Genomic DNA, 115343 nt, shown 5'->3' with positions numbered 1-115343 from the left:
GGTTTCCAGAACCACCGGCTCTTTCGCGTCACACAGGGTGTCACCGGTGGTGGTGTCTTTCAGACCCGCCAGCGCGATGATGTCGCCTGCAAACGCTTCTTCGATCTCTTCCCGGTTGTTCGAGTGCATCATCATCATACGACCGATGCGCTCTTTCTTACCTTTGGTCGAGTTCAGGATCGAGTCACCCTTGTTCATGGTGCCCGAGTAGATCCGGGTGAAGGTCAGCGAGCCAACGAAGGGGTCGTTCATGATTTTGAACGCCAGACCCGAGAACGCCATGTCGTCGTCTGCACGACGTGCGATGTTACGCTCTTCGTTTTCGTCACCGGGGGCGAAGCCCATGTAATCAACAACGTCCAGCGGGCTGGGCAGATAGTCGATCACAGCGTTCAGCAGCGGCTGAACACCTTTGTTCTTGAACGCCGAACCACCCAGAACCGGAACAAACGCGATGTCCAGGGTCCCTTTACGCAGCAGGGCGCGCAGGGTCTCAACGTCGGGCTCATTGCCTTCCAGGTATTCCATCATCGCGTCGTCGTCCATTTCGACGGCCGCTTCGATCATCTTGCCGCGCCATTCGTCAGCCATGTCTTTCAGGCTGTCGCGGATCGGAGCTTTGATCCAGCTTGCGCCCAGATCTTCACCTTGCCACAGCCATTCTTCCATGGTGACCAGGTCGATCAGACCTTCCAGCTCGGACTCGGCGCCGATCGGAATGCCAACCGGAACAGCACGTGCACCGGTGCGGTCTTCGATCATGCGAACGCAGTTGAAGAAGTCTGCGCCGATCTTGTCCATCTTGTTGACGAAAACCATACGCGGAACCTTGTAGCGGTCAGCCTGACGCCACACGGTTTCGGTCTGGGGCTCAACACCGGCGTTTGCGTCCAGAACGCAGACGGCACCGTCGAGAACCGCCAGCGAACGCTCAACTTCGATGGTGAAGTCAACGTGGCCGGGGGTGTCGATGATGTTCAGGCGGTGCTTGGGGGTATCGGCGGTTTTACCGTCTTCGGTGCGCTCCCAGAAAGTGGTAGTCGCAGCCGAAGTGATGGTGATGCCGCGTTCCTGCTCCTGCTCCATCCAGTCCATGGTGGCTGCACCATCGTGCACCTCACCGATGTTGTGGGATTTACCAGTGTAATACAGGATACGCTCCGAGCAGGTGGTCTTACCTGCGTCGATGTGCGCCATGATACCGAAGTTACGGTATAGTTCGAGCGGATATTCGCGTGCCATTTTTGATAAGCCTCTGGATTACCAACGGTAGTGGCTGAAGGCTTTGTTCGCCTCGGCCATCTTGTGGGTGTCTTCGCGCTTCTTCACGGCGGTACCGCGGGACTGTACAGCGTCCAGCAGTTCACCGGCGAGGCGTTCTTCCATGGTGTTTTCGTTGCGGCCGCGCGCAGCGGTGATCAGCCAACGGATGGCCAATGCTTCGCGGCGTTCGGGGCGGACTTCGACCGGAACCTGATAGGTTGCACCACCAACCCGGCGCGAGCGAACCTCGACCGACGGTTTGATGTTGTCGAGCGCTTCGTGGAACACTTCGACCGGTGCGCGCTTTACCTTGTTCTCGACGCGATCAAACGCGTTGTAAACGATGCGCTCTGCGACCGACTTCTTGCCGTCGATCATCAGGTTGTTCATGAATTTGGTCAGAACCTTGTCGCCAAATTTGGCGTCAGGCAGGACTTCGCGTTTTTCGGCGGCGTGACGACGTGACATATCAGCCTCTCCTTCTTACTTGGGACGCTTCGCGCCGTATTTCGAACGACGTTGCTTACGATCTTTGACGCCCTGAGTATCCAGAACACCGCGTAGGATGTGGTAACGCACACCGGGAAGGTCTTTCACACGGCCGCCACGGATCAGAACAACCGAGTGTTCCTGCAGGTTGTGGCTTTCACCGGGGATGTACGAGATGACCTCGAACCCGTTGGTCAGGCGCACCTTGGCAACCTTACGCATAGCCGAGTTCGGCTTTTTCGGTGTGGTGGTATACACACGTGTGCAGACGCCGCGTTTCTGCGGGCACTGCTCCAGGTGCATGGACTTCGAGCGTTTTACTTTGGGCTGCCGCGGCTTGCGGATCAGCTGTTGAATAGTTGGCATTCCGGTTTCTTCCCCGTTTTGCAACACACATGACATGCACGCGCATTGCGTGCGGTTAAACTTTGCTGCACTCATGCGTCCACAAGCGCAAAACCCGCGAGCGTTCCCATTCCGAGGTGAACGTCGCGGTTGGTTATCAGAGGGCGCGAACGGCAAAATTGTCCGGGCCTTGACCAGTTCATTACTGAAATCGGTTATGGGGCGGCCCCCGGTACCGAGATGACGCGCGTAATAGGGGGAGTCGGCCCAAGTGTCAACAGCACACCCGATCTGGTGCCCGACTGACGGCTTCGCCTTGAATTATCGCAGTTTGCCCAGCACTTCCAGCACATCAGACGTTGCGAGTTTCGGGTCGTGTGGGCATAGTCCCCGGCAACGCCCCGCGTCATGGATGAAACATGCAAGTTATCGGCTTGTGCCGCTTTTCTTACCCTGCTTATGGCGGCTTTCAGATCGAACATGAAACGATCGAAGAGCGCCGCGCCTATCTCTATAACCCCGCTCGTCTGGAAGAGCGGTTTCGCCTGTTCGAAACAACCACCCTGCCCTGTTTCAAAGAACAGACCGACGAGGATTTTCAACTGCTGGTCGTGATAGGTGATTGCCTGCCCAAGCCCGCCTTTGACCGGCTTCACGATTTGACGACGGGTATGAAGCAAATCAGGATCATCGCCCGAGAGCCCAAGCGACAGCGCCTCGTCATGAAAGAGGTTCTGAACGCCGCACGTGAAAACCCCGATGCGCCTTGTCTGCAATTCCGTCATGACGACGACGATGCAGTATCCGTTGATTTCGTCGAACGGCTGCGAATTGCCCTGCAGGACGGCAAAGGGCTGATTGAAAAAAATAAAACTGTCGCAATCGACTACAACAACGGATTTCTTGCACGGTTCGGTCCCAATGGGATTTTGGCAGCGCCGAAGTTTCAGCCTTTGCTCGGTGTGGGTTTGGGCATGTATGTGCGCGGCGGGTGTGACCTGACGATCATGAATTTCTCTCATTACCGGATGGGGAATTTCATGCCGGTGATCAGCTATCCTGATGCGCCAATGTGGGTACGCACACTGAACCAGTTCAACGACTCACCCCACGCCCGCAAGAAAAGCGCCGAGCTTTTGCCCCTCACCCCGGAACAGGAAGGCGAGTTTATCGCGCGTTTCGCGATTGAACAGGACGCTGTCCGGCGCGTTCACGGAAAAGCGTAAACAGACCCGCGCCAACGACAAGCACTGCGCCCAGCATTGTAATTGCGTCCGGCCAGTCACCGAACACCACCCAACCCAGCCCCAGTGCCCAGATCAGGCTGGAATAGCGGAAAGGTGCGATAAAACCCACATCCCCTTCGCGCATCACCATAACGCTGAACAGGTATCCCATCAGAACAAACACGGCGGCGGAGGCGACCAAAATGCCCGCCTCGGTCGGCACGGGCTGCCATCCCGTTACAAACGTGGCGACACTTGCAGCCAACGTAATCGTCACAGTCGTTGCGAGTGTCACAACAAGCGAAGGCACATGGCTGGACATGCGTCGTGTGATCAAGTCCCGTGCAGTCACCGAAGCCACCGCAATCAGCGCATAAATTGAGAAAACGCTAAAACCCTCGGGGCCGGGCCGCACGATCAACAACATGCCGACAAAGCCCATCCCGATCGCAGCGACCCGTCGCCAACCGATATATTCGCGGAAAAACAGCGCAGCCCCCAGTGTTACAGTCAACGGCAAGGCCTGAAGGACTGCCGTCACATTCGCCAGCGGCATGTGCAGAAGCGCCGTCAAAAAGAAGAATGTGGCCGACAGTTCGGCCAGGCATCGCGCGGCGACAAGCCATTTGTCATGGCGCGGAAAATTCAGATGCAGGGCCCCAAAATGGCGAACCAGCAAGAAAACAAGTACCGTCGCCAGAACACCCCGCATTGCCACCATCTGAAACAAAGGAACCTCGGCCCCTGCAACCTTTACCAAGGTATCGTTGATGGTAAACGCAGCCATGCTGCCCATCATCAACAGGGCGCCTTTCATGTTTGGGGTCATTGAAACAAAACTCGAATATCGTCCTGCACATTCGCGCGGACGAAGCATGACAAGTCAATACTCGACCCCGAAACGCAAAATTGTCATTTTGTATAAAATACTGAAATTAAAAATTATTTTTGAGATTACTATTTTTTCCGAGACTATTTTCGAGAAAGACCTTCAAGGTTTCTGGCAATAACCGCATCACCACCAATCCATAGCGTATCGGCAAAAGGTGCGTTTAATGTATTCGCGCTCGATTTTCTGGTCTTAACCCTCAGCGCTTGGCACCCATCATCCGGCGAAGGCGACGGCTTTGACCAAAAGAAAAGGCCCCACGTTTCCGCAGGGCCTGTTCATTGTTCTAAAGGTTCGCTTATTCGCGGCTTTCCGGAGTGTCGATCACCACGTCCAGCTCATCACCAACCATGTCGTCGTCAATGACCGGAGCGGCAAGGGCAGCGGCGGCTTCGGCCTCTTCCCGGCGGGCTTCGATGACCACGTTGTCACGCGATTGCGCAACCTGACGCACGGCCTGGGTCGCACCACCGGTACCGGCGGGGATCAGACGACCGACGATGACGTTCTCTTTCAGGCCAACCAGTTTGTCTTTCTTGCCCTGAACCGACGCTTCGGTCAGCACACGGGTGGTTTCCTGGAACGACGCCGCCGAGATGAACGAACGCGTTTGCAGCGAGGCTTTGGTGATCCCCAGAAGGATCGGCTCGCCCTGTGCCGGACGACCACCGCGCGCGATGGTCTTCTCGTTGGCTGCGTCGAACTCTTGCTTGTCGACATGTTCGCCTTTCAGCAGGGTGGTATCGCCTGAATCCAGGATCTCCCACTTCTGCAGCATCTGGCGCACGATGACTTCGATGTGCTTGTCGTTGATCTTCACGCCCTGCAAGCGATAGACGTCCTGCACCTCGTCGATCATGTAATCCGCCAGCGCTTCGACACCCATGATGGACAGGATGTCGTGCGGAGCCGGATTACCGTCCATCAGATATTCACCCTTCTGGATGAAATCCCCTTCGGCGACCGGGATGTGCTTGCCCTTGGGAACCATGTATTCGATGGTCTCCATGGACTCGTCAGCCGGTTCGATGCTGATGCGGCGCTTGTTCTTGTAGTCGCGGCCAAAGCGTACGTAACCATCGGCTTCTGCGATGATCGCGTGATCTTTCGGACGGCGGGCTTCGAACAGTTCGGCCACACGCGGTAGACCACCGGTGATGTCCTTGGTCTTGGCACCTTCACGCGGGATACGCGCGACAACGTCACCAGCTTCGATTTGCTGACCATCTTCAACTGACAGGATCGCATCCACCGACATCGGATAGTGAACCGGGTTGCCCGCGTCGTTGCGGACCGGCTCGCCATCTTCACCGACCAGAATGATCTCGGGCTTGAGGTCGCTGCCTTTAGGGGCGGCGCGCCAGTCGATCACGATCTTCTGGGTCATACCGGTTGCTTCGTCGGTCTCGTCGCGGACAGCAAGGCCCGAAACAAGGTCAACGTATTTCGCAGTACCGGCTTTCTCGGCGATGATCGGCAGGGTGTAGGGATCCCACTCGAACAGCTTGTCGCCACGGGCAACGGTTGCGCCATCCTTGACGAACAGCTTGGAGCCATAGCCCAGCTTGAAGCTGGCACGCTCTTCGCCGTGTTCGTCGTTGATCACCAGCTTCATGTTCCGGCCCATGACCAGGCTTTCGCCTGCGGCATTGACCAGAATCTGCGGGTTTTCGAACGCGACAACGCCTTCCTGGTTGGCTTCCTGGAACGACTGCTGACCACCTTGCGCAACACCACCGATGTGGAAGGTCCGCATGGTCAGCTGTGTACCGGGTTCACCGATCGACTGCGCGGCGATAATGCCAACAGCTTCACCCGTGTTCACCATGGTACCGCGAGCCAGGTCACGACCGTAGCAGGTTGCACAAACGCCTTCCTCGGACTCACAGGTCAGAGGCGAGCGGATGCGCATCGAGGCAACGCCAGCTTCGTCAATGGTGTCAGCCATACGTTCGTCGATCAGCTGCCCGGCTGCCACGATCACCTCATCGGTGCCCGGACGCAGAACATCGTCTGCGGCCACACGGCCCAGCACGCGTTCGGCCAGCGAGGCGACAACCTCACCATCGTTCACGGCTGCTTCGGCAGTGATCGCACGCTCGGTGCCACAGTCGATCTCACGAACGATACAGTCTTGCGCCACGTCCACCAGACGACGGGTCAGGTAACCCGAGTTCGCCGTCTTCAGAGCGGTATCCGACAGACCTTTACGGGCACCGTGGGTCGAGTTGAAGTACTCGAGAACGGTCAGACCTTCTTTAAAGTTCGAGATGATCGGCGTTTCGATGATGTCGCCGTTCGGCTTGGCCATCAGGCCGCGCATACCACCCAGCTGTTTCATCTGAGTGACCGAGCCACGCGCACCCGAGTGTGCCATCATGTAGACCGAGTTCGGTTCCTGTTCAGACCCATCCTCTGCCCGATCCGAGGACGAGATTGTGCTCATCATCGCATCGGTCACCCGGTCGTTACACTTCGACCAGGCATCGACAACTTTGTTGTACTTTTCGCCCTGAGTGATCAGGCCGTCCATGTACTGCTGTTCAAAGTCTTTCACCTGATCGCGGGTGTCATCGACGATGCCCCACTTATCGCCCGGAATGACCATGTCGTCCTTACCGAACGAGATGCCCGCCTTGAACGCTTCTTTGAAGCCCATCGACATGATCTGGTCACAGAAGATAACCGACTCTTTCTGACCGCAGTAACGGTAGACGGTGTCGATCACCTGCTGCACTTCTTTCTTCCGCAGCAGGCGGTTGACCAGCTCGAACGGCGCTTTGTTGTTCATCGGCAGCAACGCACCCAGACGCAGACGGCCCGGAGTGGTCTCGTAACGCTTCTGAACTTCGTTGCCTTCGTCGTCGATCTGCGTGATCCGCGCGGTGATCTTGGTGTGCAGGTGCACTTCACCGGCGTCCAGCGCGTGCTGAACTTCTTCGATCGAACCAAAGACCTTGCCTTCACCCGGCATGCCTTCGCGTTCCAGGGTCACATAGTAGAGGCCCAGGATCATATCCTGCGACGGAACGATGATCGGTGCGCCGTTTGCAGGCGACAGAACGTTGTTCGTTGACATCATCAGAACACGGGCTTCCAACTGCGCCTCAAGGCTCAGAGGCACGTGAACCGCCATCTGGTCACCATCGAAGTCGGCGTTAAAGGCCGAACAGACCAGCGGGTGCAACTGGATGGCTTTGCCTTCGATCAGAACCGGTTCGAACGCCTGAATGCCAAGGCGGTGCAGCGTAGGCGCACGGTTCAGCATGACAGGGTGTTCGCGGATCACTTCGTCGAGGATATCCCACACTTCGGGACGCTCTTTCTCAACCAGTTTCTTCGCCTGTTTCACGGTCGAAGACAGACCCTTGGCTTCAAGGCGCGAGTAGATGAACGGCTTGAACAGCTCCAACGCCATCTTCTTGGGCAGGCCACACTGGTGCAGCTTGAGTTCCGGGCCGGTCACAATGACCGAACGGCCCGAGAAGTCGACGCGCTTACCCAGAAGGTTCTGACGGAAGCGACCCTGCTTGCCTTTCAGCATGTCAGACAGCGATTTCAGCGGACGCTTGTTGGCGCCGGTGATCACGCGGCCACGACGGCCATTGTCGAACAAAGCATCCACGGATTCCTGCAACATCCGCTTTTCGTTGCGGACGATGATGTCAGGCGCGCGCAGCTCGATCAGGCGCTTCAGACGGTTGTTCCGGTTGATGACACGGCGATACAGATCGTTCAGATCCGAAGTCGCGAAACGGCCACCATCCAGCGGAACCAGCGGACGCAGTTCCGGCGGAATGACCGGGATCACGGTCATCACCATCCATTCGGGCCGGTTGCCCGACTCGAGGAAGGATTCAACAACCTTCAGGCGCTTGATGATCTTCTTGGGCTTCAGTTCGCCGGTTGCTTCGGCCAGATCAGCGCGCAGCTGCTCGGCTTCGGCTTCCAGATCGATCTGGGCCAGCATCTCACGGATAGCTTCGGCACCGATATTCGCGGTGAACGCGTCCATTCCATAGGCATCCTGCGCGTCCATGTACTCTTCTTCGGTCAGCATCTGGCCGTAGGTCAGGTCGGTCAGACCGGGCTCGATGACGACGTAGTTTTCAAAGTACAGAACTCGTTCCAGATCGCGCAGCGTCATGTCCAGCATCAGACCGATGCGGGACGGCAGCGATTTCAGGAACCAGATATGTGCAACGGGCGCAGCCAGTTCGATATGGCCCATACGCTCGCGGCGGACTTTCTGCAGGGTGACTTCCACACCGCATTTCTCGCAGACAACGCCGCGATACTTCATCCGCTTATATTTGCCGCACAGACATTCGTAATCTTTGATCGGGCCAAAGATACGCGCGCAGAACAGGCCGTCACGCTCGGGCTTGAACGTCCGGTAGTTGATGGTTTCGGGTTTCTTGATCTCGCCATAGGACCAAGACAGGATCCGCTCGGGCGACGCCAGTGAGACCTTGATCTCGTCAAAGACCTTCGGGGGCGTCAGCGGGTTGAACGGGTTGTTGGTGATTTCCTGGTTCATTTGTTACCTCAAATCTTGCGGAAGGGGGGACGGGAGAAAGGGCAGCGCCCTTACTCCTCAACCTCCGCATCCAGGAGTTCCATATTCAGGCCGAGGCCACGGACTTCTTTAACCAGAACGTTGAATGATTCCGGTACGCCCGCTTCAAAGTTATCCTCGCCCTTGACGATCGACTCATAGACCTTGGTCCGGCCGGCGACGTCATCCGATTTCACGGTGAGCATCTCCTGCAGGGTGTAGGCGGCGCCGTAAGCTTCCAGAGCCCAGACCTCCATCTCACCAAAGCGCTGACCACCGAACTGCGCCTTACCACCCAGCGGCTGCTGAGTAACCAGGCTGTAGGGCCCGGTCGAACGCGCGTGGATCTTGTCGTCCACAAGGTGGTGCAGTTTCAGCAAGTACTTGATGCCCACGGTCACCGGACGTGCGAATTGCTCACCGGTACGACCGTCGAACAGAACCGACTGACCGCTTTCCGAGAAGCCCGCACGCACCAGCGCGTCGTTGACGTCAGCCTCTTTGGCACCGTCGAAGACCGGGGTTGCGATCGGAACACCGCGGGTCACGTTGCCCGCAGCCTCGATCAGGCCATCCTCGTCCAGACCGGTGATGCCTTCTTCGTAGACATCTTCGCCATATGCCAGCTTCATCGCTTCGCGCACCGGGGTCAGGTCGCCGGACCGGCGGTACTCACCCAGAGCGTCGTCGATGTTCAGACCCAGACCGCGTGCGGCCCAACCCATGTGGGTTTCCAGAATCTGACCTACGTTCATACGCGAAGGCACGCCCAGCGGGTTCAGACAGAAGTCAACCGGGGTACCATCGGCCAGGAACGGCATGTCTTCCATCGGAACAACCTTGGAGATCACACCTTTGTTCCCGTGACGACCGGCCATCTTGTCGCCCGGCTGCAGCTTGCGCTTCACGGCGATGAAGACTTTGACCATCTTCATCACACCCGGGGGCAGGTCATCGCCACGGCGGACTTTCTCGACCTTGTCCTCGAAACGGGCGTCCAGAGCACGCTTTTGCACTTCGTACTGCTCATTCAGGGCCTCGACGATCTGTGCGTCCTGCTCGCCTTCCAGCGCCAGCTGCCACCACTGACCACGGGTCAGGGTTTCCAGCAGATCCTCGGTGATCACCGACCCTGCCTTGACGCCTTTCGGGCCTTTGACAGCGGTTTTACCCAGGATCAGACCTTGCAGACGCGCATAGATGTTGCGGTCAAGGATCGCCAGCTCGTCATCCCGGTCACGGGCCAAACGTTCGACTTCCTCACGCTCGATCTGCAGCGCACGCTCGTCTTTCTCGACGCCGTGACGGTTGAAGACGCGGACCTCAACGACCGTACCGTAATCGCCCGGCTTCACGCGCAGCGAGGTGTCGCGCACGTCAGATGCTTTCTCACCAAAGATGGCGCGCAGAAGCTTTTCTTCCGGGGTCATCGGGCTTTCGCCCTTCGGAGTGATCTTGCCGACCAGAATATCGCCCGGCTCAACATCCGCGCCGATGTAAACGATACCCGCCTCGTCGAGGTTGCGCAGCGCTTCTTCACCGACATTCGGGATGTCACGGGTGATCTCTTCCGGGCCCAGCTTGGTGTCACGGGCGGCGACTTCGAATTCCTCGATATGGACCGAGGTAAAGACGTCATCGCGCGCGATACGTTCCGAGATCAGGATCGAGTCTTCATAGTTGTAACCGTTCCACGGCATGAACGCGACGACCACGTTTTTACCAAGGGCCAGTTCACCCATATCGGTCGACGGACCATCGGCAATGACTTCGCCCTTCTGGACGGTGTCACCCACCTTGATCAGCGGACGCTGGTTGATGCAGGTGTTCTGGTTCGAACGCTGGAATTTGCGCAGACGATAGATGTCTACGCCAGCGTCGCCCAGTTCCAGATCTTCGGTGGCGCGGATAACGATACGCTGGGCATCGACCTGGTCGATGATACCGGCGCGTTTCGCCTGAATTGCAGCGCCCGAGTCGATCGCAACCTTTTCTTCGATGCCGGTACCGACCAGCGGCGCTTCGGCGCGCAGCAGCGGAACCGCCTGACGTTGCATGTTCGAGCCCATCAGAGCGCGGTTGGCGTCGTCATTTTCAAGGAACGGGATCAGCGATGCAGCGACCGAGACCAGCTGTTTCGGCGACACGTCGATTAGGTCAACATTCTCACGCGGGGCAAGAGTGTAGTCACCCGCCTGACGGGTCGAGACCAGATCGTTGATGAACTTGCCATCAGCATCCAGCGTCGCGTTCGCCTGCGCTACAGTGTGACGCATTTCCTCGGTCGCGGACATGTAGTGAACCTCATCGGTCACCTCGGCGTCTTTGACGACGCGATACGGTGTTTCGATGAAGCCATACTTGTTCACGCGGGCGAAGGTGGCCAGCGAGTTGATCAGACCGATGTTCGGACCTTCAGGCGTTTCAATCGGGCACATCCGGCCGTAGTGGGTCGGGTGTACGTCACGCACCTCAAAGCCCGCACGCTCACGCGTCAGACCACCGGGGCCAAGCGCCGAGAGGCGGCGTTTGTGGGTGACTTCCGACAGCGGGTTGGTCTGGTCCATGAACTGCGACAGCTGCGACGAGCCGAAGAATTCGCGGACGGCAGCCGCAGCCGGTTTCGCGTTGATCAAGTCTTGCGGCATGACGGTGTCAATCTCGACCGACGACATACGCTCTTTGATCGCGCGCTCCATGCGCAGCAGGCCAACGCGGTACTGGTTTTCCATCAGTTCGCCGACCGAACGCACACGACGGTTGCCGAGGTGGTCGATATCGTCCACGTCGCCTGTGCCGTCGCGCAGTTCCACCAGCGCCTTGATGCAGGCCACGATGTCTTCGCGGCGCAGGGTGCGCAGGGTGTCCGGCGCGTCCAGAGCCAAACGCATGTTCATCTTCACGCGACCAACGGCAGACAGGTCATAGCGCTCGCTGTCGAAGAACAACGTGTCGAACAGGGCCGAGGCCGCTTCGACGGTGGGCGGCTCACCCGGGCGCATGACGCGGTAGATGTCCATCAGAGCGCTTTCACGGTTCAGGTTCTTGTCCTGAGCCATGGTGTTGCGCATGTAGGGGCCAACGTTGACGTTGTCGATGTCCAGAACCGGAATATCGGTGATGCCCGCATCCATCAGTTCTTTGACAGAACCACCAATCAGATCGCCGTCCTTGTCATATTCCAGGGTCAGCTCATCACCGGCCTCGACATAGATCGCCCCGTTTTCTTCGTTGATGATGTCCTTGGCGACAAACTTGCCGACGATGTGGTCAAACGGAACCAACAGGTCGGTGACAGTGCCTTCGTCGATCAGTTTCTTGACCGCACGCGGGGTGACTTTCTTGCCCGCTTCGGCAATCACTTCGCCGGATTTCGCGTCGATCAGATCATATGTCGGACGGGTACCACGCACGCGCTCGGGGAAGAACGGTGTGACCCATCCATTCTTCTTGTCCAGCTTGTAGGACACGGTCTCGTAATACGCGTCCATGATGGCTTCCTGGTCCAGACCCAGCGCATAAAGCAGGGTGGTCACAGGCAGTTTGCGACGGCGGTCGATGCGGGCGAACACGATGTCCTTGGCGTCGAACTCAAAGTCCAGCCAGCTGCCGCGATACGGGATTATGCGGCAGGCAAACAACAGTTTACCGGACGAGTGGGTCTTGCCCTTGTCGTGGTCAAAGAACACACCGGGCGAACGGTGCATCTGGCTGACGATCACACGCTCGGTACCGTTCACGATGAACGTACCGTTCGGCGTCATCAGGGGCATGTCGCCCATGAACACGTCCTGTTCCTTGATGTCCTTGACCGATTTCGCGCCGGTGTCCTCATCGACATCAAACACGATCAGACGCAGAGTCACCTTCAGCGGCGCGCTGTAGGTCATGTCGCGCTGCATGCACTCTTCGACGTCATATTTGGGTTTTTCCAGATCGTATTTCACGAACTCCAGAACGGAGGTTTCGTTGAAATCCTTGATCGGGAAAACCGACTGGAACACGCCTTTGATGCCTTCGCCGTCAGTGGGCTGCTCTGCATCGCCGGAGCGTAGGAAAAGATCATAAGAAGATTTCTGGACCTCAATGAGGTTCGGCATTTCCAAAACTTCACGGATTTTGCCGTAATATTTACGAAGACGTTTCTGGCCAAGGAACGTTTGAGCCATGTCAGATGTCACCTTTCGATGTTCTCAGCGGGCAAAGACACCGTCGGGCCCCGGCATCTTGCACATTCGAGACGACACGTCCGGATCAATTCATGGCCACCGTCCCGAAGGCAGCCTCCCGATCCAAGAACCGCGTCTTAGAAAACGCCCCAAAGTTGAGGCCCTTTCTAAGACAGGTTCGGCTGGACCCGGATTTCTCCGGACCCAGCCAAATTTCCGACGCATCAGCGATGCGCCATTGGACTGACTTAGGCCAGTTCGACCTCGGCGCCAGCTGCTTCCAGCTTGCCTTTGATCTCTTCGGCTTCTGCTTTGTCGACGCCTTCTTTGATCTTGCCGCCAGCTTCGACCAGTTCCTTGGCTTCTTTCAGGCCCAGACCGGTGATGCCGCGAACTTCTTTGATCACGTTGATTTTCGAAGCGCCGGCGTTCTTCAGAACGACGTCGAATTCGGTTTTTTCCTCAGCAGCTGCACCGCCGGCGTCGCCAGCTGCACCTGCGACCATTACGGCGCCGCCAGCTGCGGGCTCGATGCCGTACTCGTCTTTGAGGATGGTTTTCAGTTCTTGTGCTTCCAGCAGGGTCAGACCCACGATGCTTTCTGCCAGTGCTTTCAGATCAGCCATTGTATTAGCTCTTTCCGTTTTACAGTGTGTGTTCCAACGTCAGGGTATTCATCCCACGCAGATCATTCAGTGCCAACCGCTTACGCAGCTTCCGCCTTCTCTTCGATGGTGGAAAGGATGCTTGCGATGTTGCTTGCAGGTGCGCCAATTGCACCGGCGATGTTCGAAGCAGGCGCGCCAAGCATACCAGCGATCGTAGCAATAAGCTCTTCACGCGACGGCATTTTCGACACGGCTGTCACACCAGCCCGGTCCAGAGCGTTCTCGCCCATTGCACCGCCAAGAATTTCGAACTTTTGGTTCTCTTTGGCGAAGTCCTCGGCCACCTTGGCTGCTGCCACGGGGTCCTCGGAATAGGTCAGAACGGTCATACCCGTCAGCAGGTCACCAATGCTTTCACATGGCTTTCCGTCGAGGGCGATTTTGGCAAGCCTGTTCTTGGCAACACGCACGGCACCACCCGCGTCACGAGCACGTGCGCGAAGGTCCTGCATCTCGGCAACTGTCAGACCGGCGTAATGGGCTACCACTACGACGCCAGAGCTTTCGAAGATTTGGCCGAGTTCCTCGACCACTTTCTCTTTCTGGGCTCTATCCACAGTTCTCTCCAAGTTTGGGATGTTGGACATCCCGGCTCATATTTGCCGAGGGTGAAACCCCGGCGTTCAGGTCCGTTGTTACGGGATTGGCCAAAATGCGCCCGAGGATCGCGACCCTCAGAATTCTTTGGTCTTACCCGTCTCAGGCAGGAGATTAAGGGGCCGAATGGCACCACCCACCGTCTTGGACGAAACGAAATAAAGCGCACGACGAATCGCACGCTTTACTCCGCAAGTCTTATTAGGGCAGTTGGATGGGGTTTCCAAGGGGTAAATTGCGAATTTGGCCACGCCATTTTGCACCCCAGTTCGAACCCACCAGAACCCATCCAACTGTACGGATTTCATAGCGTTTTCCGCCAACCGGCAACAAAACCTATTTCTTGCCGTTGACACGCAAATCCCGCTGCGTTCCAGTCCGGTGAAAGGCACATCACCAAGGACATGGCCCGTTGGCTACTTCTCTTCCGCTCTCGGATCAAGAACATGACCGGGTCACCGCATTTATTGTCGAGTTTTCCAATGCGGTCCTGCACGCCCCAGTGACACAGTATGACTGTATCTACCGGTCGCACGCCTTCGCAGAGTCTCGGGCCGTTCTGGTTCTGCGCTCGACAGCGGGATCCTTCGCCCTCAAGATCGACACCGAGTCTCCGGCGACCGGTCGACTGAAAGACGAATTCGAGTTATTGGTTGACCTGTCCCGATACTTTGAACGCACAGACTCGTCCCGTGTCGTGCAGCCTGTCTACCTATCGCCCGGAGGGGCCTTTCTGGTCACAGAGTTCATCGACAGGCCCACTGCCGTTGATCTGATTTATAACAGCAAGGACGATAACCAAGTGGTGCAGGTCTATCGTCGGGCGGGGTCCTGGCTCAGTGACTTTCACAGCCGCCTGGCGCCCGTCAACTATGGGTTCCGGCCGAAATGGATGATTGACAGCATTTGCGATCTTGCGGCGATGGTCCCGGATGACATCGCGCAGAAAAGCCGGAAAATGATTGATGCTATGGTGACCGACGGCGAACGCCTTAAGGGGATCGAGGACCTGAGGGTCTTTTCACACGGTGATTTTCACGGGCAGAACCTGATTATCGGACAAGGCAAAACTCACGGTCTGGACTTTACTGAGGTATGCGAAAAACTGGCCGTCTACGATATCGTCGACTTTCTCAAGGCTGATATCTTTCGGGATGGTCCAGCCAGCGCGGTGGATCAGAGCGGCATTCTGCGGCGAAATAAGCAAATGTTCCTGCGCCGCTACCGCCTGCCGATTGACACCGATATCCTCGATTTCTGCATTCGTGGCCGATTGCTCAAAGACTGGCTGGACTATTGGCGCACTGACTTTACCTGCAGCGCGTTCGAGAAATTTCGGCGCACGCGTCTGGAAATGCGGCTGGATATCGCCTTTGGCACGGCAAACTAGACTATGGAACGAAAAAGCCCGAACAGTTTGCACTGCCCGGGCTCAATACTTTTTTGCTTCGCGTTAAGGCTTATTCGCCCGCAGCAGCCGCCACATCCAGAGTCACACCCGGGCCCATGGTCGAGCTCAGCGCGATTTTCTTCATGTAGGTGCCTTTGGCGCCCGACGGCTTGGCCTTGGCAACAGCCGAGACAAAGGCACGGACGTTTTCAACCAGCTTGGCTTCGTCGAACGACGCTTTGCCAACGCCAGCGTGCACAACGCCGCCTTTTTCCGCCTTGAACTGAACTTCACCGCCCTTGGCTGCTTCCACGGCCGCTTTCACGTCCATGGTCACAGTGCCAACCTTGGGGTTCGGCATCAGGTTGCGGGGGCCCAGAACTTTACCCAGACGGCCAACGATCGGCATCATGTCCGGGGTGGCAATGCAACGATCGAATTCGATGGTGCCGCCCTGAATGGTTTCCATCAGGTCTTCTGCGCCAACGATATCCGCGCCTGCTTCTTTCGCTTCGTCCGCCTTCGGGCCACGAGCGAATACAGCGACGCGCATCGCTTTGCCGGTGCCATTGGGCAGGCCGACAACGCCACGAACCATCTGGTCTGCGTGACGGGTGTCAACGCCGAGGTTCAGAGCGATTTCGATGGTCTCGTCGAATTTCGAGGTCGCGTTGCCTTTTACCAGAGCAACGGCTTCTTCGATCGACAGGTTTTCCTTGCCAGCGACAGCTTCGCGCGCAGCGCGGGTACGTTTACCAAGTTTTGCCATCTTACTTCACCTCGATGCCCATAGAGCGGGCCGAGCCCAGGATGATCTGCATTGCGCCTTCGACGTCGTTGGCGTTCAGATCTTTCATTTTGGCTTCGGCGATTTCGCGAACCTGCTTGGTGGTCACGGTTGCCACGGTCTCACGACCTGGGTTTTCCGCGCCACGGGGGCGGTTACGCTTGCCAACCGGCTTCAGACCAGCCGCTTTTTTCAGGTAATAAGACGCGGGCGGCGTCTTGATGTCCATGGTGAAGGACTTGTCCTGATAATAGGTAATCACGGTCGGGCAAGGGGCGCCTTGCTCCATGTCTGCGGTCTTGGCGTTGAACGCCTTGCAGAATTCCATGATGTTGATGCCGCGCTGACCCAGCGCCGGACCAACTGGCGGCGACGGGTTTGCCTGACCTGCAGGAACCTGCAGTTTCATTGTACCAGCAAGCTTCTTGGCCATTTGGTTTTCCTTTCAACTCGGGCGAAACGCGTTTCACCCAGATTATGTTGCGTGGTCCGATCCGGGATCGCGATCCCAGCAACCTCCCACGAGAGAATCTCGCCCGAAGACGATAGAGGCGGCGTTTACAGCGGAATGTGGGGGTTGGCAAGGGGTGCAAACCCACCAACAGATAAGCTTTCGCCCTAGTAAGCTAACCCCGATCACAACTCGTGCAACTGCTCCGATCTGCCAAAGATTAAGCAACCTTGCCAGACGCATTCAAAAATTGCGAACCTGGTATGGGGCGAATCTTTGCGCTGTTTCGGCGAAATCGTTGAGGGAGGACTTTTTATGACGCTTTCCAGACTTATTGCACCTGCAATTGTGCTGGGCGCTGGGCTTGTTGCAGCCACTGCGATGACTGCCGTTGCGCAGAACAAAGAACCTTCGGAGTGGTCCAGAACAGAACCTTACCCGAACCAGACCGTCTATTATCCCGGAACGGAAACTCTGGGTCCTGACGAAATGCGCGTCATCGCGTGTGGAACCGGAATGCCCCAGCCACGCCTCAAGCAGGCTGCGGCGTGTTTTCTTGTTGAGCTGGGCAACGGCGAAAAGTTCATCTTTGACATGGGCGAAGGCTCGTATGAGCGTATCATGGCGCTTGGGATACCGTTGGATCAGCTAGACAAAGTGTTTCTGGGCCACTTGCACCTTGATCACGCAGGCGATTTTCCGGCCTTCTACTTTACTGGCCCCGTAAACAACCGTCTGACACCCGTTCGCCTTTGGGGGCCTGAGGGGATCAAGCCCGAATGGGGAACAAAAGCTTGGGCTGACCATATGATGAAGATGTGGGCCTGGGAAGAAGCAACCAGGGGCGCGGCAGTTGATCCGCGTGGGTTGCAGTTAGAGGTAAATGAATTCGATTGGAAAGCTGTAAACAACGTCATCTTTGATGAAAACGGTGTTCAAGTTAGGACTCTGCCCGCGATTCATGGTGAACAATCGGTTAGTTTTCTGTTGGAATGGAATGGCCTCAGATTTGCGTTTTCATCCGATACGCTGCCAACGCGCTGGTGGAGAGAACATGCCGCCGGTGTGGATCTTGCCATCCACGAGTGTTTCACCCCACCAGAATTCATGATCGAAAAATACGGCTTTGAACCATCGGAAGCCATATTTGTCGGCTCTCAGGGACACACCGCCGCGCAAGCGTTCGGTAAGATCATGTCGGAAACCGAACCTCGGCTGGCCGTTTGCTATCACTTCCAAAACGATCACGACATTGCGTTGGCCGTCTATTCAGCAATCCGGGAAACCTATGATGGCCCCTTGGATTTGGCAGCCGACTTTATGACTTGGAATGTAACAAAGGATAGCATTCGAACACGCCAAGGTGTGCCCAACGAAGAGTCTTTCCCTGCGCCCGTTCAGATGGCAAAGCAACCACCTGACTCTGCTGCAGAGTTCCCGTTCTCTGAATTTGATCTTGAAAGCATCGACCTCGGCGCGGCCGAAGCCACAAATGACATGATCAATGATTTCAACGAACGCACAGGAAACGACGAAGTCGGCGCGTATACCAGCCTTCCCTTCAAAAATTAATAGGCTGAGCGGGCCTGTTTGGGGCCCGCCTTTGCTTTGCTGGCGTTTAGACACCAAGGCGCAAGAGAATACGAAAACACCGCACCGTCTGAGACGGCGCGGTGTTAATATACTTGCAAAGCGCTAATTTAGGCCTGCTTGGTCACCTGCGTGAAGTCCAGCTCGACCGGGGTCTCGCGGCCAAAGATCGAGACCGAAACTTTCAGCTTCTGGTTCTCGTCGTCCACGCCTTCGACCATGCCGTCGAAATCCTCGAACGGGCCGTCGTTGACTTTGACCTTTTCGCCGACCTCGAAGCTTATCATCAGTTTCGGCGCTTCTTCGCCTTCCTGAACGCGGTTGAGGATCTGGTTCACCTCAGCGTCGCGCATCGGCATCGGGCGGCCTTGCGGGCCCAGAAAGCCGGTCACACGGTTGATCGAGTTCACAAGGTGATAGCCCTGATCCGACATCTCCATATGCACCAGTACGTAACCGGGCATAAAGCGGCGTTCAGTCGTGACTTTCTTGCCCCGGCGCACTTCGATCACCTCTTCGGTGGGCACCAGTACTTCGTCGATGTCGTCCTCAAGGCCCTGTTCAGCCACCGACGTGCGGATCTGCTCTGCGATCTTCTTTTCGAAATTCGAAAGAACGCTGACCGAGTACCACCGTTTCGCCATGAACCTGTCGTCCTTGTTTACTTTCGGCGCATCCAGTCAATCAGACGCAGCCGTCATTGAATTTCCATCACGTGACCCGGAATAAAAAGCGGCGCGCAGCCCGAATCGCCGCACGCCCATTCCGAATAGTCCCGCGTCACTACTCTGACATCGCGCGCGGTGCAAGGGGCAAGCCGCGTTTCCGCGCGCCTTAACCGGTTTACCCGAACGCGCCCAAGATCAGTTGCAGACCGCCGCGAATACCAAGATCGACCAGCGCAAAGAACACGGCGGTCAGGGCCGCCATGATGAACACCATGACCGTGGTCAGCAGAACCTCACGGCGCGTCGGCCAGACGACCTTTGCAACCTCGGCGCGGACTTGCTGAATAAACTGGATCGGGTTTGTGGTGGCCATTTGGCTTGGATCTCTCTGCTAGCGGATAGGCCGGACATAACCGGGCATTGCGGCGATTTCAAGGGCTATCAGGGCTTGGGCTTGTCGTCCCATTCATCGTTGAGGATACGACGGGCGTCGCCTTCGGGATCGTCATATTGGTTTGATCGCACCGTGTAGACAAATGCCACCAGCCCAACCCCGCCCAGAAACAGGGAAATCGGTATCAGATAGGCCAGAACTTCCATCGCTTTATCTTACCCGTAGCGCATTCAAAGATACAGTGATCGACGAGGTCGACATCGCCAGCGCCGCAATCAGGGGCGTGGCCAGGCCGGCCACTGCCAGCGGCACCGCGATAATATTATAGACAGTGGCAATGCGAAAGTTTTCGCGAATCCGTTTCGTCGCCTTGACCGCCGTATCACAGGCGTCAGAGATCGGCGACAGGTCATTGCCCAGCAGCACGATGTCCGAGGCCACCCGCGCCGCATCCAAAGCCGAGGCCGGGGAAATCGACACATGCGCCGCCGCGAGTGCCGCCGTGTCGTTCAGCCCGTCGCCCACCATCAGCACGTGGTGACCCTGATCGCGCAGCGCCTCGACATGCTTGGCCTTGTCCTGCGGCAGAGCCTGCGCGATCCAGTTCTGGATGCCGAGCTTATCAGCCAGCGCCTGAACCGCGCCCTGCGTATCGCCCGAAATCAGGATGACCTCTTTACCCGCGTCGCGGAACGCTTGCACCGCCTCGGCAGCACCGGTTCGCAGGCTGTCCGAGAACAGGAAGGCCTCAGGTGCCTGCCCTTCAACAGAGAGCCACGCGGCGGTCTGGTCGCCCTCTTCCGCGCCGGTCCACGCAGCCCGCCCAAGGCGGACACGCTGGCCTTGGGAAGTGCCTTCGGTGCCGAATCCCGGAACCTCGGTGATGTCGTCCAGCGTGGCGGGTTTGATCCCGGCCTCGCGCGCGGCCTGTGTCAAAGCAACCGACAAAGGGTGCGAGGATGCCTCGGCCAGCGCCAGCGCAATCTCAAGATCAGCGCGGGAATGAGCGCCCAGATTGGTCAGCTCGGGCGTACCTGAAGTCAGCGTACCGGTCTTATCGAAAACGACCGTATCTACCTCGGCCAGACGTTCCAGCGCGGTAGCGTGTTTGATCAGCATCCCCTTGCGGAACAACCGCCCCGAGGCCGCAGTGGTCACCGCTGGCACGGCCAGACCCAGCGCGCAAGGGCAGGTGATGATCAGCACGGCGGCGGCGATATTCAGCGCTGTTCGCACGTCGCCGGAATAGATATACCACCCCAGAAAGCTGAGCGCCGACAGGATATGCACACCGGGCGCATAAAGCTTGGCCGCCTTGTCGGCCAGCGAGGTATAGCGCGAGCGCCCCGATTCCGCGATGGCCACCAGATCGGCCATACGATGTAACGAGGTGTCTTCACCCACCGCCGTCGCGCGGATGGTCAGGGGGCCGGTCAGGTTCACCTCACCGGCGCTGACCGTCACGCCCGCCTCGGCGAACACCGGCAGGGTTTCTCCGGTCAGCAAGGACCGGTCGAGTTCCGACTGGCCCGAGACAATCTCTCCATCCACCGGCATTCGTCCACCGGGGCGGACAAGGATCAGATCGCCGACGTTCAGCGTGGCAACAGCAACCTCTTCCTCGGCCCCATCCAACAAGCGGATAGCCCGGGGGACTTCGAGCGCGGTCAGCTCTTCTGCCGCGGATCGGGCAGCAGCGCGGGTGCGATAGTCCAGATAGCGACCAGCCAGCAGGAAAAAGGTCAGCGTAAGGGCGGCGTCGAAATAGGCGTGCTTACCGCTGAGCGCGGTTTCCCAAAGCGACGTAACCAGCGCCAAAAGAATAGCCAGCACGATCGGCACATCCATGTTCAGGCGGCGAACCCGCAAAGCCGACCACGCATTCGAAAAGAAGGGTTGCGCCGCAAAGCCAATCGCAGGCAGCGCGATCGCGGCCGAAATCCAGTGGAACATGTCCCGCGTCGCGTCTGTGGCACCAGCCCAGACCGAAACCGACAAGAGCATCACGTTCATCGAGGCAAATCCGGCCACCGCTAGACGCATCAACAGGTCGCGCCCCGCCTTGTCGGACTGTGTGGCGGATAGGGCACCGGGATCAAGCTCATGCGCCTCATAGCCCACGCGTTCCATTACCGAAATCAGGTCAGCAGCGCGCAATTCTGGCGCGGCTTTGATCATTGCTCGTTTCAGAGTCAGGTTGACCCGCGCGTCTTCCACGCCGGGATGGGCGTTAAGCTCGCGCTCGACGGTGGCGATACAGGCCGAGCAATGGATGCCCGGCAGTGACAGCGCAATCTGCACATCTTCGGGGATTGGGCGCGCGGGCTCCGCAGGGCTTGCAATGCACCCCGGGCAGGCGGCCGTGCCTGATGTAAGCTGCGCCGTCATTCCCTATCCCTTTACGTACAGCGGCACGCGCTGAGCGAACTCTGCCCCGCTGTGATCCTTTGCGATCAAACGGATATTCCAGTTTCCCTTGCCCAGTGACGCGGGCGTGGCGTAAGCGGTACCATCAAAAATGAAATCCGGTGTGAAATCTTCTTTGACATGCGTGGCCCGTCCAACGACGGCCTGCAACTCGACCACTTCGACAGGGGTGCCGGTCTGGTCTGTAATATGCAGAATCAGCAGCCCCCCGGACAATTCAGCACGGATATCCCATCCCAACGCCTGATGTTCCTGCAGGCGATCATTGAATTCTTGGCTGGCGACGTAAGAGTTCTTGACCTCGAGCCCCGGAAAAGTTTTCACCGCGCTGTAGGCCAGCACAAGATTTACCGCGATGATCACACCAAATGCGGCCACGAAGACGGCCAGTGCATGTTTGCCGGTGAATTTGCGTTCGGCCATGTTCACTTCCCTTGCCCGTTAAAGGTGGTGTCCTTGTAGGCACGCTCTCCGCTTTGCAGGTCTTCGACCCAGATGCGCACCGGAGTAACGTCAGTTGACGCCGGGCCGGTGCCACCGGAGGCCACGATATAGACGCGCGTCAATTGTGCCGTATCCGCAGCGACAATGACAGTGTCACCGTCATTGCCTTCGATCTGTACCTGCATGGCCGGATCCCCCGCAAGCGTCAGCTTGAACGGCCGTTCCTCACCATGTTTGTTGCGCAGGCGCACGTCATAGGTGTTGCGGATCGTGCCATCGGACAGGGTCACGAAGGTCGGGTTCCGAACGGGCGCCACCGTCAGATCAATATCGGGCCGGATAAACAGCGCAAACAACAACGCAAAGCCAACCGCAGCCCACATCCCTGTATACATGATCGTCCGGGGACGCAGAATGTGCTTCCAGACGTTCCGAGGCGGCTCACCCGCACGCTCGCGCGTTTCATCGCTCAGCGCCATATAGTCGATCAGACCGCGCGGTTTGCCGATCTTGGCCATCATGTCATCACAGGCGTCGATGCACAACGCGCATGTGATGCATTCAAGTTGTTGCCCGTCGCGGATGTCGATCCCGACGGGGCAGACATTCACGCAGGCCATACAGTCGATGCAATCCCCCAATTCGGAATCCGCAGTACGCTTGCCTTTGCCGCGCGGCTCACCCCGCCATTCGCGGTAGCCAACAACCAGAGTATCCTCGTCCATCATCGCCGCCTGAATACGTGGCCAGGGGCAGGCATAGATACAGATCTGTTCGCGCGCGAACCCACCGAACAGGAAAGTCGTGCCGGTCAGGATCAACATCGTGGTATAGGCCACGGGGTGGGCGTTGCCCGTCACCAGATCACGCAAAAGCGTCGGCGCGTCGGCAAAATAAAACACCCACGCCCCACCAGTGGCCAGACCGATCAGCAACCAGACGGTCCACTTCGTCACGCGCAACCGCGCCTTGCGGAAGTCCAGTTTTTCCTGCCGATGCAGGCGCAAGCGCGCGTTTCGGTCGCCCTCAATCCAGCGTTCAACCAGAATATACAGATCCGTCCACACGGTTTGCGGGCAGGCATAACCACACCAGACGCGACCCAATGCCGAAGTAAACAGGAACAACCCCAACCCGGCCATGATCAATAGACCTGCGACAAAGTAGAACTCATGCGGCCAAATCTCGATCCAAAAGAAATAGAAACGACGATTCGCCAAATCCAACAGCACCGCCTGATCCGGCAGGCTGGGCCCGCGGTCCCATCTGATCCAAGGCGTCACGTAATAAATGCCCAGCGTGACAGCCATAATGATCCATTTCAGGTTACGAAATGGCCCGGATACGCGCCGGGGAAAGATAGGCTCCCTTGCGGCGTAAAGGCTGGGGGCGGGGTCGGAATCGCTCACGGGATGGCTCCAGATGTAGCTATGTTTTTCGCGTCTTGTTCCAGATCACAAAGGTAGTCTCTTTGACATGGGTCAAAAGAGCATCGTACAGACACCTTTTGTCACAGCGCCCCGGACTGCGACCGAAGCCAACGGACAAAGATCTTGGTAGCAGGGCGAAGTGGAAAATCACCCGTTACAATATGATACCCGCTATTTTGTGGCTCGCAAAACAGTTCGACAAGCTGCCCCGACGCAATGTCGGCTTCGACAAAATGCCGCGCCGTGACGGTTACGCCCTGCCCGGCGCGCAACGCGTCCAGCAAGAGGTTTCCAGGCAAGGCGATCCGACCCGCGCGTGGACCGTGTTCGACGCCGTGCCGCGCCAGCCATGTTGTGGCTTCGGTCGTCCCCAACTCTTCCAGCCACGGGAGCTGGCTCAATTCCTGCGGCGTCCAATCGGACCGACCGCCCAAAAGGGTCCGCGCCGCGACGATCACGATGGGGCTGCTCAACAACAGGTCCGAGGCGATGCCAGACCAATCACCGCCGCCATAGCGGATCGCAACATCCACACCTCCGGGGCTTGGGTTGACCAGTTTCGGGGTCGGGTCCAAAGCCAAGGGAATATCTGGGAATTCTGCTTGAAAGGCAGGCAGACGCGGCATCAGCCAAGACGCTGCGAACGAGGGTGTCAGCGAGACGTGGACGGGGCGGTCCTGATCCGTTTGCATCAGGGCTGCGACCGCGGCCCCGATTGTGCCAAATCCCAGATGAGTTGCGCGCGCCAGCTTTTCCCCCTCGGGGGTCAGGGTCATGGATTTCCCTGATCGGTCCAACAGCGATACGCCCAGGTGCTTTTCCAAAACCCGCAATTGCTGACTGATGGCTGCGTGACTGACGTTCAACGCCGCACCTGCCTGCACAATATTCTCGGCCTCGGCGAAGGCAGAAAATGCCCGAAGCGAGGCCAGAGGTGGCATTTTCATCCAATCCATTTGTAAGCCTTACTTACACAAGAGAATTGGAATTGAGTCGCATTTTTCAGTCAGAAGTTCAATCTTTTCTGCATTCTCAGTTTAAAGAATGGAGAGGCAAAAATGCTCTCAATCCTTGCAAAAAGCTTCATGATCGCCACTCACACCAGAGATCGCGATGAACGTACCGGCAAGCCCCGCCTGGGGTCACGGCCAAAACACTGGCCAGCACATGATCATTGGAAAGGAAAAGGTCCAGCGCACGAAAAGGTGCATCTGGACCTCATCATTCGGGATTAGTAATCTGTGAAATTAGCACCGGCTGTTCAGGAAACGCGCGAACAGATGGAACAGCCGGTGCCTCAACCTTCGGGCGGCGAACCGTCCGAAGGTATTCTTCAAACCTTACTGACCACCACCCAACTGGTGGACATAGGCAGTCACAGCGCGGATTTGCGCCTCAGTCAGGCGGTTTTCCCAAGCGGGCATCACGCCGAAGCGACTGTAAGTGACTGTCTGGGTCAGAGCTTCTTCGCTGCCACCATAGAGCCAGATCGCATCGGTCAGGTTCGGCGCACCCTGGAACACATCGCCCGTGCCGTCTTCGCCATGACAAGCGGCACAGTTGTCTTCGAAAACAACCTTGCCCGCTTGCGCTGCGGCGTCATCGGTCTGCGCGTAGGTCAGGGACATGACGTACTGAACGACCTGCGTGATCTCTTCTTTCTCAAGAAGCTCTCCAAAGGCCGGCATCTCGGAATAGCGCGCGTCGTCGCTTTCTTCGTTCCGAATACCGTGGGCAATGGTGAACTCGATATCTTCGAGCGTTCCGCCCCACAGCCACGCATCATCCAGCAGGTTCGGGAAGCCGGGTGCACCCTGCGCGCCTGAACCGTGGCACTGCGCACACCAGGTACGGAATACCGCGCCGCCCGAGTTTACCGCGAATTGCTGCAGCTCAGGGTCTTTCGAGATGTCCTCAAGCGACGTTTCCACCAGCTTGGCATTCCAAGGTGCGTTGGCCTCCTGGAAGGCAACCATCTCTTCCTGCACCAGCTCACGAGACGACCAGCCAAGAACACCAGCGGTCGCTGATTGAACCAACGGCCACGCCGGATACATGATCGTGTAGATCACGCCCCAGATAATCGTGACGTAGAAGGTCCACAGCCACCAGCGGGGCATCGGGTTGTCAAACTCTTCGATACCGTCCCAGCTGTGACCCGTGGTATTCGGATCACCCGGCAGTTTATCAGATGTCTTGCTCATGGCCGCGCCTCCTTGGGTGTGGCGGGTTTATCGTCGCCCTGCAGGGGCGCTGGTGCGTCTGCATGCCGGAAGGGGATATTGGCGGTATCCTTGTATTCCTTGCTGGCACCGGGGCGGAAAACCCAGATCACGATGCCAATGAAGAATGCGAACAACAGCAACAACATCCAGCTATCCGCGAACTGCCTGAGGAGTGTATACTCTTCCATCACACCCTCCTTTAGCGGCTTGGGTCCGGGGTGAAGGTCGAGAAGTCGACCAGCGTGCCCAGCATCTGAAGATAAGCCACCATCGCGTCCGCTTCGGTCAACTCGGGCTGACCGTCGAAGTTGCGCACGCTGACCTTGTCGCCATAGCGCTCCAGCAGCCCGTCATAGTCGCTGTCGGGATCAGCCTGCGCACGGAAGTCAGCCTCGGCATTGGCCAGCATTTCTTCGGTGTAGGGCGTGCCGACAAGGGCGTTCGCCTTCATGATGTCACCGATATACTTGCCGTCCAACTTGCGATGCTCGAGGAAACCGTATTTTGGCATCACCGATTCCGGCACAACCGACTGCGGATCACGCAGGTGGTCCACATGCCACTGGTCCGAGTAACGTCCACCCACACGGGCCAAATCAGGCCCGGTGCGTTTCGACCCCCACTGGAACGGGTGGTCATACATCGACTCGGCCGCCAGCGAATAGTGCCCGTACCGTTCGACCTCGTCCCGCATGGGGCGGATCATCTGGCTGTGGCAGACATAGCAGCCTTCGCGGATGTAGATTTCACGCCCTGCCATTTCGAGGGGGGTGTAGGGGCGCATCCCCTCCACCTTCTCGATGGTGTTCTCAAGATAGAACAGTGGGGTGATCTGCACGATGCCACCGATGGTCACGACCAGAAAGCTGAACACCAGCAGGAGGGTCGCGTTGGTCTCGAGGATCTTATGTTTGTCGAGAATTGCCATTGCTCCGGCCCTCCTTATTCAGCCGGGACCGCGACGGACAGGCTGGCCTCTTTGGCCGGCGCTTTCCGCACAGTCATCCACAGGTTGTAGCACATGATCACGGCACCAGCGACGAACATCACGCCACCCAAGGCACGCACCACATACATGGGGAACTTGGCAGCCACGGTGTCAGCGAACGAGTTCACCAAGAAGCCGTTGGCATCCACTTCGCGCCACATCAGGCCCTCCATGATACCGGTGACCCACATCGACGCGGCATAGAGAACGATGCCGATCGTAGCGAGCCAGAAGTGCCAACTAACCATTTGCAGCGAGTACAAACGCTCACGCTTCCACAGGACAGGCACCAAGTAGTACAGCGCGCCAAAGGTGATCATACCGTTCCAGCCCAACGCGCCCGAGTGTACGTGACCAATGGTCCAGTCAGTATAGTGAGACAGGCTGTTCACGGCACGAATCGACATCATCGGACCTTCGAAGGTGGACATGCCATAGAAACCGACCGAGATGACCATCATGCGAATGATCGGGTCAGTGCGCAGTTTGTCCCATGCGCCCGAAAGGGTCATCAGACCGTTGATCATACCGCCCCACGAAGGCATCCACAGCACAACCGAGAACACCATGCCCAGCGTCGAAGCCCAGTCAGGCAGCGCGGTATAGTGCAGGTGGTGCGGCCCGGCCCAGATGTACAGGAAGATCAGGGCCCAGAAGTGGATGATCGACAGCTTGTACGAGAATACCGGACGTTCCGCCTGTTTCGGGATGAAGTAATACATCATGCCCAGGAAACCCGCAGTCAGGAAGAAGCCCACGGCGTTGTGGCCGTACCACCACTGGATCATAGCGTCTTGCACGCCCGACCAGACGATGACGGATTTAGATCCCCAGATGCTGACCGGGATGGTCAGGTTGTTGACCACGTGCAGCATCGCAACGGTGACGATAAAGGCTAGGTAAAACCAGTTGGCCACATAGATATGCGGCTCTTTCCGTTTGATGACTGTGCCCAGGAAAACGGCCAGATACGCGACCCAGACGATAGTCAACCACAGGTCAACATACCATTCGGGTTCGGCATATTCCTTGGATTGCGTGCCACCCAGAACATAGCCGGTCGCCGCCAGCACGATGAACAGCTGATAACCCCAGAACACGAACCACGCCAAATTGCCGCCCCAAAGACGCGCAGCGCTGGTGCGCTGTACCACGTAGAACGAGGTCGCAATCAACGCGTTGCCGCCAAAGGCGAAAATCACCGCAGATGTATGCAGTGGACGCAACCGACCAAAGTTCAGATAGCCCTGCGCCCATTCAAAGTTCAGCGCGGGAAAGGCCAATTGAAAGGCGATGAATGTTCCGGCGATGAACCCGATCACGCCCCAGAAGGCAGTCGCGATAACGCCATAGCGGATCACGCCGTCCATATACTCGGCCGAGTGTTCCACGAGGATATCTGGCTCATCGGTGTTTCTAAGCGTCCAGATGAACAATCCGCCGGCGATCAGCATCACCAGAATTGCATGCACCTGATACGCCAAATCGCGTGCATAATTTGTCCCGATCGCGGCAAAAACCACGATCAGACCAAGCACGATCAGCTTGATGTAATTTGACATATTGCGTCCCTTTGCCATGCTCTGCGCGATTCTCTTATATCGCAGAACCTTTTTGATTGGCTGTTCTTTTGTCGGACAGCCGCTTTAACTGCTTTGATCTGTGTCAAGACAGGACGCTGAATACTATGACAATCCTAAAGAAACGACTGGGCTGGAAAGTCGCAGCTTACAACGGTTCGAAGGTAAGAGGTCAAAAATGGCTTACAAATCTCTTCTCACTGTGATGACAGATTCCACGCAATCGAATGCGGCCCTTGCGCAGATGGCGGCACTTGCTTTGGCACAGGATGCCCATGCCGAGGCGCTGTGTCTGGGCGTGGATCGTAGTCAGACAGGGTATTACTATGCCGGCGCAAATGCGTTGATCCTGCAGGAAACACTAAGCCGCGCCAACGCCGAAGCAGAAGAAGTACTGGAATATGCCAACGCGTTTCTGGGGAAATCCGGTGTTCGGTGGTCTGCCGAAAGTGGCGTGGCTCAGATCGCCGATATTGGACGTCATGTCGCCCATCGCGCGCGGTTTTCGGATCTGGTTGTTCTGCCCCAGCCCTATGGCGAAGATCGGGGCGCAGAATGCGAACCCATAGTCGAAGCCGCGATGTTCGAGGGACACGCGCCCGTGCTTATCACCCCGGAGAACGCAAAGCCGTTCGAACGACCGGGGACGATTCTGATCGGCTGGAACGAAAGCGTTGAGGCCATGCGCGCCATACGCCGCGCCCTGCCCTTCCTGCAACAGGCCGAACTTGTGCGGATCGTCGTGATCGACCCACCCCGCCACGGGCCGGATCGGTCCGACCCAGGGGGGATGCTGTCGCAAATGCTGGCACGGCACGGAGTAAAGTGCGAAATCGACGTTCTCAGCAAAACGATGACACGCGTGTCAGACATCCTGAATCGCCACGCCTCGGACACTGAAGCTGACATGATTGTCATGGGCGCCTACGGGCATTCCAGATTCCGCGAAGCCATTCTGGGCGGCGCCACTCGGAACATGCTGGAACAATCCCCGGTTCCCGTATTTCTGGCGCATTAAAGCCGGTAAGTTAGTAAAACCGCCCCTAATAAGGGCGGTTTTTTACCCTCGTCTTACAAGGCCGATCAGGAACAGCAGAATGACTGCGCCGATCGTGGCAAAGAATATTGACGAGAATAGGCCGCCCCCGACCGAAAAGCCAAGCGCCGGAAAGACCGTTCCCGCCAGAAACGCGCCGACGACACCGACAATTATGTTTCCAAACAGACCGAAGCCCCGGCCTTCCATGATCTTGCCGGAAAGCCAACCGGCAATGGCGCCAATGAAGATCATGGCGAGAAGGCTACTGAATTCCATGGTTTGCTCCTGAATTGACTGCACTCAGGCCACTAAACCACGACTACTGCGTCAGGTCACGTCAGACCAGAAAACCACCGTCTGAATCGTCACCAGCTTCTTCCATCAAACGTCCCATATCGGGGATGGTCACGTGACGCTTGCCCTCAAGGGTAATGACGCCGTCCCGTTTCAGCGCCGAAATCTGGCGGCTGACCGTCTCCAAAGTCAAACCAAGGTAGTCTGCCATCGCCTCGCGGGTCAGAGGCAAATCAAAGACGATCGGTCCGGCGTTCCCCTCGTGGCTGATCGAAGCATCCCGACGGGCGATGATAGACAACAGGCTGGCAATCTTTTCACGGGCGGTCTTACGCCCTAGCACCAACATCCATTCACGTGCCGCATCCAGTTCATCCAACGTCATCTGCAGCAGGCGATGGGCGATATGCGGGGTTTCGTTCATCATCTCTTCGAAGGGCTTCTTGCGAAAGCAGCACATCACCAGATCTGTCGTAGCCTGCACGTCGTAGGGCGCCGATTCGCGACCGGGGCGCCCCACAAAATCGCTGGGCAGCAATAGACCGACCATCTGAGTACGGCCGTCTTCCATCGTTTGCGTCAAAGACGCGATGCCCGACACGACCGAACCCACGAAATTCATCTGATCCCCAGACCACAGGATTGTCTGGCCAGCCTCGAAACTGCGGTAATACTTAATGCCTTCAAGCTTTTCCAACTCATTGGCATCGCAATGCGCGCACACCGCCCGATGTCGAATGGGGCAGTCGGCACAATTGGTATGGTCGATCTTGAACATCGGTGTCATGCGGGTTTCCACTTGATCTCTATCAAGGTTTATTTGCGAGCCGTCCTCTAACGGTATCGCCATGATTGTTAAACCACAACTGGCACAGCTTGGACTATTTGACGCGAAAGTACCGCGTTACACAAGCTATCCAACCGCCCCCCACTTCAACAATGACGTGGGGGAAAATCGTTATGGCGACTGGATTTCCAAGATTAAGCCCGGCAGCGCCATCTCTTTGTACATCCATGTTCCGTTCTGCCGCAGGCTTTGCTGGTTCTGTGCCTGCCGCACGCAAGGAACCCAGACCGACAATCCGGTCATTGCCTATGTGGACGTGGTGAAGGCCGAGCTGGATCTGCTGGCCGAACGCCTGCCCCAAGGGGTGACACTGTCGCGCCTGCATTGGGGCGGCGGTACGCCCACCTTGCTGAACCCGGATCTGATGAGAAATCTCGCGGCTCATATTCTGGATGTGGTTCCCTTGGGTGCTGACGCGGAATTCTCGGTCGAGATCGACCCGAACGAAATTGACGCAGATCGGCTGAATGCATTGGCCGAGGCGGGTATGAACCGGGCCTCGATCGGGGTTCAGGACTTCGACGATGAAATCCAGAAAACCATTGGCCGGATTCAAAGCTATGACACCACGCGCAACGCGGTCGATATGATCCGCGCCCGTGGGATTTCCAGCCTGAATGCAGACATCCTGTATGGCTTGCCGCATCAGACCAAAACACGAATGACCGAAAGCGTGCAGAAGCTTCTGTCCCTTAACCCGGACCGGGTGGCGCTTTATGGATACGCCCATGTGCCATGGATGGCCAAGCGACAGCAGCTGATCCCGTCAGATGCTCTGCCCACGCCGGAACAGCGGCTGGATCTTTTCGACACGGCTCGCCGCCTTTTCATGTGGGACAACTACGCGGAAATCGGAATCGACCACTTCGCCACGCAGGATGACGGTCTGACCCATGCCTTGAAAGCAGGGCGGCTCAAGCGAAATTTCCAGGGATATACTGACGATCAGGCCGAAGTGTTGATCGGAGTCGGGGCCAGTTCGATCTCACGCTTTCCACAAGGCTATGCCCAGAACGCACCCGCGACGTCGGCCCACACAAAAGCAATCCGCGAAGGGCGTTTCTCGACGTCCCGCGGGCATATGTTCAAGGGGCAGGATGTTCTGCGAGCGCGTTTGATCGAAGCGCTGATGTGCGACTTTCAGATCAATTCGGCGGAGATCCTGCGCGATCACGAAGTCTCGGCCACTGAACTGAATCAGATGTTCCAAACGGCCAATGCCGCGTTCGACAACCTGTTGCGCGTCACCGACGAAGGGCTGTTTATTCCACCCGAGGCCCGCGCCCTGACCCGGATGATTGCTCGCAGTTTCGACGCCTATGACCTGAGCAAAGCTGGCCACAGCTCGGCGATCTGACGTCTTGCATTTGCGCTGATCCTGCGGCCTGCCATCGTAACATTCGCGCGGGGGCTTGACGCAGGTATCCGATTTTCTCCACACTTGGGGTGTGCGATCCGCACCCTGAGGCAGGTGAATTTGCAGACAGTTCTTGCCGACGCATCCGCGTGGGACGACCCTTTTCGTGCAGGTATTACTGCAACCTGAAAGAGGGACAGCACTCATGCGCGTTTTCACCGTCCTCGGCCCCAGTCAGTCGGGCAAGACAACCCTGGTCGAGGCCATCAGCCGCCTCGACGGTCGACCCACCACATTCGACGTGTCCGGAACCGTGCATTTGCACGGTTTTTCTTATTTGGGCGAGCAATGGTGCGCCGTTGACGTGGATGGCGGCGGGGATAACCTGGGCTACGTCGGCCCGGCCATGGCCATTTCCGACGCGGCAGTTGTGGTTGTGCCCCCGGACCCGGACGCAGCCGTTCTGTGCGCCCCTTATCTGAGGTTGGTGGAAGAGGCCGGAATTCCCTGCTTCCTGTTCATCAACCGAATGGACAGCCCGAATGGACGCATTAGGGATATCATCGCGGCACTACAGACCTATTGCGTTCATCACATCGCGTTGCGGCAAGTGCCCATCCGTGATGGAGACTCCATCGTTGGCGCGGTCGATCTGATTTCGGAACGGGCCTGGAAATACCAGGAGGGGAAACCTTCCAACCTGATCGAGTTGCCCCAATCTGTGGAAGACCGTGAACAAGAAGCCCGAACCGAGCTTTTGGAAACTCTGTCCGACTTTGATGACAACCTGCTCGAACAACTTATCGAAGACAAACAGCCCCCCAGCGCCGAGATTTACGACCTTGCCGCGCAGGTGTTGCAGAACCATCAGCTTATCCCGGCCTGTCTGGGGTCCGCCAGCCATGGAAACGGCCTGACACGCCTGATGAAAGCCCTGCGGCATGAAGCGCCCGAGTTTGACATCGCAGCCGGACGCGACGAAGCCGCCGAAAACGCCCGCGCGATCGCCGGGTTTGCCGATGTGAAAAAACATATCGGCAAGATCATTGTCCTACGCGGACTGGGCGACGGCGTAAAAGCCCATGAGCCGCTGGGAGGTGAAACCGTTGGCAATCTGACGGGACTGGATGCAAAAACCCAGATCGACAAGCTGGGCGCGGGTCAAATCGGGTTGGCGGTCAAATCTGATCACCTGAACCCCGGCAATCTCTATGACAGCAAAGAGGCCACGCCGTTGCCCGAGTGGGCCTTATCCCATCCGGCGGCTCACCGTCAGGTGGTCTCACCCGCGCATGAACGCGACGATGTGCGTTTGTCCAATGCCCTGACCCGGCTGGTTGAGATTGACCCGGGCCTACACATGGAACAGGACGAACTTAGCGGTCATTCAGTTCTGGGATCGCAGGGTCCGCAGCATATGCGCCGTGTCAGCGCGAAACTGGCCGAAGACTTCGGGATCGAGATCGTCGCCGATCCAGTTGAAACCGCGTATCGGGAAACCATTCGCACACCGATTGAACATCGCCATCGGCATCGCAAACAGTCCGGCGGGGCCGGGCAATTCGCCGATGTCGTCATCTCGGTTGCGCCCATGCCACGCGGATCGGGGTTCCAGTTCGAAGAGGTGGTCAAGGGCGGCGCAGTGCCGCGCAACTATATCCCCTCGGTCGAACATGGGGCCAAGGACGCGCTTGAACAGGGTCCCGAGGGGTTCCCGGTTGTCGATGTGAAAATCACGCTGAGCGACGGCAAGCATCACAACGTAGACAGCTCGGATTATGCCTTCCGCACCGCCGGAAAAAACGCCGTGCGAGAAGCGCTGCCACAGGCCAAGCCCGTGGTACTGCAGCCGATCCTAAACGCCGAGATTCACCTGCCTTCGGATTTCGTGGGCGACCTTGTTCCCACGATCAGCTCGCTTCAGGGTCAGGTTCTGGGCTTTGAGGGCAATCCCAACGCCTCAGGCTGGGAGATTTTCAACGCGCAGCTACCGGCAGTAGCCGAGGATGAACTGCACCGCAGTCTGGCCAGCGCGACACGCGGCACCGGCTGGGTCAAGCTGAGCTTTGATCACTATGAAGAACTGCGCGGCCCGGTGCCAAAACCGGTGGCTAAGGAAAAAGCCAGCGCCTGAGCAAGTTGTAGGGCGGGCTTCAGCCTGCCGCTGCGATCAATTCACGGGTGTAGTCTGTCTGGGCGTTCTCAAACAAATCCTCGGCCGTGCCCATTTCAACCACATCACCGTTTCGCATAACGATAACGTTATGGGACATGGCGCGCACGACCTTCAGATCGTGGCTGATGAACAGGTAGGCCAAACCGTATTTCTTCTGCAGGTCACGCAGCAAGTCGACGATTTGAACCTGCACCGTCATGTCCAACGCACTGGTCGGTTCATCCAGAACCAGCAACTTGGGCCGCAACACCATCGCACGCGCGATGGCTATTCGCTGACGCTGACCGCCTGAAAACTCGTGCGGGTACCGGTCCATTGCAGCCGGATCCAGTCCCACTTCGGTCATCACCTCAGTCACCAGTTCACGCGGGGCGCGGTGCGGGTCGACTTTGTGAATTGCCAAACCTTCGGCAATGATCTGCTGGCACGTCATACGCGGGCTCAGGCTACCGAACGGGTCCTGAAACACGATCTGCATGTCCTTGCGGAGGCGCCGCAGTTCTCGCGTGGACCAACGCCGGACATCCTGATCGCGGAAGGTGATGCCACCCTCGGACGCAATCAGGCGCATGATCGCCAAAGCCAGCGTTGTCTTGCCCGAACCACTTTCGCCCACAATTCCCAACGTCTCACCCGCCCGCACGCTAAGCGTGGCATCGTTGACCGCCTTGACGTGTCCCACCGTCCGCTTCAGGAACCCGCGCTGGATTGGAAACCAAACCTTAAGATGATCTGTTCGCGCGACTTCTTCTGCGTCTGCGGCCACCGCTTGCGGGTGACCGGACGGCTCGGCCGCCAGCAGCTTGCGCGTATAAGGGTGTTGTGGGTTGTCGAAAATCGCGACCGTCGGGCCGGTTTCGACGATTTCACCATCCTTCATCACGCACACACGGTCCGCAATCCGGCGTACAATGCCAAGGTCATGGGTAATGAACAGCATTCCCATGTTTTCGGATTTCTGCAACTCGGCCAGCAGTTCCAGGATCTGTGCCTGAATAGTGACGTCCAGCGCCGTTGTCGGTTCATCCGCGATCAGAATGTCGGGCTTGTTGGCCAGCGCCATCGCGATCATCACGCGCTGGCGCTGCCCGCCCGACAATTGGTGCGGATAGCTGTCCAGTCGATCCTGCGGGTCGCGAATACCAACCTTTGTCAGCAGCTCGACAATTCGGTCACGCGCCGCATCACCGGTCAAGCCCTGATGCAGGGCCAGAGACTCAGCCATCTGTTTCTGGATCGTGTGCAGCGGGTTGAGCGAGGTCATCGGCTCTTGGAAGATAAAGCTGATGTCGTTGCCGCGCACATCCATCAACCTGTCCTCGGACGCGCCGATCATCTCATTCCCGTCATAGCGAACCGAGCCTTCGACGATCGCGCTGTCGCCCAGCAGCGACACTGTCGACAAGGCCGTAACGGATTTTCCCGACCCGGACTCACCTACCAGAGCTACCGTTTCACCACGATCGACGGTGAACGAAACCCCTTTCACCGCCGCGCTGACCTGCCCGTCCTGTTTGAACGAGACCTTGAGGTTGTTCACATCCAAAAGGCTCATGAGAAGGTCTTTCTGGGATCAAACGCATCGCGCACGCCTTCAAAAATGAAGACCAGCAACGACAGCATGATGGCAAAGGTAAAAAAGGCGGTGAAGGCCAGCCACGGTGCCTGCAGGTTCTGTTTCGCCTGCAAGGTCAGTTCACCCAGCGAGGGGGCCGAGGATGGCAGGCCAAAGCCAAGGAAATCCAATGAAGCCAGACCGCCAATGGTTCCCGTGACGATAAACGGCATGAAGGTCAGCGTCGCGACCATCGCATTCGGCAGCATGTGCCGGAACATGATGGTCATGTTGCCCACGCCCAGCGCCCGCGCCGCGCGCACATATTCAAGGTTCCGGGCCCGCAGGAATTCGGCCCGGACAACCCCAACCAGCCCTGTCCAGCTAAACAGGATCATCAACGCAACCAGCAACCAGAAACTTCGGCCCAGAATGGCAAACATGATGATGATCACGTAAAGCGAGGGGGTCGCGGACCATATCTCGATGATCCGCTGGAAGATCAGGTCCAGCCATCCGCCAAAGAACCCCTGAATGGCTCCGGCGAAAATCCCGATCAGGCTGGCAACGCCGGTAACCATCAGGGTGAACAGGATCGACAGCCGGAATCCGTAAATCACCCGCGCCAGCACATCGCGCTTGGTGTCGTCCGTGCCCAGAAGGTTCTGGCCGTTTGGCGGCAGCGGCGCGGCACCCGGCCGGTCAACGCTGGTGTTGAAGGAATAGGGGATCAGGGGCCAGATGGCCCAGCCACGCTCGAACCCTTCGGCTTGGAACGTACCGGCGTCGATCTGCTCGATAATGCCCTCGGGGTCGTCAAAACATTGCTCCAACCCGCCGCTGTCGATCAGGCAGCGCACTTCGGGATCGCGATAGATCGCTTCGGTCTGGAAGTCGCCCCCAAATTCGGTTTCGGCATAGAAGTTGAAAACGGGCATGTAAAACTCGCCCCGGTATTTCACGAGGATCGGTTTGTCATTGGCGATGAATTCGGCAAAGAGCGACAGGCCGAACAGGATCGAAAAAATGATCAGCGACCAGAATGCGCGGCCATTACGCCGAAAATTGCGCCAGCGACGTTGGTTCAGCGGAGAAAGCGCCATCTACCCCTCCCGCTTTTCGAAATCGATGCGCGGGTCGACCAGCACATACATCAGATCACTGATGATGCCGACAACCAGACCCATCAGGCCAAAGATAAACAGCGTGCCAAAGATCACCGGGTAATCGCGCGCAACGGCGGCCTCGAACCCCAATCGGCCCAATCCGTCCAGCGAGAAGATCGTTTCGATAATGATCGACCCGCCAAAGAACACGCCGATGAACACAGCAGGGAACCCGGCGATCACGATCAGCATGGCGTTGCGGAACACGTGACCGTAAAGCACCTTGCCTTCGCTCAAGCCCTTGGCGCGGGCCGTCATCACGTACTGTTTCTTGATCTCGTCCAGGAACGAATTCTTGGTCAGCAGCGTCAGGGTCGCAAAGGCCGAGATGGTCAGCGCGATAATCGGCAAAGTGATGTGCCAGAAATAATCCGCAATTTTTCCCATCAGGCTAAGGCTGTCCCAATTGTCCGATGTCAGCCCCCGCAACGGGAAAATCTGCCAATATGACCCACCAGCAAACAGCACCAGCAACAGGATTGCGAACAGGAAACCGGGAATGGCATAAGCCACGATGATCGTTCCGCTTGTCCAGGTGTCAAAGGTCGAGCCATCCTTGATTGCCTTGCGAATGCCCAGCGGGATCGACACCAGATAAGCAATCAGCGTCGACCACAGACCCAGCGAGATCGAGACAGGCATTTTTTCGAGGACCAGATCAATAACGCTGATCGACCGGAAATAGCTCTCGCCAAAGTCCAGTGTCAGGTAGTTGCCCATCATGGACAGGAACCGTTCCAGCGGCGGCTTGTCGAACCCGAACTCTTTTTCCAGCTCTGCAATGAATTCCGGCGGCAATCCTCGGGCGCCGACGTATTTGTCGTCAAACGAGCCTCCGGCGGGTTCGGCGGCGGCACCGGCATCTCCGGCACCGGCGAAGCCTGCAAAAACGTCGCCTTGGCCTTCGATCTGCGCGATAATCTGTTCGATCGGTCCACCCGGTACAAACTGAACCAGTGTGAAGTTGACGATCATAATGCCCAGAAGCGTGGGAATAACCAGCAACAGGCGTCTTAGTATATATGCGCCCATGTTACCGCAGCGCGCCCTTCGCCTTTAATGCAGCCTCTTTCTCGGGGTTGACCCACCAAAGATCGAGATAGCCAAGCGTAAATGGCGGCAGGTTTTCGGGGTACTCATACATGTCGTAATAGGCCGTCCAGTAGTCCGCCACATATCCATCGGGGATGATGAAGAACTCATACCGCAACACACGATCCAGCGCCATAAGCGCCGCGTCCTGTTCCGCCTGATTTGTGGTGTCAAAAGAGGCTTCGATCACGGCATCCACCAGCGGGCTGGCAAGTCCGGCGGGGTTGAACAGGCTGAACGCTGCCTCTTCCGAACCATACATCTGGCTCAAACCGCCACCTGTCGACAGGAATGATCCATACCGATTGGAATACACCATATCGTAATCCCGCTCGCGCCTGCGCAAGGTGAACTGAGACGGGTCCACCTTTTCCGCCGAAGCGTCAACGCCGATCGACTGCAGGTTCTGCACAAAGGTTTCGATCATCGTCGCGGTCGAGGTTGGAATACTGGACGCATAGGGAATGTTCACCTTCAGGGTTTCACCTGCCGCATTGCGACGCAGATTTCCATCGCCCACCGGCCACCCGGCCTCATCCAGAAGTTTCGACGCCTTGCGCAGGTTGCGGCGATCGTTCAACCGCGCCGGGTTGGACTCGTGCGTCAACAGGGCCGGTTCGCTCAGAACATCTGCTGAGACCACATCACCCAGCGACTCCAGAAACGCCAGTTCAGCACCTTCCGGCGCGCCGGTGGCTTCTAGATGCGTGCCCTGAACAAAAGAGTTCCGGGGAGTATTTAATCCGAACATCAGTGATTCATTGGCCCATTCGAAATTGAACGCCAGCGCCAAAGCCTTGCGCACGTTTTTATCCGCGAATTGGGGCTTGCCGAGGTTGAAGACAAAGCCCGATGGTGTCGGTGGGCTGCCATCGGTGATCTCATCCCGCACGACCGAGCCTGCGCTTAGTTTTGGAAAGTCGTAGCTAGAGGCCCAGAGTTTTGGGTCACTTTCGATACGCATCGTATATTCACCCGCCTTGAATCCTTCGAAGGCGGCGGTCTGGTCGGCGAAATACTCGACCCGAATGGTGCCATAATTGTTGCGGCCCACATTGATCGGCAGATCTTTCGCCCAATAATCGTCCCGAAGCTTGTAAACGATGCGGCGATTGATGTCGTAGCTGTCAAGTTTGTACGGCCCCGAGCCCACCGCCACCTCAAGCCGGGGTTCATCCAGACGCCGGCTGTCATCCGCTTCGAACCACGCTTTTGAGAAAACTGGCGTTGATCCGACGGTTTCAATCAACCCCCGTCTTGTCACGTCGGGGCTGAAGGTGAACTTGACAGTGTGGTCATCCAGCGCCTCAGCCCCGGTAACCATCCGCCCAACCGCCTGCGCATAGGATGGCAGACCCTGTTCGATAAACAGGCGATGGCTATAGACCACATCCTCGGCCGTGACCGGGGTTCCGTCCCAAAACGTCGCCTCGGGGCGCATGTGGAAAATCACATAATTGCGGCCTTCGTCGTATTCCATGCTTTCCGCAAGCAAACCGTAATATTGCCCGACGCTGTCCGAAGTACTGTCGATCAGCGAGTCGTATTGCAGCGTCGTAAGCGCCCCGGCCCGGCCTTTGCGCGAGTACGGGTTCAGAGAATCGAATGTACCTGATCCAGCAAGCGACAACTCTCCGCCCTTTGGGGCATTGGGGTTCACATAGTTCAGGTGCGGATAGTCAGCGGGATAGTCGAGGTTTCCAAAGTAGGAATAGCCGTGGCTGCGGGTGACGTTTTCCTCAGCGGCAACAGCTTTGTCACCAACCCCAAGCATGAGCGCCGCGGCAATTCCCATAAAGGCTGCCCAAGGCCGAACAGTCGTTACGCGCGGTGCAGGCGGCAGGGGTTTCATATGCTCATCCTCTGGTTCGTTGACTTCTTTAACCTTGTAAGCGCCAGCTAAAAGACCAGCGCTGTCATATGCAAGTTTAGAATGCGTGAACGCTTTGTGAAGTTCTTCTTAAACAAAAATAAAGCCGCTGCGGGAAGCAGCGGCTTTAAAAATCGGGAAAACCGAGTGTCGGATCAGTTGCCGATTGTCTGCAGATAAGCAATCAGGTCGGCGCGCTCTTGCGGCTTTTTCAGGCCGGCAAAGCTCATGGAAGTGCCCGAGATATACGCGCTTGGGCGCTCCAGGAAGGCATCCAGCGCTTCGGGTGTCCAGTTTCCGCCATGGGCCTGCATGGCAGCCGAGTAGCCTGTGAATCCGTTTGCCGAGGCGACCGGGCGGTCAACTACACCGTACAGGTAGGGGCCGGTGCCGTTCGCGCCGTCTTCCAGCTTGTGACATGCGGTGCACTTGCGGAAAACTCTGGCGCCTTTTTCGGGGTCAGCGGCGGCCAGCATATCTTCGAAAACCACCTCTTCGCCGTCAGCGCTTTCACCCGCGCTTTCGGTTTCGATGATATATGCGGCTGTCTCGCCATGCCCATCGGCGTGGTAAAGAGCTTCGGCACCCCATTTGGCCAGAAGCAGCACCAGAAAGGTGCCAAACAGGCCTGCGGCGGCCTTGGTAACTGTCATCGTGTCGAACATTGATCGCGAGTCCATTTCAGCTGTCTGCGGGGTGTCTAAGGCTTCCCCTAGCAAGAGGCAAGGTATAGACACCGCGACTAAACGCCCAATTCAAGAACTTGTTGCACGGAATCGACCAAATGACCAAACGTATCGCATTTCAGGGAGAACCCGGCGCCTATAGTCACGAGGCCTGCCGCAATGCCCGCCCCGACATGGAGGCCCTGCCCTGCCGCACATTCGAGGATGTGATCGAATCGGTCCGATCGGGTGAAGCTGATCTGGCGATGCTGCCGGTGGAAAACACGACCTATGGCCGCGTCGCCGATATACACCGTCTGCTGCCCCATAGCGGCCTGCACATCATTGACGAGGCATTTGTCCGGGTTCACATCAATCTACTGACCGTTCCGGGCGCCAAGCTTGAAGATATTATCGAGGCGCACTCTCATCTGGTTTTGCTGCCGCAATGTGCAGAGTTCCTGAAGAAGCACGGAATCAAAGGCCGTGTCAGCCCGGACAATGCCCGCGCCGCCCGCGAAGTTTCAGAGCAGGGCGATCTGCATTCGGCGGCGCTGGCCAGTGAACTGGCTAGCGAAATTTACGGCCTGAACGTCATGGCCCGACACATTGAAGATCGCGACAACAACACCACCCGGTTTCTGGTCATGTCGCGTCAGGCGGATATGTCCCGGCGTGGCGAACACGGCATGATCACCAGCTTTGTCTTTCAGGTGCGCAATATTCCTGCGGCGCTGTACAAGGCGATGGGCGGATTCGCGACCAATGGCATCAACATGACCAAGCTGGAAAGTTACATGGTGGATGGATCATTCACCGCCACGCAATTCTACGCAGACATCGTCGGGCACCCGGAAGACCGGAATGTAAAACTGGCGATGGAAGAACTGGAGCACTTTACCACCAACGTCGAGATTCTGGGCGTCTACCCGGCTGCCCAGCCGCGCGGCTAGCAGCTTTTTCCAGCGGCGCCTGCCAAATCCGGTCAGATGCCATGCTGATGTCGTTCTTCCATCTCTCTGGCGAATTCGCTTAGGCGCGCCTGAAACCGACGCCGGAACCGGTTTTGACCCAGCCGGAGGGATTGCAGGAAAAGCCGGGCAGGCAGCGACTTGGCCGCGAGTGACATGTCCACTTCCAGCCGTGTGCGGCGCTGCGACAAGGCCATAAACTCGACGGTCGTCGTGCCGTTCAGTCCTTTTCCCGTCGCCTCGAACCGCATCTGTGATGGCGGATCGCATTCGGCCATCACAATCTCGACCTGCCGCGGTTTGCCACGCAGCCTGAATTCCGTTGTCCAGGTTGTTCCGGGGACCACGCCCATATGGCCGGTCAGGCGCCGCACTTCGATTCCCCGGCGCATCGCCATTCGTTCAAAACGCTCAAAATCAGTGACCATCTCGAACACGGCGTTGATCGGGGCTTGGATATCTTCACGCGCAGTGAATTGCATTTCAGTTCGCGGCTCTCTTACTTGTCAGCCCAGTATTTTGTCAGTCCAGCGTGTCCGCAAGCCAGTTTTGCAAAAGGAAATGCGCAATGGCACCTTTACGCGCAGGCAGAAGGTTTGGGTGTTCGCCCGCGAAGGCCTGCATCATCTCTGACTTGCTGACCCACATCGCGTCTTCAATCTCAACCGGATCAATTTTGATCTCTTTGGACAGCGCCTCACCCGCGCAGCCAAACATCAGCGACGCGGGAAAGGGCCAAGGCTGGCTGGACAGGTAAGAGACCCGGCCAACAGGCACGCCCGCCTCTTCCATGACCTCGCGCCTGACGGCGGCTTCCAGTGTCTCACCCGGTTCGACAAACCCGGCAAGCAGCGAATACATCCCCTCGGGCCAGCCCGGTGATCGACCGACCAGAACCGTTTCTCCGTGTGTGATCAGCATGATGACAACCGGATCTGTGCGTGGAAAATGGTGCCCACCGCAACTGGGGCAGCTACGCTGCCATCCGGCCTGCGTCATTTCGCTGGCCGCGCCGCACCGGGCACAAAACCGATGCGTTTCGTGCCAGCCAATCACAGCCTTGGCCGAGGCCGCCAATTCTGCGTCACGCGGGGACAGGCGGGTCATAATGCGGCGCAGTTCGGCAAAGACGAACCCATTGGGCAGACCGGGATGCTGCTGCTCGGACCTGTCAAAGAAACCGCCGACCTGCGAGATATCCAGATCATCGGCGGCCCAGTTCGAAATATCGACGGCAAACACGGGCGCGTCGTCGGACAAGCCCAAAAATATCGGCTCATCCGTGATACCGCCGGGTCCGTTGTTCACCAGTTGATGCGTCATTGGGATGAAACCCAGTCGGTCCAGCGCCTCCCCCTGAACCAACAGCTTGCCACGCCACAGCAAAATGCACCGTGCCTCGGGATTCGCGCGCGCCAACGCGATCTCATCTGCGTCTGCGCGAATATGCGCCGCACGATCCAGGCCAGAGCCACCAAACGTCACATGTTCCGCGTTTTTCATTGCAGTTCCTTCGGATTTTCCGCACAGGGCTGCCATGGCAGCCACGACGTTGCAATGGCTTTTCAGCTTCTTATGAAAAAGTTCCTGCGCCGCTGAAAAGCCTTAGCCTGACCTTGAAATTTGCACCTGATACGCTTTTTGTTGAAATTGATTAATAAAAAACTGCCAAAAGTAGAGTAGTGAAACCTCCCTCTTCCTTAATGACAGCGCAGATCCGGATATTGGCGACAACCGATCTGCACATGAATTTGACCGGATTCGACTATTATGCGGACACTCCTGACCCTTCGATCGGCCTGAGCAGAACCGCAAGTCTGATCAAAGCGGCCCGAACGCAGGCCCAGTCTCAAGGGCGCCTTGTCTTGCTGTTCGACAATGGTGACGCCCTTCAAGGTGCGCCCATTGGTGAATGGGCCGTGGCGCAGACCGACAGCCGTCACATCCTGATGCAAGCCTTTGATGACCTTGGTTATGACGCCGTTGGGTTGGGAAACCATGACTTTGGGTTCGGGCTTGAGGTACTGGACCGCATAGTCGCCCAAGCCACGTGCCCGGTCATTTGCAGCAATGCCACCAGAGCCGACCGCCCGGCAAGCTGGCAGGCGCATACGATTCTTGACCGGAACATCAAAATGCAGGGGCAAGATCTGGTTTTGAAAATCGGTGTGTTCTCTGTCCTCCCACCGCAGACAGCCAAGTGGGAAGCGCACCGCCTGCAAGGTGCCGTTTCGGTAGAGGACATCCTGACGTGCGCCCATCGAAAAACGCGGGAATTGCGATCCGGGGGATGCGATCTGATTGTGGCACTTGCCCATACAGGGCTTGGCGCCGCTGCACCCGCGCCCAATCTTGAGAATGCGGCTATCCCCCTGGCAGCGGTGCCCGGAATTGATGCGATCATTGCTGGGCATTCCCACTTGACCCTGCCCGGCTCTGCTCATCAGAGTCTGGAGCATGTCGACCCACAACACGGTCTTGTTCACGGAAAACCGGTTGTGATGCCGGGCGCGGCCGGTTCGCATCTGGGCATCATTGACCTGACGTTGCACCAAAAAGACGCGGGCGGGTGGTCGATTGGGGACCAACATGTGGAACTGCATTCTGTTTCACCAGCGACGCCCGCGGCCCCGACGGAAGAGGACGCTGATCTGAAGCGTCTGTTCGCACAAGCACATAAAGAGACACGGTTGCACTCGGCCAAGCCTGTCGGCGAAACGCGTCAAAATTTGCACAGTTATTTCAGCTTCTGTGCGCCGGACAGGGGGCTTGCGCTGGTCGCGGCAGCGCAAGCCGCCGCGTTGCGCCCCTTCCTAAAAGGAACAACGCACGAGGGCCTACCGGTTCTGTCAGCCGTATCGCCCTCGAAATTCGGAGGGCGCGCAGGGCCACGATCCTTTACCGACGTTCCGGCGGGTCAAATCCGGCTTCGCCATGTCAACGACCTGAACATCTTTCCAAACGAAATGCAGGCCGTCGTGGTTTCGGGCGCGCAGATTAGAGACTGGCTTGAGATGTCGGCTGGCGTGCTCAATCAAATGCACGCAAGTCAACAAATCGACCTGCGGAATTCCGCGCGCGCCGGTTACAATTTTGATATCCTGCACGGCCTTAGCTACCAGATCGACCTTGGTATGCCCGCGCGGTTCGACGCGGGCGGCAATTTGACGAATTCATCGCATAACCGCGTCAAGAATATTCGCCTTGCCGAGCACCCTATCGACGATCAGCAATCCTTTGTTGTTGCCCTCAACAACTACCGGGCCAGCGGAGGTGGGCATTTCCCCTTCGTAGACACCGCAAGGCAGATTCCGTTACCAGTTTTGTCGATCCAATGCATTGTTCGGGATTATGTCGCGGGCCGCCTTCCCGCGGATCCGTTGGCGGATGCGCCGCGGCCATTCACACTCAGACCGCTATCCGGGGCGTTTGCGATTCTCAGAACCAGTCCCAAGGCGCAGCACCATTTAGCTGAATTGCAGACGTATAACCCGTCAGTCATTGGGCGCGATGACGATGGTTTTTTACTAATCCGGCTTACGCTGTGACGGGTTGTCATCCGCAAACGAAATGCATATATCCACCCCTGAGAGGTTGGCGCGGGCGAGCGCCTCGCCAACCTGGTCAGGTCCGGAAGGAAGCAGCCACAACGAGCCCCGCTTGGGTCGATGTCCAACCTCTCACTTCCCCCCACATGCTTAAGGCTATTCCGCGATCCGGCATGAACAAGCCCGCCGCCCTATCGGGAAGACAACCCTGCGTCTAAAGCGGTGACAAAGCCCGCTTGACTCGGACCGATTTCACCGGATAGCGCTGACTTGATGGTTCTCGACCCGGCTTACCGGGAAGGGATGAAAAGGGAACACGGTGCGGTCCTGCCCCGGCGATGCCGAAACGGACCAATGCCGCGACTGCCCCCGCAACTGTAAGCGGTGAGCAATGCCGAGACACCACTGGCCCAACGGCTGGGAAGGTTGGCAAAGCGATGACTCGCAAGTCAGGAGACCTGCCATCTGACTGAAACCGAAACTCGGGCGGGGTGTCCGGGCAGGTCAAAGCCGCACAAAGCGACCTGACCCACGCCCCCCGTCCTTCGCGCGGAGGGCGCACAATGATCTGGAAGACAAAAACGCACGAGTTTTCTGCAACGATTTGTCAGAAAACCGGCAAACCCTGTCCGGCCTTGGCAAGGATGGCACGTGCCATGGCGGACGCGATGGCGACAGCGCAGCCTGTCACAACCAAAGAGTTCGAGGTCGAAGGCAGTGGAGAGCTTTCGCATTGCGCAGAAGGGTGCACAGCACGGTTTCGCGCCCATTCAGATCTGATCAGGGTTTATTGTGGTACGCCCCCGGATACACCGACGACAAAGCTGGACGATTACGCCGACATGATGTTCGGGACCAGCCTGTCGGCCATGCCAACCGGAACGCTGTCCGATATGCCCTGCGCAATGCTCGAGGTTACAACCTTGGGACTGCGTCCCGCGGCTGGTGACCCACAACCAGCCATGGCGTGACGTCAAAGCCCGGTTGATGCCGGTGCCGTGGCCCAAGCCATCTGCGCGTCGGTTTCGACGGCGCACGGCCGGACCGCGCGCAACCGGCGCAGCGCCTTATCCGGGGCTTCACCGCCTTCGACCAGCAAGCGCAACACAATCATGCCGGACCGCCCGCATCCGCCCCGGCAATGAACCAAGACCCGTCCACCCGCAGACAGGACGCGGTGTGCATCGGTGCTGGCGTTTGGCCAATCACACCTTACGTTCGATGACGGTGCGCCAAAATCCTGCACCGGAAGATGAACCCAAGTGATTGCGCGGCTCTGCAGGTCGCGCCCGAGATGGTGCGCTCCTACGGCCTCCAACTCATTGGAAGTGGTCATCGAAATGACCATTGCCGGCCGCCATTGCATGATCCGCTCAAGATCCCCGGCAAAGTCGCCGTGCCGACCTGGCATTTGCGCCAAGCCCAACAGACCGGACCGAACCGGCATTGAGTAAATTTCAAACCTGTCCAAGGTGCGCACTCTGCCAGAAGGAAATGGCTGGGCAAGCCGATACACGCCCACCCGAACCTGTATCCAATGTGCCGCAGTAATCCAAATCGAATTTCATCGCTCCCTGCGGTGGACGTGAGCGGCAGGGGTCACTACGCTGCAAAGCTGATACGAATCCGACAGAGCAGACATGACCGAAACACCAAGCCCCGCCTATCAGGTGCTCGCCCGCAAATACCGTCCTGAAACTTTTGCCGACCTCGTGGGCCAGGACGCCATGGTACGTACCCTGAAAAACGCGTTCGAGGCCGACCGGATAGCGCAGGCCTTTGTCATGACCGGCATTCGCGGTACCGGCAAAACCACCACCGCGCGGATCATTGCCAAGGGCATGAACTGCATCGGACCAGACGGTGAAGGCAAAGCGACAATCGAACCCTGCGGCCAGTGCGAACACTGCGTGGCCATCATGGAGGGCCGCCATGTCGACGTAATGGAGATGGACGCCGCAAGCCGCACCGGTGTGAACGACATTCGCGAGATCATCGAAAGCGTCCGCTATCGTGCCGCCAGTGCGCGCTACAAGATATACATCATCGACGAAGTTCACATGCTGTCGAACAGCGCGTTCAACGCTTTGCTCAAAACCCTTGAAGAACCGCCTGAGCATGTGAAGTTCATCTTTGCCACAACCGAAATCCGAAAGGTTCCGGTGACGGTCCTGTCGCGGTGTCAACGCTTCGACCTGCGCCGGATCGAACCCGAGGACATGATCGGCCTGCTGAAAAAAATCGCAACTGCCGAGAACGCTCAGATTGCCGAGGACGCCTTGGCGCTGATCACTCGTGCGGCGGAAGGTTCGGCCCGGGATGCGACCTCGCTGCTGGATCAAGCCATTTCGCATGGTGCCGGGGAAACCAGCGCGGATCAGGTGCGGGCCATGCTGGGGTTGGCTGATCGCGGGCGGGTGCTGGACCTGATGGACATGATCCTGCGCGGCGATACCGCCGGAGCGTTGACGGAGCTTGGCGGTCAATATGCCGAAGGTGCCGACCCGCTGGCCGTACTGCGCGATCTGGCCGAGATCACGCATTGGGTCTCGGTGGTCAAGATTACGCCGGACGCAGCCGAAGATCCGACAGTCTCGCCTGACGAACGCGCCCGGGGCGTCCAGATGGCCGAGGCCCTTCCCATGCGCATTCTGACCCGGATGTGGCAGATGTTGCTGAAAGCACTCGAAGAAGTTTCGGCAGCGCCCAATGCCATGATGTCCGCAGAAATGGCTATCATCCGGCTGACCCATGTCGCCGACCTGCCCACCCCGGAAGAGCTGATCAGACGTCTTCAGGACGCCCCGCCCCCTGCCCCGAACGGCGGGCCCGGCGGTGGAATGTCAGCGCCTACTCAGGGCACCGTTCAGGCACATGCGCCAGCGGCACAATCCTACGCGGCGCCAGCGGGTGGTGGCGCGGGCGCACCCAGCGCGGCTTTGGCGCGGGAAACACAGACCGCTCTGGCCCGGTATCCGACATTAGAACATGTGGTTGAACTGATCCGCACAAACCGGGATGTGAAACTGCTGGTAGAGGTTGAAAACGGCGTGCGTCTGGTTTCGTACCAGCCGGGGCGGATCGAATTTACTCCGGCCGACAACGCTCCGACGGATTTGGCGCAACGACTGGGGTCAGCGTTGCAACGCTGGACCGGAAATCGTTGGGCGGTATCGGTCGTATCGGACGGCGACATGGCGACAATTGCCGAAGTCAGGGACGCGGCAGACCTCGCCCTGCGCGCTGAGGCCGAGCAGCATCCGCTGGTTCAGGCGGTGCTGAAACAATTCCCCAAGGCTCGGATCAAAAGGATCGAAACGCCCGCGGAACGCGCCGCAAAGGTCGAAACCGAAGCCTTGCCCGAAGTCGAAGACGAATGGGACCCGTTCGAAGAGGACTGAACCCTTCGCGAAAAACACCCGAAATACTCCCGCGCCCGCCACGGACCATCGGCTGACGCCGACAGCCCTGAGCGGACTTGGGCCCGGCAGCGTGGGCAAGGCCCGCGCTGCCGGGCCCAACGGGAGGAAAGGTCTTGCCAAAGACCTTGACGACAGGCGGGAGCCCCACGGCCCTTGTGCCGCGCGGGTGCCGCCCGTATTTAGGCTTCAAACGGACTTACAGGAGAAACACGATGCTCAAAGGACTCGGCGGTCTGGGCGACATGGCCAAGATGATGAAATCCGCACAGGATTTGCAGACCAAGATGACCGACATGCAGGAAGAACTGAACACCATCATGGTTGTCGGCGAATCTGGTGCCGGGCTGGTCAAGGCCACCGCCACTGCAAAAGGCGAGCTGAAAGGTCTGGACATCGACCCGTCGATCTTCAATGGCGACGACAAGGAAGTGGTCGAGGACCTGATCCTTGCTGCCATCAAGGACGCACAGACCAAAGCCGCAGAGCGGTCGCAGGAAGAAATGGCAAAGCTCACCGAAAGCATGGGCCTACCCGCAGACATCAAGCTGCCGTTCTGATAGACACTCCTGACGAAACACAGGCCGGGCGCGCATGCCCGGCCCATTTGCAGGAGCGCGCTCAGTGAGTTCGAACAGCGACATCGACAACCTGATCGACCTGTTGGCCAAGCTGCCGGGTCTGGGTCCGCGCTCGGCCCGCCGCGCAGTGCTGCACCTGATCCGCAAGCGTGCCCTGCTGCTGACGCCCCTGTCAGACGCCATGCAACAGGTCGCCATCACCGCCCGCGAATGCCTGAACTGTGGCAACGTCGGCACCACCGATATCTGCGATATCTGCGACAGCGAGGCCCGCGCGACTGGTGAGCTTTGCGTGGTCGAAGACGTCGCCGACCTTTGGGCGATGGAGCGCGCGGGCGTGTTTAAAGGCCGCTATCACGTTCTGGGCGGCACATTGTCGGCACTGGACGGCGTCGGCCCGGACGAGCTGCGCATTCCGCGCCTCAAGGACCGGGTGGTCGCCGAAGGAGTTACCGAGGTTATCCTCGCCTTGAACGCCACCGTTGATGGCCAGACCACGGCGCATTACATCGCCGATCAGCTAGAGGGGCAGGTCCGCCTGACCTCTCTGGCGCAGGGCGTGCCGATTGGCGGAGAGCTGGATTATCTGGATGACGGGACGATTACAGCGGCGCTGCGTGCGCGGAAAGAACTTTGATCTTATCAAAAGTTCCGGGTGACAAATGCTCCGGCTAGTCTCTTGTGATTCCACATTGTACCACCCATTCGTGCGGCAAAACATTGACTGCGATGTTGTTTGGCAGTTGGTAAAACGACATGGTTCGGTAGCTCCAAGCATAAGGAACGCAGTCCTTAAGCGCAGCCGCATGCAAATAGAACTGAAACTCTCTTGGCGCATTTCGAAGCGTCTGAAAGAATGAGTTTCTGAACTCCGCATCCGCATCAAAAACATTGATCGATCTAGCGCGCAGGACGCTTGCATAAGATCCGACAAAGACGCTTGATAGGCTCATGGCCAAGACAATGAACACCGGCAGAGTGATATGGGCTTCGAAATTTAACCTGCTAAAGAACGCACTGACCAATAAACCCAAAAAACCGCCGAAGAACACGAGAATCGGCCAAAAAGGGGCGCCCAATCGATCGCTCCAAAATGTTACAAATGCAATTGGCTGAAGAACATTTCCGAACAAGATAAGCGCCGTTGCAGCGTATGCAAAAACACTGCAAAAAAAGGCGAGCAGTAGTTTCATTGCTCCAAATTACCCTATTCCACACAAAGAAATTATGTCTTTGTAATTCAATAAAAAGTCACTAACCTCAACTGTGCCACGTTAACTGTAGAGTTGTTTAGTGACCCGCCTTCTCGCCCTCACCCTCGCCGCCTTAACAGCAACCGCCGCCTGGTCGCAGGAACTCGTCGACAAAGGCTTTGCGGAGGGTTGGAACATCATGATGGACCCTGCGCTTGGCAACGGGTGCTTGATTCAGACGGTGTATGAGGATCTGTCGGTGGTTCGGATTGGTTACGACGCGCTGAACAATCGCGGGTATTTTACGGTTTTCAACAAGGCGTGGGGCGACATCGAACAGGGCCAAAGCTATCCCATCCGGTTCGAACTGGATGGCAAAAGTTTTGATGCCACGGCCACGGGGTTCAAATTGGACCGCGTGCCGGGTGCGACCGTGTTTTTCACCGACCGGAACTTTGTGAATGCGATCGCTCAGAACCGCACGATGACCGTTTACAATCCGGCAGGGGAAACTGTCATGGCCATAGACCTGAAGGGCACGGCCAAGGCGCTGGAATACGCGCGCGACTGTCAGAACAAGAAACTCTAGCGAATCGGATCGAACAGGGCGTCCTTGGCTGCACAATCGCGGATCACGTCCTGGCCGCAGGGAACGGGTTTAAGATCGCGCGACAGGCACAAACGGACTTCTTCAATGTAGCCTTGTTTGCAGGTGATGGTGATCATGTCCGGTGTTAGTCCCGGATTAGCTTTCAGAAACGCCTCCTCAACCACCGAAGCCGGCAGTTTGACGGCCTCTTCCAGCTTGCGAAAGACCTCGGGCCGCGCGACTTGCTGATATGCTTGGCGCGACAGCGCGAAATAGTCCGGCGCGGACAGGCCCGAGCAGGTTCCGTGTTTCTTCCACTGGTGCCACGCCAAACCGGACGTGCCCTGAATATCCGCCATTTCCCGCGTCATACGACGGGTGGGTGGCGCCACGGCGGTTCGGCAATAGGACGGCCAGCCCTGATGAAACTGAGGCCACAACCCGTGCAGGATCCAACCATGATCGTGACGCGCATCGCATTGATCCGAGCTACGCGCATCCCCTTCACGCGCGCACCAGTTGGGCGACCAACTGAGGGACAGAACATAATAGTCGAATTCCCCTGCCTTTTCGCCCTCGGCCAGCGCCGTCGCCGCACTCAGAACGCATAATAACAGCCCCAGAATCCCTTGGCGCATTCGCCTCTTCCCTTCTTGACCTTGCGCGACTATATACGGGCCAAGTTCCCCGACAACGGAAACCTGCCCCAAGACCACGGGGCCGCCGAATTCCGGCGACGGGACAGATGTATTTAAAGGAGACGGGCTGATGGCAAAACCGCTTATGGCCAAGGCAACAGCCGTATGGCTGGTGGACAACACCACGATCAGCTTCAAGCAGATCGCGGATTTCGTAGGTATGCACGAGCTTGAGGTGCAGGGCATCGCCGACGGCGACGTGGCCGCTGGCGTCAAAGGCTTTGACCCCATCGCCAATAACCAACTAACCCAGGACGAGATCGACGCCGCGCAGAACAACCCGCTGCACAAGCTCAAGCTTAAGTTCAACGCTGCTGCGGCAGGCGAGGAAAAGCGCCGTGGCCCGCGTTACACCCCGCTGTCCAAGCGTCAGGACCGTCCGAACTCGATCCTTTGGCTGGTCAAGTTCCACCCTGAACTGAGCGACGGCCAGATCGCCAAGCTGGTCGGCACCACCAAGCCCACCATCCAGTCGATCCGCGAGCGCACCCACTGGAACATCGCCAACATGCAACCCATCGACCCGGTTGCCCTGGGCCTGTGCAAACAGTCCGAACTGGATGCGATCGTGCAGAAGGCGGCCGCCAAGAAAGCCGCCGAAGGTGGCGTCATGAGCGATGACGAACGCCGCAAGCTGGTTTCGACCGAGCAGTCGCTGGAAATGGACGCCGCGCCAAAAATCCCGACCGCCATCGAGGGCCTCGAGACATTCTCGCTGTCTGACGAGCCGGTCGAAGAAAAAGACGACGAACCGGTCATCGACGCGGATAGCTTCTTCAACCTGCCCAAAGGCGGGGCCGAGGATGAAGACGAAGACGATCTGCGCCCCTAATCTACAGACAGCCCCTGCCTGAACAGGCCGGGGCTTTTTTGACGGTACCCCCATGCTGAATGTCTTGTCTGCCCTATTTGGTCCACACCGTGCCGTGTCGATCTATGCTTTTATGAAAACCAAGGGTCTGGCTGTGCTCGGAGGTGTCGGAGTCGTTGCCGTTGCAGCGGCCCTATTGCTTCTCAACGATGACGGGCGCCACGAACACGAAGCATTCATGACGGTTCCGGTCCTGTCTGCCACGCCGATCAACGGAGATCTCAAGAATGGGGTCATTGCCTCGGTACGGTTGCCGGACGGGTCTGCAACGTCGATCTCGTCGACAGAATCACCGATTTCCCAGACCGTTGGCGACAGCGCCTGCATAGAAAAACGCGTGTATGTCGAAAGTGGTGAACCGCGATACCGCTTCAAGCTGCCACGCTACTGCGACGCAAGCTGATCACGCGAAACCGTCCGGTGAGAAAACACCGGGCGGTTTTTCCTTTTACGCGTCTGGGGTTCAGCTTGGCACCCAAATCGCACTAAACCATCTGAAAGATGATCCCTGCGACAATGGCGCCGGTTATGCCCAGCCCCAGATAGGTCGCAAACACCTTCGGCTTGACCAGCGACCAGACGGCTGCCATGGCCGGGATCGAACTGACCGCACCTGCAACCATGAAGGACATGGCGGCACCGACGCTCATCCCTTGTTCAGTCAGACCGGCCAGCAGCGGCGGTGCGACGTATGAGTTCAGGTAGGCCGGCATTCCAACCAGGGCTGCGATAACGATGGGCACGACACCCTCACCACCAACCACGCGGGCAATCAGATCGGCGGGCACATAGCTGACCAGCAGCGCCTCAAGGACATAGGCAAGGGCCAGCCATTTCAGCAAGAACAGACCGTTGTGAACAAACTCGGTGCGAAAGCGCTGACGACGCTCGGGCTGCTGCCAGAACCGCCAGACGGGTTTGTCGTCTTGCTTTGGGCCGCACCCGCAGCATCCAGCGGGTTTGTATTCCCGGAGCGGTTGCGCGAATGCGCCGCTGCGCATCAGACCGCGCACGACAAAACCACCGAACAATCCCAAGGCAACGGCGGCTACGGCTTTACCGATCGCGAACGGCCAGCCCAACGCACCTGCGGTGATCAGCAATGTGGGCGGGTCGATCAAAGGCGAGCTGAGCCAGAACGCCATCACCGCCGACAAGGGCGCACCCAGCGCCAGCAGACCGGCGATAAACGGGATCACCTCGCAGGAACAAAATGGTGCCAACCCACCAAACAGAGCGGCGAGGAAAATCATCCGTGTCTCGCGCCCCTCAAAGGCGCGCGCGACCATGACTTCGGCCCCTGTCGCCTTCAGGTAAGACAGAAGCAGGACGGCAAACAAGATATATTGACCGGTGTGGGCAAGGGCCTTGCCTGCGAATGTGACAACCTCTGCCCAGTTTCCGGGGTCCAGAACCGCCACGGCAATCAAGATCGCAACGATCACAGCCCAAGGCGTTTTAATCACGTCCAGCGCGGCTTTTCCCGAAATCTTCGGGTTCTGTGTCAGTTCAGCCATCGTTCGCGGCCTTTCCTTCTTCGTCCACGCAGCACTCGGACAGGATGAACTGCGCCAGGTTTCGCAACTCGTCATAGCTGGCGCGGTTGATCGTGGTGCGCCCGATCTTTTCCTGCTGCACCACACGTCCGGCTGCCAGAAACCGCAGGTGATGGGCCAGCGTAGAAGGCGCGATACCCGTGCGTTCCTGTATTTCCCCTACGGTCAGCCCGGCTTCACCTGCACGGACCAGAGTTTTCAGAACCTTCAACCGGGCCTCGGACCCCATGGCCGAAAATCCCGCAGCGGCGGTTTCCCACATTTCGTGCGCTCAATTAAACTAGATTTCTAGTTATTTAGGCGGGTCGATTTCTGGTGTCAATGAAAATGATCAAAAACCAGTAAGTCCAGATTGCTCACCCTATAAGTCCACCCTATAAAGCCCTATGGGCATTTCGGTCGACACTTTCTTTCTGGAACTCAACGGTCAGGGCACGCTGCAGGCACAGATCCAGCAGATGATTGCCGAGGGTATCCTGTCGGGCCGTTTCCACGTGGGTGAGAAACTGCCGTCATCCCGCAAACTGGCCGCACATCTGGGGGTCAGCCGGATCACGGTAACGCTGGCCTATACGGAGTTGCTGGCCAATGACTACCTCACCTCCAAAGGGCGGTCGGGGTATTATGTGTCGGAAAATGCGCCGGTGCCGCCGAAATACACGCCCACTCCGCGCGGAAATGAAACGGTCGATTGGAACACGGCGCTGGCCCGGCGTTTTTCGGACGGGGATACCCTGACCAAACCCGCAGATTGGCGCGATTACCGCTATCCGTTCATCTATGGTCAGGCCGACCGGTCGCTGTTTGACCACGCCAACTGGCGGCTTTGCGCGGTCAGGGCGCTGGGACATAAGGATTTCGATTCCCTGACCGGGGATTACGTGGATCAGGACGACCCCCTGCTGGTCGAGTTCATCGCCCGCCACACCCTGCCCCGCCGCGGCATCGCAGCCCGACCCGAAGAGATTCTGATTACAATGGGCGCGCAAAACGCGCTTTGGCTAGCCTCGCGCATTCTGTTGAACCGCAACCGGACGGCGGTGATCGAAGACCCGTGCTACTATGCCCTTCGCGACCTGCTGAACCATTCCGATTGCAAAGTGGCCCCGGTCGCCGTGGACCGCGACGGCTTGCCACCCGAGGCATTGCCCGACCAGACCGATGTGATTTTTACCACCCCCAGCCACCAAAGCCCGACCACCGCGACCATGCCTGTGGACCGGCGCACCGCTCTGCTGGCCCATGCCCGCGAATTGGACGCGATGGTGGTCGAGGATGACTATGAATTCGAGATGGCCTTTCTGGGTGCGCCCTCGCCCGCGCTCAAGTCGATGGACCGGGACGGGAGGGTGATCTATGTGGGCAGCTTCTCGAAATCGCTCTTTCCCGGCTTGCGCCTTGGCTACATGGTAGGGTCCGAGCCATTTATCCGCGAGGCCCGCGCCCTGCGATCACTGGTCTTGCGCCACCCGCCAGGACATATCCAGCGCACGGCCGCCTATTTCCTGTCGCTTGGCCACTATGACGCGCAGATCAGGCGGATGTCCAAGGCGCTGGCCCAACGGCGCACGGCGCTAGATCAGGCCGTCGAACAGAATGGCCTGACTGTCGCCGGGCGCGGCGTTCTGGGCGGTTCATCAATCTGGATGTCGGCACCGGATCATGTGGACACAACCCGGCTGGCTAAGGCCCTGCAAGGCCAAAGCGTCCACATCGAACCCGGCGCGCCATTCTTTTCCGAACCCGACCGGCCCCGGAATTTCTACCGTCTGGGATATTCCTCAATCGCGCCGGATCGCATCGCACCGGGCGTAAAACGCATCGCCGAGGTGATCCGCGACTATTAGCGGAAGTACTGGACCTATTCCGCTGCGCATTCTGGCCCTAACGTCACTCTTCCCCATCCGTCAAAACCATATCTAAAGGCGGGGCGAAAGACCCAGCCATTCCACATATGCGCGGAGATCATTCAGATGAAAATGACCACGGAAGAGGCCTTTGTTAAGGTTCTGCAAATGCACGGAATCGAACATGCGTTCGGGATTATCGGCTCGGCCATGATGCCAATCTCGGACCTGTTCCCTAAGGCGGGGATCATGTTCTGGGACTGCGCGCATGAAGGCAGCGCCGGAATGATGGCCGACGGCTATACCCGCGCCACCGGCAAGATGTCGATGATGATCGCGCAGAACGGGCCCGGCATCACCAACTTTGTCACCGCTGTTAAAACCGCCTATTGGAACCACACCCCGCTGCTGCTGGTCACCCCGCAGGCCGCGAACAAGACCATCGGTCAGGGTGGTTTTCAGGAAGTCGAGCAGATGAAACTGTTCGAAGACATGGTCGCCTATCAGGAAGAGGTCCGCGACCCGTCCCGCGTGTGCGAGGTTCTGAACCGCGTGATCATGCAGGCCAAACGCGCCAGTGCGCCTGCGCAGTTGAACATCCCGCGCGATATGTGGACTCAGGTCATCGACGTCGACCTACCCGCAGTTGTTGAGTTCGAGCGCCCTTCGGGCGGCGAAAGCGCCGTGGCGCAGGCGGCCGATCTGCTGTCGAATGCCAAGAACCCGGTGATCCTGAACGGCGCGGGCGTGGTTCTGTCCGAAGGCGGGATCGAGGCGTCTAAAGATCTGGCCGAGCGTCTGGATGCGCCGGTCTGCGTTGGCTATCAGCACAACGATGCCTTCCCCGGTTCGCACCCGCTGTTTGCCGGGCCGCTGGGCTATAACGGCTCAAAAGCGGGGATGGAATTGATCAGCGAGGCTGATGTGGTTTTGTGCCTCGGCACCCGCCTGAACCCGTTCTCGACCCTGCCCGGCTATGGCATGGAATACTGGCCGACGGACGCCAAGATCATTCAGGTCGACATCAACGCCGACCGGATCGGCCTGACCAAGACGGTTTCGGTGGGCATCATCGGTGACGCGGCCAAGGTGGCCAAGGGCATTCTAGCGCAGCTAAGCGATACTGCAGGCGATGCAGGGCGGATTGAACGCAAGTCGCGCATCGCCCAGAAAAAATCCGCATGGGCGCAGCAACTCTCCAGCATGGACCACGAAGATGACGATCCGGGCACCACATGGAACCAGCGCGCCCGCGCCGCCAAGCCCGACTGGATGAGCCCCCGCATGGCGTGGCGCGCGATTCAGTCCGCCCTGCCGAAAGAGGCGATCATCTCGTCCGATATCGGCAACAACTGCGCCATCGGCAATGCCTACCCATCCTTCGAGGATGGTCGCAAGTATCTGGCGCCCGGCCTGTTCGGCCCGTGTGGCTATGGCCTGCCGTCGGTTGTGGGCGCCAAGATCGGCAACCCGGACGTGCCGGTTGTCGGGTTCTCGGGCGACGGAGCCTTTGGTATCGCGGTCAACGAACTGACCGCCATCGGGCGCGAGGAATGGCCCGCCATCACCCAGATCGTCTTCCGCAACTATCAGTGGGGGGCCGAAAAGCGAAACTCGACCCTGTGGTTTGACGACAATTTCGTTGGCACCGAGTTGGACACCAAAGTGTCTTACGCCGGAATTGCACAAGCTTGCGGTCTGAAAGGCGTCGTGGCGCGCACGATGGACGAGCTGACGGCCGCCCTGAATCAGGCTATCGAAGACCAGAAGAACGGCATCACCACCCTGATCGAAGCCATGATCAATCAGGAACTGGGCGAACCCTTCCGCCGCGACGCGATGAAAAAGCCGGTGGCGGTTGCGGGCATCAGCGCCGATGACATGGCCCCACAGGCCGGGGCGTAACCCCCGTGAAGCCTCTGCGCGCCATTCTCGGGACGGCAAGCGCGTCGGACAAAATCATCGCCCTGTCCGAGGGCGACGATCCCCGCGTTGTCGAAGGCGCGGTGAAAGCCGTAAAAGAGAATGTCGCGCGGATCATCCTGATCGGAGACAGGGCCGAAGTTTCGGCCCTGCTTGAAACCCATGACGGGTATGATTCAGACCGGATCGACATCCACGATCCGGCCACGTCGGACCTGACGCCCGGCCTTGCGCAAGCGCTATACGAACGGCGCAAGCACAAGGGCATGACGTTGGAAAACGCGCGCCAGCAGATCACCAACCGTCTGATCTATGCCGCAATGCTGGTGCAACAGGACATCGCCGACGGCACTGTCGGCGGCGCGGTCGAGACAACCTCTGACACCGTGCGCGCCGCGTTACAGATCATCGGCACCGCGCCCGAAGCCGCGATGGTATCCAGCTTTTTCCTGATGTTGTTCTGCCAGGACCATCACGAGGTCAAAGGCGCCCGAATCTTTGCCGATTGCGGGCTGATTGTGGACCCCGACGCACAAGAGATGGCAGAGATCGCCCGCGCCTCGGCTGACTCCTACACGACCCTGACCGGCGAGGTTGCGCGGGTGGCGATGCTATCCTTTTCCACCTCAGGCAGCGCAGAACACCCTAAGGTTTCGAAAGTGGTCGAAGCGACGCAGATCGCCCGCGCCAAAGACCCAAGCCTGCTGATCGACGGAGAGCTACAGTTCGACGCCGCCTTCGTGCCTGAAATCGCCGCCGCCAAGGCCACGGACTCACCACTCAAAGGTGAAGCAAATGTCTTTGTCTTCCCCAGCCTGAACGCGGGCAATCTGGGTTATAAAATCGCGCAACGCATCGGTGGGGTCGAGGCGATCGGCCCCGTGCTGCAAGGATTGGCGAAACCCGCCAACGACCTGTCACGCGGCTGTTCATCCGAGGACATACTGCACATGATCGCCGTCACCGCCGTTCAGGCGCAACACAACGATTCCGGGACGTAAGTCGTCCTCACAAGAAAAAATGAAAACATTATTCCGATTTACCTCATTTTATGAGAAAAGTCGGATCGCAGTCTTTAAGGGGGGCGCTTTTGAACCAGCCAGTGATCGACACCTCGCCCAAGGTCTCAGACGAGGTCCGCAAGACCACCTGCTACATGTGCGCCTGCCGCTGCGGTATCAATGTCCACATGAAGGACGGCAAAGTTGCCTATATCGAGGGCAACCGCGACCACCCCGTGAACAAGGGCGTTCTGTGCGCCAAGGGCAGCGCCGGGATCATGCAGGTCAACGCGCCCTCGCGCCTTCGTAAACCGCTGCGCCGGGTCGGCCCGCGTGGCTCGGGCGAATTCCGCGAAATCGAATGGGACGAGGCGATCAGCACCGCTGTCGGCTGGCTGAACGAACTGCACGAAACCGCCCCACAGAAACTGGCCTTCTTCACCGGGCGCGACCAAAGCCAGAGCTTTACCAGTTTCTGGGCGCAGCATTTCGGCACGCCAAACTATGCGGCCCATGGCGGATTCTGCTCGGTCAACATGGCGGCGGGTGGGATCTACACCATGGGCGGCGCGTTCTGGGAATTCGGCCAACCCGACTGGGAGCACACCAAGCTGTTTATGCTATTCGGTGTGGCCGAGGATCATGACAGCAACCCGATCAAGATGGGGATCGGCAAGATCAAGGCACGCGGCGCGCGGGTGATCGGTGTGAACCCGATCCGCTCGGGCTATAACGCCGTCGCTGACGATTGGGTCGGGATCACGCCCGGCACCGATGGACTGTTTATCCTGTCGCTGATCCATGTACTGATGAAGGCAGGAAAGATCGACCTCGACTACATCAGCCGCTACACCAATGCGCCGGTTCTGGTGAACGCTGCCGAGGGCCCGGAAAAGGGCCTGTTCCTGCGCGACGCCGACGGTAAACCACTGGTGATCGACCGCGTGACAGGCGAGCCCACCGCCTTTGACAAACCCGGCGTCCGCCCGGACCTGTCGGCCACATACGACAAGGACGGCGTCACGCACCGCCCAGTTTTTCACCTGATGGCCGAGAAATACCTGTCCGACGACCACGCGCCCGAGGCCGTGGCCGAACGCTGCGGCATACCGGCCAAGCGCATCCGCGCCATCGCTGCTGAAACCGCCCGCGTCGCCTTTGACGAAGCGATCGAGCTGGACCACGAATGGACCGACTTCCGAGGGGAGAAGCACTCGAAAATGACGGGCCGCCCGGTCAGCTTCCATGCCATGCGCGGGATTTCGGCCCATGCCAACGGCTTCCAAACCTGTCGCGCGCTGCATGCCCTGCAAATCCTGCTTGGCACAGTCGAGGTTCCCGGCGGCTTCCGCTTCAAACCGCCCTACCCCAAACCGGTCGAGGCCCACCCCACCCCGCACGGCGACCGCCGCCCGGGTCGCCCGCTGGAAGGCCCCCATCTTGGCTTCCCGCGCGGCCCCGAAGACCTGCTGCTGGACGAAAACGGAAATGCCCAGCGCATCGACAAGGCGTTCACATGGGAAAACCCAATGTCGGCGCATGGGCTGATGCATATGGTGATCTCGAACGCCGCCGCCGGTGATCCTTACAAGATCGACACGCTGTTCATGTATATGGCGAACATGTCGTGGAACTCCTCCATGAACACCAAGGGCGTGATGGAGATGCTTTCGGCCAAGACCGAAGACGGCAAATACGTCATCCCCAAGATCATCTACTCGGATGCCTATTCCTCGGAAATGGTCGCCTATGCCGACCTGATCCTGCCCGACACAACTTATCTGGAACGACACGACTGCATCTCACTTCTGGACCGCCCAATCTGCGAGGCCGACGCCGCCGCCGACGCGATCCGCTGGCCCGTGATCGAACCCGACCGCGACGTACGCGGGTTCCAGTCGGTGCTCATTGAACTGGCCAACCGCATGAGCCTGCCGGGCTTCACAAACGAACACGGCACACCAAAATGGAAGGATTACGCTGACTATATCGTCAACCACGAACGCAAACCGGGCATCGGCCCGCTTGCCGGGTTCCGGGGTGAGGACGGCGACAAGGAAGGGCGTGGTGAGGTCAACCCGGACCAGTTAAACCGGTACATCGAAAACGGCGGCTTCTACGTGGCCCACATCCCCGAAGGCGCGGACTACTACAAACCGTGGAACACCGCCTATCAGGATTGGGCCGTTGACATGGGCCTCTATGACAGCCCGCAACCCTACTTGTTCCAGCTCTATTCCGAACCGATGCGCAAATTCCAACTGGCCGCCGAAGGGCATGGTGACCGCCAGCCCCCCGAGCACCTGCGCCAGCGCCTCAAAGACACGATGGACCCGCTGCCCATCTGGTACGAAACCGACCAGCAGGGCAACGAAGGCTTCACCGTCAACGCCCTAACCCAACGCCCCATGGCGATGTATCACAGCTGGGGCACCCAAAACGCATGGCTCCGCCAATTGCACGGGCGCAACCCGCTTTACGTGCCCACAAAGCTGATGCGCGAACACGATCTGCAAGACGGTGACTGGGCCAAAGTCAGTTCACCGCATGGGGAAATCACAATCCCAGTCATGGAAATGGCTGCACTGAACGAAAATACCGTGTGGACATGGAACGCCATTGGTAAGCGCAAAGGTGCCTGGGCCCTGCAAGAAGACGCCCCCGAAGCCACCAAAGGCTTCCTGCTGAACCACCTGATCCACGAACTCCTCCCACACAAAGGCGATGGAATGCGCTGGGCCAATTCCGACCCGGTTACCGGACAGGCCGCGTGGTTCGACCTGAAGGTCAAAATCGAAAAGGCCGCGCCGCCTGAGGATGCGGAAAGCCAACCGGAGTTTAGCCCGATCAAGTCGCCTGTGGGGACCGGGCCCAAAGACCTCGCTTGGAAGGTTGGCAAATGACCCGATCCGCTCTTCATCTGGCCCAAAATATCCCGGGGTCTGGGGCAGAGCCCCAGCCCGCCGTCACCCCAAACGCAGAGGCAAGGCAACCATGACCCAGCTCCCGCAATCCACCGAGCGCAAAATGGGGCTGGTGATCGATCTCGATACCTGTGTCGGGTGCCATGCCTGCGTAATATCGTGCAAAGGTTGGAACACAGAAAACTATGGCGCTCCCCTTTCGGATCAGGATGCCTATGGCAGCAATCCCTCAGGCACGTTCCTGAACCGAGTTCATTCCTACGAAGTGCAACCCAATCAAGGCCCGGCCCAACTGATCCACTTTCCAAAGTCCTGCCTGCATTGCGAGGACGCCCCATGCGTCACCGTTTGCCCAACCGGGGCCAGTTACAAGCGGGTCGAGGATGGCATCGTGCTGGTCAATGAAAGTGACTGCATCGGATGTGGGCTCTGCGCGTGGTCCTGCCCTTACGGCGCGCGTGAGATGGATATGGCGGAAGGTGTAATGAAGAAATGCACATTGTGTGTTGACCGTATTTACAATGAAAACCTGCCCGAAGTGGACCGAGTTCCATCCTGCGTTCGCACCTGCCCCGCAGGGGCACGGCATTTCGGTGATCTGGGAGACCCCGAAAGCGATGTCAGTAAATTGGTGGCCGAACGCGAAGGAATGGACCTGATGCCCGAGATGGGCACAAAACCCGTGAACAAATACCTGCCACCGCGCCCCAAAGATCAGGTGGAAGACCAGATTGATATTCTCGCGCCTCTGCTGGCTCCGGTCGCCGAAGAACCCAAGGGCTTTATCGGCTGGCTCGACAAAGCTCTGGAGAAGCTCTGATGCATCCAGCGCCTTCCGTCATCATCTTCACCACCCTGTCCGGTCTGGGTTTCGGTCTTCTCTTCTTTCTGGGTCTGGGGATGCCGGACGTCACCGGCTGGGTTGCGTTCGTCTTCTTTATTATCGCCTATGGCCTGTCTGTTGGCGGACTTATGGCGTCGACCTTCCACCTTGGGCACCCTGAACGCGCCTGGAAGGCCTTCACACAATGGAGGTCCAGTTGGCTTAGTCGTGAAGGTTGGTGCGCTGTCATCGCGCTGACCGTCATGGGCTTTTACGCGATTGGAGCGGTCTTTCTGGGACAAAAGTGGAGCGTGCTTGGGGTCATCGGGTCAGTGTTTTCGTTGGCGACTGTTTTCACGACGTCCATGATCTATACCCAACTCAAGACCATCCCTCGCTGGAACATGAAGCTGACACCGGCTCTGTTTCTGAGTTTCGGTCTGGCTGGCGGGGCTCTGCTTGCAGGTCAAACCCGGCTTGCCGTACCTTTGTTACTTATCGCCGCGACCATTCAAGCCCTTTATTGGTGGCAGGGCGACAAAGCGTTCGCCAAATCTGGAACCAACCTAGGCACGGCAACGGGTCTGGGGTCGCGCGGGGCAGTTCGGGCGTTTGAACCTCCGCATACCGGGACGAACTATCTGCTGCGCGAGTTCGTGCATGTCGTGGGACGCAAACATGCCGAGAAGCTGCGGATCCTTTCGTTTCTGTTGGCTTTCTTCGTACCAGTCGTTCTGCTGTTTTTGCCGTTCAACCACTTTTTTGCGCTGATCGCGGTGGTCTCGCATCTGGCGGGTGTCGCCGTGTCACGCTGGTTGTTTTTCGCGCAGGCCGAGCACGTGGTCGGATTGTATTACGGAAAGAGATAAAGAAGGGGGCCAGCCCCCTTCTTGGTCTTTCAGACCAATTCATCCCCCGGGATATTTTCAGCCAGATGAAGGGCGGACCCCGCCAAGGGTCAGCCGGGCTATAGGAGACCGGCGTGGACCAATGCCGCATCAATCGCAGATTTGGTATCTTCTTCCAGCTCAGTCAGAGGCGAACGGACTTCGGTGCTGCAGAGGCCGAGTTTACTGAGGGCGTATTTCGCGCCCACAAGCCCCGGTTCAACAAAGATCGCCTCGTGCAAAGGCATCAGCCGGTCCTGATATTCCAACGCCTTGGCGTAATCACCCTGAAGCGTCGCTTGCTGGAACTCGGCGCAGAGTTTCGGCGCCACGTTTGCTGTTACCGAAATGCAGCCCACGCCCCCATGCGCATTGAAGCCAAGTGCAGTTGCGTCTTCGCCTGACAATTGACAGAAATCTGCGCCGCAGGTGGCGCGCTGCTGGCTGACACGAGCCAGATCGCCGGTGGCGTCCTTAACGCCCACAATGCTCGGCAGTTCCGCCAACTCTCCCATCGTTTCAGGCGTCATGTCGACGACCGAGCGGCCCGGGATATTGTAGATGATGATCGGAATATCTGCGCAATCGTGCAGCGCCCGGAAATGTGCGATCAGTCCTTTTTGCGTCGGCTTGTTGTAATACGGGGTCACAACCAGCGCGGCGTCAGCGCCAACCTTCTGAGCGAATCGCACAAAACGGATAGCTTCGACCGTATTGTTCGATCCCGCACCCGCGATCACTGGTACGCGCCCGGCCGACGCCTTTACGACCTCTGCGACGACGGTTTCGTGTTCATCATGGCTGAGGGTGGGGCTTTCGCCGGTGGTGCCAACGGGAACCAGACCGGTTGACCCTTCGTGAATTTGCCATTCGACCAACCGTTTGAGCGTATCCAGGTCCAACTCGCCGTTAGTGAACGGGGTGACCAGGGCTGGCATCGAGCCTTTGAACATGACACGCTCCTCAGAGTGCAGTTGGCAATTATTGTGCCGCCAGCGATCACAATCTGAGTGATGTGAGTTGATCCCGGCGGCGCAAGGTTTATCCTGAATGGCTCTATCCTTGGTTGGTTAGGAAATGCAAGGCATGACACGCGTTCTGACGCTATTGATGGCAATGATTCTGGGATCATTCGGGCAGGCGCATGCCGACGCAGCAAGCGATCTGCGCGCCGGGCTGGATGAAATGCGCAAAGGCGACTGGAATGCCGCTTTGCGTGAGGCAGGCGCGCGGGGATCGGTATCACGCGACATAATCGTCTGGCATTGGCTTCGCGAAGGTTTTGGCAGCTCTGGTGACGTACTGGTCTTTTTGGACCGTCGCCCTGATTGGCCGGGCCTGACATGGCTGCGCCGCAAAAGCGAACCGGCGTTTACCGGGGCAGATCCTGACCGTGTATTGAAGTTCTATGCCGATGTACCGCCGCAAACGGCAGAGGGCGCATTGAACTATGCGGTGGCGCTCAAGGCCAAGGGGCGCCCAGGGGATGCCGAGGCAGATATCGTTGCGGCGTGGCGGACCATGCCGATGGGTAAAGGCCTGCAGAAGGATTACCTTGAAAACTTCGGGAAGCTCCTCAAGCCCCACCATGAGGCCCGGCTGGATCGGATGCTGTGGGATAACCACCTTGTCAGCGCTGGACAGATGCTGCCTTTGGTCGGGTCTGATCATCGTAAGCTGGCCGAAGCCCGGATCGCGCTGCAAAAGCGCCTGCCTGGTGTGGATGGTAAAGTTGCTGCCGTTCCCAAATCGTTGGCAGAGGCCCCGGGGCTGGCGTTTGACCGGTTTGTCTGGCGGGACAAAAAGGAACTGGACGACAGCGCCATTGACCTGATGCTGGCGCGGTCCACCGGCCCCGAGGCTTTGGGCGAGCCGGACAAATGGGCAGAAGGCCGACGCCGCCTGGCGCGGCTGGAGATGCGCGGCGGCGATATCAATCGCGCCTATGACATCGCGGCCAACCATCACATGACGCCTGAAATGGGCTATGGGTATGCCGATCTTGAATGGCTGTCAGGGTTCCTTGCCCTGCGCAAACTGAACGACCCGGCAACAGCCGTGCGTCATTTCCAGAATTTCTCGGACGCCGTTCAGTCGCCTATCTCGAAAGGGCGGGCCGGATATTGGCTTGGGCGGGCTTACGCGGCACAGGGCAATGCGGACAAGGCCTACGAAGCCTATGCCATGGGAGCGGACCATCAGACCTCGTTCTACGGATTGCTGGCGGCTGAACAGATTGGCCGCCCGTTCGATGGTGAATTGGCAAACCCCAGACGCGCGCCACATTGGAAACAGGCCGAATTCGCCGAGTCCAGCGTGCTGGAGGCGGGGTTGTTGCTGCTGCAAGCTGGCGAAGCAAACCTGTCGGAACGGTTCCTGACACATCTGGTGGAGGACCTGGACTCGGTCGAGGCAACTCAACTGGGTGATCTGGTTATCGAATTGAAAGAGCCTCATCTGGCCGTAATGATTGCCAAGCGCGCGGCCAAAACCGGTGTTGTCCTGCCTGCTGCCTATTACCCGGTGCATCCGGTGGCCGATCTGGGCCTGCCGATGGCCAAGGAAATGACGTTGGCCATTGCCCGCCGCGAAAGTGAGTTCGACCCCATTGTCGTCAGTGGGGCAGGTGCCCGAGGTTTGATGCAGGTCATGCCTGCGACCGCGCAGCTGGTTGCCAAAAACATGGGCATCCTCAGTGGTCATAAGACGGGCAAGCTGACGTCTGACTGGAAATACAATGCCAAGCTAGGTGCGAATTACCTGTCTGGGCTGGCGGCGGATTTCAACGGCAACGTAGTGATGATGGCCGCCGGATATAATGCCGGGCCGCGCAGACCGATCTCTTGGATGGGTCGGTATGGTGACCCGCGCGCAGGTGAGATTGACGTTGTCGACTGGATTGAAACGATCCCGTTCAGCGAGACCCGCAACTACGTGATGCGCGTCGCCGAAAGCCTGCCGGTCTACCGCGCCCGTCTGGGTCAACCGGCCCTGCCGATCCCGTTTTCGCAAGAGCTGATTGGCTCAACTCTGGCGGCGTTCGCGCCATAAGGTGAACAGGCCAGCGGCGATGACCAGTCCGGCGCCGATGACAACGGCGGGCCGCAGGGTTTCGCCAAAAACCGAGATTCCCAGAATCGCGCTCCACATCAGGTGGAAATAGGCAAAGGGCTGAACGGCGCTGGCTTCGGCCATTTCATAGCACTTGATCAGCAGCCAATGTCCCAGCACCCCGCTGAGACACAGCAACCCCATCCAGAACCAATCGCGGCTTTCCATAGGTTCCCAGAACCACATGCCGACCGCAGTCATGGCGACCGCTCCGGCGATACCGGTCCAGAAAAAGCTGGTTGCAGTGCTGTCCTGTCGGGCGACATACCGGGTCAGCAACCCATAGACCGCGAACATCAGAGCCGAGATCAGGGGGATCACTGCCAGCGGGTTGAACACGCCCATACCGGGTTGGAGGATAATCAGCACGCCCATGCAGCCGACGCCAATTGCCGTCCATCGCCGCCAGCCCACCTTTTCCCCTAATACCGGACCGCTAAGCGCCGCCACCAATAGCGGATAGCAGATGAACACAGCCTGACTTTCAATCAGACCCAGCACGGTAAAGGCATAAACGGCCACGCAAATCTCGCCGGCAAGCAGGACACCGCGCAATATCTGCCATCCCAGTTGGCTAGTCCGCGCCGTCACTCCGATGCCACCCGGGGCGCGAAGGGCCAGTGCCAGGACGAACGCTGCAAAGAACCAATACCGGATCATGACGACCATGTAGGTGTTGTAGTTACCTGCAAGGTGGCGGGACATGCCGTCCTGCAACGCGAACACAACGGTTGCCGCGATCATCAGGGCAATCCCTGCGCGTGTATTGTTTTGCTGCGTCATGATCTGACCGCCCGCGTCATATGGCGTTTGCGGCCATATCCGGGGACGCGAGTGACAGAAAAGCCCGCATCCTCCAATCCGCGGCGAACGAAACCTGCAGCCGTGTAGGTCGCGGCAGTACCGCCGGGGGACGTGTGGTCAGCCACATGCTGCATCAACTCAGCCCCCCACATTTCCGGGTTCTTGGCCGGAGAGAACCCATCCAGAAACCACGCCTCGGCAGACTTGGTCCAATTGGCCAGCGTTTCGCGCGCATCCCCTTCGATAACCTCAAGCCGCAGCGTACCCAGATCGCACGACCCTCCGCGCCAGTGCTGCAGAAAACGCGTGCTCCAGGGGGCGATTTCGGGAAAAGCCTCCAATGCGCGGGACATATCCGCAGGGTCCATTGGGTAGGCTTCGAAACTGGTAAAGCTCAAAGGTGTTGTTTGTCCGGACTTCTCCCACTCTGACCACGCGGTCAGCATGTTCAGGCCGGTGCCAAACCCAAGTTCAGCAATACGAAATCCCGGCGCGAAGCGCGCGGGCAGGTCGTTGCCGTCAAGAAAGACATGACGCGTCTCAGCCAGCCCGTTTTGCAACGAGTAATACGGGTCGTCGAACCGGTCTGAAACGGGTATTTGATCGTCGGTCCAAGTCAGTTCGGCACGCTGGTCTGCCATCGGGGAATCCTGTAGCTAAGCGGCGCGACACTGAACAAGGAAAAGGGGTTTGGCAATGGTCGATGTGACGGTACGCGGCGCGGGTATCTTTGGCCTGTCCATCGCCTGGACCTGTGCCCGACGCGGTGCAAAAGTTCAAGTCGTTGAACCTTTTGGCGCGGGCGCGGGATCAAGTGGCGGATTGGTCGGTGCCCTTGCCCCCCATGTCCCCGAGAACTGGAACGCGAAGAAAGCCTTTCAGTTCGACAGCCTGATCATGGCCCAACCATTTTGGAAAGGCGTTGAGGAAATCGGCGGGGTTTCAGCGGGTTACGCAAGGCTGGGGCGGCTTCAGCCCATTCCTGACGCCAGAACCTTGGAACTGGCTCACGCCCGCGCAGACACGGCGGCTGAACTGTGGCAGGGCAAGGCCGAATGGCGTGTCATTGAAACCGAACAACTGGGATCGTGGTGCCCACCCAGTCCAACTGGATACGTAATCCACGACACGCTCAGCGCCCGGATGCACCCGCGGCGCGCCTGTGCCGCGCTGGTATCAGCGTTGGCCGTCATGGGTGTTGATGTCGTGGCTGAGGCACCGGACAGGGGGCAAGTCGTTCACGCCACCGGGTTGGCTGGACTTCAGGAACTCAACGACGCATTGGGGAAAGTTGTCGGCAATGGCGTCAAAGGACAGGCCGCATCGTTGCGGTTCGACGCCGGAGATGTTCCCCAGCTCTTTGCCGATACGGTCCATATCGTGCCGCATGCGGATGGCACGCTGGCCATCGGCTCAACCTCCGAGCGCGAGTATGACGATCCAACCAGCACAGATGCCGCGCTTGAGGACGTGCTGGAGCGTGCCACGCGCGCAGTCCCTGTTCTGCACGGGGCCGAGGTGATCGAACGCTGGGCCGGGGTTCGTCCCCGCAGCAAAAGCCGTGCCCCTATGCTGGGCGCGCATCCCTTGCACAAGGGACAGTTCATCGCCAATGGCGGGTTCAAGATCGGCTTTGGAATGGCCCCGAAGGTGGCCGCGGTCATGGCCGATCTGATACTGGACGACCGCGATACGATCCCAGACGATTTCCGGCCCCAAGCGTCACTGTGACCGCTCGGCGGCATCGGCAATCATGCATTGCCGCCCGTCGGGGCCACGCACCCACATGCTCTGACCGTCCCGGCACAGGGTCGCAGTTTCGGTATGCATCAACGGCGAAGTCGCGCGGAACGAGAACCGTGCAAGCGGACCCATCACATCCTCGGCAAACAACATCAACAACTGGGCCAGCAACGGCCCATGCACGACCAGACCATCATACCCTTCGACCTGACGCGCATAGTCCAGGTCATAATGGATACGGTGACCGTTGAACGTCAGCGCCGAGTATCGAAACAACAAAGTCGAGTCGAAAGTTACCTCGCGCCGAGCGGTCTCGTCGGTCCGTGCGACCGGCGGCACAGGGCGTGGTTCATTGCCAGATGGATCGTTGCGGTAAACGAGGTCCTGCCACTCGGTCAGGCAATGCGTTTCATCCTGCCATATCTCGTGGCGCAGCGTGACAAAGGCCAGCGGCCCGGTTCGCCCTGTTTTGCGCAGAAGACTTTCCCGAATCGAGCGCCGTTCGGCTACCCTGCCCGCAAAAAGGGACGCATGAAACTCCAGCCGACCGCCTGCCCACATCCGGCGAGGCAAACCCAAATCGGGGATCAGGCCACTTCCAACCTTTGGGTGACCGTCCCGGCCAAGGCCGTCGGGTGGCTTTGGTGTCCAGAAATATAGCTGGTGGAAAAAGGCAGGCAAGGGTGTGCCTGCCCTAATGGTCCCGCCCTGCCCCAACGCGATCTGAAGCGCGGCGGCGCGGGCCGGGTCCAGAACATCTGTCCGTGTCTCTACCTTCATGGCAAAACACTAGACAGCGGAACCGGCACCGACAAGCGACCTGTGGTTATTGGAAACCAGCCTCGGCGCGCAGCTTCTGCATCAAAGTTTGCAGAGCGCTTTCGTATCTTTCGCTGGTCAGCTTCCCTTGCTCATCGAATTCACTGGAACTGCTGGCCAGATGAATTTCCGGCCCCTGCAAAATACGTGACTGGAACGGCACCATATAGCCGCGCAGCACCATTTGGGCCCGCTCTCCGCCTGCGCGACCCGCGGCGGCGGACATCACCGCAACGGGTTTGTCGGCCCATGGCTTGCCCTTGGTTCGGCTTACCCAATCCAACGCATTCTTCAACACTCCGGATGGCCCCTTGTTGTATTCAGGGGTCGAGATGATCACGGCATGCGCCTGTGCGATCTGGTCCGCTAGCAATTGAACCGGCTCGGGTATACCTTCGCCGTCCTCCAGATCACCGTCATAAAGCGGCAGGTTCAGGTCTGCCTCGACATATGTCCCGGGGTCAAACAGCCGCGCGGCTTCGCGCAGCAACTTACGGTTGGTTGCGCTCTGGCGCAGCGACCCGGACAGGCCAAGCAGGATCGGTTCAGTCATGGTAGGGCTCCGTGATGGTGTACTTCACTAACTAGCGCGACACCTCTGCTCGCCATAGCCCCCATGACGCGCAGTCAATGTGCAAAAAAGCCAGAGCACCTAATGATGCCCCGTCAGGTTCAGGTACGCCCGTTTGGAATGATCTCGATATCGACCCGTCGGTTAAGGGCCTTGCCTTCTGGCGTCAGGTTCGAGGCTGCCGGACGGTTCTCACCCAGTCCAATCGTGCTGATCCTTGCACTGTTGACGCCATTGGCCTGCAAAATATCGGCGACAGAACGCGCCCGACGTTCTGACAGGGACTGATTGTACGACGCCTCGCCGTCACTGTCCGTATGGCCAATGACCTGCACGGTTGAGTTGGGGTAATTGACCAGGTTTTGCCCCACCCGCACCAGATCGGACCGCAGCGCCGGGCGCACGGTCGAACTGTCGGTGTCAAAGGTGATGTCGTTCGGCACGGTGACAATCAGCCGGTCTCCGGCATTGGTTACGGTAATCCCCTGATTGGCCAATTGCTGGCGCAGTTCTGCGGCCTGCTGGTCCAGTTGGTTACCGATCAGGCCGCCGCCGGCCGCACCAATCGCACCACCAGCCAACGCACCAAGAAGCGGATCAGAGCCATTCGCGATCGCTCCGACACCCGCACCAACCAATCCACCCAGAATCGCACCCTGTTTTGTGTTCTGGTTTGGGTCGGCTGGCAAATTCAGCGTACCGGGGTCCGTGCACGCGCCCAAAAACATTGCCGAGCACAGCCCGGCGGAAACAACAAACTTGGAAATGGTCATGAAATCACCTTCTGCTCTGGTACCCGTTTGCCGGGACCATCTTGTTCAGCGCAGTATATCGCGCCGACGCCGAGCAGGCTCAAGCAACAATCCGGTGATATCGGCAGTTACCCGCCAGTCATTGTTGTGTGACAGCGTCCCAGCGATTTTGCTCTTGCCATATCGCGCGAAGCGGCGCGCCCTGACCGCAAAAGTGATCATCGATCAGATCACAGGACCAGATGCGGTCGGTCCGAAAATGTCGAAACCCGTTTCTTAACTCGCACCATGCAGCAAGCATCGTGCACTCGATATGATAGATCAGCGCAACTGGGCGCACGGTCCGTTCCGTCTGGTCACCAGCAGAATTGACATAGGTAATACGGATCTTGCGCTCGGACCGGATCGCCTCACGGTAGTTCACAACCTGAACGCATCCCTTTTCGGGGTCGTCTGCGGGCGCGCCCCACGGGGCCACTTGCAGCCAATCCGCAGGCGCGCGCAGAGCGTCGATTTTGCGACACACCCGATCGGCGGCCTGTTGCAGCGTGCTGTCGCCGGTGCGCGCCAGCATGGACAGACCAACCCACAATGCTTCGACCTCTTCCGCGTCAAAGTTCAGTGGCGGCAGATCATAACCACGGCGCATCAGATACCCGATGCCCGCCTCACCTTCGATTGGGGTGCGCTGCGCCTGCAACGCGGCAATATCGCGATAAACCGTCCGAACGGAAACCTCGAGCTTTTCGGCAAGCATCTCGGCGGTGACGGGCGCGTTTGAGGCGCGCAGAATTTGGATGATCTCAAACAAACGGGTCGAACGGCGCATGAAAATCTCCGGCTGAACTGCTGACACTCTAACACAGCCCCCTGACAAGGTGGTGTCAGCAGTGATCGGCAAGGCTGGACCAACACAAAAAAGGATGCCCTCCATGCCAAGCCGAGACAATCATGTTCTGATGACCCTCAAACTGGGTCAATGGTCCGATAAGCACAACCTGCGCGCCTTTGAAATAGAGCGCAAAGTCGCAGCAAACCGTCAACGCTGCACCGCCAGACGCCGAGCAAGGCGGTTTTCTCTGGGCAATCTCAAGCTGCACTGGACCAACGTAATATGACGTCAGAAATCGGGCGCCGCGCGGAATTTCATTGAAACGCCGCCCTCGGGGTTTTTCAGGCGCAGTTCTTCGGAATGCAGCATAAGGCGCGGATAGTCGCGCGCTGCAACGTCCGCATAAAACGGGTCGCCCAAAATCGGGTGACCCAAAGCCTGCATGTGGACCCGCAACTGATGGGACCGCCCGGTTTTCGGAAACAGGCGCACACGGGTCGTGTCGCCTTCGTGTTTAACGACCCGCCAATCCGTGACAGCAGGTTTACCAGTCTCATGACACACCTTCTGACGCGGGCGATTGGGCCAATCCACAATCAGCGGCAGATCAATGGTGCCGGTTTTGGGTTCAACCCGACCAAACACACGCGCGACATAGGTTTTGCGCGTCTGGCGCTTCTCGAACTGCATGCTCAAATGCCGTTGGGCGTGCGGGGTCTGCGCGAACACCATCACCCCCGACGTATCCCGATCGAGCCGATGCACCAACAAGGCTTGCGGAAAGGCTGCCTGCACCCGTGTCAGCAGGCAATCGGCAAGATGCTCTCCGCGCCCCGGAACCGACAACAGGCCCGATGGTTTATTCACCACGATCAGTTGCGCATCTTCGTGCAACACGTCCAGAGGTGTTTGGGGTGGATCGTAGGGTTCGCTCATGCGCGCCTGCCTACCGCAGCCCGCTGCCTCCCGCAACGTCGTCCTTGCTTGCGCCGCATAGTTCCGCAACTCTGCCCCTAAAGCGGAGGAAAATTCATGCACCCCACAATCGAGCGCATGCAAGAGGTTGTTGCCAAAGGTGACGAATCCCAGATTCTAGAACTGCTGGCCGAGGATGTGCGGTTTTCACCCCCAACCTATTTCAGCACATGGACAGGGCGCGCCCCGGTCGCGGCGGTACTGGGCCACGTGGGGCAGGTGTTCACTGATTTTCACTATCGGCGGGTCATGGGCGCCGGCAAGGATTGGGCGTTGGAATTTCAGTGCAAGGTTGGCGATCTGGATGCGGTCGGCGTAGATCTGATCACGTTGGATGACGATGGTATGATACAGGAGTTCGAAGTCGTCATGCGCCCCTACAAAACGATTGGTGCCCTGCGCGAAGCGATGATGGCCCGCGTCATGACCGATCCGCGTTTTCTGGAATACAAAAACGCACTGAGCTGATGATGCCAGTAGCCCCAGACCAGTTGTTGCGGGTGCCGCTGCTGCCAGTTCTGGCCGCACAGGGCCTGTCTGTCCGACGGAGCGCGCAACTTTTGCCCGAACCCATAGGCCCCCGCAGCGGCCGAAATGGTCGGGGGCCCCGACTGCGCCTTTTGATCGCCGGGGACAGCTCGGCCGCCGGTGTAGGCGCCGGCACGCAGGCACAGGCGCTTTCAGGGCATCTGGTTCGGGAATTGTCCCGGCACTACACCGTCGAATGGCAGCTTGAAGCCATGACCGGCCACACCACGCAGGATACACTTAACCGCCTGCAGGTTTTGGTCGGCCAATTTGACATGGCAGTCACAGCGCTGGGAGTGAATGATGTCACGCATGGCGTCACACGTAAGAAGTTCGCCGACCGACAGACGCTATTGATGAACCTTCTTGTCCGGCAGTTTGGCGTTCGTCGCATTGTCGCGACAGGCGTCCCCCAAATGGCCCGGTTTCCAGCGCTGCCGCAGCCATTGGCCTGGGTTCTGGGTCAGCAGGCCGCCCGGTTGGATCAGGCTTTGCAAGAAGTCACCGCCGAGTTTTCTCAGGCTCGCCATCTAACGCTCAACTTGCCTGACGATCCCGCATTGGCCGCGCCAGACGGCTATCATCCCAGCCCAAAAACTTATGCCATCTGGGCATCCGAAGCCGCGACACTCCTGCGTCAGGCCTGAGCGCGCATCTGCCGGATCATTGGAATCGAGTACACAACCAACGCAGCCCAAATCAGCGGAAACGCAATCATGCGCCCCCTGTCGATCTGCTCGCCGAAAACAGTGATCGCGGTGATGAAGATCATGGTCGGTGCGATGTACTGCAATATGCCCATCGTCGACAGGCGCACCAGCTTTGCCCCGTTTGCATAAACCAGCAGAGGAACGGCCGTCACCACCCCCGCAGCGGCCAACAACAGGGTATCCGAACCCGTTGCCCCAAAATGCCCAGTCCCTTTGGCACCAAGCCACGTTACGTAAACCAATGCCGGAATCAATAGGATCAGAACCTCAAGCAGGAACCCCTGATTTGGGCCGATAGGCAAAGATCGCTTGAAGAATGCGTAGAACCCCCAACTGACCATCAGGCCCAGTGCCGCCCAAGGCAAACTGCCAGCCTGAAGAACTAAGACCAGTACGCCGGCCGCAGCAAGACCAACGGCAATCAATTGCGTTTTGTTAAGTGGCTCCCGCAGTAGAACCGCGCCCAAAGTTATGCTGAACAGCGGGTTGATATAATACCCAAGCGCGGCATCCAGCGCATTTCCGCTGGCAATGGCCCAGATGTAAATCGCCCAGTTCACAGATATCAGCGCCGCAGTCAAACAGGCCATGCCCAACATTTTGGGGTTTTGCAACGCCGCTTTCAGATCAGCGGTTCGCCCAAGCGCGATCAACAACGCACCTGCCACAGGTACCGACCAAATGACCCGATGCGCCACGATCTCAATCGGGCCGATATGCACCAACGCCTTCATGTAAAGTGGAAGAAACCCCCACAAAACATAGGCCGTGACCGCCAGCGCCAACCCTTTAGGCGTGTCGCCATTGTTCGACGGGACTGGGGTGTCTGCCATGGTGAGTCTCCGATTGATCTTGAAGCTCTGTAAGACAAACTCAGAAAAAAGAAATCCGCAAAATCTGTGACGGACACCATCATGGAATCTGATATGTCTCGCCAATTGCGACGGCTCACCTTGCGAGGCTCTGCCTCGCGCTCCGGGATATTTTTGGCCAGATGAAGAGTGGATCTCCTGCTTCATCTGGCCAAAAATATCCCGGGGGAGTCGCGGCTTGCCGCGGCGGGGGCAGAGCCCCCTATTCCCGCGCGTCAGACTTTTACGCGTTCCGATTTTGGATCATACATCGGTTTCAGCGATGCTTCTGCTGTGACTTTCACCCCGCAGACGTCGATCTCATAGCTTGAGGCCAAAACATCGGCAGCCTTTTCACCCGCGCAGGGCACATAGCCCAGACCGATGGCACCACCCAGCGTGTGTCCATAGTTGCCCGAACTCAGATAACCCACATATTCACCGTCCCGCAGGATGGGTTCGTTGTGGAACAGCAGCGGTTCGGGGTCAGTGAGTTTGAACTGAACCAATCGGCTTTGTGGTCCGGTTTCCTTTCGTGCGATCACTGCCTCGCGCCCGATGAAGTCGCAGCCCTTGTCGGTTTTCACAGCAAAGCCCAGCCCGGCATCGACCACGTGATCTTCACAGGTGATGTCGTGGCCGAAATGGCGGAAGCCTTTTTCGATCCGGCACGAGTCCATCATGTGCATCCCACAGAGTTTCAGGTCCATATCCTGCCCGGCCTCAAACAGGGTGTCGAAAACATGGCCTGCCATGTCTGAGGAAACATAAATCTCCCACCCCAGTTCACCCACATAGGTGACGCGATGCGCGCGGGCGAGGCCCATGCCGATCTCGATCTGTTGCGCGGTGCCAAACGGATTTGCCGCGTTCGAGAAATCAGCAGGCGAGACCTTTTGCAACAGCGTGCGCGCATTGGGACCCATGACGGCCAGAACACCTTCGCCTGCGGTGACATCCGTGATGACCACGTTGAACGCACCCGCGTGGCGCTGCATCCATGTCTGATCGGCCAAGCGTGTGGCGGCAGGTGTGACGACCAGATACGTGGTCTCGGACAGGCGGGTGACGGTCACGTCCGCCTCGATCCCACCTGTGCGATTCAGGAATTGAGTGTAGACGATCTTGCCATTGGGTACCGCGTAATCGCCGCCGCCGACATAGTTCATGAACGCCTCGGCCTCCGGCCCTTCAACGCGGATTTTGCCGAAGGAAGACATGTCATACATGCCCACATTCTCGCGCACCTCGCGGTGTTCGGCAGCCGCGTTTTCGAACCAGTTCTGACGTTTCCAGCTGTAGTGGTATTCGCGTTCCTGACCTGCGTTGGCGAACCAGTTGGCCCGTTCCCACCCGGCGAGTTCACCCATGACAGCACCCTGTTCCAGCAGGTGATGGTGGAAGGGCGTACGCCGTACCCCGCGTGCGGTCGCCTTCTGGCGATAGGGATAGTGGTCGGCATAGAGCAGGCCCAGCGTTTCCTTGGAGCGTTCAAACAGATACTGTTTGTTGCCCTGAAACGGCTGCATCCGGCCAATATCTACATCGCCCAGGTCAAAGGGTTTTTCTCCGCTGTCCATCCACTCGGCCAGTGCCATACCCGCACCACCGGCGGATTGGATACCGATCGAGTTGAACCCGGCAGCGACCCAAACATTGTCCATCTCGGGCGCGAGACCCAGATGATAAGCGTCGTCGGGCGTGAAAGATTCCGGCCCGTTGAAGAACGTATGAATTCCCGCCTCGGCCAGCATCGGCATCCGGTTTACCGCCGCCTCTAGGATCGGTTCAAAGTGGTCGAAATCCTCGGGCAGTTGGTCAAATTCGAAACTATCGGGGATTCCATTCCTCGCCCAGGGCTTTGCGTTAGGTTCAAAGGCCCCCAGCAGGATTTTACCCGCGTCTTCCTTGTAATAGGCGCATTCATCCGGCACGCGCAGTACCGGCAGTTGGGTCAGACCGTCGATGCCTTCGGTGACGATGTAGAAGTGCTCGCAGGCGTGCAGCGGCACGTTTACGCCTGCCATGCGGCCGACCTGATGCCCCCACATACCCGCGCAGTTCACGACCATATCGCATTCGATATGGCCTTGCGTCATGCCATCATCGCTGACCCATTCCACAGAATTGACCCGCCTCCCCTGCCGAGAAATGCCGGAAACTCTTACCCGTTCCTGAACAATCGCCCCACGTTGACGCGCACCCTTGGCCAGTGCCAGCGCAATATTGGCGGGATCGGCCTGGCCATCGGTCGGCAACCAGACCCCCCCGGTCACACCATCAAGATTGATATGCCCGTAGCGCTCTTTCACCTCGGTCGGAGACAGCTCTTCGACCGGGACGCCAAAGGCGCGCGCCATTGCGGCGTTCCTGTAAAGCTCTTCCAGACGTTCGTCGGTCAGCGCGACCGAGACCGACCCGACTTGACGCATCCCCGTGGCTACGCCGGTTTCTTCTTCGAGCCCCAGATACAGCTCGGCCGAATAGCGCGCCAATTTGGTCATGTTCGACGTTGCGCGCAACTGCCCGATCAGGCCTGCCGCGTGCCATGTTGTGCCGCTGGTCAGTTGCTTGCGCTCCAGCAGGACAACATCGTTCCAGCCCTTTTTGGTCAGGTGATACGCGACCGAGCATCCGATGACGCCGCCGCCGATGATGACCACACGGGCCTTGTTGGGAAGATCAACCATCCTGAAATCTCCGCACTGTCAGGTTTGGGCCAAATTGGCATGGAAGATCGACAATAAATGCGCTAAAAGCGTCACAATATCGGTAATTTTCACCGATGTGCTACGCGCTTTTCGCGGCGCAGAACAAACGGCGTGACGCCGAAAAAGCTTTTGTAGACAGACGAAAATCCGTTCGGAAATCCACAAGCCAGGCCGATTTCGCGCACGCTCATAGTAGTGTTGAGAAGAAGGTTATTGGCCTTGGCCAACCGCATCTCGCGGTAGAATCCGTTTGGGGTGGTGCCGAAGAAAGTCTTGAACTTACGCTCAAGCGAACGGTTGGACAGGTGCAGTTCTTCGACGATCTGATGGATCGGCAAGGGGTCTTCGATATTGGCCTGCATCAGCTTGATGCACAGGTCCAGCTTGGCATCCCCGGTGGCGGTCAGGCGCGCGCCGGAAAACGGCTGCATCGAGGAAAAATCGCGGATGTTCTCGTGCAACATGATATCGGCCACGGTCATCTTGGCGGGCCCTGAGATGTGACGGCCTATCACCGACAGCGCCACATCCGTCGTCGCCTCCATCCCCGCACACGTCACTACAGCGCCTTGCTGGGTGGCGATGGACAGCTTGGCCTCGAACCGGGCACCGCGTTCGCGCAGGAACGAAGCATTCTCCCAATGGGTCGCCATATCCTCGGTGCCATGTTCGTCGATGTAACGACTGGCGGCTTCGGCCAGCAGAAACACCTGCGCGCCGCGATAGGTATAGTCGGACACCACGCGACCCAACGACAGGTCAGGGTGATCGGGATCGGTATTGCCAATGACAAACAAGTAATCCGCCTTGGGTTGGGCACTGACGGCCTCGGTCTGGATCATCGCGTCGCTGCTGGAATGGATCGGGCCGCCCTTCAGAGACTTATACGCATAGGTAAAAGGCGGATGTGGGCAGACGCGGTTGGCCAGACGCAGCACCTCGACCAGCGACGCCAGTTCCAGCAGCACATAGCCGGGGGCGACGAGGATATCGAAATGCTGCTGTGTCGCCATCGCCCTACACGATCCTGTGTCGGGCGGCGTGCAGCGCGTGGGCCAATGCCTCGATATGATCGGGGCCGACCTCGCAGCAGCCGCCGACAATGGTGGCCCCGTGCTCGACCCAAGACATTGCGAAATCGGCATAGGCTTCGGGGGTCAGGTCATGACGTTCTTCCAGCGCATCAACGGTGGGGGCGTCCTCCAGAAATTCTTGCGTGATGCCGGTGAAACCATTGGCGTAGGCCCCATAGGGGCGGCCCATCGTTTCAAGGATCGTCAGCGCGGGCATCACTGATTCCGGGCGGGTGCAGTTGATCAGCACTGCTTGCGGCTTACAGCGATCCACCAGCGGCGCGACCTGCGCCAGATGTTCGCCCGAGCGCAGGCGGGTGCCGTCAGTGTCCATCACCGACAGCGCCAGCCAAACAGGTTTGGTCGCGTTTTCCGTACCGCGCAGCGCGCCTTCGGCCTCTTGCAGCGAGGACACGGTTTCGTGCAGGAACAGGTCCACCCGATCGTTCATCAGACCTACCAGCTCGGCATATTTCAGCGCCGCCTCTTCAACATCGGGTTTCAGGTCGGGCCGGTACGAGGCCAGCAGAGGCCCCAGCGCCCCGGCGATCCGCCCACGCGACGCAGGTCGCGCGCCTTCCGCCTGCGTCAACGCCGTGTCGATCAGGGCGGGCAGTTGATCCTCGATCCCTTCGCGTACCAGACGCGAGCGGTGGATAGCGTAGGTGTTCGTAGTCGCCACGGTCGCGCCGCGTCGAAAGTAATCTGCATGGACCTGCCCCACCAATTCGGGCTGATCCATCATCACCCGCGTCGACCACAAAGGTGTAGGCTTTTCGCCGCCACGTTTGACCAACTCCTGCCCAATCGAGCCGTCCAACAGAGTGATATCCGCCATTTCCATACCTTTCCTCAGGGAATGAGAACCAGTTTTCCCGCAAACGCCTTGGACTGAAAGTCTGCTTGCGCTTTGGCAATGTCTCTTAGCGGATAGGTTTTCGAGATCAATGGTTTTACCCGGCCGGCGTTCATCAGTTCGACCAATCGGCCGAAAACCTCGAACGCCTGATGGGTGCAGCCGTGAATGGCGATGTCGCGCAAATAGATATCGCGCAGGTCGGCCTGAACGATAGGTCCGGCGATAGCTCCCGAGACGGCATACTGCCCGCCGGGCTTCAGTGACAGGATCAGATCGGGCCATGCGGGACCGCCGACCACGTCAATCACCACATCGAACATGTCTTTCGGCAAAGGCGCGCCTCGGTCGAACGTATCAATCGCGCCTTGATCCCTCACCACCTCGGCCTTGGCAGGACTGGTGACGCCCCACACGGTCGCCCCGCGCAGCCGGGCCAGTTGTACGGCGGCCAGACCAACCCCGCCCGAGGCTCCGGTGATCAGAACCTTGTGCCCGGCAGTCACACCTGCGCGGGTCAGCAGGTTTTCCGCCGTGCCAAAAGCACAGGGGACGGCAGCGATTTCAACATCTGACAGGGGTGATGCCGACACATCGTACAGATCAAACGCCTCGACCAGACAATATTGCGCGAAGGCCCCGTCAATCTCGGACCCCAAAGCGATGAAGCCAGTCGGGTTGCCGGGGCGTGGGCGCGGTAGGTTGATCGGGCAGGTTACGCGCTGGCCTTTGGTGAAACCCGTGCCCGGCGCGGCCTGTTCAACTATGCCGCACAGATCGCCGCCCTGAATGCGTGGGAAGTGCAGCGCGCCTCCCCAGCCGCCCGCGTCGACCTCCTGATCCACCGCATCTGTCGCACCGGTCACATCCGAGGAATACCAACCGACGCGCGTGTTGATATCGGTGTTGTTCACCCCGGCGGCAGCAACCCGAACCAGCACTTGACCGGGTCCGGGTTGTGGCACCGGGATATCCGCGCGCCATTCGAGCGCCTCTGGTCCACCATGGTGGGTCAGATAGACGCCTTGCATGACGTTTGGCACAGCCATCAGGCCCGAAGCCGTTCGTTGGCTGGATCCCAAAGCGGTTGGTCCTCTTGTACCACGGCGGGGTATTTTCGACCGTAGATTTCAACCTCCAGCGCCGTGCCCGGATTTGCCAGTTCCGACTTGATCATGCCCAGTGCGATAGACTTGCCCACGCGGTAACCCCATGCGCCGGACGTTGTCTCACCCACGATCTGATCGCCTTGCCAGATGCAGGACATGTAGGGCGCGTCGCAGTCACCGGCCTCGACCGTCAGAGTCACAAATGACTTCTTCACCCCCTGCTGCTTTTCGTTCAGGATCGCGGCTTTGCCGGGGAAATCCTGCGGCTTGTCCAGTTTGACGAAGCGCCCCAACCCGCCTTCCAGCAGCGAGTAATCGGTCGACAGATCGCCCTTCCATGAGCGGTAGCCTTTTTCGATCCGCAGCGAGTTCAGCGCATACATGCCAAACGGCGTGGCTCCAGCCTCAAGGATCGCATCATAGATCGCGGGCATGTCGTCGTTCAGGGCGTGAATCTCCCACCCCAGTTCGCCCGCGAAGGATACGCGGATCAGATAGGCAGGTTTTCCGGCCACCGTGGCAGCCTGATGGGTCAACCAGCCCAGCGACAGTTCGGCATCGGTCACCCCCGACAGAATGTTCCGGGACTTCGGCCCGGTGACGATCAGCGTGTCGCGCGTCGTGGTGACATCCTCGACACTGATACCAGAGGGCATCGCATTCACCAGAATGTCCCGGTCATGCCATTGCGCGGTGGCGGCTGTGATCATGACGAACTCATCTTCACCCAAGCGCAAGCAGGACATCTCGGTCAGGATACGCCCCCGGTCGTCGGCGATATAGACCAGATTAATCCGGCCCACCTTAGGCAGACCACCCGTTACCAGCCCGCGCAGCGCCTCGGCCGCGCCTTCGCCTTTGACCATGAAGCGCGAGAAACCCGGCAAGTCCAGCACGCCGCAATGGTCGCGGACGGCCTCGCATTCTTCTTTGATCCGCTGCTCCCACGGGCCGGATCGGCCCCATGTATGCGTCGCGTCCAGCGAGGTGTCGTCGCCCGGCTTGGCGAACCAATTGGCGCGTTCCCAGCCGTTATAGGCACCCATAACCCCGCCCAGTTCCTTGATCTTGTCATGAACCGGAGACAGCTTCTTGTCGCGCGCCGCAGGCCATTCGTGATGCGGGAAATGCATGGCGTATTCGTTGCCGTAGACCTCAATACCCTTCTGGTTGCAGTAGTCCTGATCGGTGTAGTCGGTGTAACGACGCGGATCGACGGCCCACATATCCCATTCGGTCGCGCCATCGACGATCCATTCGGCCAGCACCTTGCCAGCGCCACCACCCTGCGCGATACCGAAGGTGAATGTGTGCGCCTCGAACGCATTTCGAACACCGGGCATCGGCCCGATCAGCGGCAGCCCGTCGGGCGCATAGGGGATCGGTCCGTTGATCACCCGACCCACGCCCGAGGTTGCCATCAACGGCACCCGCTCCATCGCGTCGGTGACGATGTCCTCGATCCGGTCCAGATCGTCGTTCCACAGTTGGAAGCTGAAATCCTCGGGCATCGGATCGTCTTCGCTCATCCAATGACCCTTGCAGTTGGGCTCATACGGGCCAAGGTTGAAGCCGTTCTTTTCCTGCCGCAGATAGTACGAGATATCCACGTCGCGCAGCAGCGGCAGCTTGCCGCCGTTTTCCTTCGACCACGCCTCGATTTCCGGAATCTCGTCGGTCAGCAGGTACTGATGGCTCATGACCATGGCAGGCACGGTGCGCCCACCAAAGGGTTTGAACCATTCGCCCACGCGCTGCGCATAGTATCCGGCGGCATTGACCACGTAATCACAGGCAATATCGCCCTTGTCGGTGTGAACGGTCCACATGCCGTCGTCGCGCTGAGTCACGCCAGTCGCCGGACAGAAGCGGATGATCTTTTGTCCCAAATCCCGCGCGCCTTTAGCCAGCGCCTGCGTCAGCTGCGCCGGGTCGATGTCGCCGTCGGTGGGGTCGTACAGCACACCCTCAAGGTCATGGGTTTCAAGGAAAGGATAGCGCTCTTTGGCCTCTTCCGCGGTCCACATCTCCATCGGGATGCCCTGATAGCGACCCATGGACATGGCACGCTCGAACTCCTGCATCCGTTCTTTGCTATGCGCCAGACGGATTGAGCCCGAGACGTGGTAGTTCATTGGATAGTCGACCTCATCGGCCAGCCGCGAATACAGTTCGGTCGAATAGCGCTGCATGTTCATGATCGCCCACGAGGTCGAAAAGGTCGGCACGTTCCCCGCCGCGTGCCAAGTCGAGCCCGCCGTCAGCTCATTCTTTTCCAGCAGAACGCAGTCGGTCCAGCCCTTCTTGGCCAGATGATACAGGGCCGAACAGCCGACAACGCCACCGCCGATAACGACCACACGGGCCTTGGTTGGAAAATCACTCATGGTCTTGCTCCTCTGTCAGTGTGCCCGCTGGGGCAGATCGTCTTGGATGTCGTAATAATCGCCCTTGTCAGCGACAAAGATGTGCCGAGCGAGTTTCAAGCCAGTGGGCTCGTCCAGAGACCCCATTGAAACCGCAATCGTGTCCTCGTCATTGTGCTGCCAGAACAGGAACGAGCCACAGGCGCTGCAAAAACCGCGCTTGGCGATATCCGAGGCGCGATACCAACCCAGTGTATCGCTGGCGGTAAAGCTGAGGTTGTCCTGATGCGTGACGGTTGAGGCCCAAAGATGCCCCGACTGCCTGCGGCATTGACCGCAGTGGCAGGCATTTGGCGGCGTGAGATCTCCGACAATTTTGAACGCAACCTTGCCGCAAAGGCAGGAACCGGTGTGCATGTCTTTACCCCCTTGGTGCTGGCGTTGAGCTGGTGCCCAGCAGCACGCCGTAAATGATGAAACAGGTCGCCATTACGCGGCGGACCCAGATGTTGAACACAGCCCCCAAGGCCGCTTTGCCCATCAGCGCACCCAACAGGGTGAACCCGGTATAGCTGAGTGTTGTGATGATCAGTGCGGTCGGCATGATCACCCCCATCTGCAGCCAGACTGGCACGTCCGGCTGCACGAACTGAGAAAACGCTGCCAGATACCCGGCCACGCTTTTGGGGTTGATCGTCGCCACCGCCAACGCATGCAGATAGACATGGCGCGCTGGCCGCTCGGACACAGGCGCGGGCTTGCTGGCATTGATCCAACCGCGGATGCCCATCCAGATCAGGAACCCCGCGCCGATCAGCTTGGCGATGAAAAACCCTGTGGGAGAGGCCGCAATCAGCGCCGTTATGCCCAGCGCCGAAAGGATCAGAAACGCGCTGGCCTGCGTCAGGATCGCCAACACCCCCAGCATTGCCTTGGGAAACGGCAGGCTCATCCCGTTCGAGATACAATTCACCGCGTTTGGCCCCGGAGTAGTCACGAACACCACCCAAAACAGCGCGAATATGGTCCAGGCTTCGAAGCTCATTCAATACACCGGTGGCGCGATGACCCAGACGGTCACGGCGGGCTCATCATAAGGGTTGGCCCATTGATAGGGCTCATGTTTGATGCGGAAACTGTCCCCCGGCCCGACCGAGAACTGCCGTCCTCCGATCGTCAGGTCCAAACGGCCGGACACCATATAGCCGACCTCTTGCGTGGGACGATCAGCGGGGGTCTGCATTTGTGATCGGGGTTCGAACGTGGAATGCACCATTTCGAAATCATCGGTCAGATCAGGTGACAGCAATTCCTCGATCAAACCTTCCTCACCCGATCCCATAGGACGGCGTGAACCAGCGCGCACAATATACCCCTGTTCGTCCGCCGGTGCGGCTGAATGTGCGAACAACATCGACATCGGCACACCAAGACACTCGGCGATCTGGCGCAGGTCCGAGATCGACGGCTCGGACTTGTCCCTTTCGACCTGGCTGAGCCATCCAACCGAACGCTCCAGACGCGCCGCGATCTCGGTCAGGGTCAGACCCCGCGCTTTGCGCAATGCCCGGATATCCGCGCCAAGAGTCGACCTGTTTGGGGCTTGGCTGTTCACGTGGTGCTCCGGTTGTTCGTGAAAATTTTAGTGACTTTTTCACGATGACCTGAGTCGGTGAAATTTCCAAGCATTTTTTCACTTGGGTGTCTGACGGGGATTGTTTATTCGTCGGATATGTGGATTGCAGTTGCGTATCTTTGGGTCATTAACCTGCTGACCCTGCTGGCATTTGGATGGGACAAACTGCGCGCCAAACGTCGCAAAACCCGCGTGCCCGAGGCCAAACTGCTATGGCTCGCCTTGATCGGCGGGGCACCGGGCGCGGTTTTGGGACGCTGGATTTTCCAACACAAAACCCGCAAGCGACGGTTTTCAATTTACCTCTATCTGGTGCTCGGTCTGCAGGGTGCTGTTCTGTACTTTCTGGCCACCCACTTCCCACCCTGACACACGCGAACTTTCAATCAAAAATTATCCGCAGCCAAAGAGGAAACTGTCTGCTACACTGACGTAGTTACTGAATTCCTGAAATAATCTGATATTGGCAAAGGGTTGGAAGAGACATGGAAAATGGCATCGGGTTTTTCGACATAGTGTGGTCGATCTTCTGGCTATTCCTGATGGTAGCCTGGTTCTGGGTAATGATTTCGGTGGTGGCCGATGTGTTCCGCTCAAAAGACCTGAGCGGTTTCGGCAAGGCCGCATGGATCGCGTTTGTTATCCTTGTTCCCTGGCTTGGGGTTCTGTCCTATCTGATCGCACGAGGCGAAAAGATGCATGAACACAATGTCGAGGCGATGAATAAAATCGAAGAAGCACAGAAGGATTATATCCGATCCGTCGCGACGGTATCCACCGCGGACGAGTTGGAGCGTCTTGCCGCCTTAAAGGAAAAGGGCGTTCTGACAGACGAAGAATTCGCAGCCCAAAAAGCCAAGATCCTCAGCGCGTAACAAATAATGCTCCGGCCAGTGCCGCACTTGCCGGAGTTAACTCGCGAAAACGGAACTTAGAATTGCACCAAGCGCATCCGCGTCCTGCTGCGTGAATGCGTCCGGTTGATCGCTGTCGATGTCAAACACGGCAATGATGTCGCCTGACGCGTTTCGCACCGGCAAGACCAGTTCTGACCGCGTGGTCGATGCACAGGCGATATGGCCGGGAAAAGCGTCCACGTCGGGCACAAGCTGCACCTCGCCCGTGCGCGCGGCGGCGCCACAGACTCCCCGCTCGAACGGGATAACCAGACATCCGTGACCGCCCTGATACGGGCCGATCTTCAAAACATCCGGTTCTGTCACGCGGTAAAACCCGGTCCAGTCGAACCGGTCGTCGGAATGATGCACCTCGCACGCGACGGTTGCCATAAGCGCGACCGCGTCAGTTTCCCCTTCGGTCAGGGCTGAGATGGTTTTCGCCAGCAGGTCGTAATCAACGGTCATCTTGGATTGTCCGGCATAGGTCGTCTTGCTACGCCACCTATGCCGAAACCGCCCATGGGTCAAACACGTTCGATCGCGATCGCGGTGCCTTCTCCGCCACCGATGCAGATCGCCGCGACACCCCGTTTCAGGTTGCGCTTTTCCAACGCATTCAAAAGCGTCACTATAATGCGCGCGCCCGAAGCGCCGATCGGGTGCCCCAATGCACAGGCCCCGCCATTTACGTTCACTTTGTCACGCGGCAAGCCCATTTCATGCATGAATGCCATCGACACAACAGCAAAGGCTTCGTTCACCTCCCACAGATCGACGTCATCCTTGGACCATCCGATCCTAGACAGCAATTTCTGGGCGGCGGGGACAGGTGCGGTTGTGAACAACCCCGGCGCCTGAGCATGGCTGGCATGGCCCAGAATTCGCGCACGTACGGTCAGCCCCTGATCTTTGGCCGCATCCTCGGACGCCAGCACAAGCGCAGCCGCGCCATCCGAGATCGAGGATGAGTTGGCTGCCGTCACGGTCCCATCTTTGCGGAATGCAGGTTTCAGTGTGGGTATCTTCTCGGGTCGGGCAGATTGCGGCTGTTCGTCCGCGGCGTGCTGCACCTCACCCTTGCGGGTCGGGACAACGACCGGGGTGATCTCGTCCGAAAACGCCCCGCTTTCCTGTGCAGCCAGAGCATTGGACAGGGACTGCAGCGCATATTCATCCTGCGCTTCGCGGGTGAACTGGTAGGCTTCCGCACAATCCTCGGCAAAGGTGCCCATCAGCCGACCCTTGTCGTAGGCATCCTCCAATCCATCAAGGAACATGTGGTCAACCACCTGCCCGTGCCCGATCCGGGCCCCGCCGCGCATTTTCGGCAACAGATAAGGGGCGTTGGTCATGCTCTCCATCCCACCCGCGACCATCGTGTCCGCATGTCCCAGCGCGATCTGGTCGAATGCCATCATCGCAGCCTTCATGCCAGAGCCGCACATCTTGTTCAGCGTAGTGGCGGGGACGTCTTCGCCCAGACCCGCCGCAAACCCGGCCTGCCGCGCCGGTGCCTGCCCCTGACCAGCGGGCAGAACGCAACCCATCAGAACCTCGTCTACCGTCTGGGTTCCGGCCCCTTGCAACGCAGCGCGAATGGCAGTGCCCCCCAAATCGGCCGCTGGCACACCGTCAAACACGCCTTGAAATCCGCCCATGGGTGTCCGGGCCGCGCCTGCAATAACAACATGATTCATCGGGGTGCTCCTCCTGTTTTCCGGATTGATGGATACCGAATGGTAAGAATTGCCGTCTAGCGTATTTCTACGATTGAATTTCAGTTTAAAGGATCATCGCGCATGAGCCTGACCAGCGAAACAACGGGCGGCACACAGATCATCACGGTTCATTCAGACCGGATAGATGCAGCCATGGCCATCCAGTTCAAGGAAGACATGAGGAACGAAGCTCAAGGTGACAATGCGCGGGTCATTCTGAATCTGACCCATGTAGAGTTCATTGATTCCAGCGGTCTTGGCGCCATCGTCGCTGCGATGAAGCAGCTCGGCAATGGTCGCAGGCTGGATTTGGCCGGACTGCATCCCTTTGTCGAAAAGGTATTTCGGCTGACGCGCATGGATACGGTTTTCAAGCTGTTTGCGTCGCTGGACGACGCGCTGTCCGCCCCCACAGACTAACCAGCCGCTCAACGGAATTGGCACGACACCAATGAGTAACTGTAACTGCCTGGATTTGAGTTTTGTCGCGACAGAAGCAGAAGCCAGCCTTGGCATCGCCAGGTTGAGCTTGTGCCTAGAAGAAAAGGGCCTGCCCGGTCACAAGGCCGGTGACGTGAAAATCGCGCTGGCAGAGGCTATCAACAACGTGGTCGAACATGCGTATGCCGGGATAACCCCGGCCCGGGTGCAGGTACATTGCCGCTTTCACCAGAACTGGCTCGACATCCTGATTTCCGACACCGGCATGCCTCTGCCAGGGTTTTGTATTCCCGAAGGCATTCCTGCAGCATTGGGCGAAACGATTGATGAATTGCCCGAGGGTGGGTTTGGCTGGTTCCTGATCCATGAATTGACCAGCGACATCCGATATGAGCGCAAAGGGGGCTGCAACAGGCTGTCGCTTCGGTTCGATTTTCCAGACTCCGGCTGACCCAAAATCGCCACAATCAAACCATGGTCACGCCGCAAACAAAGGGCATAGTGATTCTCGTAGCTCAGATAGCTTCCCTCGGCGTCCAGTGTCACAGCCCCCACCCAGTGAACGGCGCCGAGGAACTTCCCATTGATTTGACTGGACAATATCTGCCTGCGCGATACCTTCGGCGCGTTCAATCAGGGAAACAAAGCTATGCGGGATTTTCACACTCCGGGCAGATCCGAAGTTCTGGCGACAGAAGGCATGTGTGCCACATCGCACCCTTTGGCAGCTCAAGTCGCAGTGGACATTCTGCAAAAAGGCGGCAACGCAATGGATGCGGCGATCGCCGGGGCCGCCCTTCTGGGTATTTGCGAACCGCAGATGACTGGGCTGGGCGGCGATTGCTTTGTGCTTTTCAACCGGGCCGGAGAAAATGAAATCCGCGCGCTGAATGGTTCGGGGCGAGCACCTTCGGCGGCGGACCCCCAGAAACTGCGCAATGCCGGTCTGACGACTGTGCCGCTGAATACAACGGAGTCAGTCACCATACCCGGTGCGGTGGACGCTATATGCCATCTGGCCGAAACCGAAGGTAAACTGGGCCTCGACGCGATCCTTCAGCCTGCGATTCACTACGCCGACATCGGTGTGCCGGTGGCACCAAGGGTCGCGTTCGACTGGCAAACAGGCGAGGCAACACTGCAGGGTCCCGCGCGCGGTCATTACCTGATCGACGGTAAAGTGCCGAAGGTCGGGCAGGTCTTCCGCGCGCCTGGTCAAGCCGAAGTTCTGCGCCAGATCGCCAAGCGGGGGCGCGACGCCTTCTATTCTGGCGATATCGCGCAAGACATGGTCGATGCACTGACGCAAATGGGCGGGGGACATTCGCTTGCTGATTTTCAGGCAACCAAATGCACCGAAGCCCAGCCCGTAGTTGGCAATTATCAGGGTGTTGACCTTGTCGAACACCCACCAAACGGTCAGGGTGCGACCGCGATCCTGCTTTTGAACATTCTGAAAAGCTTCGATCTGGCCAGCATGGATCCCTTCGGGACCGAGCGCATACATATCGAGGCCGAAGCCTCGAAACTGGCATATGATGCGCGGAACCGGTTCATTGCAGACCCTGATCACAATGCGCGGGCCGAGTTATTCTGCGATCAGGTCTTGGCCGACAGGCTGGCAGCCCTGATCGACCCCAAACGCGCGATGCCTGCGGCGCCCCTCCTGACCGAGGCAATCCACAAAGACACCGTTTACATTACGGTCGTTGACCGCGACCTGATGGCCGTTTCCCTGATCTATTCGATCTTCCACAGCTTTGGCTCGGGCATCGCGTCCGAGAAATACGGGATACTGCTGCAAAACCGAGGGGCCGGATTCACGCTTGAACCCGGGCACCCCAATGAAATGGGCCCCGGCAAACGCCCGATGCACACGATCATCCCGGGTATGCTCTGCGAAAATGGGCGCGTCACCATGCCATTCGGCGTTATGGGCGGCGCTTTTCAACCAACCGGGCACGCCCGGCTTTTGTCCAACCTGACAGATCACGGGCTGGGACTGCAGCAAAGTATTGACACCCCGCGTGCCTTTGCAGATGCAGGCGTTCTTAAGCTAGAGCGCGGAATTCCGCCCAAGGTTGCTCAACAATTGGCCAGCATGGGTCACAATGTCCAAACTCCAGAAACACCACTTGGCGGCGCCCAGGCAATCAGGATCCGTGAAGATGGCGTTTTGGAAGGCGGAAGCGATCCCAGGAAAGACGGTTGTGCGCTGGGATATTGATCCGAGCGCAGAGCGCGCACCCGATCAGTTCAAATGAAAGTGCAGCGGATATGCCCCGTTTTCGAACGGGCCGAACATGTCGGGGATATCAGGATGTTCCACAGGTTCGCCCGACTGATCGGCAATCAGGTTTTGTTCAGAAACATAAGCAACATAGAAGGATTGATCATTCTCTGCCAACAAATGATAGAACGGCTGATCCTTGATCGGGCGGCTGTCTTCCGGAATGGCCTGATACCATTCTTCGGTATTGGAAAACTCTGGATCCACGTCGAAAATCACCCCCCGAAAGGGATGTTTTTTGTGGCGGACCACCTGGCCCAAACGGTACTTGGCGTTTGTCTTAAGCATTTTCACAGCCCCCAAGGGTCTTACTACCTCTTTCCGCGCGAGAATGCCAATCATTGATCTGAAATTTAGGGAAACAGTCTGTGAACCTCTTACTAACAGTCTTTGAAATCGTGGCCCCTGTCTTTCTTTTGGCGGGTATCGGCTTTGTCTGGGTCAAACTGGGGTTTGAATACAGGCTGCAGTTTGTAACCCGCCTTGCGGTTACCCTTGCGGTGCCCAGCCTTATCTTTGTTGCGCTGATGCAGACCGAGATCCCGGCCGGTGAACTGACGCGTTTCACTGTGGCGGCCATTGCGGGTCACGTCGTGCTTGCAGTTGCCTTTGAGGTATTCGTGCGGCTTGGCGGATTGGATCGACGGACGTATCTGGCGCCGTTGATCTTTGGGAACACCGGAAATCTTGGATTGCCCTTGTGCCTGTTTGCCTTTGGTCAGGCGGGTTTGGGGTTTGCGGTCGTGTTTCTGGCCGTTACCGCGTTGCTTTCGTTCACTTACGGCATCTATCTGGTCGCGGGCAAAGGCGCGTTTGGCAAAGTTGCCCGCGAACCGATGGTATGGGCCACATTGCTCGGCGCGCTGTTCCTGTGGCGCGGATGGGAGACCCCGGTCTTTCTGACCAATACACTGGACTTGCTGGGGCAAATGGCGATTCCCATGATGTTGATCACCGTGGGCGTCGCCATCGCGCGCCTGACCACCCGCAAGTTGGGTCAGGCCATCTGGCTTTCATTGCTCAAACTCGCGGTTTGCTTTGTTTTAGGGTGGGGGATCGCGGTGGCGTTTGACCTTGATGCCGTCGCATTTGGGGTGCTGCTTGTGCAAATGTGCACGCCGGTTGCGGTGACTTCATACCTGCTGGCCGAGCGGTTTGACGCAGATTCAGACGCCGTCGCCGGGCTGGTCATGGTCTCAACTGTTCTGTCTGTTGCCGCTTTGCCTATTATTCTAGCTATCGTTCTATAGCGATTGTGATTTCCTCGGAGCGCAATCTGCGCTAGAATAAAGAAAAAAGGCACGAGGCACATGAGCAGAATTCTTATCGTACTCTTCGGGGTGCTGCTTTTGGCATCCTGTGGGGGCGGGTCAAAGCAACCGCCCAGCAAGCTAAATGACGCGTGCAGCATTGCGCGCGAACGGCCGGATTATATCAAGGCATTCAAAAGCACCGAGCGCAAATGGGGCGTCCCGGTTCACGTCCAGATGGCGACTATCTATCAGGAAAGCCGCTATCGCCATGACGCAAGGACACCGCATCAATACGTGTTGGGCGTCATCCCGATGGGCCGTCAAAGCAGCGCCTATGGGTTCAGTCAGGCACTGGACGGAACCTGGGATGAATACCAGAAAGAGACCGGCAAACGCCGTGCCAAGCGCGACCGTATCCGGGACGCTTCGGATTTCATCGGCTGGTACATGAACAAAAGCTATGAGCGGAACGGGATTCATCCCAGCGACACGCGCAACCAGTATCTCGCCTATCACGAAGGTCATACGGGATATGCACGTGGTAGCCACTACAGCAAGACTTGGCTGTTGAACGTCGCAAATGACGTGGATGCGCGCGCCAAGCTGTATCAGGCACAGTTGGCCGGCTGTCGGTACTAAGAGAACTCAGCGGGTCAGCGATTGCCTGACCCGCTTCGCGCGCGGTTGGAAAACAGGCTTTGATCCAACCTGTTATCCGTATCCAATTGGCCCAGCAAAACAGTAGTCTGGCTACCGGCATTGTCGTGGATGACCCATTTGCGCAGCTCTATCGGATCGCCAGTGAACATCAACTCAATCCGGCCCGAATCGGGATTTTTCGGGTCCTGAGCGGTAACGACCGTGGCTGTTCCGTCAAAATCATGCCCGACGACCATATTGGCCTGCCCCAGATTGACGTTGCGCGCCAGTACCAGCGACAACGGTGTGCGCTTCAGCGGGTATTGCTCGGGTGGTTGGTTGGATTTCGGGTCGAATATCTGAACCGTTCCTGCACGCGCCAGAACAACCGCGCTGCTTGGTGGATCATATTCAAACCGCATCTTGCCCGGCCGTTCCATCCACAGTTTACCAGTGCTCAATGAACCGTCATCATTGACCTGCGTAAACGTGGTCTCAACGGTTTTCAGACCGTTGAGATAGTTGGAGATCTGCGACAAAGGCAGTTTTTCAGCGGCCCACGCAGCCGGCGCAGCCAGCGTCAGGGCCAGGGCAAAAGCAATCTGTTTCATGATCTACCAGATATGCGTTTCGCCGCTGTTATTAAATATCCAAATCCGATTTCAGGGGTGCCTAAAACAGCAGACGCGCTGAAACCCATAATTTCAGCGCGTCACTTGATTTTGATACGGCGGTATTCCGCAAAGCCACTTATTGCTCGGGCACAAGGATTTCGCGTTTTCCGACATGGTTTGCCGAGGAAACAACGCCTTCATCCTCCATCTGCTCGACCAGTCGCGCGGCTTTGTTGTATCCGATGGCGAGTTTTCGCTGAATATACGAGGTCGAACATTTTCGATCCTTGATCACGATCGCCACGGCCTGATCGTACAAAGCGTCCTCACCGTTCGTGTTGCCACCAGTGTTCAGGCCCAGCACGGCGTCAATATTGTCGGCTTTTTCCTCGGCCGGGCCATCCACGACGCCGCTCATGTAATCTGGCGGGCCGAACTGTTTCAGGTGGCTGACGATTTCCTCGACCTCTTCATCCGAGACAAACGGACCATGGCAGCGCGTGATCTTGGCACCACCCGCCATATAGAGCATGTCCCCCTGCCCCAGCAGTTGTTCGGCACCCATCTCGCCCAGAATGGTGCGGCTGTCGACCTTGGACGTCACCTGAAACGAAATCCGGGTGGGGAAGTTCGCCTTGATCGTACCGGTAATCACATCGACCGAAGGTCGTTGCGTGGCCATGATCAGGTGAATACCCGAAGCCCGCGCCATCTGAGCCAGACGCTGAATGCAGGCTTCGATCTCTTTTCCTGCAACCATCATCAGGTCGGCCATCTCGTCGACGATGACCACGATATAGGGCATCGCTTCGGGCGCGAATTCTTCGGTCTCAAACACCGGTTCGCCCGTCTCATCATCGAATCCCGTCTGGACCGTGCGGCTGAACATTTCACCCTTGGCCAGCGCGTCTTTCACACGGCCGTTGTAGCCTGCGATGTTGCGCACGCCCATTTTGGACATTTTGCGATAACGATCCTCCATCTCACCCACGACCCATTTCAGGGCAACCACAGCCTTTTTCGGGTCGGTCACAACAGGGGACAGCAGATGCGGGATGCCGTCGTAAACCGAAAGTTCCAGCATCTTGGGGTCGATCATGATCAGGCGGCATTCATCCGGCGTCAGCTTGTACAGCAGCGACAGGATCATCGTGTTGATTGCCACCGACTTACCGGAACCCGTAGTCCCCGCGATCAGCAGGTGAGGCATTTTCGCAAGGTTCGCCACAACGGATTCACCGCCGATATCCTTACCCAAGGCCAGAGGCAGCGCGTGGTTGCCATCGCCAAAATCGCGGCTTGCAAGGATTTCACGCAGCACTACCATTTCGCGATTGTCGTTGGGCAGTTCGATCCCGATTACCGAGCGGCCCGGCAATGTCGAAACCCGCGCCGACAGCGCCGACATGGACCGAGCAATGTCATCGGCCAGACCGATCACCCGGCTTGCTTTCAGGCCCGGTGCGGGCTCAAGCTCGTACATGGTGACAACGGGGCCGGGGCGGACGCTGACGATCTCACCCTTCACGCCGTAGTCGTCCAGCACGTTTTCCAGCATCCGCGCGTTTTCCTCCAGCGCCTCATCGCTCAGGTGGTGGCGCTGAATGCTGGAGGGGTTCGACAGCAGCCCCAAAGGCGGCAGTTCGAAATCCGAATGCCTTTCCTCAAAGGACAGCGCTGGCTGTGCCTCGGCCTGCGCACGGCGCGACGGTTGCGGTGCGCGGCGCACAGGCTGTGCAACCACTGGCTTGCGGGGTTCGGCAACCGGGATTTTTACAGCCGGGCGCTGTTGCGGAGCCGGTTCTGCCACATCTTCAAACACGGCCCCCTCTTCGTAATCCGCGCCGAGCGTATCCTCTTGCACGACAGACTCTTGCCAATCGTCTGTCAGAGGTGCCGACATCATCGGTTCCACCGGCAGACCCGCCGACGTCATCGGCGGTTCAGGCGGCAACTCACCCGCCCCACCCGCATTCAGGATAAGCGGATCGGGGCCCCGGCCGCGCCCCTTGGTCAACGGCAGGTTCGGATTCGGCTCAGGCGTCATCTCGCCGGTTGCGACTTTGCGGTTGCGCACGGCGGCGGAAATTTTTGACCGAATGCGGTCTTCACCCGGCATCTCATCAAACCCAGCAACAGGCTCACGATCCAGCAGTTCAGGCTCGGGCATCGGCTCTGGGCGGCGGATCAAGGAAGGCATCCGCGCAAGAAGGCCTGTTTTCACAGACTCCGGCGACTCGAGTGGGGGTTCGTCGAATACGGGGTCGGCATAGGCCAGTTCATCTTCAAAAACAGCTTCGGCGGCTTCTGCCCTTGCCGATTTGCGGTCGTCCCATTGCCCGCGGCGATCACGGGCGGCCTGCGCTGTCGCTGCGGCGCCCCGGCCCAGCAGGTTCATCAACCCATCGTATGACATGACCAGACCCAACAGGAATGCACGGAACCCTTTGCGCACATCATCCTTGGTGAACCCCAGAACAAACACGCCAAGCGACAACATTCCGATCGCCATGGCCAAAGACATCACCTTGACCATGAAATGCGACGAGATCGGCAACAGCGTCAGCAAAGCGCCCATAACCGTGTCGCCAAAAAGACCACCCAGCCCAAAGCTGTGTGTGATACGCCACGCCTCGCCCGGGACAAGCGTTGCCGCGTAAACGGAAACAATCGCGATCCAGATCGGGGCAAAGATCAGCCGGGCAATCGCACGTTCTTCACCAAAATGACCTGCAAATCGCACGCCCCATCCGATCAGAACCAGCGCGATGCTCCAACTGCCCCAGCCGACAATCATGAACAGGGGCGCGGCAATCGACGCACCGATCCGGCCCATCCAATTCTGCACCGGCGCATCGGTCGACACCATCCAGTTGGGATCGTCCGGCGTGTAAGACCAGATCATCGCGGCTGCAGCCAGGCCCAGCAGAATCAAGGCAATGCCGATCAGCTCTTTGCTGCGCCGCTCAATGGCGGCTTGCGTCGTACTGTCCAGCAAAGGATCGCGATTGCGCGCGTTATATGATGCCATTTTGCCCTCGTACCTCACGAATAGATGCAATCGCGGAGCTTGATCAGCCCTTGCTGCAACTCTGTTTTTGGGGCCACCAAAGCAGCCCGGATAAATTGTTCGCCCGGGTTTTGCCCCGGATCGCCTTGAGAAAGATATGCGCCCGGCAGTACCCGGACCCCGGTTTCCTGCCACAGCTTCAATGCGGTTTCTTCGCCATTATCGACCGGCAACCAAAGGAAAAACCCGGCCTGCGGTGCCATATACCCCTGAATGCCAGCGAATACCTGATCCGCAATGGCGTATTTTGCCTGATAGAGCGCGCGGTTCTCGGCCACATGCGCCTCATCCGCCCACAGCTTTGCCGCAGCCGCCTGCAAAGGCAGCGGCAAGGGTGCGCCCGCGTAGTTGCGCAGTTGTTTGACCCGTTTGATCGTCTCGGGGCCACCTGCGATCAGGCCGGAACGCAAGCCGGCGACGTTTGACCGCTTGGATAGCGAATTGAACAATGTGATCCGCTCAGGATCTGCGCCCAGTTGCTGCGCGACGGTCAAAACGCCGGTCGGCACCTCATCGCGGTAGATTTCGGAATAGCATTCATCCGCGAAGATGCGGAAATCGTATTTTTCGGCCAGCCGGATCAGTTCGGCCCAGTAGTCGCGCGACGCCACCGCGCCCTGCGGATTGGCCGGGGAACAGATATAGGCCGCAACCGTGCGGTTGAGAACATCCTCGGGCAGACCTGCGTAGTCCGGCAGATGGCCGGTGGCAGCGGTGGCAGGCACAAATACCGGCTCGGCCCCGATTGAGATCGAGGCGACCATATAGACCTGATAAAAGGGGTTGGGGCATAGGATGACCGGTTTATGACCGTTCTTTTCCTCGGGGCACAATGCCATTGCCGCGTTGTACAGCCCCTCGCGCGTACCGTTCAGGGCCATGACATTGGCGTCTGGGTCCATCGTCACACCATACCGGCGATTGATCCAATCGGTGATTGCGCCACGCAGCGCAGGAGAGCCCTCATTTGGGGGGTATCCCTGAAATCCGGCCGCGTTTTCCATGATTACATCTGTCACCCATGCGGGAAAATCGTGCATGGGCGCGCCGATGGTCATGTGAATGACATCACCGCCCGGCTGGTGATGATCCAACAGGGTGCGCAGACGCGGGAAAGCATATTCCGGTAGGTTCGAGAACCGCTCGGGAAAATTCATAACTACTGCCTCAATGCCGGGATCGTTTTCGCCCCGTTTTTTGGCAGATTACAGGTCGGATTCCGCTTCGTCCAGACAAAGCGACGCCGAATCAGGGGATTGTGGCATTCACGCCAGAGCGGTTTCGACCGCCGCACCCACCCGCAAAAGCGCTTCTTCCGATCCCGGATACCCCATCATCATCAACCCGCACCCCGCCGTTCCCGTCGGAACGGTCAGCGCGGCCAATCCCATCAGATTGCCGATCCGGGTGTTGCGCAATGCCAGCAGGTTCTCGGTGACATAGTAGTCATGATCCGTCATCAACCGCTCAAGATTTGGGGGAAGTATCGGCGCGGTTGGGGCCAGCACTGCGTCAAAACCGGCCGTCGCCGCATCCCATGCGGTCCTGCAGGCTTTCAACCGGGACCAGGCCGCAATGTAATCCGGCCCTGACACGTTCTTGCCCGCGCGGAACCGCTCCAGAATCTCTGGGTACATTGCATCGGGGTTGGCCTCGATCACGTCGCGCCACAGACCGTAGGCTTCGGTCGTATAGAGGACACCGGACAGGCTCATGGCGTCGTTCAGTTCGGGCACCTCTAGCGGGACAATCTCGGCTCCGGCCTCTCGCAAACGGTCCAGTGCGGACTCGTAAGCCGCGCCCGGGCCATCCCGCAGATCATCCTTGGCCACGTTCTGCAAATCGGCGAAACGGCGGCCCTGCAGCGTTGCACCCCGCAGGTCAGCGGGCGTGCCGCCTTCCAGCAGCGCCAACAGATGGGCGGCGTCCTCGACAGAACGCGCCAATGGGCCAATCGTATCAAACCGCAAACACAAGGGCACAGTCCCCTCAAGCGTTACGCGCCCTGCCGTGGTCTTCAACCCGACAAGATTGTTCCAAGCCGAAGGAATACGGACCGACCCTCCTGTGTCCGACCCAATACCGCCCGCGGCCAGCCCCCACGCGACCGATGCTGCAGCACCCGAGGAAGACCCGCCCGGCACCGCGTCGACATCGTCGATACAGGGCGGCGTTCCGGTGATCGGGTTCAGACCCAGCCCGGAAAAGGCCAGTTCGCTCATATGGGTCTTTCCCAGACAAACCGCCCCCATCGCCGTTGCATTTCTGACAACAACCGCATCCCGGTCAGGGACGCGCCCTTTCAAAAGGGCTGATCCGGCCTCGGTCTCTGTATCAGCGGTATCAAACAAGTCTTTCCAACTGATCGGCACCCCGTCCAGCAGGGACCGGCGCAAGCCCAGTTTGACCCGCACGCGCGCAGCTTCGGCCTCGGCGCGGGCGCGTGTTTCGGTAACGCGGGCATAAATGCAGTCCCGGTGGGGGTGCGCGGTAATGGCGGACAAGTAGGTTTCGGTCAATTCGACAGGGTCGATCTGGCCCATTCCAATGCCTCGGCCCAGATCACACGCGGTCATGTTCAACCAATCCTGCATTCCTACCCCCTTGGAAAAATTCGCTTTGGGCGACGGTAGCGACAGGACCGCATATGGACAATCCCGAAAGGGCGCGCATATTGCACGGCATGGAACACAAGCCCGATATCCTGATCGTTGGTGGCGGTCTGAACGGTCCCGCCTTGGCGCTGGCATTAGCTCAGACAGGACACACCGTCACCATCATCGACGCCCTGGCCGAGAAAGTTCGGAAAAACGCCGCGTTCGACGGGCGAGCCTATGCGCTTGCGTTGGCCTCTCAACGCTTGCTGCAAACAATTGGTGTGTGGGAACGGGTCGCCGACCACGCCCAGCCGATGCTTGAGATCAAGGTCACGGACGGGCACGCAGGGACTGGGCCATCACCCTTCTTCATGCATTTCGATCACGCCGAGATCGAAGAAGGCCCGATGGGATACATGGTCGAGGATCGCCATCTGCGCCGAGCCCTTTTGGATGCGATGGACGCGGACAGCAACATCACGCAGATCAGTGGCCGAACAGTCATTGCGCAGGATCACGACGCAACGGGCGTCACCCTAACTCTGAATGACGGCTCGACCCTGACGGGCTGCCTGCTTGTGGGGTGCGATGGTCGCCGCAGCGGTACGGCTGCGCGTGCAGGCATCAAGCGCAGCGGATGGGATTACGGACAGACTGCTCTGGTCTGCGCCATCGAACATGACCTGCCCCATCACGGTATCGCGCATCAGTTTTTCATGCCGCCGGGTCCGCTTGCGATCCTGCCATTAACCGGCAACCGCAGCTCGATTGTCTGGAGCGAACGGACCGACGCTGCAAAACGCATCAATGCCCTGCCCGAAGCGGATTATCTGCAGGTCCTGCGCCCTCGCTTTGGTGATTTCCTTGGTGATATCAAGCTGGCCGGGGATCGGTTCACTTATCCTTTGAACCTGACGATAGCGAACGCATTCATTGGCGAACGAATGGCCCTAGTCGGAGATGCCGCACACGGTATGCACCCTATCGCCGGTCAGGGGCTTAATGCCGGGTTGCGGGACGTGGGTGCGCTGGCCGAGGTGCTGACCCTGGCCGGACGGCGCGGCGAGGATATCGGATCGGTTCTGGTGCTGGAGCGCTATCAGGAGTGGCGGCGCTTTGACACGGCGTCGCTGGCGATGGCGACAGACGTGTTCAACAAACTGTTTTCAAATGACAAACCTCTGTTACGCGTTGGGCGCGACATCGGGATGGGGATCGTCGGGTCACTTCCGGGCCTGCGCCGGGGCTTCGTGCGCGAGGCCGCCGGGCTGACCGGGGACCTGCCGAAACTGCTTCAGGGGCGTCCGATTTAATCCAGTTGCCGCGCCTCGTCGACCAGCATCACCGGAATGCCGTTGCGGATCGGAAAAGCCAGCCCCGCAGCCTTTGAAACCAGTTCCTGCTTTTCCGCATCATAGTGCAGGGTTGTCTGCGTCTGCGGGCAAATCAACGCCTCAAGCATACGGCGGTCAAAGGCATGTTCAGGTGTGGTCATTGCAGCTTTTCCTCGCTCGATCCGCCGCGCATGGCGAATTCGATCAGTGTTACCAAAGTTTCGCGACGGGTACGCAGGCAGGGCGCTTCTAGCAAGGCCTGTTTTTCCTCGGGGTCAAAATCCAGCAGCATGGACAGCGAGTTGACCAGCAGTTCATCATCCGCGTCCTTCAACGAATCCCAGTCGGTCGATAGCTGCCGGGACGAAAAAAACCGCTCTAGCAGCGTCAGAAAGTTTGTGCGGTTGAACCCGTCATCTTGTTCGGCCCGGCCCAAGTCGCGGTCAAACCCATCCCAGGACACCTGGCAGCGACGATAAGGGGTAAAGGCGTCCAACTCGGACTTGACGCGAAAGCGCGAAATCCCGGTCAGCGTAATCAGGTAACGGCCATCTTCGGTTTCCGAAAACTGCGTCACCCGCCCCGCGCAGCCGATCTGGTGCAGCTTGTCGTCGTCGCTTTGGCAGGGGTTCGGCTGCACCATCCCGATCAAACGCTCGGGCGTTTTCAGGGCGTCGTCCAACATCTGTAGATAGCGCGGCTCGAAAATGTGCAGCGGCAGGCGCGAGCGGGGCAACAGCAGCGCCCCGGGCAAAGGAAAGACGGAAACCGTTTCCGGCAGATCAGCGGGATGCATCATGTACCCCAGTGTAGCTCTGATCAGAGATTAGGCAAATATCATCGAGCTAAGTTTGCGCCGCCCATTCAGAACAATCGGGTCGTTTGGCTTGAGCGCGTCGAAGATCGTGAACAACTGCGCCTTGGCTGCGCCGTCGTTCCATTCGCGATCCCGACGGAACAATTCAAGCAACTGGCTTACGGCCTCTTCCACATCACCATTGGCATGCAACGCCTGCGCTAGGTCGAACCGGGCCTGATAGTTGTTCGCGTCAGCCTGAACCGCCGCAGTCAGTTCGGCCACAGGGCCCGCATCTGCGGCTTGTTTGGCCAATTCCAGTTGCGCATGCGCCGCCTCCACTTCGGCAGAGGTGGAAATTTCGGCAGGGGCACCGTTCAAAATGGCCTCGGCCTGTTCCAGATCACCGGCTGCGATATGGGCGCGCACCAAACCGCCATAAGCCGCCGCATGGTTCGGATCCTCGCCCAGAATGGCAGCAAAGGTCTGCGCGGCGTCCGCAGCGGCGCCTTCCGACAGCATTTCTTCGGCCGCTTGAACGGCGTCATCCAATTGCCCGCCCGGGCTTTCGCCCCCTGCTGCTTCGATGACACGGTCGACAAATGCCTTGATCTCGGACCCCGGCAACGCGCCTTGAAACCCGTCAACCGGCTGACCCTTGAAAAACGCATAGACGGTCGGAATAGACTGAATACGCATTTGCGAGGCGATCATCTGCGCCTCGTCCACGTTGATCTTGACCATCTTCACTGCGCCCTTGGCGGCGGTCACAGCGTCTTCCAGCAGAGGTCCCAGAGTTTTGCACGGCCCGCACCATGGCGCCCAGAAATCCACGATGATCGGAGTTTCCTGCGAAGCCTCGACGACGTCGGCCATAAACGTGGCCTCGGACCCGTCCTTGATCAGATCCGCTGTATCGGGGCTGGCTGCGCTGTTCAGAAGGTCCATGACACTCACTCTTTCGTTCGAACTTGCGCCCTATATGCAACCGCATAGGGCAGAAACCAAGGGTTGAATTGCAGAATTAAAGGTCGAAAGTAGCAAAGACCGGAGCGTGATCGCTGGGCTTGTCCCATCCGCGCGCATCGCGCAACACGCGGCTGGAATGCCCCGCGTTCGAGATATCAGGCGTGGCCCAGACGTGATCCAGCCGCCGTCCCTTATCGGCCGCATCCCAATCGCGCGCACGGTACGACCACCAGCTGTAAAGCTGCCCCTCAGGGATATCCTGGCGGGTGACATCGACCCATCCGCCTGCATCCTGCGTCTCGGCCAGCGCTTCAACCTCGATCGGCGTGTGCGAAACGACCTTGAGCAGTTGCTTGTGCGACCAAACATCATCCTCGCGCGGGGCGATGTTCAGATCACCCACCAGAATGGACTTTTCGGGCTTTTCAGCATGGAACCAGTCGCGCATGTCGGTGAGGTAATCCAGCTTCTGCCCAAACTTCTCATTCACCTCACGATCCGGCACATCGCCACCTGCGGGGACATAGAAGTTCTGGATGGTCACGCCGTTTTCCAGCCGTGCCGCGATGTGGCGGGCATGGCCAAGACCAGCGAAATCCTTGTCACCCACTTCCTCCATCGGGATACGCGACAGGATCGCAACGCCATTATATCCCTTCTGCCCACGCGCAACCATGTGGGTATAGCCCAGTTCCGCAAAGCCTTCGGTCGGGATCTTCTCGACCGGCGATTTACACTCTTGCAGACACAGCACATCGGGGGCTTCGTCGTGCAGCAATTTCAGCACGATAGGCTCGCGCAGACGGACCGAGTTGATGTTCCAGGTGGCAAGGGTAAAGGGCATTGGGGAATCCTCTGTCGTGGGTTGCGCGGAGGTTAGCGTGGGTTGGGATGGGGTGCCATGGGGAAAGAGACTGCAAGTCTGTTCTGCGGACAATACAGTCGCTCATAGATGGCGCAATACTTGGGCTTTCAGCACGATCGGTATCCATTTGTTCAAGTCGTTTGGTTTTTCCGCAGCTCTCTAATGTTGCTTTGGGCGATAGGAAGTCTCGGTTAAGAATTTAAGTCGCAAGCAACATAGCGCGGAGGTACATTGAATGCCCAAAGGCATCTCGAAGCGGTTTATCTTAGGCGGTTTGGGTGCCGTGGTTGCGCTTAATACCTTAGCTTTCACGTGGTTCTTACTTTACGGACCAGGTGTTTGGACCGATAACATATCCAATCGCGACCTCTCTGATACAACCGTAGATGCTGGCCTGCCAAGAGAGGCGAACGGTCAATCCGCTGAACTCCTTTCAGCCTTTCACGGGCTCGATGCACTGCCTCGCGTCTCGAATGTGATTTGCAGAGGTTCTGAGGGTAATACCGGAATGCCTGTGATCTTCTCGACTGAAATAGACATTTCGACGATGCAGGCGGGGGATTTTCGGGTCACGACCCAATCAGGAGCAATTGGGACAATGCACTGCGCGTCAGTCCTGCCAGCCACAGACCCTGGTGAGTTGCGCACGGTTCTTTTGATAGGACAATTGGGACCCGCAGACAGCGACCCGCCTGTCAGAGTTGACATCATCGGCCATTTGCATTCCATCGATGGGACCGTGGATTATCGGGGAGCTAGTGTGCCGGTGATACCCCTCGAAGACGGCCCATCAATAACCCTGGCTGAAGTCGTGGAAGATTGGACACAAGTCGGTACGCTGGGGCCTCGCCGTGTCAGAGGCAGTCTTTGTCCGACAAAAGGAATCGTACAGGCAGTCCGTGTCACGTGGGAGGGCGGCGTGACATTGGAAGACGGCACCGAACCCGGCGAGGCAGAGCGCGACCTTTACACGATCACCGTCGCCGCAGCCGACGGTACCCGGCGCGACATAAAGCCAGCTGCGCTGGCCAACTTGGGTGACGGAGACAACAATCACATGCTCTGCGTGGACACGAGTGACATGCCCGTCTCGGTGTCTTTTCCCGCAAGCGTTCTGACTGACCCGAATGGCGATCTGAACCCGGCGACAAGGGCTGACGTTTCACCGCTGCGATGACCACTAATAGACCGCGATTTGGGTTTTGTGGCCTGCAGCTTTGGGGTTCATAAAAGCGAATACTGGATATGACTCGTATGATCATTTCTGCCGGCAGGAGGAAGAAACCGCTTTGGGCTCAAAGCAGACACCCATCCCCAACTTCCCACAAAAAAAGCCGGGCCAAAGGCCCGGCAGTCCAACAGGGAGGTACATGTCATTACCCGGACATGCACGGGTTGGGAGTAACCTAAATATATCTCCAGAGTATCACTTTGATCTGCATCATTCCATCAAAGTTACGACACAAGACGATATCCGCCCGACTCTGTGACCAAAAGGCGCGCGTTCGACGGATCGGGCTCGATCTTCTGGCGCAGGCGGTAGATGTGGGTTTCCAGCGTATGCGTGGTGACACCGGCATTGTATCCCCAAACCTCGTGCAGCAGCACATCACGCGCAACCACACCGTCGGCCGAGCGGTAGAGGAACTTGAGGATATTTGTCTCTTTCTCGGTCAGCCTGATTTTCCGGTCATCTTCGGTGATGAGCATCTTCATCGCAGGCTTGAAGGTATACGGCCCAAGAACAAAGACCGCGTCCTCGGACTGTTCGTGCTGGCGCAGTTGGGCACGGATACGGGCCAGAAGGACCGGGAATTTGAAAGGCTTAGGTACGTAATCATTGGCACCGGCATCAAGGCCCAGAATGGTGTCGGCGTCGCTATCGTGCCCCGTCAGCATCAGGATCGGACTTTTGACACCCTGCTTGCGCATCAGGCGGCACAGTTCGCGACCATCGGTATCTGGAAGGCCGACATCCAGAATAACCAGATCATAGATCGCTTCGCGGGCGCGCTCCATGGCGGACTGCCCGTCGGACGCTTCGAACACGTCAAAGTCTTCGGTCATCACAAGCTGCTCACTCAGAGCTTCACGAAGATCTTCGTCGTCGTCCACCAGCAGGATTTTCTTAAGCTGTGCCATATCTGGTCCTCCTAAGCCTTTTCCACCACTTGCGCGTCAAAGATGCAATCAACAAGGTTTGCTGCAATCGTCTCACGCCCTCGTGTCTGATGATGAGGAAATGTTTCACATTTCCGTCCGATCAGGCTACAGGAAGGGCTAATCGTTACAGGGTAACATAAATGAGTCTCATCCCGGATATCTCGGAACTGCTGGCACGCGCGCGTGCGGACCTGCGTATGGGCGTGCCTGTCATCCTGACAGATGACAGCGGCTTCAGCGTTCTTGCAATCGCGTCAGAAACACTAAGCGCCCAACGGCTTGCGGATTTGCGCGGGCTGGGCGGTGAACCGGTCGTCGCCATTACCGTGCGCCGGGCAGAAACGCTCAGGGCGCGAGCCTATGATGGGGATTTGGCACGGGTGATTATTCCAGCCGATGCGGATATCGGTTGGGTTCAAGCGGTCGCCGACCCGTCCGATGATCTGAACGCACCGATGAAAGGCCCCCTGATGACGCAACGTCAGGGCAGCTCCAGCCTGCATCGTATCGCCATTGCCCTGACCAAATCCGCCCGCTTGCTTCCCGCAGCCGTTGTTGTCCCCATTGATGACGGGCGCGCCTTTGCCAGCGCACATGGCCTCACCTGCATTGATCACACCCGGGCAGCACCGCATCTGGCAGACCGCAGCATTCTGAACGAAGTGGTAGCCGCGCGCCTGCCCATGGAGGTGTCCGAGGCCGGGCGGCTTCACGTCTTTCGTCCGGAAGATGGCGGCGAGGAACATTACGCCATCGAAATCGGACGTCCCGACCGTAGTAAACCCGTATTGGCCCGTTTGCACTCGGCCTGCTTTACGGGCGATCTCATGGGCAGCCTGAAATGCGATTGCGGCCCGCAGCTTCGGGGTGCGCTTGCCCAGATGGGAACGGAAGGGGCCGGGGTGCTGTTGTATCTGAACCAGGAAGGGCGCGGTATCGGGCTGGCCAATAAGATGCGGGCCTATTTCCTTCAGGATCAGGGCTTCGACACGGTCGAGGCCAACCATCGGCTGGGATTCGAGGATGACGAACGGGATTTTCGTTTGGGTTCGGATATCCTTAAATCTCTGGGGTTCAGTGCTGTCCGATTGCTGACCAACAATCCGGCCAAGATCGCGATGATGGAAAAAACGGGAATCGCCGTCACGGAACGCGTTCCGCTGAAGGTCGGAGAAACAGCCCATAATCGCGGGTATCTGGCGACCAAGGCGGAAAAATCGGGCCATCTGCTTTGATGCCCTCTGACCTCGTGCTTACACCGCGCGGCGTCCGGTTTGCCGGGCGCACGTTTCCCTGTTCGATCGGCAAGGGTGGGCTCAGCAACACCAAGCGTGAGGGCGACGGCGCAACCCCGACCGGTGTTCACCGTATCGTCGGTATGCTTTACCGCCCTGACCGGATCGCGGCGCCGACCCCATGGGCCATCCCGATTGGGCCGTGGGATCTGTGGTCGGATGACAGCCGCGATAACCGATATAACCAACTGGTCAGCGTGCCCTACCCGTTCAGCCATGAAAAGCTGCGCCGGCCGGATCCCTTATACGATCTGGTTCTGCTTACCGACTGGAACTGGCCGAACGCTGTTCCGGGAAAAGGTTCGGCAATTTTTCTGCATCAGTGGAGGAGACCGGGCTATCCCACCGAAGGTTGCGTTGCGTTTCGAAGGGAACACCTTCATTGGATCGCCGGAAGGATAACACCCGATACGCGGCTGATTATTCCTGCGGTTTGACACGCTCGCCAAAGATCGCCGATCCGACACGCACATGGGTTGCGCCCAATGCGATGGCCTTTTCAAAATCACCGCTCATGCCCATGGACAGCCCCGTTAGCCCGTTCCGGTCTGCGATTTTGGCAAGCAGCGCAAAATGCAGCGCGGGCTCTTCCTCGACCGGAGGGATACACATCAACCCGGCCAATGGCAGGTCCAGATCACGGCATTCGGCGATGAATGCATCTGCCTCGGCAGGAATGACACCGGCCTTCTGATCCTCTTCCCCGGTATTCACTTGTATGAACAAGTCGGGACAGGCTCCGATCTCTTGCGCCAGACGCGCCAGCGTTCTGGCGAGCTTGGGGCGATCGACAGAGTGTATCGCGCTGAACAACTCCATGGCCTGACGCGCCTTGTTCGTCTGGAGCGGTCCGATCAGATGCAGATCAATATCAGAATAGTCCCGCATGAAATCGGGCCATTTCTCCATGGCCTCTTGCACCCTGTTTTCCCCAAAACAGCGGTGCCCCTCATCCAGAACACCGCGAACGCGTTCGTTCGGCTGTACCTTGGACACGGCAATCAGCTTAACAGACCCGTTTGGCCGCCCGGCAGCGGTTTCAGCTTTTTGGATACGAGTGGCAATATCATGCAGCGACATGGGGATCCTCAATTGGTTTGAGGCAGCAAAACACCATGTCAGCCCAAAAGAAAAGGGCAGGTCCGAAGACCTGCCCTTAAACCTTGCGGTTCAGATCAACTTAGAAGTTGAACTGAGCACCGAAGTCAGCACGGATGGTGCTGTCTGCGCTGCCGACTTTGCTGTCGCCGATACCACCGCGCAGCGATGCACCGCCACCCAGGTCGTAGATTGCGCCGATACCATACTGACGGGTGTCACCGTCAGCCGAACCGTCACCGTAAGCGGCGGTCAGGGTCAGAGCCGAACCAACGTTGTAAGCTGCCGACAGACCGTAGAAGGTGTCGTCGGTTGCTTCACCAGCTGCGTTCGGAGCGGTGTCGCTTTCGTCACCGACAAACAGGGTGCCCGAGAAGTCGCCCCATTCACCACCCAGGGTGAAGACCAGCAGGTCGGGGTCGATGCCGAACGAGCCACCATCGGTCTGACCGTAGGCCAGAGCTGCAGTGATGTTGTTGAAGGTGTAGGTCGCGCTGATGTCCCAGCGGTCTGCATCTTCAGGAACACCGCCGAATGCAACGGTTGCCTGATCATACGATGCGCCGAATGCGAAGTCGCCAACTGCGTACTGGAAGAACACAGCGTTCGAACCCGAACCGGTCGACGAGTAACCCAGGAAGCTGTAGTTAACGCCCGAGTACTGGCCGATGAAGTTTTCCAGGCCCGGCTCGTTACCGTAGTAGTTTGCCAAGTTGTCGAAGGCACCTGCAACGTTGCCCGCGTCAACACGCAGACCACCGTAGATGACCGAGAAGCGTGCGCCGTTCAGGCCGGCTGCGTTTGCTTCACCGTTGCCGGCGTTTTCGTCAGCCTGCAGACGAACACGAGCCGAGAACTCAACGCCGCCATCGGTTTCAACGACGCCGTCGATGTTCAGACGGAAGCGCGAGATCAGGATGGTGTTGTCGGTGTCGACAGTGGCGGTACCAGCGCCGGTGATAGCACCGCTTGTGGTGGTGGTGAAGTTCGCAACCGAACCGGTGCGGTCTTCTTGGTATCCAATACCAAAGCGGCCGTAACCGCTAAAGCGTACGTCGGCCGCTGCAACACTTGCGGTTGCGATCAGAGCGGTCGATGCGAAGAGAACTTTTTTCATCTTGTTTCCCTCGGTTTCAAAGTTTTTCTACTCGACACATGCCTCAGCACATGTCTCAGCACGGGAACCGTTTCGCTCTTTTTGCCCCCTTCGCGCAAGCACGGCATAATTGTACAGCCTGCATTGGCAACAGATTGGTGCAAGGATGCCACAGTCCGTTTTGAGCCTTAAAGCATCAGCAATACCGCTTATTTGTTACAATAAGAGGGTTGTTGCCGCACTGGACCTTGTCTAGGAGTATCACTGAACGAACGAGACCAAGTGAAACAGGACCAGTCGACGATGCGCCTGCAGACGATTATCGGTTTGATCATAGTGGCTGCCGCAGTGTCGGCCTGCGGACAGAATCGAGGGGCCGCGCCGAACCCTGATCTGCTTAATACAGACAGCGGACGATCAAGCGAACGCGAACTGAACGATCCCAACCGTTCGACCATCTGGGATGTATTCGACACCAGAAACGCAGAGCAGGTTACAAATGTGAACCGCTATCTGTGGGCGGCGTCGCTGGATGTATTGAATTTCCTGCCCGTACAAGAGGTCGACCCATTTACTGGCATAATTGTAACGGGTTACGGGACACCCCCGGGTGGCGGGCGCTCGTATCGGGCGACGGTTCATATCAGCGACCCTGCTCTGGCGGCGCGCTCTTTGTCGGTGGCATTGCAATCCAGCGGCGGCGCACCGGTCAGCGCCGCAACTACACGCGCGGTCGAGGATGCCATCCTGTCCCGCGCCCGTCAGTTGCGTATTGCGGACAACAAGCTCTAGCAACCCACCGAAAATCACAATATTACCACGCCGGGTTCATTCCCGGCGTTTTCATTCATGAAGGACCGCACGATGTCGCGCTACTCGGCCAACGAAATCGAAGCTAAATGGCAAGAGGCCTGGGACAAGGCCGGGATCTTCACCGCCAACCACAAGGCGGATAAGCCGAAATATTACGTGCTTGAGATGTTCCCCTACCCGTCTGGCCGAATCCATATGGGCCATGTGCGCAATTACACGATGGGCGACGTGATCGCGCGGCACAAACTGGCAACCGGCCACAATGTGCTGCACCCGATGGGCTGGGACGCGTTTGGGATGCCTGCGGAAAACGCGGCGATGGCCATTGGCGGCCACCCCAAAGACTGGACCTATGGCAATATCGCCGACATGCGCGGTCAGATGAAACCGCTGGGTCTGTCGATCGACTGGTCGCGCGAGTTTGCAACCTGTGATCCGGAATATTACGGCCAGCAACAGGCGCTGTTTTTGGATATGCTCGAGGCTGGTCTGGTTTACCGCAAGAACGCCGTGGTGAACTGGGATCCCGTCGATATGACCGTTCTGGCCAATGAACAGGTTGAAAACGGCCGCGGCTGGCGCTCGGGTGCGCTGGTCGAGCGCCGGGAACTGACGCAGTGGTTCTTCAAGATTTCCGACTATTCCGAGGAATTGCTGGACGCGCTGGATACGCTGGACAACTGGCCTGCCAAAGTCCGCCTGATGCAGGAAAACTGGATCGGCAAGTCGCGCGGCTTGCAGTTCGGCTTTGAACGCACTGATGGCGGCGAACCGATCACCGTCTACACGACCCGCCCTGATACGCTGATGGGGGCGTCTTTCGTCGGTATTTCACCCGACCATCCGATCGCCAAACAGCTTGAGGCGGAAAACCCAGAAGTTGCTGAATTTGTTGCGGAATGCCGCAAGGGTGGCACCACCGAAGAAGCGATCGAGACCGCCGAGAAGCTGGGCTATGACACCGGCATCAAAGTAAAACACCCGCTGGACCCGAATTGGGAACTGCCGGTCTGGATCGCGAACTTCATCCTGATGGATTACGGCACCGGCGCGATTTTCGCCTGCCCGGCCCATGATCAGCGCGATCTGGATTTCTGCCGCAAATACGGCCTGCCCGTGGTCGATACGTTCTTTGCGCTGGATGACGACTCTCCGGTCGACAAGCTCGCATTCGTTCCGCCGAAAACCGAAAAAGTCCGCTGGGTGAACCACTTCGCTGGCCTGACCGAGGCAACAGGCGACGAGGCCATCAACACCACCGTCGATTTCGCTGAAAAGGCCGGATGGGGCCAAGGTGTCACCAAGTACCGTCTGCGCGATTGGGGGCTAAGCCGCCAACGCTATTGGGGCTGCCCGATTCCCGTTGTCCATTGTGATACCTGCGGCGTGGTGCCCGAGAAGAAAGAGAACCTGCCGGTCCGCCTGCCCGACGATGTGACCTTTGACAAACCCGGCAACCCGCTGGACCGTCACCCGACCTGGCGCGACTGCGTTTGCCCGTCCTGTGGAGCACCGGCCAAGCGTGAAACCGACACGATGGACACGTTCGTCGATTCGTCGTGGTATTTCGCCCGGTTCACCGCTCCGCGCGCCGAAACACCCACCGATCTGGCCGAAGCCGAATACTGGATGAATGTCGACCAGTATATCGGCGGGATCGAGCACGCGATTCTGCACCTGCTTTATTCCCGCTTTTTTGCGCGGGCGATGCAGATCACCGGCCACCTGCCAAAAAAGGCGATTGAACCGTTCGATGCGCTGTTCACGCAAGGCATGGTCACGCATGAGATCTACCAGACGCGCGACGCCAATGGCCGCCCGGTTTATCACCTGCCGGAGGACGTGACCGACGGCAAACTGGCCGACGGCACCGAGGTTGAGATCATCCCCTCAGCCAAAATGTCGAAATCCAAGAAGAACGTGGTGGATCCGGTCAGCATCATCTCGGCCTTTGGCGCAGATACCGCCCGCTGGTTCGTTCTGTCCGATTCGCCGCCAGAGCGTGACGTTGAATGGACCGCATCGGGGGCCGAGGCCGCGTTCAAGCACCTCAGCCGCGTGCATCGCATCGCGTCGGAAATCGCGGAATCGGACGCTCCGGCCAATGCCGAAGACGAAACCCTGCTGCGCGAAATGCACAAGGCCATCCACGATGTATCCGGCGGGGTCGAATCCTTTGGCTTCAATGCGTCCATCGCCAAGCTTTATGCCTTTACCAACACGCTGGCCAAATCCAAGGCAGGCTCTGACGCCAAACGTCAAGCCGCTAAGACGCTGGCGCAACTTATGTCCCCCATGACACCACACCTGTCAGAGGAACTGTGGCAGTTACTGGGCGGCGAGGGGCTGGTTGCCACCGCCCCCTGGCCCGTCGCGGATGAGGCGATGCTGGTTGACGATACCGTCACCCTGCCGATCCAGATCAACGGCAAACGCCGCGCGGAAATCAGCGTTCCCAAGGATATGGACAAGGCAGAGGTTGAAAAAATCGCGCTCAGCACCGAAGCTGTGCAAAAGGCGCTGGATGGCAATGCGCCGAAAAAGGTGATTGTTGTCCCAGGCCGGATCGTGAATGTCGTTGTTTAACCGCAGAACCCTGTTAATGCTGCCGCTGGCGCTTGCCACCTGCGGTTTTGAGCCTGTTTACGCCCCCGGCGGATCAGGCGATGCCCTGAACGGCAAAGTTCAGGTTTCCGCACCAAATGATGTTGAAAGCTATTTGCTGGTTCAAAATCTGGAACAACGGCTGGGTCGCAGTTCCGGGTCAGTCAAGGATTATCAACTGGATGTAAACTTGGTCACCCAGACGCGGCGGGCGGCCATCCGAACAACCAACGAAACCGACCGGTATACGATCGAGGGCCGTGCCAGATTCGCCCTTAAGTCGAATGAAACAGGTCAGATTATGACTTCTGGAACGGTTTCGGACTTTGTCGGGTATTCGGCAGCGGGTTCGACAGTGTCGACCCTTGCGGATGAGCGCGACGCCACTGACAGGTTGATGGTCATTCTCTCTGATCAGATCGTCAGCCGCCTTTACGCGGCACCGGGCCTGACTCAATGAAACTCAGCCCGCGCGAGGCCGAGGGCTATTTCGCTAAACCGGACGCAGACAAGACCGGTCTGCTGATCTACGGGGCCGACGCCATGCGCGTGGCGCTGAAGCGCCAGCAGGTTCTTGCGGCGCTGTTGGGGCCCAATGCCGAAGAAGAGATGCGCCTGACCCGTCTGCCAGGGGCCGACTTGCGCGCGGACCCCGCTGCGCTTTTGGATGCGGTAAAGGCAGTTGGCTTCTTTCCCGGCCCCCGCGCCGTTCTGGTCGAAGACGCAACCGATGCCGCAGCGCCTGCGATCCTTGCGGCGCTGGAGGATTGGCGCCCCGGCGATGCGCAGATTGTCGTTACGGCTGGGCAGCTCAAGGCCAGTTCAAAAATGCGCAAGGCATTCGAGGCACATCCTGCAGCGTTTGCGACCGGAATTTACGATGATCCGCCTTCGCGCAACGAGATTGAGCGGGTTCTGACACAAGCCGGTTTGAAGAACATCCCTCGCGATTCCATGTCGGCCCTGACCGAGTTGGCTGCCGGCATCAGCCCCGGCGATTTCTCTCAGGCCATTGAAAAGCTGTCGCTTTACAAGTCCGGCGACGCAACTGAACTGACGATCGAAGATATCGAAGCTTGCGCCCCGCGCTCGACCGAGGCAGCATTGGATGATGTTCTCAACGTCGTTGCCGAGGGTCGCGCCGGAGAGATTGGTCCGCTGATCCGAAGGTTGCAATCGCAGGGCACCGATGCGGTCGCGTTGTGTATCGGGGCCACTCGGCATTTCCGCACGTTATATGCATGTGCCTCAGACCCCGGTGGTGCGGCACAGGGGATCAGCAAGATGCGCCCGCCAATCTATGGAAAGCGCCGGGATCGGATTGTAAGGCAAGCGCAAGGCTGGGGTGCAGCGAAACTTCAGACTGCCCTGACCGTTCTGACAGATACGGACCTGACATTGCGATCCGCAGGCCAGACGGCCCCGGCAATGGCGCTTGTTGAACGGGCGATGATCCGTCTGGCAATGCTTGCACGGCCGCGTTAGCGCCCGGTTTCCAGCCACACGCAAGCGCTGCGACCCGCCCAACGCCCGGTTGCCAGACATGCCGTTAACAAATATCCCCCGGTCGGGGCCTCCCAATCCAGCATTTCACCAGCACAAAACACCCCCGGCAAAGACGTAAGCATAAGCCTGTCATCCACGGCGGCTTTGGCAACGCCTCCGGCTGTCGAGATCGCCTCATCCATGGGGCGTAGACCGGCGTGATGAATAGGTAAACGCTTGATAGCATAAATCAATTTCTCTGATTCAAGAACCTCACTCTTTGTCATTTCGTGGAACAGAGCAACTTTTTGAGGGGACAGTCGCAGCGATTTCTTCAGCCACTGCGACACGGTTGTCTTGGGTTTTTTGGCAGTTAGGCGTTCTGTCAGGACCGACGTGTTCAGGTCTGGCGTCAGATCGACAAACAACGAAGCACCTTGGCGCAGGGCTGGGGTCAATGAATACAATCCTCCGCCCTCTAGCCCATTGGCGGAAATCGTGGCCTCTCCCCGACTGGTGGCGTCCCCGGCCACCCATTGAATCGACTTCAGGGCCGCACCGAAATGAGGGCGCATGTGATGGCTCCAATCCACCGAAAGCGCCGAATTCGACGGTTCAAACGGGGCAAGTGGAATCCCTTTGGCCGCCAGAATTGGGGCCCACTGCCCGTCAGAGCCCAACCGCGCCCAACTTGCACCGCCCAGTGCCAAAATCGTTGCATCCGAGTTTACGCTTTGTTTGCCGTCGGGGGTTTCGAATACCAGAGCTCCGTCCTCCCATCCGATCCACCTCCAGCGCGTTTTGATCTCAACGCCAGCCGACCCGAGCCGACCCAGCCATGCGCGCAGCAAGGGGGAGGCTTTCATCGCAGTTGGAAATACGCGCCCAGTGGACCCGGTAAACACTTCCTGCCCCAGATCACGGGCCCAGTCCTGAACATGGGTTGCGTCAAATTCGGCCACGATAGGACGCAGCCACCGGGCAGCAGGACCATAGAATTGCATCAGGTCCTCGAATGGCTCATCCTTGGTGAGGTTCAAGCCAGACTTCCCGGCCATCAGGAACTTGCGCGCGACCGATGGCTTGGCCTCGGCCACTAATACGTCATGACCAGCCGCTGCAAGCTCTTGCGCAGCCATCAAGCCAGCGGGCCCTGCCCCGATCACCACTGCCTGTGCCATTCCTGTCCTATTGCCTTCTGCCGAATCCGACGCAACTCTTGCCAAGTTATGTCAGAAATTGATCCAATCTGCCCACTTTGCGACCGTCCGATACCAGATGGGCACGGCAGCCTGCACCATCTGATCCCAAAACTCAAAGGGGGCAAGGGCGGGCCCACCGTTTTACTGCACGTGATCTGCCACAAAGAAATCCACGCAACCCTGACCGAGGGCCAGTTGGCGCGGGAATTCAATACAGTAGAGGCTTTGCGCGCTCATCCAAGGTTGGAAAAATTCTTGACTTGGGTTCGCAAGCGCCCGCCCAGTTTTCGCTCGAAAGTGCCGGGGCGCAGGCGTGCGCGATAGTTATTCGGGCCAAACTTGATCCCCAAACGCGTCCCGTACCGGGGACGAAAGCCCGCTGACCTCAAGCCCGCGATAGTCCGGGGAAGGCGCGAACGTTCCACCGGCAACATGCTGAAACTCCAGCGTGGTATACGGCCTTTTCCACAGCCATTCCCTGTTTTCGACAGCCCATAAATCCGCATTTGGGGGCGTTTCATCCGTGAACGCATAGAAATGCAGGTCAAACCCGTATTGGGCAACATCCTGCATAGACAACAAGCGCATCCCCTGCACGCGGCAAAATGCATCCTCGGCAGCGATATCGCCCGTGCGCAGCGTGATCTGACCAAGACGCGCTTCTGTAAAGGGGTGTGACGAAGTGGCCGCATTTTCAGGCCGATTACCTTCAAAATCCCACTGCAAGAGTTCGATCACGAAGCCCTCGGGGTCTTTGAGATGGCACATGTAACCGATATCCAGAAATTGCTTCGGCTCCGAAACCTCCACCCCCTTTTCACGCAGGAGGGTCGCCGCCAGATCCACATCCGGCAGGGTTATTCCGATCTTCCAATATCGTTGCCCCTGATCGTGGCTGTATTTGCCGCCACCTGGCATCATGACCACGTCGGCGTCAGGGCCGCCGTAGCCGACACGTTGGCACACCCCTTGGCCTTGGACAGTCATGCCAAGAATGTCCCGATAAAATGCCGACAATCGTTCCGGATCAGACACGCGCAACCGAAGGGCGGATAACCTCATTCGCACAGCCTTGCGATACCCTGCGCGATTCTGGGATCGGCCTGCACACTGTCGGAAACCAGTTCATGCGCCGTTTGCATCAGCAGGTCAGGTTCTACAACGCTATCCACCAGACCAAAGGAA

General features: G+C 58.4%; 111 protein-coding genes, 1 other RNA gene and 1 riboswitch (2 of these 113 running past the window's edge). Of the genes, 43 read left to right on the top strand and 69 right to left on the bottom strand.

The window, feature by feature from the left end:
• The 3 genes in view from fusA to rpsL are tightly spaced (at most 18 nt apart) and all read right to left on the bottom strand, a layout consistent with a single transcriptional unit that may run on beyond the window.
• On the bottom strand, positions 1–1242 hold the 5' portion of the coding sequence (fusA, locus tag GOV88_RS09355) for an elongation factor G (protein WP_171124295.1). 876 nt of this gene lie to the left of the window's left edge; the window shows 1242 of its 2118 coding nt (coding positions 1–1242); its start codon is at positions 1240–1242; the stop codon falls past the left edge of the window.
• A gap of 18 nt (positions 1243–1260) precedes the next feature.
• Positions 1261–1731, bottom strand: coding sequence for a 30S ribosomal protein S7 (gene rpsG / locus GOV88_RS09350; protein WP_010441203.1), 471 nt, complete (start codon positions 1729–1731; stop codon positions 1261–1263).
• 15 nt (positions 1732–1746) lie between these two features.
• Positions 1747–2118 (bottom strand): 30S ribosomal protein S12, encoded by a 372-nt coding sequence (gene rpsL, locus GOV88_RS09345; protein WP_005621086.1) that lies wholly within the window; start codon positions 2116–2118, stop codon positions 1747–1749.
• A 398-nt stretch (positions 2119–2516) separates the two neighbouring features.
• Here rpsL and GOV88_RS09340 point away from each other — a divergent pair, with 398 nt between their 5' ends.
• The gene (locus GOV88_RS09340; protein WP_171240233.1) at positions 2517–3323 is read left to right on the top strand and encodes a putative rhamnosyl transferase; all 807 of its coding nucleotides are present in this window, start codon (positions 2517–2519) and stop codon (positions 3321–3323) included.
• Here GOV88_RS09340 and GOV88_RS09335 read toward each other — a convergent pair.
• The 5 genes from GOV88_RS09335 to rplJ all read right to left on the bottom strand — a co-directional run bounded on the left by GOV88_RS09335 (position 3265) and on the right by rplJ (position 14164).
• The gene (locus GOV88_RS09335) at positions 3265–4152 is read right to left on the bottom strand and encodes a DMT family transporter (RefSeq protein WP_171240232.1); all 888 of its coding nucleotides are present in this window, start codon (positions 4150–4152) and stop codon (positions 3265–3267) included. The genes GOV88_RS09340 and GOV88_RS09335 overlap by 59 nt on opposite strands.
• A 358-nt stretch (positions 4153–4510) precedes the next feature.
• Positions 4511–8752: a DNA-directed RNA polymerase subunit beta' gene (gene rpoC, locus GOV88_RS09330; RefSeq protein ID WP_171240231.1), complete on the bottom strand. Its 4242-nt coding sequence runs from the start codon at positions 8750–8752 to the stop codon at positions 4511–4513.
• A gap of 50 nt (positions 8753–8802) precedes the next feature.
• On the bottom strand, positions 8803–12939 hold the full coding sequence (gene rpoB / locus GOV88_RS09325) for a DNA-directed RNA polymerase subunit beta (protein WP_171240230.1): 4137 nt from the start codon (positions 12937–12939) through the stop codon (positions 8803–8805).
• A gap of 248 nt (positions 12940–13187) precedes the next feature.
• The gene (gene rplL, locus GOV88_RS09320) at positions 13188–13565 is read right to left on the bottom strand and encodes a 50S ribosomal protein L7/L12 (RefSeq protein ID WP_170485701.1); all 378 of its coding nucleotides are present in this window, start codon (positions 13563–13565) and stop codon (positions 13188–13190) included.
• 80 nt (positions 13566–13645) lie between these two features.
• Positions 13646–14164: a 50S ribosomal protein L10 gene (gene rplJ / locus GOV88_RS09315; RefSeq protein ID WP_170355300.1), complete on the bottom strand. Its 519-nt coding sequence runs from the start codon at positions 14162–14164 to the stop codon at positions 13646–13648.
• Positions 14165–14616: 452 nt separating this feature from the next.
• Here rplJ and GOV88_RS09310 point away from each other — a divergent pair, with 452 nt between their 5' ends.
• Positions 14617–15594 (top strand): phosphotransferase, encoded by a 978-nt coding sequence (locus GOV88_RS09310; RefSeq protein WP_171240229.1) that lies wholly within the window; start codon positions 14617–14619, stop codon positions 15592–15594.
• 70 nt (positions 15595–15664) lie between these two features.
• Here GOV88_RS09310 and rplA read toward each other — a convergent pair whose 3' ends face one another.
• On the bottom strand, positions 15665–16363 hold the full coding sequence (gene rplA, locus GOV88_RS09305; protein WP_171124308.1) for a 50S ribosomal protein L1: 699 nt from the start codon (positions 16361–16363) through the stop codon (positions 15665–15667).
• Position 16364: 1 nt separating this feature from the next.
• Positions 16365–16814, bottom strand: a complete 450-nt coding sequence (rplK, locus tag GOV88_RS09300) for a 50S ribosomal protein L11 (protein WP_113791694.1) — start codon at positions 16812–16814, stop codon at positions 16365–16367.
• A gap of 333 nt (positions 16815–17147) precedes the next feature.
• On the opposite strand from rplK, the gene gntH reads away from it, so the two are divergent.
• On the top strand, positions 17148–18404 hold the full coding sequence (gene gntH / locus GOV88_RS09295; protein ID WP_171126300.1) for a guanitoxin biosynthesis MBL fold metallo-hydrolase GntH: 1257 nt from the start codon (positions 17148–17150) through the stop codon (positions 18402–18404).
• A gap of 128 nt (positions 18405–18532) precedes the next feature.
• Here the strand turns inward: gntH and nusG are convergent, their stop codons facing one another.
• From nusG to ccoN, 11 genes are all read right to left on the bottom strand, one after another.
• Positions 18533–19066 carry a transcription termination/antitermination protein NusG gene (nusG, locus tag GOV88_RS09290; RefSeq protein WP_171124312.1) on the bottom strand — a complete coding sequence of 178 codons (534 nt, stop codon included), beginning with the start codon at positions 19064–19066 and terminating at the stop codon, positions 18533–18535.
• Between the two features lie 199 nt (positions 19067–19265).
• Positions 19266–19463, bottom strand: a complete 198-nt coding sequence (gene secE, locus GOV88_RS09285; RefSeq protein ID WP_171124314.1) for a preprotein translocase subunit SecE — start codon at positions 19461–19463, stop codon at positions 19266–19268.
• 68 nt (positions 19464–19531) lie between these two features.
• Positions 19532–19690: a cbb3-type cytochrome oxidase assembly protein CcoS gene (gene ccoS, locus GOV88_RS09280; protein ID WP_171124316.1), complete on the bottom strand. Its 159-nt coding sequence runs from the start codon at positions 19688–19690 to the stop codon at positions 19532–19534.
• A 4-nt stretch (positions 19691–19694) separates the two neighbouring features.
• Positions 19695–21872 carry a heavy metal translocating P-type ATPase gene (locus tag GOV88_RS09275; RefSeq protein WP_171240228.1) on the bottom strand — a complete coding sequence of 726 codons (2178 nt, stop codon included), beginning with the start codon at positions 21870–21872 and terminating at the stop codon, positions 19695–19697.
• 3 nt (positions 21873–21875) lie between these two features.
• Positions 21876–22334: a FixH family protein gene (locus GOV88_RS09270; RefSeq protein ID WP_171240227.1), complete on the bottom strand. Its 459-nt coding sequence runs from the start codon at positions 22332–22334 to the stop codon at positions 21876–21878.
• Between the two features lie 2 nt (positions 22335–22336).
• Positions 22337–23764, bottom strand: a complete 1428-nt coding sequence (gene ccoG, locus GOV88_RS09265; protein ID WP_171124321.1) for a cytochrome c oxidase accessory protein CcoG — start codon at positions 23762–23764, stop codon at positions 22337–22339.
• A 101-nt stretch (positions 23765–23865) separates the two neighbouring features.
• A complete protein-coding gene (locus GOV88_RS09260) occupies positions 23866–24741 on the bottom strand; it encodes a LysR family transcriptional regulator (protein ID WP_171240226.1) in 876 nt (291 codons plus the stop codon).
• Positions 24742–25125: 384 nt separating this feature from the next.
• Positions 25126–25989, bottom strand: coding sequence for a cytochrome-c oxidase, cbb3-type subunit III (ccoP, locus tag GOV88_RS09255; protein WP_171240225.1), 864 nt, complete (start codon positions 25987–25989; stop codon positions 25126–25128).
• Entirely contained in the window at positions 25986–26198 is a 213-nt protein-coding gene (locus GOV88_RS09250; RefSeq protein WP_171240224.1) for a cbb3-type cytochrome c oxidase subunit 3, read from the bottom strand. The genes ccoP and GOV88_RS09250 overlap by 4 nt, the downstream gene beginning before the upstream one ends.
• 11 nt (positions 26199–26209) lie before the next feature.
• Positions 26210–26938, bottom strand: a complete 729-nt coding sequence (gene ccoO, locus GOV88_RS09245; protein WP_171124328.1) for a cytochrome-c oxidase, cbb3-type subunit II — start codon at positions 26936–26938, stop codon at positions 26210–26212.
• Positions 26939–26952: 14 nt separating this feature from the next.
• A complete protein-coding gene (ccoN, locus tag GOV88_RS09240) occupies positions 26953–28560 on the bottom strand; it encodes a cytochrome-c oxidase, cbb3-type subunit I (protein WP_171240223.1) in 1608 nt (535 codons plus the stop codon).
• A gap of 196 nt (positions 28561–28756) precedes the next feature.
• Between ccoN and GOV88_RS09235 the strand changes: the two genes are divergently transcribed.
• Entirely contained in the window at positions 28757–29596 is an 840-nt protein-coding gene (locus GOV88_RS09235; RefSeq protein ID WP_171211182.1) for a universal stress protein, read from the top strand.
• Between the two features lie 42 nt (positions 29597–29638).
• Here the strand turns inward: GOV88_RS09235 and GOV88_RS09230 are convergent, their stop codons facing one another.
• Together GOV88_RS09230 and fnrL are read right to left on the bottom strand one after the other, a co-directional pair.
• Complete coding sequence (locus GOV88_RS09230; protein ID WP_171124335.1) at positions 29639–29893, bottom strand: GlsB/YeaQ/YmgE family stress response membrane protein; 255 nt, start codon at positions 29891–29893, stop codon at positions 29639–29641.
• Positions 29894–29954: 61 nt separating this feature from the next.
• Positions 29955–30698 carry a transcriptional regulator FnrL gene (gene fnrL / locus GOV88_RS09225; RefSeq protein ID WP_171126306.1) on the bottom strand — a complete coding sequence of 248 codons (744 nt, stop codon included), beginning with the start codon at positions 30696–30698 and terminating at the stop codon, positions 29955–29957.
• Between the two features lie 61 nt (positions 30699–30759).
• Between fnrL and hemN the strand changes: the two genes are divergently transcribed.
• Together hemN and GOV88_RS09215 are read left to right on the top strand one after the other, a co-directional pair.
• Positions 30760–32115 carry an oxygen-independent coproporphyrinogen III oxidase gene (gene hemN / locus GOV88_RS09220; RefSeq protein ID WP_171240222.1) on the top strand — a complete coding sequence of 452 codons (1356 nt, stop codon included), beginning with the start codon at positions 30760–30762 and terminating at the stop codon, positions 32113–32115.
• Positions 32116–32320: 205 nt separating this feature from the next.
• The gene (locus GOV88_RS09215; protein ID WP_171211180.1) at positions 32321–34249 is read left to right on the top strand and encodes an elongation factor G; all 1929 of its coding nucleotides are present in this window, start codon (positions 32321–32323) and stop codon (positions 34247–34249) included.
• Positions 34250–34268: 19 nt separating this feature from the next.
• Here GOV88_RS09215 and GOV88_RS09210 read toward each other — a convergent pair whose 3' ends face one another.
• The 5 genes from GOV88_RS09210 to GOV88_RS09190 all read right to left on the bottom strand — a co-directional run bounded on the left by GOV88_RS09210 (position 34269) and on the right by GOV88_RS09190 (position 40639).
• Positions 34269–35846: an ABC transporter ATP-binding protein gene (locus GOV88_RS09210; protein ID WP_171211179.1), complete on the bottom strand. Its 1578-nt coding sequence runs from the start codon at positions 35844–35846 to the stop codon at positions 34269–34271.
• Positions 35843–36949, bottom strand: a complete 1107-nt coding sequence (locus tag GOV88_RS09205) for an ABC transporter permease (protein ID WP_171240221.1) — start codon at positions 36947–36949, stop codon at positions 35843–35845. The genes GOV88_RS09210 and GOV88_RS09205 overlap by 4 nt, the downstream gene beginning before the upstream one ends.
• Positions 36950–38044, bottom strand: coding sequence for a microcin C ABC transporter permease YejB (locus GOV88_RS09200; protein WP_170386010.1), 1095 nt, complete (start codon positions 38042–38044; stop codon positions 36950–36952).
• A gap of 1 nt (position 38045) precedes the next feature.
• A complete protein-coding gene (locus GOV88_RS09195; protein ID WP_171240220.1) occupies positions 38046–39956 on the bottom strand; it encodes an extracellular solute-binding protein in 1911 nt (636 codons plus the stop codon).
• 173 nt (positions 39957–40129) lie between these two features.
• Positions 40130–40639, bottom strand: coding sequence for a cytochrome c family protein (locus GOV88_RS09190; protein WP_171126447.1), 510 nt, complete (start codon positions 40637–40639; stop codon positions 40130–40132).
• A gap of 119 nt (positions 40640–40758) precedes the next feature.
• Here GOV88_RS09190 and GOV88_RS09185 point away from each other — a divergent pair, with 119 nt between their 5' ends.
• Positions 40759–41592 (top strand): prephenate dehydratase, encoded by an 834-nt coding sequence (locus GOV88_RS09185; RefSeq protein WP_171240219.1) that lies wholly within the window; start codon positions 40759–40761, stop codon positions 41590–41592.
• Positions 41593–41624: 32 nt separating this feature from the next.
• Here the strand turns inward: GOV88_RS09185 and GOV88_RS09180 are convergent, their stop codons facing one another.
• On the bottom strand, positions 41625–42092 hold the full coding sequence (locus tag GOV88_RS09180) for an SRPBCC family protein (protein ID WP_171124353.1): 468 nt from the start codon (positions 42090–42092) through the stop codon (positions 41625–41627).
• 40 nt (positions 42093–42132) lie between these two features.
• A complete protein-coding gene (gene nudC / locus GOV88_RS09175) occupies positions 42133–43113 on the bottom strand; it encodes an NAD(+) diphosphatase (RefSeq protein WP_171126312.1) in 981 nt (326 codons plus the stop codon).
• A 200-nt stretch (positions 43114–43313) separates the two neighbouring features.
• Between nudC and GOV88_RS09170 the strand changes: the two genes are divergently transcribed.
• The 3 genes from GOV88_RS09170 (at position 43314) to GOV88_RS09160 (ending at position 46129) form a co-directional block, all read left to right on the top strand.
• A complete protein-coding gene (locus GOV88_RS09170) occupies positions 43314–45158 on the top strand; it encodes a bifunctional 2',3'-cyclic-nucleotide 2'-phosphodiesterase/3'-nucleotidase (RefSeq protein WP_171240240.1) in 1845 nt (614 codons plus the stop codon).
• Positions 45159–45197: 39 nt separating this feature from the next.
• Positions 45198–45296, top strand: an RNA gene (gene ffs / locus GOV88_RS09165) — signal recognition particle sRNA small type.
• A 119-nt stretch (positions 45297–45415) separates the two neighbouring features.
• Positions 45416–45639, top strand: a riboswitch (cobalamin riboswitch).
• Positions 45640–45721: 82 nt separating this feature from the next.
• Entirely contained in the window at positions 45722–46129 is a 408-nt protein-coding gene (locus tag GOV88_RS09160) for a hypothetical protein (RefSeq protein WP_171240218.1), read from the top strand.
• Positions 46130–46131: 2 nt separating this feature from the next.
• Here the strand turns inward: GOV88_RS09160 and GOV88_RS09155 are convergent, their stop codons facing one another.
• Positions 46132–46629 carry a dual specificity protein phosphatase family protein gene (locus tag GOV88_RS09155; RefSeq protein WP_254428820.1) on the bottom strand — a complete coding sequence of 166 codons (498 nt, stop codon included), beginning with the start codon at positions 46627–46629 and terminating at the stop codon, positions 46132–46134.
• Positions 46630–46798: 169 nt separating this feature from the next.
• Here GOV88_RS09155 and GOV88_RS09150 point away from each other — a divergent pair, with 169 nt between their 5' ends.
• The 3 genes from GOV88_RS09150 to recR all read left to right on the top strand — a co-directional run bounded on the left by GOV88_RS09150 (position 46799) and on the right by recR (position 49795).
• Positions 46799–48559, top strand: coding sequence for a DNA polymerase III subunit gamma/tau (locus GOV88_RS09150; protein ID WP_171240217.1), 1761 nt, complete (start codon positions 46799–46801; stop codon positions 48557–48559).
• Positions 48560–48792: 233 nt separating this feature from the next.
• Complete coding sequence (locus tag GOV88_RS09145; RefSeq protein ID WP_170386032.1) at positions 48793–49137, top strand: YbaB/EbfC family nucleoid-associated protein; 345 nt, start codon at positions 48793–48795, stop codon at positions 49135–49137.
• 64 nt (positions 49138–49201) lie between these two features.
• The gene (gene recR, locus GOV88_RS09140) at positions 49202–49795 is read left to right on the top strand and encodes a recombination mediator RecR (protein WP_170415635.1); all 594 of its coding nucleotides are present in this window, start codon (positions 49202–49204) and stop codon (positions 49793–49795) included.
• 34 nt (positions 49796–49829) lie between these two features.
• Here recR and GOV88_RS09135 read toward each other — a convergent pair whose 3' ends face one another.
• The gene (locus GOV88_RS09135) at positions 49830–50351 is read right to left on the bottom strand and encodes a hypothetical protein (RefSeq protein ID WP_171240216.1); all 522 of its coding nucleotides are present in this window, start codon (positions 50349–50351) and stop codon (positions 49830–49832) included.
• A gap of 100 nt (positions 50352–50451) precedes the next feature.
• Between GOV88_RS09135 and GOV88_RS09130 the strand changes: the two genes are divergently transcribed.
• Positions 50452–50940 carry a hypothetical protein gene (locus tag GOV88_RS09130; protein ID WP_171240215.1) on the top strand — a complete coding sequence of 163 codons (489 nt, stop codon included), beginning with the start codon at positions 50452–50454 and terminating at the stop codon, positions 50938–50940.
• On the opposite strand, the gene GOV88_RS09125 is transcribed toward GOV88_RS09130, so the two are convergent.
• Positions 50937–51578, bottom strand: a complete 642-nt coding sequence (locus tag GOV88_RS09125) for a ribonuclease T2 (RefSeq protein WP_171240214.1) — start codon at positions 51576–51578, stop codon at positions 50937–50939. The two genes, GOV88_RS09130 and GOV88_RS09125, sit on opposite strands and share 4 nt — an antisense overlap.
• Positions 51579–51708: 130 nt before the next feature.
• On the opposite strand from GOV88_RS09125, the gene GOV88_RS09120 reads away from it, so the two are divergent.
• Together GOV88_RS09120 and GOV88_RS09115 are read left to right on the top strand one after the other, a co-directional pair.
• Positions 51709–52470: a DUF1013 domain-containing protein gene (locus tag GOV88_RS09120; RefSeq protein WP_170485727.1), complete on the top strand. Its 762-nt coding sequence runs from the start codon at positions 51709–51711 to the stop codon at positions 52468–52470.
• A 52-nt stretch (positions 52471–52522) separates the two neighbouring features.
• Positions 52523–52912 carry a hypothetical protein gene (locus GOV88_RS09115; protein WP_171124372.1) on the top strand — a complete coding sequence of 130 codons (390 nt, stop codon included), beginning with the start codon at positions 52523–52525 and terminating at the stop codon, positions 52910–52912.
• Between the two features lie 82 nt (positions 52913–52994).
• On the opposite strand, the gene GOV88_RS09110 is transcribed toward GOV88_RS09115, so the two are convergent.
• Both GOV88_RS09110 and GOV88_RS09105 read right to left on the bottom strand, forming a co-directional pair.
• On the bottom strand, positions 52995–54026 hold the full coding sequence (locus GOV88_RS09110) for a permease (RefSeq protein WP_171240213.1): 1032 nt from the start codon (positions 54024–54026) through the stop codon (positions 52995–52997).
• Positions 54019–54327 carry a helix-turn-helix transcriptional regulator gene (locus GOV88_RS09105; protein ID WP_171240212.1) on the bottom strand — a complete coding sequence of 103 codons (309 nt, stop codon included), beginning with the start codon at positions 54325–54327 and terminating at the stop codon, positions 54019–54021. The genes GOV88_RS09110 and GOV88_RS09105 overlap by 8 nt, the downstream gene beginning before the upstream one ends.
• 124 nt (positions 54328–54451) lie before the next feature.
• Between GOV88_RS09105 and GOV88_RS09100 the strand changes: the two genes are divergently transcribed.
• The 6 genes from GOV88_RS09100 (at position 54452) to GOV88_RS09075 (ending at position 63452) form a co-directional block, all read left to right on the top strand.
• The gene (locus GOV88_RS09100; RefSeq protein WP_171240211.1) at positions 54452–55912 is read left to right on the top strand and encodes a PLP-dependent aminotransferase family protein; all 1461 of its coding nucleotides are present in this window, start codon (positions 54452–54454) and stop codon (positions 55910–55912) included.
• A gap of 126 nt (positions 55913–56038) precedes the next feature.
• The gene (gene xsc, locus GOV88_RS09095) at positions 56039–57817 is read left to right on the top strand and encodes a sulfoacetaldehyde acetyltransferase (protein ID WP_171240210.1); all 1779 of its coding nucleotides are present in this window, start codon (positions 56039–56041) and stop codon (positions 57815–57817) included.
• A gap of 5 nt (positions 57818–57822) precedes the next feature.
• Positions 57823–58836 carry a phosphate acetyltransferase gene (gene pta / locus GOV88_RS09090; protein ID WP_171126324.1) on the top strand — a complete coding sequence of 338 codons (1014 nt, stop codon included), beginning with the start codon at positions 57823–57825 and terminating at the stop codon, positions 58834–58836.
• A 50-nt stretch (positions 58837–58886) separates the two neighbouring features.
• Positions 58887–61739, top strand: coding sequence for a molybdopterin oxidoreductase family protein (locus GOV88_RS09085; RefSeq protein ID WP_171240209.1), 2853 nt, complete (start codon positions 58887–58889; stop codon positions 61737–61739).
• Positions 61740–61830: 91 nt separating this feature from the next.
• Complete coding sequence (locus tag GOV88_RS09080; RefSeq protein ID WP_171124384.1) at positions 61831–62580, top strand: 4Fe-4S dicluster domain-containing protein; 750 nt, start codon at positions 61831–61833, stop codon at positions 62578–62580.
• Positions 62580–63452, top strand: coding sequence for a DmsC/YnfH family molybdoenzyme membrane anchor subunit (locus GOV88_RS09075; RefSeq protein ID WP_171240208.1), 873 nt, complete (start codon positions 62580–62582; stop codon positions 63450–63452). The genes GOV88_RS09080 and GOV88_RS09075 overlap by 1 nt, the downstream gene beginning before the upstream one ends.
• Positions 63453–63550: 98 nt before the next feature.
• On the opposite strand, the gene dapA is transcribed toward GOV88_RS09075, so the two are convergent.
• Positions 63551–64423 (bottom strand): 4-hydroxy-tetrahydrodipicolinate synthase, encoded by an 873-nt coding sequence (gene dapA / locus GOV88_RS09070; protein WP_171240207.1) that lies wholly within the window; start codon positions 64421–64423, stop codon positions 63551–63553.
• A 133-nt stretch (positions 64424–64556) separates the two neighbouring features.
• Here dapA and GOV88_RS09065 point away from each other — a divergent pair, with 133 nt between their 5' ends.
• Complete coding sequence (locus GOV88_RS09065) at positions 64557–66521, top strand: lytic transglycosylase domain-containing protein (protein WP_171240206.1); 1965 nt, start codon at positions 64557–64559, stop codon at positions 66519–66521.
• Here the strand turns inward: GOV88_RS09065 and GOV88_RS09060 are convergent.
• Both GOV88_RS09060 and mnmD read right to left on the bottom strand, forming a co-directional pair.
• Positions 66495–67364, bottom strand: coding sequence for a DMT family transporter (locus GOV88_RS09060; RefSeq protein ID WP_171240205.1), 870 nt, complete (start codon positions 67362–67364; stop codon positions 66495–66497). The two genes, GOV88_RS09065 and GOV88_RS09060, sit on opposite strands and share 27 nt — an antisense overlap.
• On the bottom strand, positions 67361–68026 hold the full coding sequence (gene mnmD, locus GOV88_RS09055; protein ID WP_171240204.1) for a tRNA (5-methylaminomethyl-2-thiouridine)(34)-methyltransferase MnmD: 666 nt from the start codon (positions 68024–68026) through the stop codon (positions 67361–67363). Before mnmD ends, GOV88_RS09060 begins: the two co-directional genes overlap by 4 nt.
• A 55-nt stretch (positions 68027–68081) precedes the next feature.
• Here mnmD and GOV88_RS09050 point away from each other — a divergent pair, with 55 nt between their 5' ends.
• Positions 68082–69116: an FAD-binding oxidoreductase gene (locus GOV88_RS09050; RefSeq protein ID WP_171240203.1), complete on the top strand. Its 1035-nt coding sequence runs from the start codon at positions 68082–68084 to the stop codon at positions 69114–69116.
• Here the strand turns inward: GOV88_RS09050 and GOV88_RS09045 are convergent.
• From GOV88_RS09045 to GOV88_RS09030, 4 genes are all read right to left on the bottom strand, one after another.
• The gene (locus GOV88_RS09045) at positions 69108–69908 is read right to left on the bottom strand and encodes an acyl dehydratase (protein ID WP_171240202.1); all 801 of its coding nucleotides are present in this window, start codon (positions 69906–69908) and stop codon (positions 69108–69110) included. The genes GOV88_RS09050 and GOV88_RS09045 overlap by 9 nt on opposite strands.
• Before the next feature lie 46 nt (positions 69909–69954).
• Entirely contained in the window at positions 69955–70500 is a 546-nt protein-coding gene (locus GOV88_RS09040; protein ID WP_171240201.1) for an NADPH-dependent FMN reductase, read from the bottom strand.
• Between the two features lie 119 nt (positions 70501–70619).
• A complete protein-coding gene (locus tag GOV88_RS09035) occupies positions 70620–71291 on the bottom strand; it encodes an OmpA family protein (RefSeq protein WP_171240200.1) in 672 nt (223 codons plus the stop codon).
• Between the two features lie 118 nt (positions 71292–71409).
• Positions 71410–72099 carry a YafY family protein gene (locus tag GOV88_RS09030; RefSeq protein ID WP_171240199.1) on the bottom strand — a complete coding sequence of 230 codons (690 nt, stop codon included), beginning with the start codon at positions 72097–72099 and terminating at the stop codon, positions 71410–71412.
• Positions 72100–72202: 103 nt separating this feature from the next.
• Between GOV88_RS09030 and GOV88_RS09025 the strand changes: the two genes are divergently transcribed.
• Positions 72203–72388 carry a hypothetical protein gene (locus GOV88_RS09025; protein ID WP_171240198.1) on the top strand — a complete coding sequence of 62 codons (186 nt, stop codon included), beginning with the start codon at positions 72203–72205 and terminating at the stop codon, positions 72386–72388.
• A gap of 2 nt (positions 72389–72390) precedes the next feature.
• Here the strand turns inward: GOV88_RS09025 and GOV88_RS09020 are convergent, their stop codons facing one another.
• The gene (locus GOV88_RS09020; protein ID WP_171240197.1) at positions 72391–73038 is read right to left on the bottom strand and encodes an RluA family pseudouridine synthase; all 648 of its coding nucleotides are present in this window, start codon (positions 73036–73038) and stop codon (positions 72391–72393) included.
• 96 nt (positions 73039–73134) lie between these two features.
• Here GOV88_RS09020 and GOV88_RS09015 point away from each other — a divergent pair, with 96 nt between their 5' ends.
• Together GOV88_RS09015 and GOV88_RS09010 are read left to right on the top strand one after the other, a co-directional pair.
• The gene (locus GOV88_RS09015) at positions 73135–73545 is read left to right on the top strand and encodes a nuclear transport factor 2 family protein (RefSeq protein WP_171240196.1); all 411 of its coding nucleotides are present in this window, start codon (positions 73135–73137) and stop codon (positions 73543–73545) included.
• Between the two features lie 2 nt (positions 73546–73547).
• Positions 73548–74252, top strand: coding sequence for an SGNH/GDSL hydrolase family protein (locus tag GOV88_RS09010; protein ID WP_254449199.1), 705 nt, complete (start codon positions 73548–73550; stop codon positions 74250–74252).
• Here GOV88_RS09010 and rarD read toward each other — a convergent pair.
• The 9 genes from rarD to GOV88_RS08965 form a co-directional block, all read right to left on the bottom strand.
• The gene (rarD, locus tag GOV88_RS09005) at positions 74243–75148 is read right to left on the bottom strand and encodes an EamA family transporter RarD (RefSeq protein WP_171240195.1); all 906 of its coding nucleotides are present in this window, start codon (positions 75146–75148) and stop codon (positions 74243–74245) included. The two genes, GOV88_RS09010 and rarD, sit on opposite strands and share 10 nt — an antisense overlap.
• A 254-nt stretch (positions 75149–75402) precedes the next feature.
• Positions 75403–77856: an FAD-dependent oxidoreductase gene (locus GOV88_RS09000; protein ID WP_171240194.1), complete on the bottom strand. Its 2454-nt coding sequence runs from the start codon at positions 77854–77856 to the stop codon at positions 75403–75405.
• An 89-nt stretch (positions 77857–77945) separates the two neighbouring features.
• Complete coding sequence (locus GOV88_RS08995; RefSeq protein ID WP_171124414.1) at positions 77946–78890, bottom strand: GlxA family transcriptional regulator; 945 nt, start codon at positions 78888–78890, stop codon at positions 77946–77948.
• Positions 78891–78894: 4 nt separating this feature from the next.
• Positions 78895–79788, bottom strand: a complete 894-nt coding sequence (locus GOV88_RS08990; protein ID WP_171240193.1) for a homocysteine S-methyltransferase family protein — start codon at positions 79786–79788, stop codon at positions 78895–78897.
• Between the two features lie 14 nt (positions 79789–79802).
• The gene (locus GOV88_RS08985) at positions 79803–80855 is read right to left on the bottom strand and encodes a zinc-binding dehydrogenase (RefSeq protein ID WP_171126450.1); all 1053 of its coding nucleotides are present in this window, start codon (positions 80853–80855) and stop codon (positions 79803–79805) included.
• Complete coding sequence (locus GOV88_RS08980; RefSeq protein WP_171240192.1) at positions 80855–83302, bottom strand: FAD-dependent oxidoreductase; 2448 nt, start codon at positions 83300–83302, stop codon at positions 80855–80857. Before GOV88_RS08980 ends, GOV88_RS08985 begins: the two co-directional genes overlap by 1 nt.
• 15 nt (positions 83303–83317) lie before the next feature.
• Positions 83318–83698 carry a GFA family protein gene (locus GOV88_RS08975; RefSeq protein WP_171240191.1) on the bottom strand — a complete coding sequence of 127 codons (381 nt, stop codon included), beginning with the start codon at positions 83696–83698 and terminating at the stop codon, positions 83318–83320.
• Positions 83699–83702: 4 nt separating this feature from the next.
• The gene (locus tag GOV88_RS08970; RefSeq protein ID WP_171240190.1) at positions 83703–84326 is read right to left on the bottom strand and encodes a LysE family translocator; all 624 of its coding nucleotides are present in this window, start codon (positions 84324–84326) and stop codon (positions 83703–83705) included.
• Positions 84327–84896 carry an XRE family transcriptional regulator gene (locus tag GOV88_RS08965; protein ID WP_171211150.1) on the bottom strand — a complete coding sequence of 190 codons (570 nt, stop codon included), beginning with the start codon at positions 84894–84896 and terminating at the stop codon, positions 84327–84329.
• 57 nt (positions 84897–84953) lie between these two features.
• On the opposite strand from GOV88_RS08965, the gene GOV88_RS08960 reads away from it, so the two are divergent.
• A complete protein-coding gene (locus tag GOV88_RS08960) occupies positions 84954–85286 on the top strand; it encodes a DUF1294 domain-containing protein (RefSeq protein WP_371808226.1) in 333 nt (110 codons plus the stop codon).
• A gap of 116 nt (positions 85287–85402) precedes the next feature.
• Positions 85403–85792: an SHOCT domain-containing protein gene (locus GOV88_RS08955; RefSeq protein ID WP_171124683.1), complete on the top strand. Its 390-nt coding sequence runs from the start codon at positions 85403–85405 to the stop codon at positions 85790–85792.
• 36 nt (positions 85793–85828) lie between these two features.
• On the opposite strand, the gene GOV88_RS08950 is transcribed toward GOV88_RS08955, so the two are convergent.
• Both GOV88_RS08950 and GOV88_RS08945 read right to left on the bottom strand, forming a co-directional pair.
• A complete protein-coding gene (locus GOV88_RS08950) occupies positions 85829–86281 on the bottom strand; it encodes a GAF domain-containing protein (protein ID WP_171124426.1) in 453 nt (150 codons plus the stop codon).
• A gap of 59 nt (positions 86282–86340) precedes the next feature.
• Positions 86341–87513 carry an acetyl-CoA C-acyltransferase gene (locus GOV88_RS08945; RefSeq protein ID WP_171240189.1) on the bottom strand — a complete coding sequence of 391 codons (1173 nt, stop codon included), beginning with the start codon at positions 87511–87513 and terminating at the stop codon, positions 86341–86343.
• Positions 87514–87615: 102 nt separating this feature from the next.
• On the opposite strand from GOV88_RS08945, the gene GOV88_RS08940 reads away from it, so the two are divergent.
• From GOV88_RS08940 to GOV88_RS08930, 3 genes are all read left to right on the top strand, one after another.
• Positions 87616–87954 carry an STAS domain-containing protein gene (locus GOV88_RS08940; RefSeq protein WP_171126348.1) on the top strand — a complete coding sequence of 113 codons (339 nt, stop codon included), beginning with the start codon at positions 87616–87618 and terminating at the stop codon, positions 87952–87954.
• Positions 87955–87985: 31 nt separating this feature from the next.
• Positions 87986–88426, top strand: a complete 441-nt coding sequence (locus tag GOV88_RS08935; RefSeq protein ID WP_171126349.1) for an ATP-binding protein — start codon at positions 87986–87988, stop codon at positions 88424–88426.
• A gap of 198 nt (positions 88427–88624) precedes the next feature.
• Positions 88625–90202: a gamma-glutamyltransferase family protein gene (locus tag GOV88_RS08930; protein ID WP_171240188.1), complete on the top strand. Its 1578-nt coding sequence runs from the start codon at positions 88625–88627 to the stop codon at positions 90200–90202.
• Positions 90203–90226: 24 nt separating this feature from the next.
• Here the strand turns inward: GOV88_RS08930 and hspQ are convergent, their stop codons facing one another.
• On the bottom strand, positions 90227–90553 hold the full coding sequence (gene hspQ / locus GOV88_RS08925; protein WP_171124435.1) for a heat shock protein HspQ: 327 nt from the start codon (positions 90551–90553) through the stop codon (positions 90227–90229).
• Positions 90554–90633: 80 nt separating this feature from the next.
• On the opposite strand from hspQ, the gene GOV88_RS08920 reads away from it, so the two are divergent.
• Positions 90634–91515: an AEC family transporter gene (locus GOV88_RS08920; RefSeq protein WP_171124437.1), complete on the top strand. Its 882-nt coding sequence runs from the start codon at positions 90634–90636 to the stop codon at positions 91513–91515.
• 60 nt (positions 91516–91575) lie between these two features.
• The gene (locus GOV88_RS08915) at positions 91576–92157 is read left to right on the top strand and encodes a lytic transglycosylase (protein ID WP_171124439.1); all 582 of its coding nucleotides are present in this window, start codon (positions 91576–91578) and stop codon (positions 92155–92157) included.
• Positions 92158–92171: 14 nt separating this feature from the next.
• On the opposite strand, the gene GOV88_RS08910 is transcribed toward GOV88_RS08915, so the two are convergent.
• The 4 genes from GOV88_RS08910 to GOV88_RS08895 all read right to left on the bottom strand — a co-directional run bounded on the left by GOV88_RS08910 (position 92172) and on the right by GOV88_RS08895 (position 98435).
• A complete protein-coding gene (locus GOV88_RS08910) occupies positions 92172–92768 on the bottom strand; it encodes an outer membrane lipoprotein carrier protein LolA (protein ID WP_171240187.1) in 597 nt (198 codons plus the stop codon).
• A gap of 139 nt (positions 92769–92907) precedes the next feature.
• Positions 92908–95802, bottom strand: coding sequence for a DNA translocase FtsK (locus GOV88_RS08905; protein ID WP_171240186.1), 2895 nt, complete (start codon positions 95800–95802; stop codon positions 92908–92910).
• A gap of 14 nt (positions 95803–95816) precedes the next feature.
• Positions 95817–96998 carry an aminotransferase class I/II-fold pyridoxal phosphate-dependent enzyme gene (locus tag GOV88_RS08900; RefSeq protein ID WP_171240185.1) on the bottom strand — a complete coding sequence of 394 codons (1182 nt, stop codon included), beginning with the start codon at positions 96996–96998 and terminating at the stop codon, positions 95817–95819.
• 108 nt (positions 96999–97106) lie between these two features.
• A complete protein-coding gene (locus GOV88_RS08895; RefSeq protein ID WP_171240184.1) occupies positions 97107–98435 on the bottom strand; it encodes an amidase in 1329 nt (442 codons plus the stop codon).
• Positions 98436–98488: 53 nt separating this feature from the next.
• Between GOV88_RS08895 and GOV88_RS08890 the strand changes: the two genes are divergently transcribed.
• Positions 98489–99751, top strand: coding sequence for an FAD-dependent monooxygenase (locus GOV88_RS08890; protein ID WP_254449198.1), 1263 nt, complete (start codon positions 98489–98491; stop codon positions 99749–99751).
• Here GOV88_RS08890 and GOV88_RS08885 read toward each other — a convergent pair.
• The 4 genes from GOV88_RS08885 to GOV88_RS08870 form a co-directional block, all read right to left on the bottom strand.
• Complete coding sequence (locus GOV88_RS08885; protein WP_171124448.1) at positions 99748–99933, bottom strand: Trm112 family protein; 186 nt, start codon at positions 99931–99933, stop codon at positions 99748–99750. The two genes, GOV88_RS08890 and GOV88_RS08885, sit on opposite strands and share 4 nt — an antisense overlap.
• Entirely contained in the window at positions 99930–100571 is a 642-nt protein-coding gene (locus GOV88_RS08880) for an LON peptidase substrate-binding domain-containing protein (RefSeq protein WP_171124449.1), read from the bottom strand. Before GOV88_RS08880 ends, GOV88_RS08885 begins: the two co-directional genes overlap by 4 nt.
• Positions 100572–100598: 27 nt before the next feature.
• A complete protein-coding gene (locus GOV88_RS08875; RefSeq protein ID WP_171124451.1) occupies positions 100599–101516 on the bottom strand; it encodes a co-chaperone YbbN in 918 nt (305 codons plus the stop codon).
• Positions 101517–101592: 76 nt separating this feature from the next.
• Positions 101593–102381 carry an exodeoxyribonuclease III gene (locus tag GOV88_RS08870; RefSeq protein ID WP_171240183.1) on the bottom strand — a complete coding sequence of 263 codons (789 nt, stop codon included), beginning with the start codon at positions 102379–102381 and terminating at the stop codon, positions 101593–101595.
• Positions 102382–103321: 940 nt separating this feature from the next.
• On the opposite strand from GOV88_RS08870, the gene GOV88_RS08865 reads away from it, so the two are divergent.
• Positions 103322–103579 carry a hypothetical protein gene (locus GOV88_RS08865; protein ID WP_171124455.1) on the top strand — a complete coding sequence of 86 codons (258 nt, stop codon included), beginning with the start codon at positions 103322–103324 and terminating at the stop codon, positions 103577–103579.
• Between the two features lie 278 nt (positions 103580–103857).
• Here the strand turns inward: GOV88_RS08865 and GOV88_RS08860 are convergent, their stop codons facing one another.
• The gene (locus GOV88_RS08860; protein ID WP_170415695.1) at positions 103858–104544 is read right to left on the bottom strand and encodes a response regulator transcription factor; all 687 of its coding nucleotides are present in this window, start codon (positions 104542–104544) and stop codon (positions 103858–103860) included.
• A gap of 161 nt (positions 104545–104705) precedes the next feature.
• Between GOV88_RS08860 and ribA the strand changes: the two genes are divergently transcribed.
• Both ribA and GOV88_RS08850 read left to right on the top strand, forming a co-directional pair.
• A complete protein-coding gene (ribA, locus tag GOV88_RS08855; protein WP_171124457.1) occupies positions 104706–105800 on the top strand; it encodes a GTP cyclohydrolase II in 1095 nt (364 codons plus the stop codon).
• A complete protein-coding gene (locus GOV88_RS08850) occupies positions 105797–106297 on the top strand; it encodes a L,D-transpeptidase (protein ID WP_171240182.1) in 501 nt (166 codons plus the stop codon). Before ribA ends, GOV88_RS08850 begins: the two co-directional genes overlap by 4 nt.
• Here the strand turns inward: GOV88_RS08850 and GOV88_RS08845 are convergent.
• Positions 106281–106940: a YggS family pyridoxal phosphate-dependent enzyme gene (locus GOV88_RS08845; protein ID WP_171240181.1), complete on the bottom strand. Its 660-nt coding sequence runs from the start codon at positions 106938–106940 to the stop codon at positions 106281–106283. The two genes, GOV88_RS08850 and GOV88_RS08845, sit on opposite strands and share 17 nt — an antisense overlap.
• Positions 106941–107040: 100 nt before the next feature.
• Positions 107041–108075, bottom strand: coding sequence for a porin (locus GOV88_RS08840; RefSeq protein ID WP_171124463.1), 1035 nt, complete (start codon positions 108073–108075; stop codon positions 107041–107043).
• Between the two features lie 282 nt (positions 108076–108357).
• Here GOV88_RS08840 and GOV88_RS08835 point away from each other — a divergent pair, with 282 nt between their 5' ends.
• The 4 genes from GOV88_RS08835 to holA all read left to right on the top strand — a co-directional run bounded on the left by GOV88_RS08835 (position 108358) and on the right by holA (position 112956).
• Entirely contained in the window at positions 108358–108846 is a 489-nt protein-coding gene (locus tag GOV88_RS08835) for a DUF3576 domain-containing protein (protein WP_171124687.1), read from the top strand.
• A gap of 72 nt (positions 108847–108918) precedes the next feature.
• On the top strand, positions 108919–111453 hold the full coding sequence (leuS, locus tag GOV88_RS08830; protein WP_171124464.1) for a leucine--tRNA ligase: 2535 nt from the start codon (positions 108919–108921) through the stop codon (positions 111451–111453).
• Entirely contained in the window at positions 111440–111931 is a 492-nt protein-coding gene (lptE, locus tag GOV88_RS08825) for an LPS assembly lipoprotein LptE (RefSeq protein WP_171240180.1), read from the top strand. Before leuS ends, lptE begins: the two co-directional genes overlap by 14 nt.
• Positions 111928–112956 carry a DNA polymerase III subunit delta gene (gene holA / locus GOV88_RS08820; RefSeq protein ID WP_171240179.1) on the top strand — a complete coding sequence of 343 codons (1029 nt, stop codon included), beginning with the start codon at positions 111928–111930 and terminating at the stop codon, positions 112954–112956. Before lptE ends, holA begins: the two co-directional genes overlap by 4 nt.
• On the opposite strand, the gene GOV88_RS08815 is transcribed toward holA, so the two are convergent.
• On the bottom strand, positions 112953–114137 hold the full coding sequence (locus GOV88_RS08815; RefSeq protein WP_171240178.1) for a TIGR03862 family flavoprotein: 1185 nt from the start codon (positions 114135–114137) through the stop codon (positions 112953–112955). The two genes, holA and GOV88_RS08815, sit on opposite strands and share 4 nt — an antisense overlap.
• A gap of 48 nt (positions 114138–114185) precedes the next feature.
• Between GOV88_RS08815 and GOV88_RS20475 the strand changes: the two genes are divergently transcribed.
• A complete protein-coding gene (locus GOV88_RS20475) occupies positions 114186–114482 on the top strand; it encodes an HNH endonuclease (protein ID WP_254428817.1) in 297 nt (98 codons plus the stop codon).
• Here the strand turns inward: GOV88_RS20475 and GOV88_RS08810 are convergent, their stop codons facing one another.
• Positions 114483–115220, bottom strand: a complete 738-nt coding sequence (locus GOV88_RS08810) for a VOC family protein (protein WP_171240177.1) — start codon at positions 115218–115220, stop codon at positions 114483–114485.
• Positions 115217–115343, bottom strand: the 3' end of a protein-coding gene (locus tag GOV88_RS08805; RefSeq protein WP_171240176.1) for an enoyl-CoA hydratase/isomerase family protein. The gene runs 482 nt beyond the window's last position; 127 of the gene's 609 nt are visible here — the last part of the coding sequence; the start codon falls outside the window, past its right edge — the gene reads right to left on this strand; its stop codon occupies positions 115217–115219. Before GOV88_RS08805 ends, GOV88_RS08810 begins: the two co-directional genes overlap by 4 nt.

It is taken from the genome of Ruegeria sp. HKCCA5491 (assembly GCF_013034565.1).
GTDB lineage: Bacteria > Pseudomonadota > Alphaproteobacteria > Rhodobacterales > Rhodobacteraceae > Ruegeria.
This window is presented reverse-complemented; position numbering and strand designations above follow the sequence as displayed.

Coding starts and splice junctions, on each gene's coding strand:
- rpsG (WP_010441203.1), bottom strand. CDS start 1,731: ATGTCACGTCGTCACGCCGCCGAAAAACGCGAAGTCCTGCCTGACGCC.
- rpsL (WP_005621086.1), bottom strand. CDS start 2,118: ATGCCAACTATTCAACAGCTGATCCGCAAGCCGCGGCAGCCCAAAGTA.
- GOV88_RS09340 (WP_171240233.1), top strand. CDS start 2,517: ATGCAAGTTATCGGCTTGTGCCGCTTTTCTTACCCTGCTTATGGCGGC.
- GOV88_RS09335 (WP_171240232.1), bottom strand. CDS start 4,152: ATGACCCCAAACATGAAAGGCGCCCTGTTGATGATGGGCAGCATGGCT.
- rpoC (WP_171240231.1), bottom strand. CDS start 8,752: ATGAACCAGGAAATCACCAACAACCCGTTCAACCCGCTGACGCCCCCG.
- rpoB (WP_171240230.1), bottom strand. CDS start 12,939: ATGGCTCAAACGTTCCTTGGCCAGAAACGTCTTCGTAAATATTACGGC.
- rplL (WP_170485701.1), bottom strand. CDS start 13,565: ATGGCTGATCTGAAAGCACTGGCAGAAAGCATCGTGGGTCTGACCCTG.
- rplA (WP_171124308.1), bottom strand. CDS start 16,363: ATGGCAAAACTTGGTAAACGTACCCGCGCTGCGCGCGAAGCTGTCGCT.
- rplK (WP_113791694.1), bottom strand. CDS start 16,814: ATGGCCAAGAAGCTTGCTGGTACAATGAAACTGCAGGTTCCTGCAGGT.
- gntH (WP_171126300.1), top strand. CDS start 17,148: ATGACGCTTTCCAGACTTATTGCACCTGCAATTGTGCTGGGCGCTGGG.
- nusG (WP_171124312.1), bottom strand. CDS start 19,066: ATGGCGAAACGGTGGTACTCGGTCAGCGTTCTTTCGAATTTCGAAAAG.
- secE (WP_171124314.1), bottom strand. CDS start 19,463: ATGGCCACCACAAACCCGATCCAGTTTATTCAGCAAGTCCGCGCCGAG.
- ccoS (WP_171124316.1), bottom strand. CDS start 19,690: ATGGAAGTTCTGGCCTATCTGATACCGATTTCCCTGTTTCTGGGCGGG.
- GOV88_RS09275 (WP_171240228.1), bottom strand. CDS start 21,872: ATGACGGCGCAGCTTACATCAGGCACGGCCGCCTGCCCGGGGTGCATT.
- GOV88_RS09270 (WP_171240227.1), bottom strand. CDS start 22,334: ATGGCCGAACGCAAATTCACCGGCAAACATGCACTGGCCGTCTTCGTG.
- GOV88_RS09260 (WP_171240226.1), bottom strand. CDS start 24,741: ATGGATTGGATGAAAATGCCACCTCTGGCCTCGCTTCGGGCATTTTCT.
- ccoP (WP_171240225.1), bottom strand. CDS start 25,989: ATGAGCAAGACATCTGATAAACTGCCGGGTGATCCGAATACCACGGGT.
- GOV88_RS09250 (WP_171240224.1), bottom strand. CDS start 26,198: ATGGAAGAGTATACACTCCTCAGGCAGTTCGCGGATAGCTGGATGTTG.
- ccoO (WP_171124328.1), bottom strand. CDS start 26,938: ATGGCAATTCTCGACAAACATAAGATCCTCGAGACCAACGCGACCCTC.
- ccoN (WP_171240223.1), bottom strand. CDS start 28,560: ATGTCAAATTACATCAAGCTGATCGTGCTTGGTCTGATCGTGGTTTTT.
- GOV88_RS09235 (WP_171211182.1), top strand. CDS start 28,757: ATGGCTTACAAATCTCTTCTCACTGTGATGACAGATTCCACGCAATCG.
- GOV88_RS09230 (WP_171124335.1), bottom strand. CDS start 29,893: ATGGAATTCAGTAGCCTTCTCGCCATGATCTTCATTGGCGCCATTGCC.
- fnrL (WP_171126306.1), bottom strand. CDS start 30,698: ATGACACCGATGTTCAAGATCGACCATACCAATTGTGCCGACTGCCCC.
- hemN (WP_171240222.1), top strand. CDS start 30,760: ATGATTGTTAAACCACAACTGGCACAGCTTGGACTATTTGACGCGAAA.
- GOV88_RS09215 (WP_171211180.1), top strand. CDS start 32,321: ATGCGCGTTTTCACCGTCCTCGGCCCCAGTCAGTCGGGCAAGACAACC.
- GOV88_RS09210 (WP_171211179.1), bottom strand. CDS start 35,846: ATGAGCCTTTTGGATGTGAACAACCTCAAGGTCTCGTTCAAACAGGAC.
- GOV88_RS09205 (WP_171240221.1), bottom strand. CDS start 36,949: ATGGCGCTTTCTCCGCTGAACCAACGTCGCTGGCGCAATTTTCGGCGT.
- GOV88_RS09200 (WP_170386010.1), bottom strand. CDS start 38,044: ATGGGCGCATATATACTAAGACGCCTGTTGCTGGTTATTCCCACGCTT.
- GOV88_RS09195 (WP_171240220.1), bottom strand. CDS start 39,956: ATGAAACCCCTGCCGCCTGCACCGCGCGTAACGACTGTTCGGCCTTGG.
- GOV88_RS09190 (WP_171126447.1), bottom strand. CDS start 40,639: ATGTTCGACACGATGACAGTTACCAAGGCCGCCGCAGGCCTGTTTGGC.
- GOV88_RS09185 (WP_171240219.1), top strand. CDS start 40,759: ATGACCAAACGTATCGCATTTCAGGGAGAACCCGGCGCCTATAGTCAC.
- GOV88_RS09180 (WP_171124353.1), bottom strand. CDS start 42,092: ATGCAATTCACTGCGCGTGAAGATATCCAAGCCCCGATCAACGCCGTG.
- nudC (WP_171126312.1), bottom strand. CDS start 43,113: ATGAAAAACGCGGAACATGTGACGTTTGGTGGCTCTGGCCTGGATCGT.
- GOV88_RS09170 (WP_171240240.1), top strand. CDS start 43,314: ATGACAGCGCAGATCCGGATATTGGCGACAACCGATCTGCACATGAAT.
- GOV88_RS09160 (WP_171240218.1), top strand. CDS start 45,722: ATGATCTGGAAGACAAAAACGCACGAGTTTTCTGCAACGATTTGTCAG.
- GOV88_RS09150 (WP_171240217.1), top strand. CDS start 46,799: ATGACCGAAACACCAAGCCCCGCCTATCAGGTGCTCGCCCGCAAATAC.
- GOV88_RS09145 (WP_170386032.1), top strand. CDS start 48,793: ATGCTCAAAGGACTCGGCGGTCTGGGCGACATGGCCAAGATGATGAAA.
- GOV88_RS09135 (WP_171240216.1), bottom strand. CDS start 50,351: ATGAAACTACTGCTCGCCTTTTTTTGCAGTGTTTTTGCATACGCTGCA.
- GOV88_RS09125 (WP_171240214.1), bottom strand. CDS start 51,578: ATGCGCCAAGGGATTCTGGGGCTGTTATTATGCGTTCTGAGTGCGGCG.
- GOV88_RS09120 (WP_170485727.1), top strand. CDS start 51,709: ATGGCAAAACCGCTTATGGCCAAGGCAACAGCCGTATGGCTGGTGGAC.
- GOV88_RS09115 (WP_171124372.1), top strand. CDS start 52,523: ATGCTGAATGTCTTGTCTGCCCTATTTGGTCCACACCGTGCCGTGTCG.
- GOV88_RS09110 (WP_171240213.1), bottom strand. CDS start 54,026: ATGGCTGAACTGACACAGAACCCGAAGATTTCGGGAAAAGCCGCGCTG.
- GOV88_RS09105 (WP_171240212.1), bottom strand. CDS start 54,327: ATGTGGGAAACCGCCGCTGCGGGATTTTCGGCCATGGGGTCCGAGGCC.
- GOV88_RS09100 (WP_171240211.1), top strand. CDS start 54,452: ATGGGCATTTCGGTCGACACTTTCTTTCTGGAACTCAACGGTCAGGGC.
- xsc (WP_171240210.1), top strand. CDS start 56,039: ATGAAAATGACCACGGAAGAGGCCTTTGTTAAGGTTCTGCAAATGCAC.
- GOV88_RS09085 (WP_171240209.1), top strand. CDS start 58,887: ATGAGAAAAGTCGGATCGCAGTCTTTAAGGGGGGCGCTTTTGAACCAG.
- GOV88_RS09080 (WP_171124384.1), top strand. CDS start 61,831: ATGACCCAGCTCCCGCAATCCACCGAGCGCAAAATGGGGCTGGTGATC.
- GOV88_RS09075 (WP_171240208.1), top strand. CDS start 62,580: ATGCATCCAGCGCCTTCCGTCATCATCTTCACCACCCTGTCCGGTCTG.
- dapA (WP_171240207.1), bottom strand. CDS start 64,423: ATGTTCAAAGGCTCGATGCCAGCCCTGGTCACCCCGTTCACTAACGGC.
- GOV88_RS09065 (WP_171240206.1), top strand. CDS start 64,557: ATGACACGCGTTCTGACGCTATTGATGGCAATGATTCTGGGATCATTC.
- GOV88_RS09060 (WP_171240205.1), bottom strand. CDS start 67,364: ATGACGCAGCAAAACAATACACGCGCAGGGATTGCCCTGATGATCGCG.
- mnmD (WP_171240204.1), bottom strand. CDS start 68,026: ATGGCAGACCAGCGTGCCGAACTGACTTGGACCGACGATCAAATACCC.
- GOV88_RS09050 (WP_171240203.1), top strand. CDS start 68,082: ATGGTCGATGTGACGGTACGCGGCGCGGGTATCTTTGGCCTGTCCATC.
- GOV88_RS09045 (WP_171240202.1), bottom strand. CDS start 69,908: ATGAAGGTAGAGACACGGACAGATGTTCTGGACCCGGCCCGCGCCGCC.
- GOV88_RS09040 (WP_171240201.1), bottom strand. CDS start 70,500: ATGACTGAACCGATCCTGCTTGGCCTGTCCGGGTCGCTGCGCCAGAGC.
- GOV88_RS09035 (WP_171240200.1), bottom strand. CDS start 71,291: ATGACCATTTCCAAGTTTGTTGTTTCCGCCGGGCTGTGCTCGGCAATG.
- GOV88_RS09030 (WP_171240199.1), bottom strand. CDS start 72,099: ATGCGCCGTTCGACCCGTTTGTTTGAGATCATCCAAATTCTGCGCGCC.
- GOV88_RS09025 (WP_171240198.1), top strand. CDS start 72,203: ATGCCAAGCCGAGACAATCATGTTCTGATGACCCTCAAACTGGGTCAA.
- GOV88_RS09020 (WP_171240197.1), bottom strand. CDS start 73,038: ATGAGCGAACCCTACGATCCACCCCAAACACCTCTGGACGTGTTGCAC.
- GOV88_RS09015 (WP_171240196.1), top strand. CDS start 73,135: ATGCACCCCACAATCGAGCGCATGCAAGAGGTTGTTGCCAAAGGTGAC.
- GOV88_RS09010 (WP_254449199.1), top strand. CDS start 73,548: ATGCCAGTAGCCCCAGACCAGTTGTTGCGGGTGCCGCTGCTGCCAGTT.
- rarD (WP_171240195.1), bottom strand. CDS start 75,148: ATGGCAGACACCCCAGTCCCGTCGAACAATGGCGACACGCCTAAAGGG.
- GOV88_RS09000 (WP_171240194.1), bottom strand. CDS start 77,856: ATGGTTGATCTTCCCAACAAGGCCCGTGTGGTCATCATCGGCGGCGGC.
- GOV88_RS08995 (WP_171124414.1), bottom strand. CDS start 78,890: ATGGCGACACAGCAGCATTTCGATATCCTCGTCGCCCCCGGCTATGTG.
- GOV88_RS08990 (WP_171240193.1), bottom strand. CDS start 79,788: ATGGCGGATATCACTCTGTTGGACGGCTCGATTGGGCAGGAGTTGGTC.
- GOV88_RS08985 (WP_171126450.1), bottom strand. CDS start 80,855: ATGGCTGTGCCAAACGTCATGCAAGGCGTCTATCTGACCCACCATGGT.
- GOV88_RS08980 (WP_171240192.1), bottom strand. CDS start 83,302: ATGAGTGATTTTCCAACCAAGGCCCGTGTGGTCGTTATCGGCGGTGGC.
- GOV88_RS08975 (WP_171240191.1), bottom strand. CDS start 83,698: ATGCACACCGGTTCCTGCCTTTGCGGCAAGGTTGCGTTCAAAATTGTC.
- GOV88_RS08970 (WP_171240190.1), bottom strand. CDS start 84,326: ATGAGCTTCGAAGCCTGGACCATATTCGCGCTGTTTTGGGTGGTGTTC.
- GOV88_RS08955 (WP_171124683.1), top strand. CDS start 85,403: ATGGAAAATGGCATCGGGTTTTTCGACATAGTGTGGTCGATCTTCTGG.
- GOV88_RS08950 (WP_171124426.1), bottom strand. CDS start 86,281: ATGACCGTTGATTACGACCTGCTGGCGAAAACCATCTCAGCCCTGACC.
- GOV88_RS08945 (WP_171240189.1), bottom strand. CDS start 87,513: ATGAATCATGTTGTTATTGCAGGCGCGGCCCGGACACCCATGGGCGGA.
- GOV88_RS08940 (WP_171126348.1), top strand. CDS start 87,616: ATGAGCCTGACCAGCGAAACAACGGGCGGCACACAGATCATCACGGTT.
- GOV88_RS08935 (WP_171126349.1), top strand. CDS start 87,986: ATGAGTAACTGTAACTGCCTGGATTTGAGTTTTGTCGCGACAGAAGCA.
- GOV88_RS08930 (WP_171240188.1), top strand. CDS start 88,625: ATGCGGGATTTTCACACTCCGGGCAGATCCGAAGTTCTGGCGACAGAA.
- hspQ (WP_171124435.1), bottom strand. CDS start 90,553: ATGCTTAAGACAAACGCCAAGTACCGTTTGGGCCAGGTGGTCCGCCAC.
- GOV88_RS08915 (WP_171124439.1), top strand. CDS start 91,576: ATGAGCAGAATTCTTATCGTACTCTTCGGGGTGCTGCTTTTGGCATCC.
- GOV88_RS08910 (WP_171240187.1), bottom strand. CDS start 92,768: ATGAAACAGATTGCTTTTGCCCTGGCCCTGACGCTGGCTGCGCCGGCT.
- GOV88_RS08905 (WP_171240186.1), bottom strand. CDS start 95,802: ATGGCATCATATAACGCGCGCAATCGCGATCCTTTGCTGGACAGTACG.
- GOV88_RS08900 (WP_171240185.1), bottom strand. CDS start 96,998: ATGAATTTTCCCGAGCGGTTCTCGAACCTACCGGAATATGCTTTCCCG.
- GOV88_RS08895 (WP_171240184.1), bottom strand. CDS start 98,435: ATGCAGGATTGGTTGAACATGACCGCGTGTGATCTGGGCCGAGGCATT.
- GOV88_RS08890 (WP_254449198.1), top strand. CDS start 98,489: ATGGACAATCCCGAAAGGGCGCGCATATTGCACGGCATGGAACACAAG.
- GOV88_RS08885 (WP_171124448.1), bottom strand. CDS start 99,933: ATGACCACACCTGAACATGCCTTTGACCGCCGTATGCTTGAGGCGTTG.
- GOV88_RS08880 (WP_171124449.1), bottom strand. CDS start 100,571: ATGATGCATCCCGCTGATCTGCCGGAAACGGTTTCCGTCTTTCCTTTG.
- GOV88_RS08875 (WP_171124451.1), bottom strand. CDS start 101,516: ATGGACCTTCTGAACAGCGCAGCCAGCCCCGATACAGCGGATCTGATC.
- GOV88_RS08870 (WP_171240183.1), bottom strand. CDS start 102,381: ATGCCCTTTACCCTTGCCACCTGGAACATCAACTCGGTCCGTCTGCGC.
- GOV88_RS08860 (WP_170415695.1), bottom strand. CDS start 104,544: ATGGCACAGCTTAAGAAAATCCTGCTGGTGGACGACGACGAAGATCTT.
- ribA (WP_171124457.1), top strand. CDS start 104,706: ATGAGTCTCATCCCGGATATCTCGGAACTGCTGGCACGCGCGCGTGCG.
- GOV88_RS08845 (WP_171240181.1), bottom strand. CDS start 106,940: ATGTCGCTGCATGATATTGCCACTCGTATCCAAAAAGCTGAAACCGCT.
- GOV88_RS08840 (WP_171124463.1), bottom strand. CDS start 108,075: ATGAAAAAAGTTCTCTTCGCATCGACCGCTCTGATCGCAACCGCAAGT.
- GOV88_RS08835 (WP_171124687.1), top strand. CDS start 108,358: ATGCGCCTGCAGACGATTATCGGTTTGATCATAGTGGCTGCCGCAGTG.
- leuS (WP_171124464.1), top strand. CDS start 108,919: ATGTCGCGCTACTCGGCCAACGAAATCGAAGCTAAATGGCAAGAGGCC.
- lptE (WP_171240180.1), top strand. CDS start 111,440: ATGTCGTTGTTTAACCGCAGAACCCTGTTAATGCTGCCGCTGGCGCTT.
- holA (WP_171240179.1), top strand. CDS start 111,928: ATGAAACTCAGCCCGCGCGAGGCCGAGGGCTATTTCGCTAAACCGGAC.
- GOV88_RS08815 (WP_171240178.1), bottom strand. CDS start 114,137: ATGGCACAGGCAGTGGTGATCGGGGCAGGGCCCGCTGGCTTGATGGCT.
- GOV88_RS20475 (WP_254428817.1), top strand. CDS start 114,186: ATGTCAGAAATTGATCCAATCTGCCCACTTTGCGACCGTCCGATACCA.
- GOV88_RS08810 (WP_171240177.1), bottom strand. CDS start 115,220: ATGAGGTTATCCGCCCTTCGGTTGCGCGTGTCTGATCCGGAACGATTG.